This is a genomic window from Paraburkholderia sp. 35.1, assembly GCF_050436525.1.
Taxonomy (GTDB): Bacteria; Pseudomonadota; Gammaproteobacteria; order Burkholderiales; family Burkholderiaceae; genus Paraburkholderia; species Paraburkholderia tuberum.
In genome coordinates, this window is sequence record NZ_JBNDMJ010000003.1 from 1,378,371 (window position 1) to 1,492,515 (window position 114,145).

Genomic DNA, 114,145 nt, shown 5'->3' on the forward strand with positions numbered 1-114,145 from the left:
GACCAGCATCAGGACCACCGGCAACAGGATCGTGACCAGCGTGATGCCGAAGCCCGGCAGTTCGCGCTTCGGTGCAGCGGTCTTCGCGGCGTTACCACTTTGCACGCCGTTGGCGTCCTTCACGTCGCTGCCCAGAAATTGCGCGGCAAGCGGATTTTCCTTCGGCAACTGGACATGACGGCTCACCAGCAACGCGAACAGCGGACCGGCGACGATCGCGCACGGCACGCCGACGATCAGACCGTAGGCGATCGTCTTGCCGATGTCCGCGTGATACGCCTGCACGGCGAGCAGTGCGGCCGGGTGCGGCGGAATCAGCCCGTGCACGACGGACAGACCCGCGACCATCGGCAGGCCGACCAGCAGCAGCGATTTGTTGGTGCGCTTGGCGACGTTGAACGCGATCGGAATCAGCAGCACGAAGCCGACTTCGAAGAACACCGGCAAGCCGACGATGATCGCGACCACCATCATCGCCCAGTGAATGTGTTTCTCACCGAACCAGTTGATCAGCGTGGTCGCGATGCGCTCGGCGCCGCCCGATTCGGCCATCATCTTGCCGAGCATCGTACCGAGACCGACGACGACGGCAATGTGCCCGAGCGTGTTGCCGTTCCCCGTTTCGAACGATTTGACGATGGTCTGCATCGGCATGCCGGCCACGAGGCCCAGCAGCAACGACACGATGATCAGAACGAGAAACGGATAGACCTTGAAGCGCGTGATCAGCAAGATCAGCAGCGCGATCGCGATCAATGCGTAGACCAGCAGCAAGCTGCCGTGGGCAGATTCCATGAAGCCCCTCCTTTGGTTTATTGACTTCAGAGTGCGGATGCGGCCGGCACTTCGTCTCACGGCAACCTGCGCGATGCCTGAAAACCCGGCTAGCCGCGCGGACGCTGAATTCTACTGTTTGTTTCCAGAAAGCGCGCGCAAATCCAGCACGCATATCAGGTAAAAAAAGAGTCTCGGCGCGACAGCCTGATGCGGCTGTATCGACGAGACTCCTCGGCCCGGTTCAGTTGACCGATGCGCTATTGGGTTGTGGAGCTTAGTGCGCGGGTGCCGCCAGTTGGCTCGCGGCGCGCGCGAGGCGCGTGAGCTCGTCCCAGTTCTGCGCGGCGAGCGCGGCCTTCGGCGTGAGCCACGAACCGCCGACACAGACCACGTTCGGCAGCGACAGGAAGTGCGGCGCGCTTTCCGGCGTGATGCCGCCGGTCGGGCAGAACTTCAGCGCCGGGAACGGGCCGTGGAACGCCTGCAGCATCGGCACGCCGCCCGCCTGCTGTGCGGGGAAGAACTTGACGATCTCGTAGCCGAGCTCGAGCGCGAGGATGATGTCCGACGGCGTCATCACGCCGGGCAACAGCGGCAGACCCACATCCTGCGCGGCCTTGTGCATGTCCTTGGTCAGACCCGGCGACACGCCGAACTGCGCGCCCGCCTTCTTCGCCTGGGCGCAATGCTCGGGCTTCGTGATCGTGCCGACACCGACCACGATGTCGTCCGCGAGTTCGCACGCACGCTCGATCGCGCCGAGGCCCGCCGGCGTGCGCAGCGTGATTTCGAGCACCTTCACGCCGCCCGCGTGCAACGCGCGCGACACGTGTTCGCCCTGTTCGACCGTGTCGAACGCGAGCACCGGAATCACCGGGCCGAGGCGCACGATATCGCTTACTGTTTTCGACGTCATAGTCAGACTCCTTGTTTCTGCAGCGCCGCGCCGGCTTGCGCGGTGCTCGTGTGATGATGGTCGCTGGATTGATGGTCACCGTCGTGGCCGTGCTTGTGATGGCCGCCGTGGCCGTGCTGGCCGTCGACCGTGCCGCCCTCGCCGACCAGCTTGCCGAACACCGACGCGCCCTGCTCCGCCGGCGCCGCCGCCGCACGGAACACGCCGAACAGCTCGCGGCCGAAGCCGACTTCGTTGTCCGCCTGATGCAGCGGCTCGGCGTTCGGACGCGCGGCCCACTCGGCTGCGTCGATCTCGATGTCGAGCACGCCCGCTTCGGCGTCGATCACCAGCATGTCGCCCGTGCGCACTTTGCCGATCGGGCCTTGCAGCAATGCTTCCGGCGACAGATGGATGACCGCCGGCACCTTGCCCGACGCGCCCGACATACGGCCATCGGTCACCAGCGCGACATGGAACCCCTGATCCTGCAGCACACCGAGCAGCGGCGTCAAACGATGCAACTCGGGCATGCCGTTGGCGCGTGCGCCCTGGAAGCGCACCACCGCGATGAAGTCGCGCTTGAGCTCGCCCTTGTCGAACGCTTCCTGCACCGCTTCCTGCGAATCGAACACGATTGCCGGCGCCTTCACCTTGCGATGCTGCGCCGCGACCGCCGAAATCTTGATTACGCCGCGGCCGAGCTTGCCCTGCATCAGACGCAGGCCGCCGTCCGGCTGGAACGGCTCCTTGATGCCGCGCAGCACCGCTGTGTCCGCGCTCGCCTCGACACCTGCCACCCATTGCAGCTTGCCGTCGAGCAGCTTCGGCTCCTCGGTGTAGCGCTTCAGACCCTTGCCCGCGACCGTGTTCACGTCTTCATGCAGCAGACCGCCTTCGAGCAGATTGCGCACGAGGAACGCGACGCCGCCCGCCGCGTGGAAGTGGTTCACGTCGGCCTTGCCGTTCGGATAGATCTTCGCAAGCAGCGGCACCGCCTGCGACAGCGTGTCGAAGTCGTCCCAGTCGATCACGATGCCGGCCGCGCGCGCGATTGCGACGAGGTGCAGCGTGTGATTGGTCGAGCCGCCGGTCGCCAGCAGCGCGACGATGCCGTTGACGATCGCCTTTTCGTCGACCACATGGCCGATCGGCATGTAGTGGCCGCGCTCGACCGTCAGATCGAGCACGCGGCGCGCGGCCTGCGCGGTCAGCGCGTCGCGCAGCGGCGTGTGCGGATGCACGAAGGCCGAGCCCGGCAGATGCAGGCCCATCACTTCCATCAGCATCTGATTACTGTTCGCGGTGCCGTAGAACGTGCAGGTGCCGTGGCTGTGATAGGCGGCCGCTTCCGCTTCGAGCAGCGCGTCGCGGCCGCACTGGCCGGTCGCGAACTGCTGACGCGTCCTGGCTTTGTCGTCGTTCGACAGGCCGCTTGCCATCGGGCCGGCCGGCACGAAGATGGTCGGCAAATGGCCGAACTGCAGCGCGCCGATCAGCAGGCCCGGCACGATCTTGTCGCAGATGCCGAGGCACAGCGCCGCGTCGAACATGTTGTGGGTGAGCGCGACGGCCGTGCTCATCGCGATCACTTCGCGCGAGAACAGCGACAGCTCCATGCCCGCGTTGCCCTGCGTGACGCCGTCGCACATCGCCGGCACGCCGCCCGCGAATTGCGCGACGCCGCCGTTTTCACGCGCGGCCTGCTTGATGATGTCCGGGTAGTTTTTGTACGGCGCGTGCGCCGACAGCATCTCGTTGTACGACGACACGATGCCGATATTCGGCTCGCGAATCTGCTTGATCACGAGCTTGTCGTTGCCCTCGAGGCCGGCGAAACCGTGAGCGAGGTTCGCGCACGACAACGCGCCGCGCGCCGGAAAGCGCCCCTGCGCATGCTCGATGCGGGCCAGATACGCTGCGCGCGTGGGCTTGCTGCGCTCGATCACGCGTTGCGTGACCTTCAACAATTGCGAATGCGGGGAAACCATCGGAGCTCCTTCGTCGCTGGCGGCAGGTGCACGCATGACACCTGGCGGTATCGCGGGGTTGTGATATCGAACGACGCCATCTTAGTAGAAAAACTACACGATCGCAATGACGAACTCTGTTGCAGCGCCGCATGGCGCGGATCGCCAAGTCGCCATACTGGCAGCGCCTTAGCGCTTTACAGCAGAAACCCAGGGAATACACTTACTCGCCGATATGTAGTTTTTGTACCTAGCTTTTGTGCGCCAACGACCAATCGGATATAGTCCACACGTTCTTCAGCATAGTGCGAGTTTTCCGATGATGCTGTCCCAGGTGGAAGAGATGCGCGACCAGTTGCGCCCGTCCGAGCGCAAGCTGGCCGATTACGTGATCGAGGCGCCGCGCGAGGTACTCGATCTGTCGATGACCGAGGTCGCCGCGCGCGCGGGCGTGAGTCAGCCGACGATCGCGCGCTTCTGCCACGCGCTCGGTTTCTCCGGCTTTCGCGAATTCAAGATCCGTCTCGCGCAGGGCATCGCCAGCGAAGTGCCCGCCGTCTATCGCGACGTGCGGCCCGACGAGCCGACGCCGGGCGTCGCCGCGAAGGTGCTCGACCGGACGATCGGCGCGCTGATTCAGGTGCGCAACAATCTGTCGTCGGATAGCGTCGCCGCGGCGATCGACATGCTCGCGCAAGCGAAGCGCATCGAGTTCTACGGGGCGGGCGGCTCAGGCATCGCCGCGCTCGACGTGCAGCACAAGTTCTTTCGGCTCGGCATGCCGAGCGTCGCGTATTCGGACCCGCATACGTTTCTGATGTCGGCCGCGCTGCTCGGACCTGGGGACGTGGTCGTCGCGATTTCCAATACGGGCCGCACGCGCGACATCATCGATGCCGCGAAGGCCGCGCTGAACGCGGGCGCGAAGGTGATCGCGATCACGCACGGCAACTCGCCGCTCGCGCGGCTCGCAACCGTGGGCCTCTTTGCGAACGTCGACGAAGACACCGACATCTTCTCCCCGATGACCTCGCGCGTGTCACATCTGGCGATCGGCGACATTCTGGCGGTCGGCGTCGCGCTGAGCCGCGGGCCCGAACTGCTGGAGAAGCTCGCGCAAACGAAGGAAGTGATCCACCGGCGGCGGGTGGATTCGCAGGGGTGATCCGCTGCGATGTAACGCGGAACGACGGGGTAACGCAAAAGGGCGGTGTGCCATTCAGCCGGCATACCGCCCTTTGGTCTATTCCAGCGCCCTGCTTAACGCCGTCAGCCGCTCAGAACGGCTTGATCACTACCAGCGCGACCGCCGCGAGCATACCGAGCACCGGCAGCTCGTTGAACATCCGATACCACTTGTCCGAGTGGCGATTCTCGCCGCGCTCGAACCTGCGCAACAGCACGCCGCAATACGCGTGATAGATGACGAGGAGCACGACCACGCCGACCTTCGCGTGAATCCAGCCCTGCCCGCTGCCGATGCCGATCACGAGCCACAACCACAGGCCGCACGCGATCGCGGGCACGGCGATGAAGCTCATGAAGCGGAACAGCTTGCGCGCCATCAGCAGAAGACGCGCCGTCGCGGCGGGTTCCGTTTCCATCGCCAGATTGACGAAGATGCGCGGCAGATAGAACAGGCCGGCAAACCAGGAGGCAATCAATACGATGTGAAACGTCTTTACCCAAAGCATCGGCGGGGGTCCTTGTGGTCCTTGTTGTTGTGGCGCTTCGACTCGTGCTTTATTGACGGCCTTCGCCATGACCCAGCACGACGTATTTCAGCGACGTCAGCCCTTCGAGGCCGACCGGGCCGCGCGCGTGCAGCTTGTCGTTGGAAATGCCGATCTCGGCGCCGAGGCCGAACTCGAAGCCGTCCGCGAAACGCGTCGACGCGTTGACCATCACGCTCGCCGAATCGACTTCGCGCAGGAAGCGCATCGCGCGGTCGTGGTCTTCGGTGACGATCGCGTCGGTGTGCTGGGAGCTATACGTGTTGATGTGCTCGATCGCCGCGTCGATGCCGTCGACCACCTTGATCGCGAGCACCGGCGCGAGATATTCGGTGCGCCAGTCTTCCTCGCTCGCATCGACGAGCGGACCGACGCCCGCATCGGCCAGCACCGCGCGCGCCGCCGCATCGACGCGCAGTTCGACGTCCTTGCCGCGATACAGCATGCCCAGCGGCGGTAGCACTTCGGCCGCAATGCCGCGCGCGACCAGCAGCGTCTCCATCGTGTTGCAGGTGCCGTAGCGGTGCGTCTTCGCGTTGTCGCAAACGTTGAGCGCCTTCGTCAAGTCCGCGCGATCGTCGACATAAACGTGGCAGATGCCGTCGAGGTGCTTGATCATCGGCACGCGCGCTTCGTTCATCAAACGCTCGATCAGGCTCTTGCCGCCGCGCGGCACGATCACATCGACGTACTCGGTCATCGTGATGAGCTTGCCGACCGCCGCGCGGTCCGACGTCGCGACCACCTGCACCGCGTCCTGCGGCAGACCGGCCGCTTCGAGGCCCTCGCCGATCAGCTTCGCGAGCGCGGTATTGCATTCGAGCGCTTCCGAGCCGCCGCGCAAAATGGTCGCGTTGCCGGACTTCAGGCACAACGCCGCCGCGTCGATCGTCACGTTCGGGCGCGATTCGTAAATGATGCCGATCACCCCGAGCGGCACACGCATCTGGCCGACCTGGATGCCGCTCGGCCGGTACTTCAGATTGCTGATCTCGCCGATCGGGTCAGCCAGCGCCGCGACCTGGCGCAGGCCTTCGACCATCGTTTTCAGCGCCTTGTCGGACAGCGTCAACCGGTCGATGAACGCGGCATCGTGGCCGTTGCCGCGGGCGCGTTCGAGGTCGCGCGCGTTGGCGGCCTTCAGCAGATCGGCATCGCGCTCGATCGCCTCGGCAACGGCCGCAAGCGCCGCATTCTTCGCGGCGGTCGACGCCCGCGCCATCGCGCGCGAAGCCTGACGGGCGCGTTGGCCGAGGTCGGTCATGTACTGGTCGATATCCATGGTCATTCTCGTGATGCCCCGCACGTTGGCATGCGGTGGTCGGGCAGGATTAGCGAAAGATCAAACGATTGTAAGTCGGGTACCGGGGCTTTGCTCGCACGCGGGCGGCGGGGTGCACTGGGCTGTCGCAGGTTCGCCGATGCGTTTCGTTCGGCGCGTGGCACGCGAAACACGCTGGTCTGTATGTGTGGAACGACTGGCAGTTGGTACACGATTGCTCGCGTCAGCCACTGCTTCGACGCTCGCGCGAATCAGCTGTGCCGCTTCAGACTGGCCGCCGCACCGGCGCCGCAGTTGGCACCCTAGGTCGCGGCGGCGGCACTGGCGAAGCTGCCGACGGTTTCGGCGCCGCCACCGTCATCGCGAGTTCGAACAGGCCGTCCCACGGATCGGGCGGCGGATCGTTGCGATGATTACCCGGCGTGCCGCCCGACAGCCCCTTCACCTGCCGGTCGAGCCGCGCCGCCAGCGCGAGTGCCTTCTCGAGCGCCGCTTCGCTGACGCGCGACAGCGCAGGTCCGATCAGCCGTTCGCGCGGACCCCACACGCGGTTCTCGCGCGTGAGCATCGCGAGCGGCTTGCCGGCCGCGACGCCGCGCTTGATCCGCAGCAGCGTGCGCACTTCTTCGACGACCGCCCACAGCACGAGCACCGCGGCCTCGCCTTCACCGCGCAGCCCGTCGAGCATGCGCGCGAGACGGCCGACGTCGCCCGCGAGCATCGCCTCGTTGAGCTTGAACACGTCGTAGCGCGCGACGTTGAGCACCGCGTCCTGAACCTGATCGAAGCTCAGCGAGCCGTTCGGATACAGCAGCCCGAGCTTCTGGATTTCCTGATGCGCGGCCAGCAGATTGCCCTCGACGCGCTCGGCGATGAACGCGAGCGCACGCCGCCCCTCCTCGCCGGCTGCGACGCGCTGACCCTGGGCCGCGAGCCGCTGCCCGACCCAGTTCGGCAGCTGCGCGCGCTCGACCGGATCGATCTTCAGCGCGACGCCGGCGTCGGCGAGCGCGGTGAACCATGCCGACTTTTGCGTGGCCGCATCGAGGCGCGGCAGCGTAATCATCGTCAGCACGTCGTCGTTGACGGTGGATGCGAGCACCTTCAGCGCATCGGCGCCTTCCTTACCGGGTTTGCCCGACGGAATGCGCAACTCGACCAGTTGACGGTCGCCGAACAGCGACATCGACTGGCTCGCGCCGAGCAGCGAGCTCCAGTCGAAACCGCGCTCGACCGTGAACACCGAGCGGTCGGTGAAGCCGGCCGCGCGCGCCGCCGCGCGGATGCGATCGCATGCTTCCTGCGCGAGCAGATGCTCGTCGCCGTATACGACGTACAGTCCGGCGAGGCCGCGGGCGAGATGCGCTTCGAGCGCGTCAGGTCGCAGTTGCATGGCTGGCGGTTGACGGGATGAATGAGATTCGACGAATCACGAACGGCGCGATGCTCACAGCGGCGGCGGCGGCAGCGGTGCGCGCGGCACGATGGCCGGCACGGCCTCGGCCGGCGTCGGATGCAGCGAGCGCACCACGCCGAGACGGCGGACGAGCTGATCGACCGCGTCGTTTTCCATGTCGGCGAACAGGATGTCGGACTCGGCGGCCTTCGCCTGCGAGAACTGGTCGCTATAGGTCATCGCGCGGTTCAGCGCGATCACGCTGCCCGGAATCAACACGGTGCCGTCCTTGCCGGTCAGCGTGTAGGTCATCTGCAGATTCAGCTGATACTCGGCGACGACGCCCAGCGAATTCAGCGTCAGCGTGCTGACGTTGCGGTTCTGCGTGATCTGCAGCAGCGCATCGGCATTGGCGGGCGAGCTGACCACCACGGTGTCGCTGCCGCCCTGCACGATGCGCGTGAAGCGCGCCATGGCCGCGGGCGAGCCGCCCGCCACATAGAGGCGCTTGAACGCGAAGTCCTGCTGGCCGCGCAACTGGAAGCCGCAGGCCGACAACATCATTACGCTGCAAGCGAGCGTCAAAAACGATCTGCGAGTCACATTCGCTCCCGGTTCGCAGTGGATTCGCGGTGCCGAGAAACGCCGCCGGGCGGGCGGCGCTCCGTCTGCCGGATGAGGGCCTGGAACGTCAAACGACCACGTTCACGAGACGGCCCGGCACCACGATGATCTTCTTAGGCGCCTTGCCTTCGCTGAACTTCACGACCATTGCGTGCTCGGCCGAGAGCTGCTCGATCGCTTCGCGCGACGCGTCCTTCGCGACCGTGATCGCGCCGCGCACCTTACCGTTCACCTGCAGCACGAGTTCGATCTCGGCCTGTTCGAGCGCCTTCTCGTCGACCTTCGGCCACGGCGCGTCGAGCAGTGGGCCGAATTCGTCGGCATAGCCGAGCTCCTGCCACAGCTGGAACGTCAGGTGCGGCACGACCGGGTACAGCACGCGCAGCATCACACCGTAGGTTTCACGCAGCACGGCGGTCTGCGCGCCCTTCGCGCCGTCGAGCGCGTTGAGCATCTTCATCGCGGCCGATACCACCGTGTTGTACTGAAGACGCTGATAGTCGAAATCGGCCTGCTTCAGCACGCTATAGATCTCACGACGCAGCGCCTTGTCGGCGTCGTTGAATCGTGCGGCGTCCAACTGGCCGCCCGCGCGCAGCGCGGCTTCGTTCGAATAGCCGAAGTTCCACACGCGACGCAGGAAGCGGCTCGCGCCTTCGACGCCCGAACCCGACCACTCGAGCTGCTGCTCGGGCGGAGCCGCGAACATCACGAACAGACGCGCGGTGTCCGCGCCGTGCTGATCGATCAGCATCTGCGGGTCGACGCCGTTGTTCTTCGACTTCGACATCTTTTCGATGCCGCCGAGCACGACCGGCTGGCCGTCAGCGTTGAGCACCGCGCCGACCGGGCGGCCCTTGTCGTCGAACGACACGGTCACTTCCGCCGGGTTGTACCAGGTTCTTCTTGCCCGCTTCGTTTTCGCGGTAATAGGTTTCGTTGAGCACCATGCCCTGCGTGAGCAGGTTCTTCGCCGGTTCGCCGAACTTCACGAGACCGAGGTCGCGCATCACCTTCGCCCAGAAACGCGAGTACAGCAGGTGCAGGATCGCGTGTTCGATACCGCCGATGTATTGATCCATCGGCGCCCAGTAGTCGGTGCGCTCGTCGACCATCGTCTTCGCATCCGGCGACGCGTAGCGGTAGAAGTACCACGACGAATCGACGAAGGTGTCCATCGTGTCGGTTTCGCGCTTTGCCGCGCCGCCGCAGCTCGGGCACGTGCAGTTCAGGAACGCTTCGGACTTCGCGAGCGGATTGCCCGTGCCGTCCGGCACCAGGTCTTCCGGCAGCACGACCGGCAGGTCTTTTTCCGGCACCGGCACGTCGCCGCACTTCGGGCAGTGGATGATCGGGATCGGCGTGCCCCAGTAACGCTGGCGCGACACGCCCCAGTCACGCAGACGCCACGTGATCTGCTTGTCGCCGAGGCCCAGTTCCTTGAGATCGGCGGCGATGCGGTCTACGGCTTCGTCGTAGGCGAGGCCGTCGTACTTGCCGCTGTTCACCAGCGTGCCGGTCTTCTCGCCGTACCACTCCGCCCACGCTTCGGTCGAGAATTCCTTGCCCTCGACCGCGACGACCTGCCTGACCGGCAGACCGTACTTCTTCACGAACGCGAAGTCGCGCTCGTCGTGCGCCGGCACGCCCATCACCGCGCCTTCGCCGTAAGTCATCAGCACGTAGTTGCCGATCCACACCTCGACCTTCGCCTGCGTCAGCGGATGCGTGACGTAGAAGCCGGTGGCCATGCCTTTCTTTTCCATCGTCGCGACGTCGGCTTCGGCGACGCCGCCGCGCTTGCATTCGTCGATGAACGGCTGCAGTTCCGGCTTGTCTTGCGCGAGACGCGTGGCGAGCGGATGCTCGGCGGCGATCGCGCAGAACGTGACGCCCATGATCGTGTCGGCGCGCGTCGTGAACACGCGCAGCAGCTTCTGTTCGCCGTCGATTTCATACGGGAAGCCGAAGTTCACGCCGAAGCTCTTGCCGATCCAGTTCTGCTGCATGATCTTCACGCGCTCGGGCCAGCCGAGGCCTTCGAGATCGTTCAGCAGTTCATCCGCGTACTGCGTGATGCGCATGTAGTACATAGGGATTTCGCGCTTTTCGACGAGCGCGCCCGAGCGCCAGCCGCGCCCGTCGATCACCTGCTCGTTCGCGAGCACGGTCTGGTCGACCGGGTCCCAGTTCACGGTGCCGGTTTTCTTGTACGCGATCCCCTTTTCGAGCATCTTCAGGAACAGCCACTGGTTCCACTTGTAGTAGTCAGGGCTGCAGGTCGCGACTTCGCGCGACCAGTCGATCGCGAGGCCCATCGACTGCATCTGCTTCTTCATGTAAGCGATGTTGTCGTAGGTCCACTGCGCGGGCGGCACGTTGTTGGCCATCGCGGCGTTCTCCGCCGGCATGCCGAAGGCGTCCCAACCCATCGGCATCAGCACGTTGTAGCCGTTCATCCGCAGATAGCGGTACATCACGTCGTTGATCGTGTAGTTGCGCACGTGCCCCATGTGCAGCTTGCCCGACGGATACGGCAGCATCGAGACGCAGTAGAACTTGGGCTTGTCGGTGGTTTCCGTCGTCTTGTAGGCGTCGATCGCGCGCCATTGCCCTTGCGCGGCGGCTTCGACGTCGGAGGGAACGTATTTTTCGTGCATGGTGTGATGGGATCGCCAGGTTCGGTGCTTTCGCACCGGCCCGGTGCTCTGCAGAATGTCGTTGCGTCGTGTCCCCTTCGGCGGGGAAAGGGCTGATTATACCGTTCGCGGACGGGTGCGCCGCGCGGCGTGGTGCGGGACTGGGTATGCCGGATTCGTGAACGCGGTGCGCACCCGGTGGCGCTCAGTGCTGCGCGGCGGGCGGCGGCGGGTCCGTCACGAAGCCGATCCGCTCGAGCCCCGCCTGCTGCGCGGCGCCCATCACCTGCGCAATCACTTCGTAGCGCGTCGAGCGCTCCGCGCGCAACTGGAGGTCCGGCTGGTCCGCCCGCTTGCCGGCCTCGGCGAACTGCGCGCGCATCTGCGCGAGCGTGATCGGCTTGCCGTTCCAGTAGAGCTTGCCGGCGCCGTCGATCGAAAGGGAGATGGTTTGCGGGGTCTGGCGCGCGGGCGCCGCCGCGACCTTCGGCAGATCGAGCCGAATCGCGTGCGAGAACAGCGGCGCGGTGATGATGAAAATCACCAGCAGCACCAGCATCACGTCGATCAGCGGCGTCATGTTGATCTCGGCCATCGGCGCGGCCGTCTGCTTCTTCTCGAGTCCGCCGAATGCCATGTCGCCTCCTTGCGTCTGAGCTTGCCCGTGCGATGGGCGGTGTGTCGTGCGAGAAAGGTCGCGATGTGCCGAGCCCGCCGCGCGTGACAAGTCAGCGGTGCGCCTCGCGCGCCGCCTGCTGCGCGCGCGGAGGCGTCGGCGCGTGCTCGGTTGGGGAGCACACGTACGCATGCAGATCGTGCGCGAATCCGTCCAACTCCTCGGACAACTGCCGCACGAGACGGCCCAGCACGTTGTACGCGAGCACCGCCGGAATCGCCACCACCAGACCGAACGCGGTCATGATCAGCGCTTCGCCCACCGGTCCCGCGACGTTCTCGATCTGCGCCTGCCCGCTCGCCGCGATGCTGCCGAGCGCGTGATAGATACCCCATACGGTGCCGAGCAGACCGACGAACGGCGCGGTGCTGCCAACCGACGCAAGCAGCACCTGACCGAACTCGAGCCGCCGCTGCGACGCATTGAGCGCCTGGCGCAGCGCGCGCAGCACCCGTTCGCTGCGCTCGACGCGCGCGAGCAGCGCGCCCGGAATGTCGACCTCGGCCGCATTCAGCGCCGCTTCGGCGAGCGGCGCGAACACGCGCTCACGATCAGTGCGGCGCAGGATGGCGACGCCTTCGGCGAGCGTCGGCGCCTGCCAGAAGCGCGCGATCGCCCGGTCGGCCTGGTGTTTCGCCCGCGTCAGAATCCAGCTCTTGACGATCAGAAAACACCAGCTCGCAATCGACATGGCCAGCAGCACATAGGCGACGCCATGCGTGATTGCGTCGCTCGTTTGCAGGTAATGGATGATGCCGCTGCTGCCTGCCATCTGACCTCGCCTTGGGAAAGTGACTTCGGGAGGGCGCACTCGGGATGCGCTACTCCGCCTCTGCGCAACGGGCTTCGCTCAACGCAGGCCGAGCACGTCCTGCATGTCGAAGAAGCCGTTGTCGTAGCCTTCGAGGAAGCGTACAGCACGAAGCGCGCCTTGTGCATATGACAGGCGGCTTGCCGATTTGTGCGTGATCTCGATGCGCTCGCCGATGCCCGCGAACAGCACCGTATGATCGCCGACGATATCGCCGCCGCGAATCGCCGAGAAGCCGATCGTCGACGGATCGCGCTCGCCGGTCACGCCTTCGCGGCCGTAGATCGCGCAGTCGTCGAGGTTGCGGCCGAGCGCGTTGGCGATCACTTCGCCCATCGTCAGCGCGGTGCCGGACGGCGCGTCGACCTTGTGACGATGATGCGCCTCGATGATCTCGATGTCGTAGCCGGTCGAGAAGTGCCGCGCCGCGTATTCGAGCAGCTTCAGCGTGACGTTCACGCCGACGCTCATGTTCGACGCGAACACGACGCCGATCCTCTGCGCCGCCGCGTGCAACTGCGCTTTTTGCGCGTTGTCGAAGCCGGTCGTGCCGATCACCATTTTCACGTCGTGGCGCTGCGCGGCTTCGAGATGCGCGAGCGTCGCGTCGGGACGCGTGAAGTCGATCAGGTAGTCGGATTCGGCGAACACACGCTCGATGTCGTCGGACAGCAGCACGCCGGTCTCTTTGCCGAGGAACGCGCCGGCGTCCTGGCCAAGCTGCGCAGCGCCCGTGCGGCAGAGCGCGCCGGACAGCGTCGCGTCGGCATCGTCGAGGACGGTTTCGATGAGCATGCGGCCCATCCGGCCCGATGCGCCTGCAATGGCAATTTTCATGACGATGAGGATTCGAAAAGAGTCAACCGGTATGGAGCCCGGCAAACGCGGCCCGGCGAATGCCCGGACCAGTGTGCCGGGGAATGCGCCCGGCCGATATAGGGACACGCGGCGGCAGGGAGCAAAGTCACCCGGCTCGCTGCTGGAGCCAATGCGGGCGGCCAACCGGGACGGCTCGCTCAGGTGACTGACCGATACGGCCCGCTGCGGCGACCCACTGTCGCGGCAACCGCGGCAACACATTCATGCGGCCCAAGCGGCGCATTTCCGACCTCGCCTGGTGCCGGACAAACACACATCTGGCGGGCGCCGCACATGTGGCGCGCAGCCCGCCTCACAACACCGACGAGCAAATCAGTTGCTCGTTCCCGGCGTCGCCGGCGAAGTGTTCAGCGTCGGGCTGCCGCTGCTTTGCGAGCCCGTCGGGCCGACCGGGTTGCTTTCGTTCTCCTGAGCGGGCGGCGGCGGACGCTTGAACTGGAACTGCGGCTGACCGCCGGACGTCGGGCCTTGCGTCGGGATCCCGCCAGCGTTCGCTCGCGGCACGGCCGACCGCACGGACGGCGCGCGGCTCGGCGTCGGCACCGCGCTCGTTGCGCGATTGGCCGCCTGAGCGGCTTCCGCGTTGGCGTCCATGGACGGCGTGGCGGCCTGCTGGGCGCCTTCGACCGACGGCGAGCGCGTCGTATCCACGGTAGCCGGTGCCGCGGCGGCGGCCGCTGCGTCGCTGGCTGCCACGGCGTTGGCGGCCTCGGCCGCGCTCGTCGCGCGCGGCGGCGTCGCGTTCGGGCGGCGGCCACGGCGATCACCGTCGATTTCGGCCAGCAATTCGAGATTGGTCGGCAGATCCTCGCCGCCCGTCCAGTGGGTCACGAGGTCGCCGGAGAAGTACACGACGAAGTCACGCTGCTGCACGATCGACGTCGAGCCGCGCTTGAAATAGAACACGTAATCCCAGCGATTCGCGTGGAACATGTCGGTCAGCAGCGGCGTGCCGAGCAACTGACGCACCTGCGCGCGCGTCATGCCGACCTTCATCTGGTCGGCCATTTCCTGCGACACAAAATTACCTTGCACAACCGTAATCCGATACGGCGTAATGCGTTGGGCAATGCGCTGGGTCAGGCTGTCGTATGTGGAACATCCGGCAAGAACCGCGACAGTCGCAACAGCGATCAAGGTACCCCGCATGCGGCTCCCCCGGTAGATCAATTGAGATTTAGAAATCATTTCACTCACCGTGCGGGCCCGCTTGCGGGCCGCGCTCATTCCATCGAAGATGACCAGAACGGCAAAAACACATTACTATGAGAGCCCAGCATTGTACTCTAGGGATCCCTTGTCATGACCAATCCAACCGATCTCAAGAATATCGGGCTCAAGGCGACCCTTCCGCGCCTCAAAATCCTTGAGATTTTTCAGCATAGTCCGGTACGTCACCTGACCGCCGAAGACGTGTACCGCAACCTCCTGCACGAGGAACTCGATATCGGTCTTGCCACCGTGTATCGCGTGCTGACGCAATTCGAGCAGGCCGGCCTGCTCTCGCGCAGCAATTTCGAATCGGGCAAGGCGGTGTTCGAACTGAACGAGGGGTCGCACCACGACCATCTCGTGTGCCTCGATTGCGGGCTGGTCGAAGAATTTTTCGACCCCGAAATCGAAAGCCGTCAGCAGTCCATCGCCAAGGCACGTGGCTTCAAGCTGCAGGAACACGCGCTGGCACTGTATGGGGCGTGCACGAAGGAGAATTGCCCGCATCGCAAGCACTGATGCGTCGCAGTCGGGTGGGAGCATGCGGCCTGGCAAGTCGAACAAAAAAACCCGGCCGATGGGGATCGGCCGGGTTTTTTTGTTCAGGCGGCCGCAAGCACCGCTATCCAATCAACTCCGCGCTCGGCTCGAAGGCGAGCCGCCACGGCTCGGCCAACTGCAATTCGTCGCAATTCGGCGCATCGCCGCCGCGATCGACGACGATGAAATCGCTGACCTGATCGAGCGCGAGCAGCGGATGGTGCCAGACCCCTTTCGCGTAATTGACGCCCTGCCACGCATCGGTCCAGAAAGCGCGCATGCGCGCGCCGTCGAACTCGCCGGCCGGCGCGACCACCATCAGATATCGGCCCGCGCGTAAGGGAATGAAAGCCTGGCTGCCGAGCGGATGCCGCTCCATCATCGTGATCTCGACGGGCAGCGCGCGCGGCTGCGCGCGAAACAGACTGACGAGCGGCCGGCCGCCCTGCTCCACCACGTCGACGCGCGCGAGGTCGTGATAGCGCTCGGTGGTACCGCCGTTGATCGGAAAACAACGCGCGCCGTCGAGTTCGATCACGTCGCCGAACGGCGCGAAGGCCGCGCGCGTCAGGCGTTCCATCTGCAGGATCCTCATGCGTGCCGCTCCATGACGTTGCTTGCGTTAAGCGATCTCGCCCCACAGACGCAGGCGCGACACGCCGCCGTCCGGGAAGATGTTGAAGCGCACGTGCGTGACCGGCCCGAGTGCGGCGAGGTCGTCCGCGAACGCGTGCACGTGATCCATCTGCAGTTTCTGTTCGCCGAGCAGCACCGGCCAGAACATCGCCTGCGTGACGAGGGAATCGTCTGTGCCGCCCGTCACCGATGCCGCCTGCAGCGAGCAGCGATCCGGGAAGTTGCCCTTGAAGTGCGCGGTGTCCACTTCGATCTTGCGGATCACGCCGGGCCGCGCGAGCGCGACGATCGCCCAGTCGTTGCCCGGCTCGCGACGCCGCCGCGTTTCCCAGCCGTCGCCCATGTTCACGCCACGGCCCGGCATCAGCATCTGCGAGGCCGGCCCGAAATGCTGGTTGTTCGCGGCGACGAGGTACGCGCCGTTTTCGATCGCGGCGAGATCGAGCAGCGTGCCGCGCTCGACGCGGCTCCAGTCGCGCTGCGGCTGGCCATACACGCGCAGTCGCGCGAGCCCGCCGTCCGGATACAGATTCACGCGCAGATGGGTGACCGGGCGCGCGTCTTTCACCTCGACGTAGTGATGCTGGTTGCCCTGTAGCGTTGTCGCCGGCACGAGCGGCTGCCAGTCGGCGTGCTCGGGCGGAACGTCAGCGTCGCTATGACAGGCATCGATCGACGCCGCCGGCGGGAAATTGCCGGTGAAGTGGCTCGTATCGAGATCGACCCCATGCACGACGCCCGGCCGCGCGAGCCGGATCACGCAATGGTCGTGGCCGGTCGTGCGCTTGCGACGCGTCTCCCAGCCGTCCATCCACTTGCCGTGGTCGTCGTATTTGCCGGGGATGAACACCGCCGGCTGCGGGTCGAGCATGCGCTCTTTCGGCGCGAAGAATTCGTCGCTGGCGAACAGCGCCTTCGCGCCGAGGCGCGGATCGGCGAGGTTCATGTAGCGGCGTGTGAAGGCGGGAGCGTTCGGGTCGAGGATCGGGTTGGCCATGATGTCGGTCGGTGTCGAAGAGGTCGGAAACAGCCGGCGGCGCCACGGCAACCGCCGGCTTTGCGAAAAAAGGTCGAGGAGCTATCTAGGAAGCGATGCCGGTTCGTCTGGTCAGACCAGCCGTCATACCGCCGGTGCGGGTTCGGCCGCACCGGGTTCGACGAGCGTGTCGTCGACGACGGGCACGTAGCGCAGCGCCGCGTCGCGATTCAGCACGCGATGCGCGCGCGCCTTGTCGATATCGTTTTCCCACACGGCGACCACCACCGTCGCGACGCAGTTGCCGATCAGGTTGGTGAGCGCCCGGGCGATGCCGACGAACCAGTCGACCGGCAGAATCAGCACGAGACCGAGCACGGGAATCGCGGGAATCGCGGACAGCGTCGCCGCGAGAATCACGATCGCAGAGCCCGGAATGCCGTGCGCGCCCTTCGATGTCACCAGCGACACCAGCACGACGACGATCAGGTCATGAATAGACAGCGGCGTGTTGGTCGCCTGCGCGATGAACAGCACGGCGAGCGTCAGATAGATCGAGAAGCCGTCGAGGTTGAACGAGTAGCCGGTCGGAATCACGAGACCGACCGTCGAATCCTTGACGCCCATCCATTCGAGCTTGCGCATGATCTGCGGCAGCACGGCGTCGGACGACGCGGTGCCGAGCACGATGGACAGTTCTTCGCGCAGATAGCGGATCAGCTTGAAGATGCTGAAGCCGGCGAGCCGCATCACCGCGCCGAGCACGAGCACGACGAACACCACGCAGCTCGCGTAGAACACCAGCACGAGCATGCCGAGCTGCTTCAGCGACTCGACGCCGTAGGTGCCGGTCGTGAACGCGATCGCGCCGAGCACGCCGAGCGGCGCGAGCTTGATGATGAAGCCCATCACGCGGAAGAACACCTGCGACAGCTCATCGATCAACCCGCTCACGCGCTGCGCGCGCTTGCCGAGCAGCGACAGCGCCGAGCCGAACAGCACCGAGAACACGAGGATCTGCAGAATGTCGCCGGTCGCGAACGCGTTGATCGCCGTGTCGGGGATGATCTTCAGCAGGAAGCCCGCTGTGTCCTTCAGGCTCTTCGCGTGTTCGGTATAGGTCGCGAGCGACGCCGCATCGAGCGAGTTCAGGTTCACGTTCATACCTGCACCAGGACGCGTCGCGTAAGCGAGCACCGCGCCGATCACGAGCGCGATCGTCGTCATCGCCTCGAAGTAGATCACCGACTTCAAGCCGACGCGGCCGACCTTGCGCAGATCGCCCGCGTGCGCCATGCCGCTCACCACCACGCAGAACACGATCGGCCCGATCACCATCTTGATCAGCTTCAGAAAACCATCGCCAAGCGGCCGCAAGGACTGCGCGAAATGCGGAAACACGGCACCGAGCACGATGCCGGCCACGAGCGCTATCACGACCCGGCCAAATAGCGAATTGAAGAATTTCAACACGGCTTCCTCCTGCGGATGGTTATCTCGGTCACTTCTGTTCAGACTGGTCCGACCAGTGCTGTTATGGCGAATAGTAGAAAGCCGATATACCCGCGTCAAGGACTCATCGAGCAGTGTTTACCCGTTGTGTTTTCGGCGATTTCGGGTCGGATTTCGGGATTTCAGACGGCGCGCGGCGCGCCTTCGCGCGCGCAAGTATTAGAATTGCGGTCAGACCACGCTACCGAGCGATCCCTCATGAAAAACGTCCCGCACACCGTCACCGACGCGGCCATCGCGACCATCCGCGAGCGTATCGAGGGGGGCGTCTATCCGGTGGGCAGTCTGCTGCCGGCGCAGCGCCAGCTATCCGATGAACTGTCGATCAGCCGCGCGTCACTGCGCGAAGCGCTTTCCACGCTGGAAGCGCTTGGTCTGCTGGTGATCCGCCCTGGCAAAGGCGTCTACGTGGAAAGCGCGCAGGCGAAAAACGCGCAGGCGTGGCGCTTCGCCGAGCAGTCGTCGCTGCCCGACACGTATCAAATGCGCTACGCGCTTGAAGGCTTCGTCGCGCGTATGGCGGTGCTCGCGGTCACCGACGACGACCTTGCGTGGCTCGAGGAAAACATCACCGCGATGCAAAGCGCGCTCGCCTGCGAGGAACTCGACGAAGCAGCTCGGCTCGACTACGCGTTCCATATGCGCATCGTCAGCATCGCGGGCAATGCGGCGATCGAGTCGATCCTGCGCAGCAGCGCCGAGATCATGCAGGAAAGCCAGCGCATGCCGTTCTACCGGCGCGAGCGGGTGCTGTCCACGTACACCGAACATCGCGCGATTCTCGACGCGTTGAAGGCCCGCGATTCGCTCGCCGCGGGCAAGGCGATCGAGACGCACATCGCGAACGCCGCACAGCGCGCCGGCGTCTATTTCCCCACGCCGTAGACGGCAAAAATCGCAGACGAAAAAAAACCGCTCCGAAGAGCGGCTTTTTCATGCAGCGTGAAACCCGAAACTTACTTCGCGTTCGCGAGCGCCACAGCCGTGTCCAGCATGCGGTTCGAGAAGCCCCACTCGTTGTCGTACCAGCTCGACACCTTCACGAGTCGGCCCGACACCTTGGTCAGCGTCGAGTCGAACGTCGACGAAGCCGGGTTGTGGTTGTAGTCGATCGACACGAGCGGTGCGTCGTTGTAACCGAGGACGCCCTTCAGCGCACCTTCCGATGCTTCCTTCATGATCGCGTTGACTTCCTCGACCGTCGTGTCGCGCGCGGCGATGAACGACAGGTCGACGACCGATACGTTGATCGTCGGGACGCGGATTGCGTAGCCGTCCAGCTTGCCGTTCAGTTCCGGCAGCACGAGGCCGACCGCCGATGCCGCGCCGGTCTTGGTCGGGATCTGGCTATGCGTGGCCGAACGCGCGCGGCGCAGGTCTTCGTGGTACACGTCGGTCAGAACCTGGTCGTTCGTGTACGCGTGGATCGTCGTCATCAGGCCGTTCACGAGGCCGATCTTGTCGTTCAACGGCTTGACCAGCGGCGCGAGGCAGTTGGTCGTGCACGATGCGTTCGAGATGACCGTGTCCGACGCCTTCAGCACGTTGTGGTTCACGCCGTAGACAATCGTCGCGTCGACGTCCTTACCGCCCGGCGCCGAGATGATGACCTTCTTCGCGCCGCCCTTGATGTGCGCGCTCGCCTTTTCCTTGGTCGTGAAAAAGCCCGTGCACTCCATCACGACGTCGACGCCCAGCTCGCCCCACGGCAGTTCGGCCGGGTTGCGGTTCGCCAGCACGCGGATCTTGTCGCCGTTCACGACGAGGTAGTCGCCGTCTACCGACACGTCGCCCGGGAACTTGCCGTGCGCGGTGTCGTACTGCGTCAGGTGGGCGTTGGTCTTCGCATCGCCCAGATCGTTGATGGCAACGATTTCGATATCGTGCTTCTTGCCGTTTTCATAGAAGGCGCGCAGGGTATTGCGGCCGATCCGGCCGTAGCCGTTGATTGCGACGCGAATCGTCATGATTTATCTCCTGATGGCTAAAAAATCCGTTTATGTTCGCCTGGTCGGACTTCCGGTTCGGTGCGTTGCCGCGCGCAGCCACGAGGGGCACGACGGCAACGCGACGCAACCATCAGCCGAGCGCGGCCTTGACCGTCGCCACCACGTGCTCGACGGTGAAACCGAAATGCTTGAACAGCACGCCTGCCGGGGCCGATTCGCCGAACGTGTCGATGCCGACCACGCCGCCTTCCAGACCAACGTACTTGCGCCAGAAATCCGACACGCCCGCTTCGATCGCGACGCGACGCACGCCATGCGGCAGCACGCGTTCGCGGTACTCGGCGTCCTGCTTGTCGAACACGGTCGTCGACGGAATCGACACGACGCGGGCGGCGATGCCTTCGCGCGCGAGGGGCTCGACGGCTTTCATCGCGAGTTCGACTTCCGAGCCCGTCGCGATCAGGATGATCTTACGCGCGACGATCTCTTCATCCCAGTCGCGCAGCACGTAGCCGCCCTTCTCGATGTTGGCGATCTGCGCGTCGGTGCGCTCGTTGAACTGCAGGTTCTGGCGACTGAAGATCAGGCACGACGGACCTTCATGCTCGATCGCATGGGTCCAGGCCACCGCGGTTTCGACCGTGTCGGCCGGGCGCCACGTTTGCAGATTCGGGATCAGGCGCAGGCTCGCGACGTGTTCGATCGACTGGTGGGTCGGGCCGTCTTCGCCGAGACCGATCGAGTCGTGCGTGAACACGAAGATCGACGGCGACTTCATCAGCGCGGCGACGCGCAGCGCGTTGCGGCTGTAGTCGGAGAACGTCAGGAACGTGCCGCCGAACGCCTTGTAGCCGCCATGCAGCGCGACGCCGTTGATCGCCGCGCTCATGCCGAATTCGCGCACGCCGTAGTTCACGTAGTTGCCGGCGGCACGGCCTTCGGCATTCACGCGCACCGGCTTGGCGGCCTTCCAGTTGGTGAGGTTCGAGCCGGTCAGGTCGGCGGAACCGCCGAGCAGTTCGGGCAACACGGCCGACAGACCTTCGATGGCCTGCTGCGATGCCTTACGCGTCGCCACGGTCTCAGCGCGCTCGTTCGCGCCGGCGATGATCGCTTTCGCCTTATCTTTCCAGTCGGCCGGCAGTTGCTTCGCGCTGCGGCGCTTGAATTCGGCCGCTTCCTGCGGGTACTTCGCCGCGTAGGCAGCGAACGCCTCGTCCCATTCCGCTTCGAAGCGCGCGCCCGCTTCCTTCGCGTCCCATGCCGTGTAGACTTCCTGCGGAATCACGAACGGCTCCCACTTCCAGCCGATCGCTTCGCGCGTCGCCGCGATTTCCTTGTCGCCGAGCGGCGCGCCGTGCGAATCGTGCGAGCCCGCCTTGGTCGGCGCGCCTTCACCGATCACGGTCTTGCAGCAGATCAGCGTCGGCTTGTCCGACAGCTTCGCCTGCCTGATCGCCGCGTCGACCGCGTCGACGTCATGGCCGACTACGTTCGGGATCACGTTCCAGCCGTACGCTTCGAAGCGCTTCGGCGTGTCGTCGTGGAACCAGTGCACCACTTCGCCGTCGATCGAAATGCCGTTGTCGTCGTAGAACGCGATCAGCTTGTTCAGCTTCAGCACGCCCGCGAGCGAGCAGGCTTCGTGCGAGATGCCTTCCATCAGGCAGCCGTCGCCGACGAACACGTACGTGTGGTGATCGACGATCCTGGCGTCGGGCTTGTTGAATTCGGTGGCGAGCAGCGATTCGGCGAGCGCCATGCCGACCGCGTTCGCGAGACCCTGGCCGAGCGGGCCGGTGGTCGTCTCGACGCCCGGCGTGATGCCGTATTCCGGGTGACCCGGCGTCTTCGAATGGAGCTGGCGGAAGTTCTTCAGCTCGTCCATCGGCAGGTCGTAGCCGGTCAGATGCAGCAGCGAGTACAGCAGCATCGAGCCGTGACCGTTCGACAGCACGAAGCGGTCGCGATCGGCCCATTGCGGGTTCTTCGGGTTATGGCGCAGATGACGCGACCACAGGGCGACGCCGATTTCGGCCATGCCCATCGGCATGCCGGGGTGACCGGAGTTCGCCTTTTGAACGGCGTCCATGGCCAACGCGCGGATCGCGTTGGCCATCAGGGAGGTGGGTGCGGGAGACGGGGTCGTCATGTCGAGTCCGAGGACAGAGTCAGAAAGCGGGGGCGCGCTTGAGGCCCGGAAGCTCGGCGGTCACTTCGCTACGGCGCACGATGCGGCGCCAGGAGACGCGAAACGGGCAGAGCAAGCGGACAAGGCTGAAAGCGTCACATTCTAGCAGAAGGCTACCCCCTATCCGGCCGGAAAGCCGCCTGGCCGCGTGGTTCAACGCGCACCGCCAGGCGGCGGCATTTACAATTCGAGCAGCTGTGTGTCCGCACTACCGATCGAGCCCGTCCGCCGTGAACGCCCCGCTATTGTTCCAGCCTTGTCCCGACGCCGTCTACGGCTTTCCTCACGCGCGCCTCGTCGAGCGTGTCGAATCCCGTTATCAGACGATCGAGATCTGGGACACGCCGCAGCTCGGCGCGCTGTTCACGCTCGACGGCCGTCCGATGGCGTCCGCAGGCGACGAGTTCATCTACCACGAATGCATGGTGCATCCGGCCGCGCTCGCGCATCCGGCGCCGCGCGCGGCGCTGGTGCTCGGCGGCGGCGATGGCGGGGCCGCGAGGCAATTGCTCAGGCATCCGGGCATCGAGCGGATCGTCGTCGCGGAGCTCGATCCCGAGGTCGTGCGGCTCACGCGCGGACATTTGCCGCAGGTGCATGGCGGTGCGTTCGACGATCCGCGCGTCGAGCTGGTGATCGGCGATGCGGCGGACTACGTCGCGGCGGCGGCCCGCGCGACGCAGGGTGCAACGAACGTCGCGGCCGCGCAGTTCGACCTCGTCGTATTCGACCTGACGCCACCCGATTCGCCCGCGGCCGGCCTGTACACGCCGAGCTTCTACGCGCAGTTGAAGCGCGTGCTACGTGCTGATGCGTTGCTGTCGCTCCATCTCGGCTCGCCGTACCACCACGCGCCGCGCATCGCCGCGCTGCTCGGCGATCTGCACGCCGCGTTCGCACAGGTGCGCACGCTGGGCACCTTCGTGCCGCTCTACGGCTCGCTATGGCTGATGGCGATCGCCAGCGACACGCTCGACCCCGCCGTGCTCACCGCCGACACGCTCACCGAGCGTCTCGCCGCGCGCGGCATCGATTCGCTGCGTCATTACGAACCAGCCCTGCACGCGGGGCTATTCTCGGCGGCGCGATCGGCGCGCGATAAACTGAGCCCGTTGACGAAGTCGTCCTTTTGAAGCGCGGACACCTTGCGCGAATCGGTTCGTGTGATGCCGGCGTGCCGCGCCCGACCGAAACCCGCAACCGTGGCCTCGCCGCCTCACGAGATCCGGAGAACTCCATGACCGCCCCCCACCCCGCCGGTGTGCCTTGGCTCACCCCCTATCTGACGGTGCGCGACGCGCGCGCGTCGACGGCATTCTTCTCGGCGGCGTTCGGTTTCGACGTGCGCGACAGCGTGCAGGACGACGGCGTCGTCATGCATGTCGAGATGACCTATCAAGGCCAGCTGATCGTGATGTTCGCGCCTGAAGGCGCGTTCGGCTCGACCGCGAAGACGCCGAAAAGCGCGGGCACGATCGCGCCGCAATCGTTCTATGTCTATGTCGAGGACGTCGACGCCGTGTATGCTCGCGCGCTCGCGGCCGGCGCGAAGTCGCTGAGCGAGCCACAGGACCAGTTCTGGGGCGACCGCTTCGCGCAGGTCGAGGATATCGACGGCTATCGCTGGGCACTCGCCCGCCACCTGTCCTGAATTCAAGAGTCACCCGTCGATGCCCCGTTTTTTTGTTGATATCCCGCTTTACGCCGACGACGTGATCGCACTGCCCGACGACGTCGTGCGCCACGTGGCCGTGCTGCGTCTGCAGCCAGGCGATTCCCTGGCGTTGTTCAACGGCCAGGGCGGCGAATACGGCGCCGAACTCGTCGAGGTCGAGCGTCGTGCGGCTCGCGTGAAAATCGGCGAATTTCGCGCGATCGAGGTCGAGCCGCCGTATCGGCTGACGCTCGCCCAAGGCATCGCCGGCGGCGACAAGATGGACTGGCTGATCGAGAAGGCGGTCGAACTCGGCGCCTCGGGCTTCGTGCCGCTCGCGACCGCGCGCAGCGTCGTGCGGCTTACCGGCGAGCGCGCGCAGCGGCGGCGGCAGCACTGGCAGGGTGTGGTGCGGGCGTCGTGCGAACAGTGCGGACGTAATCGGGTTCCGGACGTGATGCCGGTGTGCGAGATTGGCGCGTGGCTCGATACGCTGTCGCGCGAGCCGGCGCCTGACGAGCTGCGCCTGCTGTTATCGCCGCGCGCGAGCATCGGCTTTGCGGCGCTGCCTGACGCGCCGCCGCCTGGTGGCGTGACGCTGCTGATCGGCCCCGAAGGCGGCCTTTGCGCCGACGAGGAAGCCGCCGCCGGCGAACAGGGCTTTACCGCGATTGGCTTGGGACCGCGTGTGCTGCGCACGGAGACCGCCGGAATCGCAGTGTTGGCGGGGCTCGCGGCGCGCTGGGGCGGCTGGTGAGCGGGAGCTTGCCCAAGCAGCGCGACAAAAGCAAAGGCCCGCCAATTAGCGGGCCTTTGCCGTTTATACCGCGACGTTGACTGTCAGACTCAAGCAGCTACGCCTGAACAGGCGAAAATCCGGCGAACCTCAAGCGAACGAGTAGAACACCCGGAACGCGACCTTGCGCTCGGCCCAGAATTCGGCCGCTTCACGGAACACGTCGAGCAGCGTCTCGCGCCCTTCCTTGTCGAATTTCTGCGCGATCGGCAGGTGTTCGAGCACGATCACGAAGCCGGGCTGCGCGCCGGCCTTGTGCACGAGGTCGGTCAGGCAGTCGTAGAGCGCGTCGTAGTTCTTGCCGAAATGCTTGGGAAACAGGAACGACGTCGCGATCGTCTCGAGCACTTCCTGCTTCGAGGCGGCGTTCGCGCAATACGCATACAGAAAGTGCTGGCCGAGCAGGTTGGCCTCGTCGGCGAGATCCTGCACGCGGAACGCGCGGATCGACTGCACGATGTTCGGCCGCACCGTCCTGAAAAGGCTCATGGGCTCCTCGTTCGATGAAACCACCGTGGCAGCCTCGCTTTGATTGTCGCGACCCTGCTGGTCGGCGCGCATCTTCATGACGCGTTGGAACAAATTGCCGTCGCCGGCCGCGAAAAGATCCGTCGCGACTCCGGAATCGTGCGCGTAGATGTTGTCGCTCATGCCGTTCATCCCAATGTCATTCAACAATATGGTTAAAACTGGTGTAATGGTCGTCCGAGTAATAACAATTGTCGGTCCGCTGTAGCGGACCTCCGCAGACGATGCGGCGCGCCCCGCGATTACGCGCGTGAGGCGTGGGGACGGTGTATTCATGGTAATAGCCGCGCCGGTGGGCGGGCAGCACCCGTTCGTAGTTGCCGAATACGATGCCGTCCTTCTGATACGGGTAAGGCCCGCCGGCGGCAATGAGGTTCAACGTATCGACCGCCTCGCGCGGCAATTGCGCCAGCGCGATGGTGCCCACCTGCGCTTCCACCCCAGTTGGCGCCGAGTAATCTCGCGCCAGCGCGTCGGGCGCAGAACTGGACAACGCGCAGAGTGCGGCGGCACCGATCAGCACGCCTTTCATGCGCAACCAGTTGCGTGCCATGTATCCGGTTTCCCCGCTGTCAGATCACGAGTTTGACGACCATGAAAGTCGTAAGGGTATCGCTAATAGCCTTTGGAATCAACGTTCGACGGCCGATGGCACCCCGCCTCACCCCGCGGAAAAGCCGGTGGCGCGGACTTTGACGACTTTTGACAAAATGTTTAGCTCAATCAGGCTAAACTGAGCTCAACCGTGATCGAATGCAGTGCGGGCGGTGCAAGCGGCCGCTGGCCGAAGCGCTCGATTGCGGTTGTTAGAGCCTGTAACCACTGAGCCGAAAGGCCGTGTCATTGCCATTTTTCGGGGTGGCGATCCCCTGCTTGCCCTGAGGGCGTGCCCATTGCGGGCACGCCTTTTTTTTCAGGTACACCGGTTGGAAAACCGGCGCCGGGCCCGTCGCGGCCCGATCACGATGCGCAGTTAGCGGGTTGCGCTGACGTCCGCGACCAGCAGCGCCGTCATGTTGACGATCCGGCGCACCGTCGCCGACGGCGTCAGCACGTGCACCGGCTTGGCCGCGCCGAGCAGAATTGGGCCAATCGCAATGTTGTTGCCGGCCGCCGTCTTCAGCAGGTTGTACGAGATATTGGCCGCGTCGATGTTCGGCAGCACCAGCAGGTTCGCGTCGCCTTCGAGCGTCGAATCGGGCAATACCTCACGGCGCAGGTTGGCGTCGAGCGCGACGTCGCCGTGCATTTCGCCGTCAACTTGCAGCTCCGGCACGCGTTCGCGCAGGATCTCGAGCGTATCGCGCATCTTCTGCGCCGTCGGCGCATTGCTCGAACCGAAGTTCGAGTGCGACACGAGTGCAACCTTCGGCTCGATGCCGAAACGGCGCACTTCCTCGGCTGCCATGATCGTGATCTCAGCCAGCTCGGCCGGTGTCGGATCGACGTTCACGTGCGTATCGACGAGGAAAATCTGCCGATTCGGCAGCACCAGCGCGTTCATCGCCGCATAGACTTTCGCGCCGGGCTTCTTGCCGATCACCTGATCGATGAAGTGCAGGTGGCGGTGTGTGGTGCTGACCGTGCCGCAGATCATGCCGTCCGCCTCGCCCTTGTTGACCATCATCGAGCCAATCAGCGTGGTGCGGCGGCGCATCTCGAGCTTGGCCATCTGCGTGGTGATGCCCTTGCGCGACATCATCTTCGCGTATTCCTGCCAGAACTCGCGGTAACGTTCGTCATGATCGGTGTTGACGACCGTGTAGTCCTGCCCCGCGACGAGCCGCAGGCCATAACGCGCGATCCGCTGCTCGATCACGGCCGGCCGGCCGATCAGGATCGGCTTTGCGAGCTTTTCGTCGACGATGATCTGCATCGCGCGCAGCACGCGCTCTTCTTCGCCTTCCGCGAACACGATGCGCTTCTTCTCCGGCTCGATGCTGCGCGCGAGCTGGAAGATCGGCTTCATCGTCGTGCCGCTGTGATAAACGAACTGTTGCAGATGCTGCGCGTACGCGTCCATGTCCTCGATTGGACGCTCGGCGACGCCGCATTCCATCGCGGCCTTCGCCACCGCGGGCGCGACCTTCACGATCAGACGCGGATCGAAGGGTTTCGGAATCAGGTATTCCGGTCCGAACGATAGGTCCTGGATGCCGTACGCGGTCGCGACGATGTCGCTCTGCTCCTGGCGCGCCAGTTCGGCGATCGCGTTGACGGCGGCGATTTCCATTTCGCGCGTGACCGTCGTCGCGCCGGCGTCGAGCGCGCCGCGGAACAGAAACGGGAACACGAGCACGTTGTTGACCTGGTTCGGGTAGTCGGTGCGGCCCGTGCACAGCACCGCGTCCGGACGCACTTCGAGCGCGAGTTCCGGCAGGATTTCCGGCGTCGGGTTCGCAAGCGCGAGGATCAGCGGCCTGGCGGCCATCTGCTTGACCATGTCCTGCTTGAGCACGCCGCCAGCCGACAACCCGAGGAACACGTCCGCGCCTTCGATCACCTCGGCAAGCGAGCGCGCGTCGGTTTCACGCGCGAAACGCTCCTTGTCCGGATCCATCAGTTCGGTGCGGCCCTTGTACACGACGCCCGCGAGGTCGGTCACGGTGATGTTTTCGAGCGGCAGGCCGATGTCGACCAGCAGGTCCAGACACGCGAGCGCCGCCGCGCCTGCGCCCGACGCGACCAGCTTGACTTCCTTGATGTCCTTGCCGACGACCTTCAGGCCGTTGGTGACCGCCGCCGCGACGACGATCGCGGTGCCGTGCTGGTCGTCGTGGAAGACCGGAATCTTCATGCGCTTGCGGCATTCGCGTTCGACGATGAAGCAGTCCGGCGCCTTGATGTCTTCGAGGTTGATGCCGCCGAAGGTCGGTTCGAGCGCGGCGATCACCTCGACCAGCTTGTGCGGATCGTTCTCGTTGATCTCGATATCGAACACGTCGATGCCGGCGAACTTCTTGAACAGGACGGCCTTGCCTTCCATGACCGGCTTCGACGCGAGCGGCCCGATGTTGCCGAGGCCCAGCACCGCGGTCCCGTTCGTGACGACGCCGACGAGGTTGCTGCGCGCGGTGAAGCGCGCGGCGTTCAGCGGGCTCTCGACGATTTCCTCGCACGCGAACGCGACGCCAGGCGAATACGCCAGCGCGAGGTCGCGCTGGTTGATCATCTGCTTGGTCGGGGCGATCGCGATTTTGCCGGGAGTCGGGAACTCGTGGTAATCGAGAGCTGCTTCGCGGAGTTTGGTATTGACGGAATTCGACATAAGGCGGGCTTCGGAGGGCAGATTAGAATAGACGTTCGACGGCATTGTAGCCCCAATTGCCTACGCAATTCCTTCAATACGGGTACAACAGCCGCGACTGAAACAGCGTGAAAGCGCGCGTTGCCCGTTGTCCGGATGGTCCGGCGCTTGCGACGGGGCATCATGCTCAATCGCCTTGATCCGCGCCATTTCTCCAATCATTCTCCGCTCACCGTCCGCCATCATGCTTTCCGAGTTTTCGCTGATCGATCGTTTCTTTGCCCGCCGCGCCGCCGCCGGGCGGCCCGCCAATGCCGAAGGCGGCACGCTCGGCATCGGCGACGATTGCGCGTTGCTGGCGCCGCCTGCCGGCGAAATGCTGGCGATATCGACGGACATGCTGGTCGAAGGCCGTCATTTCTTCGCCGATATCGATCCCGAAGCGCTCGGTCACAAGGCGCTTGCCGTCAATCTGTCTGACCTCGCCGCAATGGGCGCGCAGCCGCGGGCGTTCACGCTGGCCTTCTCGCTGCCGAAAGCCGACGAAGCCTGGCTTTCCGGTTTCAGCGAAGGCCTGTTCGCGCTCGCCGAGCGCTACGGTTGCGAGCTGATCGGCGGCGATACGACGGGCGGGCCGCTCAATCTGTGCATTACGGTATTCGGCAGCGTGCCGCCGCGAACAGCCTTGCGCCGCGATGCCGCGCAACCCGGCGACGACATCTGGATCTCCGGCACTCTCGGCGACGCGCGCGCCGGCCTCGGCGCGCAGCGCGGCGAATGGTCCGCCACCGCGAATGACGCCGCGACGTTCCGCCGGGCGCTCGAACGCCCCGAGCCGCGCATCGCGCTCGGCCTCGCGCTGCGCGGCATCGCACACGCGGCGCTCGACCTGTCGGACGGACTCGCCGGCGATCTGCGGCACATCCTCGAACGCTCGTCGGTGGGCGCGAGCGTCGACGTCGATGCGGTGCCGCGCTCGGCCGCGCTACGCCGCCTGCCGCCCGACGTCCAGCAGCGCTGCACGCTCGCCGGCGGCGACGACTACGAGCTGTGCTTCACCGCGCCCGCCGCCGCGCGCGCCGCGGTCGAGGCCGCCGCGCAGAAGGCCGCCGTGCCGGTCACCCGCATCGGTACAATAAGCGCACTGGAGGCGGCCACCGACCGCCCGGCCATCGCGTGGCGCAACGCCAGCGGCGCGCCGCTCACTCTGACCTTGCAAGGTTTCGATCACTTTCATGCAGAATGACCCCCCGCTCGGCCCCGCCGACGACTTCCTCGGCGGCGAGCCGCCCCAGCCGCCTGGACCGCGCGAGCCGAAGCCTGCTCAGCCGCGCCGCGCGACCGCGCGCTTCATGCTGTCGCATCCAGTCCACCTTCTGTCGCTCGGCTTCGGCAGCGGGCTGTCGCCCGTCGCACCGGGCACGATCGGCACGCTGCTCGGGTGGGCCTCGTTCGCGGTGCTGAGTCGTTATCTGACAGTTATCGAATGGGGCGTGCTGATCGGCGTCGGCTTTCTCGGCGGCATCGCGTTGTGCGGCTTTACCGCGAAGCGGCTCGGCGTCGAGGATCCGTCGGCGGTCGTGTGGGACGAAATCGTCGCGATCTGGCTCGTGCTGCTGATGGTCACGCCTGCCACGCTCGCCGGCCAGGTGTGGGCGTTCCTGATCTTCCGCTTCTTCGACATGGTGAAGCCGCCGCCGATCGGCTACTTCGACCGCCGGCTGAAAGGTGGCTTTGGCATCATGTTCGATGACCTGATCGCCGCATTTTTTACGTTGCTGGTGATTGCGCTGTGGCGGATGTCGGTTTGAGCGCTGCCTGTTCACCGTTCGAGTACCGTTCGACTCTTTTGGTCGCCGCCAGGCCCCTGCCGTTCGCCGCGCCGCCCGGCCGGCTTCGTTTTCCGGATTGACTGACGCCATGCCTACCGATTCCGTCGTTCACCAGCTTGCGATCCGCGTGAGCAACCGTCTGCGCGACGAGCGCCTGATGCTCGTGACCGCCGAGTCCTGCACGGGCGGCATGGTCGCGACCGCGATCACCGACATCTCCGGCAGCAGCGGCTGGTTCGAACGCGGCTTCGTCACGTATTCGAACCAGGCGAAAAGCGAAATGATCGGCGTGCCGGCCGACCTGATCGAAAAGCACGGCGCGGTCAGCGAGCCGGTCGCACGAGCGATGGCCGAAGGCGCGCTGCGCAACAGCCGAGCGCAGGTGTCGCTGTCGATCACCGGCGTCGCCGGCCCCGGCGGCGGCACGGAAACCAAGCCGGTCGGCATGGTGTCGTTCGGTTGGAGCAACCGGCTGCACACGTCGGTGGAAACGAAGATTTTCAAGGGCGACCGCGACCAGATCCGCGTGCAGGCCGCGGCGCACGCGCTGCGCGGCCTGCTGGCGCTACTCGACGAACGCGAGCATTGAGCGGCGGCTAACTATCACTGAGGAGGCGGACAATGCCGGATTCGCGCGCGATCGCAGACGAACTGATCCGCCGCTTCGATCTGAAGCCCCATCCTGAAGGCGGCTTTTTTGCGGAGACCTACCGCTCGGCCGCGCGTGTGCTGCGCGCCGGCGAGCCGAGCGAGGTTGGGAACGCCCGTGCGGCGTCGACTGCGATCCATTACTTGCTGTGCGACGGCGCGCATTCGGCGTGGCATCGGATCCGTTCCGATGAAGTCTGGCATTTCTATGCCGGCGAGCCGCTGCTGGTCCACGTGCTCGATGAAAGCGATGCCGGCGGCGTGCTCGTCACGCACCGGCTCGGCAATCCGCTCACGCATCCCGATACGGTCTGTCAAGCCGTCGTGCCGGCCGGCTTGTGGTTCGCGGCCGAGTGCGCCGATCCGGCATCGTTCGCGCTGGTCGGCTGCACGGTCGCGCCTGGTTTCGAATTCAGCGAGTTCGAACTCGCGGAGGTGGACGCGCTGAAGGCGCGGCATCCGCGGCATGCGGGGTTGATCGGGCGGCTCGCACCGGCGCGCTGACGCGCCGCGCCGGCCGTCGCGGGATCGCCCGCCGCGGGATCGCCCGCCGGTTCAACGAAACGCGTTGATCCGGTCGCGGGTGTCCTTCGCGGCCTGCGCGGCCGCTTGCACGAAATCGTCGCCCCTGCCCGCGTAGATGATCGCGCGCGAAGAGTTGATCAGCATGCCGGTGCCGTTCGTGGTGCGTCCGGCGCTCACGGTGGCCTGCACGTCGCCGCCTTGCGCGCCGATACCCGGAATCAGCAGCGGCATGTCGCCGACGATCCCCCGCACCACTTCAATTTCCTTCGGAAACGTCGCGCCGACCACGAGCCCAAGCTGGCCGCTCGCATTCCACTTCTGCGCGGCCAGTTGCGCGACGACCTGATACAACGGCCGCCCGCTTGTCTCGAGAAACTGCAGATCCGAGCCACCCGCGTTCGACGTGCGACACAGCACGATCACGCCCTTGCCTGCGTGCTCGAGATACGGCTCGATGGAATCGAAACCCATGTACGGATTGACCGTCACCGCGTCGGCCTGGTAGCGCTCGAAGGCCTCGCGTGCGTATTGCTCGGCCGTGCTGCCGATATCGCCGCGCTTGGCGTCGAGAATCACCGGCAGGCCCGGATGGTTCGCGTGAATGTGGGCGATCAGCTGCTCGAGCTGCTCTTCTGCGCGATGCGCGGCGAAGTAGGCGATCTGCGGCTTGAACGACGACGCGTACGGCGCGGTTGCATCGACGATCGTGCGGCAGAACTCGAAGATCGCGTCGGCGCGGTCCGCGAGCGCACCCGGGAATTTGCTGGGCTCGGGATCGAGGCCAACGCACAGCAGCGAGTTCGTGCGCTGCCAGGCGTCGTTGAGTGTCTGGATGAAATTGGACATGGTGAGTCTCGCGGCGAGCCGGTAATCGGAGGAGGCGCGTATTTTACCTGTCCCACGAACGCCGTCCGTCGATGGCGGTCACCGCGCGGCCCGCGCCTCATAGGCGATAGCAGCGCCAGGCCGCCCGTTCGGACGTTCGTCCGGCCGGCGGCCCGGCGGCTACGACTGCGGCTACGGCTGCGACTACTACCTGCGCCGCGCGCCACGCCCGCCCGGCATCGAGCGCAGTCCAGTCCGCTCGACCGTGAAGCGGAACGTGCGCGTCAACCGCTCGCCGCGCTTGAGCAGCGTCATGCCGTTTTCGCTCGCGCCGCCCGCCAGGTTCATCGCATTGATCGGATGATCGACCGGTTCGAAGCAGAAGAAGTCTTCGCCGGGCGGCGTGTACAGCACGTAATAGTCGGTGTCGGCGGCGATGTTCAGCGACAGACGGCGCTTCGGCCACACCACTGCCGCCTGGCCGCTCCAGCCGGTGAACGCGTGATTGACGATCGTCTCCGGCAGCGGATACGCGACGCCGAACTGCCACGCGGGGGGCGCCGGCACGTGGCGCACCGGCAGCCAGTCGTCGCCCGAGAGCCACAGGCCGCCGGCCGCCGCCGACAGCTCGGTGTCCGCGTCGCGCACGAAGAACGGATGCACGCCGAGCCCGAACGGCAGCGTCTCGCGGCCAGCGTTTTCGATGTCGAGCGAGACGACCAGCGTTGGGCCGTCCAGCGTATAGGTTTGTGTCGCGCGGAACGCGTACGGCTTGCCGTCGCTGCGGTCGAGCGCGAGACGCACGTGCTCGCGGCCCGCGTCGAGCACCTGCCATTGCGCGAGCCAGCCGTCGCCGTGAATCGGCAGCGGCTCGTCGGCGCGGTTGCGCGGCACCTCGACGCGCCGCCCGGCCACGCTGAAATGGCCGCCGCCGATGCGGTTCGAGTACGGCAAGAGCGGATAGCAGGCCAGTTGGTTCGGTTGCGTATCGCCACCGACGTGACTGCAGCGCCGGAAGATCGGCGTCAGCGCGCCGTCGTCGCGCCAGTCGAAGCGGGTCACACCGCCGCCGAGCGTCGGCGCGACATCGAGACGCAATTGCGAGTTGGCGAGCGTGATGCACGCGACATCGCCGGCGCTGCCTTCGCCGAGGGCCACCGCCGACGTGCTCGGGCCCGCCAGCACGGGATTGGCGGCCGCGGCGAGTCGCGAGCGTCGCGTTTGAGAGGTTGGGGATGAGGCTGAAACGAGATTCGCAACAGTCATATCTGGCTCCATCGAGAGGCGTGGGACGTTGCCGTCAGGGTTGACGGGAGTGGCGGGCGACTTTTTGTGACCAATTCGCCTCGAGTCCGAACTGCATGTTGCCGATTCGTTGCCGGCCGGTCGCGGGCGTATTGCTCGCGGACCGAAACTGCCACATCGACTTCTGCTTCACCTTCAGGATCGCGGCCCCGGCGTGCGGCCGGGGCTGCGTCATTCTGCGCTAGATAGGCGCGCCCTGGAACAGCGGCTCCGCAACACCGCGCCGCGCGAGCGTCGCGACGAACAGGTCGCCCGCGAGCGTGTCGGCCGCGCGCGCCGTCGCATCGAGCTCGGCGTAGGCGCTCGTGATGTACAGCGTGTCGAGCGCCGTCTCGCCCTGGGCGCTGCCCGTGGCCTGGCCGAGCGCGGCACCGCCGATCGCGACGCAGCTCGGCTGCGTGGTGGGCACGTCGATGCGCTCGGTTTCCACGCCATCGGGGCCGTAACGCACCACGCGCGCGCCGCCCCATTGCGCGTTCCACAGGCCGCCGTCGCTGTCGACGGTCGAGCCGTCGGGGATGCCGTTCGCATCGGTCAGGCGAGTGAACAGGCGATCGTTCGCGATGCCGCCGTCCGCGCGATAGTCGCACGCGCGGATTTCACGCGTCGGCGAATCGCAGTAGTACATCGTCGCGCCGTCGGGACTGAATGCGATGCTGTTCGAAATCGCCGGCGCTGGCAACGGTAAACGTTCGAGCGACAGATCGTGATTCAACCGATAAAAGCCGGCGACCGTCTGCCGTTGCCCGCTTTCGTCCTTGGTGCCGAACACGAAACGCCCTTGCCGATCGCAGCGGCCGTCGTTGACCCGTGTATTCATGCCGGGCTCGACGTCGACGATGCGCTGTGTGCTGCCTGTCTGCAGATCGAAAAACGCGAGGTGCGATGCGAGCCCGAGCAGCACGTAGCGCGGGTTTTCGCACAGTGCGAAGGTGGCGAGCCGCTCGGGCATGTCGAACGAATCGCTGCGGCCGTCGGCCGGATCGTAGCGCCACAGCCGCGCGCCTTCGATGTCGGTCCAGTAGAAGCGGCCGCTCCTCGCGCACCAGGTCGCGCCTTCGCCGAGCTCGCATTGCGCGTCGAGCAGCAGCGTGGCCCGCTGCACGCGCGGGCTGGCGCTCACGCCCAGCCTCCGTCGACGACGATGTCCTGCGCGGTAATCATGCGGCTGTCGTCGGCGGCGAGGAACAGCGCCATGCGCGCGAGGTCGGCCGGCATCAGCTCGGCGTCGATGCACTGGCCTTCCTTGATCTGGCGGCGGCCGTTGTCGTCGAGCCACAGGCGCAGCTGCTTGTCTGTCATCACCCAGCCCGGCACCAGCGTGTTGACGCGGATATTGAAGTGGCCGAGGTCGCGCGCGAGTCCGCGCGTCAACCCCTGCACCGCCGACTTCGACATCACGTACACCGGATAGCCGCCGTTCTTCAGCATCCAGCTGATCGAGCCGAGGTTGATGATCGAGCCGCTACGCGCGGCCTTCATGTCCTCCATCACGGCCTGCGCCGCGAAGAACTGATGGCGGATGTTCACGGCGATGCCCGCGTCGAAGGACTCGCGCGTCACGTCGCCGATCTGATGGCGCTTGTCGTTCGCAGCGTTGTTGATGAGCACCTGGATCGGACCCAGCGCGGCCTTCACGTCGGCGATCGCTTTTTGCAGCGCGTCGACATCGGTCAGATCGCAGGCCAGAAACAGCGGCTTGTGCTTCGAATCGCCGAGCTGGTCGGCGAGCGCTTCGCCCGCGCTCGCGTCGATATCGAAGAACGCGACGCGCGCGCCCTGCGCCGCGAAGTGCTCGACGAACGATGCGCCGATGCCGGTCGCGCCGCCCGTGATCAGCACCGTACGGTCGACGAGGCTCGGATAGCGCGCGTACGCGGTGTCAGCGAGGCTGGCGTTTGCATTGGCCGGAGACGACATCGTTCGATTCCTTTATGAGCTTGGATGTGCTTGGGATGGGGTGAAAGCGACTCAATCGCGCGAGCCGCGGTTCTTCAACTGGTCGAGCAACACGGCCGCGAGCAGGATCGCGCCGCGCACCAGGTACTGATAGAACGCGTCGATGTTCAGCAGGTTCATCACGTTCTCGACCGTACCCATGATCAGCACGCCGATCACGACGCCGGAAATCGTCGCGCGGCCGCCCAACAGCGACACGCCACCGAGCACGCACGCGGAGATCACGTTCAGCTCGAAGCCTTCGGCGGCGTTCGGCTGACCCGACGTGATACGCGACGCGAGAATCACGCCGGCAAGCGCGGTGACCGCGCCCTGGATCAGAAAGATGTAGACGCGCGTGCGCTCCACGTTGATACCGGCGAGCCGCGACGCTTCCGGATTACCGCCGATCGCCAGCGTATTGCGGCCGTACACGGTCTGGTTAAGCATCACGCCGAACACGATGAAGCAGATCAGCGTGACCCAGATCGGCAGCGACACGCCGAAGAACGTCAGGCCGCCGAGCGCGATGAACGTATCCGACGACACGCCGACCGCCTGCCCATGCGACACGATGAAGCCGAGGCCGCGGACGATTTCCATCGTCGCGAGCGTCGTGATCAGCGCGTTGATGCGCAGGTACGCGATCACCGCGCCGTTGACGAAGCCGATCATCGCACCCGCCGCGACCGCCGCGATGATCGCGATGACCGTGCTGTTGGTCGCGTTGAGCACCATCGCGCACAGCACGCCGGCGAACGCGACGGTCGAGCCGACCGACAGGTCGAAGTCGCGCGACGCGAGGCAGAACATCATCGTGCACGCGACCATGCCGATCTGCGAGATCGACAGCGCGAGGCCGAGCATGTTCTCGATCGAGAAGAAATGATCGACGGTCAGCGACATCGTGACGAACATCAGGATGAAGATCACGATCAGGCTGTATTCCGTGATCTGCTGCCACCATTTGGCCTTGTCGCCGGTCTGCGGAATCAGCGCGTCGGCCGCGCTCTTGGCGGTCTGCTGCGCGAGGTTTTCTCTGGCTTGCATGTTCAATACTCCTCCCCGTTCCCCACGGGTTGCGGACTCGCGTCCGGATAAGGTTCAGGCCGCGCGCGACGCGCTCTGGTTGGCGGCATTGGCATTCGCGTTTTCAGGCAGAGCGGTCGAGCTTTGCGGCAGCGCAAGGCTCAGCACCGACTGCTCGGTCGCGTCCTTGCGCGCGAGCTCGCCGGAAATGCGGCCCTGGCGCATCACGATGATCCGGTCGGACACGCCGAGCACTTCCGGCAATTCCGACGAAATCATCACGATCGCGCAGCCGCGCTCCGCGAGCTGATAGATCACGTTATAGATCTCGTGTTTCGCGCCGACGTCGATGCCGCGTGTCGGTTCGTCGAGAATCACGACTTTCAGATCGGGCTCGGCGAGCCAGCGCGACAGAATCGCCTTCTGCTGGTTGCCGCCCGACAGGAAGCGGATCTTCTGCCGCCGATGCGGCGTCTTGATCTTCAGCAGCTTGATGAAACGGTCGGCCGTCTGCGCCTCCTTCTTGCGATCGAGAAACACGCCCGCGCGCAGATAGTGACGGCGGCAGCTGATGTTGATGTTCTCCGCGACGCTCGCCATCGCGACGATGCCCTCTTCCTTGCGATCCTCGGGGCACAGCACGATGCCGTGCTTGATGGCCTCGCCCGCGCTGCGCACCTTGATCGGCTTGCCGTCGAGTATGAGTTCGCCGCCCTTGCGATGCTCGGCGCCGTACACCAGATGCATCAGCTCGCTGCGGCCCGCGCCGACGAGTCCGAAGAAGCCGACGATCTCGCCGCGCCGCACCTCGAAGCTCGCCGGCTGCGCGAGCGGATGACCTTCGATCGCCTTCGCCGCGAAACGCACTTCGCCGAGCGGCCGCGCCGAATAGCTATAGATGTCCGAAATTTCGCGCCCTACCATCTCGCTGACGATCGTGTCGCGCGACACGCCTTCGAGCGTCGGATGCGACGCGACCTTGCGGCCGTCGCGGAAGATCGTGCACGCGTCGCACAGCTCGTAGATCTCGTCCATCCGATGCGAGATGTAGATCATCGCGCGCTTGTCGGCGCGCAAATCGCGCACCAGCTTGAACAGCACCTCGGTCTCGCGATGCGACAGCGAGCTGGTCGGCTCGTCGAGCGCGATCACGCGCGCGTTGCGCATCAGCGCCTTGCAGATTTCGACCATCTGCCGCTGCGCGATCGACAGCTTGCGCAGCTTCGCGTTCGGATCGAGCGCGACGCCCATCGCTTCGAGCCGCTCGCGCACGAAGCGCTTCGCCTCGCGCTTGTTGACCCAGCCGAGCGCATTGGGCAGCTGGCCGAGCAGCAGATTCTCCGCGACCGTGAGGTCGGGCACGTACTGCAGTTCCTGGTGAATCACCGCGATGCCGGCACCGATCGACGCGGCCGCGCTCGGAAAGCGCACCTCGTTACCGTCGATCATCATGCGGCCCGAATCGGGCTGATACTCGCCGCCGAGAATTTTCAGCAGCGTCGATTTCCCGGCGCCGTTTTCGCCCATCAGGCCGTGCACCTGGCCGACGTTGACGTCGAAGGACACGCCGTCGAGCGCACGCACGCCTGGAAAAACCTTGCCGATATTGTCAAAACGTAGCGTCGCTGACACTTCGCCTCCTTGTCGACCGGAGTTAGCGCTTTAGCGCTTACTCTGGTCCCCTGCAAGATATTGCTGCCTCATGTTGACCGTACGCGTATCGCGGACGGTCCGTCTGTCTACCGCAGATCTTCTCTCGCCGCCGGCGCGCCGTCTCTTGCGCCAGGCAGGGAAAGCGACGCGCCGGCGGTGTACTTCATACCACCGCCAGTCTTGCGATTACTTCGACGCGAGGCCCATCTTCTCGCGCACTTCGCCGACGTTGTCGCGCGTCGCCAGCATGCCGGTCGTCAGCGTCAGCAGCGGCGGTTCCTTGCCCTGCGTGATCCACGCGTACATCAGTTCCGAGGTTTCCTCGCCGTGGCGCTTCGGGCTGATGATCACGGTGCCGTAGAAGCCCGTCGGCTGCGGCTTCTTGAACTCGTTCATCGCGGACTCCGAACCGCCGATGCCGATGCCGATCATGTTGTCGGCCTTGAAGCCACGGCCTTCCGCCGCGCGCACCGCGCCGAGCACGCCTTCGTCGTTCAGCGCGTAAGCGACCCAGTGCTTGAACTGCGGGTTCTTCGTCAGCGCGATGTTGGCGGCGTTGAACGCGTTTTCCGTGTCGGTCTTCGCCTGCGGCGCGGTGACGATGTTCGCTTTCGGGAAGCCCGCTGCGACCAGCGCGTCGGTCGCGCCGGTGGTGCGGTCATGCGCGGTCGGCAACTGCTCGTAGGTCACGTCGATCGCGCCGACGTCCTTCATGTCCCAGCCGCGCTTCTTGATTTCAGCCGCGATGCCGTCGCCGACCTGCTTGCCGATGTTATACGCCGAGATGCCCATGTGCGGCACCGCTTCGATCGGCTTGCCCGCGCCGTCGACGAGGCGGTCGTCGACCGTCATCATCTTCAGGCCGTCGGCCTTCGCCTTCGCGACGATGCCCGGCCCGAGCTTGACGTCGGGCGTGCAGATCACGAAGCCCTGTGCCTTCTGCGCGGCGAGGTTATCGATCGCGCTCATCACCTTCTCGCCCGACGGCGCGCCGATCTTCACGAGCGTGAAGCCCTTCTGCTTGGCGGCGATCTCGGCGAACTTCCATTCGTCCTGGAACCACGGCTCTTCCGGCTGCTTCACGAGGAAGCCGATCTTGACCGAATCGGCGGCCTGTACGACCGGTGCGTTGAAGAGCACACCCGCCGCCGCCGCTGCCAGCGTGAGGAAAATTCTGCGTTTCATAATGCGTGTCTCCTGACTAATTGATAACGAGAAGGTACTCGGCCGCGTCTTCTTGTACCGGTCTGACACACGCGGCCAGCGCGTCGTCCGGTGTTTTGTGCGTCTTTTGGCGACGCAAATTCAGTCGTGATACAGCGCCGAGCGTCCGCCATCGACGGTAATGCAGCTCGCGTTGATGAACGGCGCCTCGTCCGACGCGAGGAACACCGCGGTCATCGCTACCTCCTCCGGACGGCCGATGCGCTTCATCGGCTGCAGATCGAGTGTCGCCTGCTGCGCGGCGGCCGGATCGGACTGCTCGTTCCACCAGTCGTGCGTCAGCTGCGTTTCGATGTAGCCCGGCGCGATCGCGTTCACGCGCACGTTGCGCGGCGCGTACTCGATGCCGAGCGCGCGCGTGAGGCCAATCACGCCATGCTTCGCGACCGGGTACGGAAAGCAGCCCGGAATGATCTTGAACGCGTGCGTCGACGCGATGTTCACGATGCTGCCCGCGCCACGCTTGACCATGCCCGGCAGCACCGCGCGACAGCCGTTCCACACGCCGTCGAGATCGACCGCGAAGCAGCGCCGCCAGTCGGCGTCGGTCATCGTCAGCGGATCGCAGAACACGTTGATGCCCGCGTTGTTGACGAGGATGTCGAGCGCGCCGAACGCGCGTTCGCCTTCGCTGACCGCGTGCCGCACCGACGCGGATTGCGTCACGTCGGTCTGCACCGCGAGCACGCGCGCGCCGGCGCCAACGTCTGCCTCGATCTGCGCGGCCGTGCGCTGCGCCGTGTCGAAGTCGAGTTCCGCCAGCACGACCGCCGCGCCCTCGCGCGCGAACGCCAGCGCGATCGCCGCGCCTATGCCTCGTCCAGCGCCCGTCACGAGAGCGGCTTTGCCGGCGAGCCGGTTCATTTCTTCACGCCCGCGCGGGCGATCCGCAGACCGTTGATGAACGCCTTCGCATGCGACGCGGTCACCGCCGCGCTCTGGCCCGGCTTGTACAGCGCGGAGCCGAGGCCGAAACCGTTCGCGCCGGCGCTCAGGAACGGCCCCATGTTGTCCGGCGTGACGCCGCCGACCGGCACGAGCGGCACCTGCGCGGCGATCACCGCGCGCCATGCCTTGACGACCTGGCAGCCGAGCTGCTCGGCGGGGAACATCTTCAGCACGTCCGCGCCGTTCTTCAGCGCGATGAACGCCTCGGTCGGCGTCGCGACGCCGGGCGCGCAGGCGAGGCCCCGCGCCTTCGCGGCGATCACGACTTCCGGATCGCTGTGCGGCATCACGATGAGTTCGCCGCCCGCGGCCTTCACATCGTCCACGAACAGCGGATGCAGCACCGTGCCCGCGCCGACGATCGCGTCGGCCGGCAGCACCTTGCGGATCGCCGAGATGCTGTCGAACGGCTGCGGCGAATTGAGCGGTACTTCGACGATGCGAAAACCGGCTTCGTACAGGGCCTGACCGTGATCGGCCGCGTCGGCGGGCGTGACGCCGCGCAGGATCGCGATCAGCGGACAGGCTTCGAACGCGGCGATCAGACCCGCGTGCGGCATGTACGGTGCGGGAAGATTGATGTGTGGTTGCATGTCGGTTCCTTGTTTCGTGAGCGTCGTAAAGGGCTCTGCCGCCGGTCAGCCTGCGCGCGCCGCCTGGGCGGACGGCCGGACCAGCCCCGCTTCGACGGCGACGCGCCACAGGCCGCGTTCGGTTGCATGCCTGACCGGCTCCGCGCGCAGACAGCCGAATTGCGCGAGCGCGAGGCGGTAGCGCTCGCACAGCGCTTCGTTGCCGATCAGCCGCAGACTCTGCTGCGCGAGCGAGCTGCCTTGCTGCGCGAGGACCGCTTCGAGGCCGGTGAGTTCGTGCCCGATCAGCAGGCCCGACAGATAGTCCGGCTGTGCCTCGCTCGACAGCGCGCCGGTCAAGCCGAGCGTGCGCGTGCTGAACACGGTCGCGAGCACACCTGCCTGGCCCTGCTCGCGCGCGATGTTCACGCCGCGCAGAAATGCTTCGGTATCCGGGCGATCCGGCGTGACCATCGTGCGGCCGAGAATCGTGTGCTCGCGCAGCGCGGCGAACACCTCGCCGGTCATGAACGTATGAAAACGCTCGATGCGCTCCGCCTGCACGACCGCCCATTTCGCGTGCGTGCCGGGCAGGCCGATCAGCGAGCGGGCGTTGCTGTCGACCGAGTTCGCGTCGTGCACGCCGTCCGCGTCCGCGCTGAGCGCGCCGAAAATTTGCGTCTCCTCGCCGCGCATCACGTTCGGCAATTCACCGCGTTGCAGCACGCCCGGCACGATATGCAGCGTCGCGCCGCGCGCGGTCTGCACGCGGACGATACCGGCCACCAACGCATCGGCGTTCGCGGGTGTCTCGACATACGGCGCTTCGAGCCAGCCCTGCGCGCTGCCGACCATCCCCGCCGCGATCACCGGCACGCCGCGCGCATGGTCGAGCCATGCGCCGCAGGCGTCGTCGAACGCGGCGTCGAAGCCGCCCTCGGCCGCGCTACGCGGCAGATTCATGATGCCGGCCGTCGATGCGCGCGTCGCCAGCACGCGACCGTGCGCGTCGAACAGATAGGCGCGCAGCGACGTCGTGCCCCAGTCGAGCGCGATCAGCGCGGCGTGCGTGAAATCGACGGCGGCGGTATCGGCGGCGGCGGTCGCGTCCGGCTTCACGCCCGAGGCGGGCGCGGCGGGCGCCCGGTGGTTCGCCGGCGTGGCGGTGCCCGCTTGTTTCATCGCTTGATCCTGCGCGTGGCCGGTCGCGGTGCGCGCCAACCGAGTTCTTCCGAAATCGCGCGCGCCTCGCGCTGCACGACCGGAATCAGTTCGTCCATCCGTTCGAGCGGCATATAGGGAATCGTGCTGGCCACCGACAACGCCGCGACGATCGCGCCCGACGCATCGCGCACCGGCGCCGCGACGCAACGGATCGCCGCTTCGTTCTCTTCGAGATCGAACGTGTAGCCGCCGGCCGCGTAGTTCGTCATGCGCTGCAGGAAGGTCGGCGCATCGGGGCGGTTGTCCGGCTTGAAGCTGACGCCTGCGAGCGCGCGGCGCGACGCGTTGAACAGCGACTGCCATGCGTCCGGCGCGAGGTCGAGCATCATCGCCTTGCCGATGCCGGTCGACGCGAGCGGCATCCGATGGCCGACGCGCGAGCGCATTTCGAGGCCGCGCGTGCCGGGGATCTTGTCGATGTACAGCACGTCGTCGCCGTCGCGCACGCCGAGGTGGATCGTGTCGCGCGTCTGCCCGGCCAGCGACTCGAGGTGCGCACGCGCGACGGCGGTCAGCGGCATCTGTTCGAGCGCGATCGTGCCGAGCTCGATCAGCTTCGGCCCGAGCAGATAGCCGCCCTGCACCTGGCGCAGATAGCGCGCCTGCACGAGGCTGCTGACGAGCCGGTGCGTGGTGCTGCGGGTCGTGCCGAGCGCGGCGCCGAAGCTGCGCAGATCGCGCACACCGGCCGCGGCCGCCTCGAGAATCGCAAGGCCGCGCAACAGCGTCTGCGTGCCGGCCTGCTGCGGCGTGATTTCCAGCAGCGTGACCGGCAGCCCGAGACCGTCGACGGTCGCCGCGCGCGCCACCGGGCGCGACGCCCTCGCGGTAGCGGACGCACTGGCGGCGACATTGGCGGTGACGGCTGAAGCCTCGCGCGGCGCGGAATTCAGCGCCGGATTCGCGGCACTGTTCGGCCCGCCGTTCGAGCCCTGCGCGGCCTCGGTCGCGCTGGCGGCGGGAGTGGGCATCGCTTTGTTCATGGCGATTCGCCTTCGGATGGTTTCTGCGCTTAGCGCGCGGGGCCGGAGAACAGGGCGGAAACGGGTGCGGCGCCGCGCTCGCGCGGCTGCTGTGGTTGGCTGCCAGACATGGTCGGTCTCGTCTCCGGTTTTTTTTCTGTCGCTGTTCGCTGTTTCGGCGCGCTGGGGCGCCGACTTGCGATGCATGTTGGCTTGGATTGTAGGGCGACTTTTGAGAATCACCAATATGTGAATGTTGAGTCCATATAGTGAGATTTTAGTGGGCGATCGAATGTTTAGCGAACTGTCGCGGTCGCGGTCTGCTGACGAAAAAAGCCCGCGCGAGGCGGGCTTCGAAGCAGGACAACGAGATCGAGGGCTCTTTCAATCCGGCAATTCAGCCGCGCCCATCCGCCGCGCAATCACGCGCGCGCGTTGCGTGAGATACGCCGAATTTCTGTGTTCATCGAAATACCTGGGGCGTGGCAGCATCACCGCGAGCCGCGCCGACTGCGCGGCCGTGAGCTTGCTCGCCGAGGTCTTGAAGTAGTACTGCGCGGCCGCCTCGGCGCCGTACACGCCGCTGCCCCATTCGACCGAGTTCAGATAGATCTCGAAGATGCGCTGCTTGTCCATCAGCGTTTCGAGCATCCACGTGATGATCAGCTCCTGGCCTTTGCGGATATAGCTTTTCTCGCGCGACAGAAACAGGTTGCGCGCAAGCTGCTGCGAGATCGTCGAGCCGCCGCGCACGATCCGGCCTTGCGCCTTGTTGCGCTCCCACGCCTGCAGGATCGCGTCGGTTTCGTAGCCTTTGTTGTTGACGAAGTTCGCGTCTTCGGACGCGATGATCGCGCGCTTCAGGTTGCGCGAAATCTGCTCGTACGGCACCCACGTTCGCTGCACCGACAGATCCGGCCGGTCCTGCGACAGACGCCATGCGTCCGAGCGCATGAACGCGGTCGAACGCGGATTGACGACGTTCCAGATTGCGATCTGCGCGAAGTAGTACGCCTGCGTCGCGAGCCAGGCGATGGCCACGACCGCGGTCAACCAGGCGAGCCAGCGCAGCGGGCCGGACTGGCCGCGCGAACCGCTGGCGCGCCGCGTCGCTGTCATGGTGCGTGCTATCCGCGCGCCGACGTCACGCGGGCGACGGCGCCGTCAGCAGCGCGCGCAATTCGGCGAGCACCGGCGCACTGTCCGGACGCACGCCGCGCCACACATAGAACGATTCGGCGGCCTGCTCGACCAGCATGCCGAGTCCGTCGGCGCCGCGCGCGCCGAGTTTCGCCGCGTGCTGCATGAAGATGGTCGGATGCGCGCCGTACATCATGTCATAGGCGAGCGTGCCGTTGCCGAACGCGCAATCGTCGCACTCGGGCAGCGACGCATCGAGGCTGCCCGCGGTCGCGTTGACGATCACGTCGTACCGGCCCGCTTCGATCGCGCGCGCGCTGCCGCCGGTCAGACGGCAGTGCGCGCCGCTGGCAGCCTGCGCGAACTGGTAGACCAGCGCCTCGGCCTTCTGCGCCGTGCGATTGACGATCGTCAGCGTATGCGGTGCGCGCTCGAGCATCGGCAGCACGACACCGCGCGCGGCCCCGCCCGCGCCGAGCAGCAGGATGCGCGCGCCCTTGAGCGACACGCCGAGATTCACCTCGATGTCGCGCACGAGCCCGACGCCGTCCGTGTTGTCGCCGTAGATGCCGTCGGCGTCGACCCGCAGCGTGTTGACCGCACCCGCCGCCGCCGCGCGCGGCGACAGCATATTCGCGAATGCATGCGCGTCGAGCTTGAACGGCACCGTCACGTTCAGGCCGCGTCCGCCCGCTTCGATGAACGCGCGCACGTGCGGCACGAACGCGTCGAGCGGCGCGAGCAGATGACCGTACTCGACCGGCTCGCCGGTTTGCGCGGCGAAGCGGCCGTGGATGAACGGCGACTTGCTATGCCCGACGGGGTTGCCGATGACCGCGTAGCGCTCGCGCGTTGGGTTGCCGCTCATCGTCCCGGCTCCGTGATGTGTTGGTCGTTGTCGGCGTTGTTCGCGGCGTCGTTGCCGTCGCCGGTCGCCGCGGATTCGTCTGCGCTGGGGTTGTCGTTGGGATTGCCGCCGTCGGCTTCGGCTTCCGCTTCAGCTTCGGCTTCGCTTTCGGCGCTGTCGTCGGATGCGTCGAGCAACTCTTCCTCGCTCTCGTCCTCGCCTTCTTCGGCTTCGGCGCCGCTCGTCACGGTCGGTGCATCGAGCACGTGCAACAGACGCACCGACGCTTCGATCGTCAGTTCATCGATCGACATGACTTCCATCTGCAAACGCGTGCCGCGCGCATGCACGCCGAGGCCCGGCACGTGCAGCAGCAGCGGAATTTCCTCGAGACGCACGAGGTCGCCCTTCACGACCGACGCGACCACCTGCTTGCGGTTTTCCTGCGTGAGCCAGCGCAAACACCAGAAGTACTCCATGCGACGCTGATAGTCGGCGTACGCGGTGTAGGTGTCGTCGAAGCCTTGCACGACCGCGAACAGATCGGCGTCCTTCGGCTTGAACGGCGCGGCGAGCTTGGCGGTCACGCCATGCTGCACGCACGCGATCAACTGCCACTGATTCACGAGGTCGACGTAGCGGCGCAGCGGCGACGTGCTCCACGCGTACTGCGTGACGCCGAGCCCTTCGTGCGGCGCGGCGTTGGTCTGCATGCGCGTGCGCTTCGGGCCGCTCGGCACGCCGAACGCGCGCTGCGTGCGATAGATGCCCGGCACGCCGTGATCGTGCAGGAACCCGCCCCACGACGAGTTCGCGAGAATCGCCAGCTCGGCGACGATCGTGTCGAGCGGCGAGCCGCGCCGGCGCGGCGTAATCGTGACGTGCTCGCCGTCGACGTAGAAATTGAAGTCGGTATTGCGCTGCACTTCGCGGCGCAGGCCGTAGCCGGCGCGCGCGGTCTGGCGCTTTTCGAACAGCGCTTGCGCGAACGGCCACAGCACGGCGATATCGTCCTTGTGTGGATACTCGCCGGTGCCCTCGGCGAGCGCCTTCTCGGTGACGATTTCGTCGAGCGTGTTGTGGCGCAGATTGTTCTTCACGAACACGCGCTCGGCGCGCGTTTCGCTCGCGACGATCTCCTGCGTCTCGCGATTGACGATCACGTACAGCGACAGCGCCGGCCGATACCCACCCTCGGCAAGCGTGAAGGTGTCGACGACGCTGTCGGGCAGCATCGTGATCTTGTCGCCGGGCATGTAGACCGTCGACAGACGCGCGCGCGCAATCGCATCGACGTCGTCGCCACGCTGGATGCCGAGCGCCGGCGCGGCGATGTGCACGCCGATGCGCACACGGCCGTCGGCCAGATGCTCGACCGAGAACGCGTCGTCGATTTCGGTCGTGGTGATGTCGTCGATCGAGAACGCCTCGACGTCCGCCTGCGGCAGATCGTCGGGCACGTTCGCGGCCGCGACGGACGGGAAGCCGGTGCCGTGCGGGAAGAACTCGGACAGGAACTTCGCTTCGTGCAGCGCCCGCGGCGACGCGATCGCGCCGCATTCGAGCATCAGCCGCGCCTGCGAGATGCCGCGCGCGGCCGCGGCGCCCTCGAGCGCCTTGTACTCGATCGTGTTCTTGTCGGGCTTCGTCAGGAGCGCGAGCCCCTTGCCGCCCGCGAACGCTTCAGGCAGACGGCCTGCCTTCAGCTCTTCCTCGTACTGCGCCTGCACGAGCGCCTGCTGACGCTTGCGCTCGAGGCCCGCGAGCGCCATCTTCAGTTGCTCTTGCGGCGCGCGCTGGTACATGCCGCGGCCCTTGCGGCGGAAGTACACCGGCGAGCCGTGCATGCGCAGCACCAGCGCCGCGCGCTCGATCGCGCCGAAGCTCGCGCCGAAGTACTCGGCGCCCAGCGTCGCGAACGGGAATTCATCGTCCGGCGCGCATTCCCACAGGAAGTCCAGATCGATCTCTTGCGCCAACGCGTCGGCCTGCTGCATCAGTTCGGCCGCGGTGGGCTTCTCGAACTCGATCAGCACATCCTTCGCGCGCACCTTCGCGCGCCGCCCGCCCGGCAACTCGACCTGAAACGCGTCGCCCTGGCGCGACAGCACGCTGCCGGCCTTGAAACTGCCCGATTCCTCGAAGAAGACGTTCACTCAATACTCTCGTTCTGACTTGCGTCTGCCGTCGCGCCCGACGCCCTGTGGCGATCGATCACTGCATGCGCGGCACGGCAACCTGTTCGTGATAGTGAATCCGCGGCGCGCACTGCGCGTGCCAGCGGGTTGAATCTTGCGACCAGCGGTGGCGGTCGGTGTGCCTCTCTGACTGACGTCCTGGCAGGGTTCGGTGCCGCCGCCCTTGCATGCCGTCAGGCCGCCGCGCGCGGCGCCGGCGGCTCGACATATTCGGCGTCGCAAAAGGCCAGCACGTCGTCGAGATACTGCGCAAACTCGCTGATCGCGTGGTCGCTGCCCTCGATCAGCGTGGTGCGCGCGCCCGGATAGTGCGCGAGCATTTCGCGGTAGTCGAGCACTTCGTCGCCGGTGGCTGCCATCAAATAATAGCGTTCGGGCTGCGTGATCGACGCCACGCCGAGCGCGCGCAATTCATCCAGATGATGCGGCTCGACGACGATGCTGCCGCCACCGTGCCACAACGGCTGCTCGCCGAGATACGCGCTCAGGTCGCGCTGCGGCACGACCGCCGGGTTCAGCAGCACGGCCGGCCAGCCGTGTTTCTCGGCCAGATGGGTGGCGAAGTAGCCGCCGAGCGAACTGCCGATCACGGTCACCTGCCGCGCATCGCCCTTCGCGCGTGCGTCGGCGACCAGCGATTCGGCGAGCGCCACGGTCTCGAACGGCGACACCGGCAGCATCGGGCAGCACCACTCGTCGGCGCGGCCCAGCTCGGCGAGACGCGCCGCGAGCAGGCGCGCCTTGAACGAATTCGGCGACGAACGGAAACCGTGCAGATACAGAATCACGACGCGCCTCGCGTCGAAAGACCGTCGAGCAGTTTCTGATGCACGCCGCCGAAGCCGCCGTTGCTCATCACCAGAATCTGGTCGCCGGGGCGCGCCGCGTGGACCACCGCCTTCACGAGCGCGTCGAGGTTGTCGAACGCCTGCGCCTTGCCGTCGAGCGGCGCGAGCGCTTCGCCGAGGTTCCAGCCGAGCGCGTCGCGCCCGCTCGGCGCGCCGTAGCCGAACACGAGATCGGCGTCGGCGAGGCTCGCCGGCAGTTGCGCTTTCATCACGCCGAGCTTCATCGTGTTCGAGCGTGGTTCCAGCACCGCAAGGATTCGCGTGTTGTCGCGGCCGACCCGCGCGCGCAGGCCGGCCACCGTCGTCTCGATCGCGGTGGGGTGATGCGCGAAGTCGTCGTACACGGTCACACCCTCGACGCTGCCACGCACTTCCATGCGGCGCTTCACGTTGCGAAAGCCGGACAGCGACTTCGCGGCCTGCGCGGGCGGCACGCCGACATGGCGCGCGGCGGCGATCGCGGCGAGCGCGTTCAGGCGGTTATGCTCGCCCTGCACCTGCCAGTCGACCACGCCGACGCGCTCGCCGTTGTGATAGACGGCGAAGCGTTCGTCGACGGGCACGCCCTGCTGCGCCGCCTGGATCTCCCAGCCGCCCTGGACGCCGAAGCGCTCGACCTCGCTCCAGCAGCCGCGCGTCAGTACGCGCTCGAGCGCGTTCTCGCGGCCGTTCGTGACGACGCGGCCCAAGCGCGGCACCGTGCGGATCAGATGATGGAACTGCGTTTCGATCGCGGCGAGATCGGGGAAGATGTCGGCGTGATCGAATTCGAGATTGTTCAGCACCGCCGTTTTCGGGCGGTAATGGACGAACTTCGAGCGTTTGTCGAAGAATGCGGTGTCGTATTCGTCGGCTTCGATCACGAAGAAGCTCGAATCGGTGAGCCGCGCCGACACGCCGAAATTCAGCGGCACACCGCCGATCAGGAAGCCGGGGTTCAGGCCCGCGTCTTCGAGCAGCCAGGTCAGCATCGAGCTCGTAGTGGTCTTGCCGTGCGTGCCGGCCACGGCCAGCACCCATTTGCCGTTCAGCACGTGCTCGCCGAGCCACTGCGGACCGGACACGTACGGCAGGCCGCGGTCCAGAATGGCTTCAATCAGCGGGTTGCCGCGCGTGACCACGTTGCCGATCACGAATAGATCCGCGTTCAGGCCGTTCAGTTGGTCCGCGTCATAACCCTCGATCAGACCGATGCCTTGCGCCTCGAGCTGCGTGCTCATCGGCGGATAGACGCCGGCGTCGCAGCCGGTCACCGTGTGGCCCGCATTGCGCGCGAGCACCGCGAGACCGCCCATGAAGGTGCCGCAGATGCCGAGGATGTGGATATGCATAAGCCTGTCGTGCCGCGGGGGCGTTTCTTGCGAGGGATGAGAGAGCCACAGGACGGTCGGAACGTCCGTCTGCAAAGGACGCCTATTGTAACCGACGCGACGCGCGCTGCCCCCTGCCGGCCACGCCAGGCGCCGCCCCGTGCGGGCCGCCGAACCGCGTCGCAGGCTCGATCGAGTATCATGCAAGGATGGTCCGCAAATCACATTTCGATCCGCAGCGCGTGCGCGAGGAAATCGCAATCGCGGCGGCACGCCTGATTGCCGAAGACGGCCTGGATTACGCCAGCGCGAAGCGCAAGGCGGCCCGGCAGGTCGTCGGCGAGACTCGTGTTGCCGGCGAATGGCTGCCGGACAACGATCAGATCGAAGAAGAAATCCGCGAATATCAGTCGCTGTTCCAGAGCGACAGCCAGCCGGCGCTGCTGCGGCGCCTGCGCATGATCGCGGTCGACTGGATGGAGCGGCTCGCGCCGTTCAATCCGTATCTGACGGGCGCGGTGCTCGGCGGTACGGCCGGCGAGCATTCGGATGTGCATCTGCAGGTGTTTTGCGACAACCCGAAGGAAGTCGCGATCTACATGCTCAATGCAAACATCCAGTACGACGTGTCGGAAACGCGCCACTTCGCGGGCCGCGGCTACGTAGAGACGCTGAGCTTTCTGTGGCGCCCCGCGGGCGAGCGCAACGCCGAGCCGGTCGGCATCCACGTCGCGCTGTACGAAACCGACGACCTGCGTGGCGCGGTACGCGCCGACGCGCGCGGCCGCACGGCGCGGGCCAATTTGCCGGCGGTGCAGGCGCTGCTCGACGGCGACGAAGTGCCGTCCTTCACCAATTGATCAGACAGAACGGAGCACGATGAATACGAGACGTATGCTGGCGGGCGCGCTCGTCGCGCTGATTGCCGCGGGCGGCGGCGTACTGGCCAATCACTGGCTCAATCGCGGTTCCGACTTCGCGAACGCGGCGCAGGCCGGGGCGCAGGCCGGGGCGCAGGCCGGAGCGCAGCCTGCCACCTCTGCGAGTCCCGTGCAGCAACTGTGGACTGCGCCGGTCACGAACGTCGACGGCAAACCGCAGTCGCTGAACCTGCTCAAGGGCCACCCGATCGTCGTCAACTTCTGGGCGTCGTGGTGCGCTCCGTGCGTCGAGGAAATGCCGGCGCTGTCGCAGATCCAGCGCGAGTATGCGAAGAAAGGCATCCAGTTCGTCGGCCTCGGCGTCGACTCGGAAAAGAACATCCAGACCTTCCTGCAGAAGGTCAAGGTCGCGTACCCCATCTACGTGACCGGCTTCGGGGGCGCCGACCTCGCGCGCGCGTTCGGCAACAATGCGGGCGGTTTGCCGTTTACCGTCGTGATCGACGCAAAAGGCAACATCCGCTCGACAAAATTGGGCCAGATCGACCCGACGGCGCTGCGTCAGACGCTCGACGCGCTGTAAATTTCCCGATTTCCCACGCTATGCTTTTTGGCATGCGATTCCGTGCAGAACGAGCAAAAATACGCGGATAATTCCCGAATTTGAGTGAAGTTGGACCCAAGGCTGCGCGGCGGCCCGCGCCGGCCGTCGCCGCGTACGCGCGCGAAACTAGACAAGTTTCTCTAATCAGCGCTAAAGTGCGCGCAATTCCACGGAAAAAGAAGCGACCATGACGCGACTGCTGGTACTGCACGGACCCAACCTCAATCTTCTCGGCAGCCGGGAACCCGAGGTCTACGGTCGCGTGACCCTGCCGCAGATCGATCAGGCGCTGGCGGACCGCGCAGCCGACGCAGGCGTCGAACTCGCGTCGTTTCAGAGCAATCACGAAGGCGCACTGGTCGACCGTATTCAGGCGGCCCGCACCGAGCAAACCGATTTCATCCTGATCAATCCCGCCGCGTACACACACACGAGCGTGGCCATTCGCGACGCACTGGCGGGGGTCGGCATCCCGTTCGTCGAGATTCATCTGTCGAACGTGCATCGCCGCGAACCGTTCCGGCATCACTCGTATTTCTCCGACCAGGCTGAGGGCGTCATTTGCGGCCTCGGCTGGAAGGGGTATCTGTACGCGCTCGAATTCGCGCTCGACCGGCTCGCGGCCGGGTCGTCGCACGGCTGAATCCAAACACGTCCAATTTGAGCCGGCTACTGCGACTTGCACACGCCGGCACACTACGCATTGAAAAGGGGCAACCTGATGGATCTACGTAAACTCAAAACTCTGATCGACCTCGTCTCGGAGTCCGGTATTTCCGAACTCGAAGTGACCGAGGGCGAAGGCAAGGTCCGCATCGTCAAGAATGCGCCGCCGGTTTACGTCCAGCCGTCCGCCTCATACGCCGTACCGCAATTCGCACAACCGACACCGTTCGGCGCTGTCGAAGCACCCACAGCCCCCGCGGGCGCTCCGGCCACGCCGGCCGCCGCCGCACCGCAGGGTCACGTCGTCACCTCGCCGATGGTCGGCACGTTCTACCGCGCGCCGTCGCCGGGCGCCGATCCGTTCGTGCAGGTCGGCGACACGGTCAAGGAAGGCCAGACCATCTGCATCATCGAAGCGATGAAGCTGCTCAACGAGATCGAGTCGGACAAGTCCGGCGTGGTCAAGGAAATCCTCGTCGAAAACGGCCAGGCGGTCGAATACGGCCAACCGCTGTTCGTGGTCGGCTAACGCGGCACGCACGATTTGCCGCCCGCGCGCCGCTCGTCCCGAGGCGCGCGACCGATCCTCTGCGGCAGCCGGCGTCGTGACCGACCCGGCGCCCATTGATGAGTCGAAAACCCGCTATGTTTGAAAAAATCCTCATTGCCAATCGTGGCGAGATCGCGCTTCGTATCCAGCGCGCCTGCCGCGAGCTCGGCGTCAAGACGGTCGTCGTCTATTCGGAAGCCGACAAGGAAGCCAAGTACGTGAAGCTCGCCGACGAGGCGGTCTGCATCGGCCCGGCACCGTCGAATCTGAGCTATCTGAACATGCCCGCGCTGATCAGCGCGGCCGAAGTCACCGACGCCGAAGCGATCCACCCCGGCTACGGCTTCCTGTCGGAGAACGCCGACTTCGCCGAGCGCGTCGAGCAGTCCGGCTTCACTTTCATCGGCCCGCGTCCGGAAACGATCCGCATGATGGGCGACAAGGTCACGGCCAAGCAGACCATGATCAAGACCGGCGTGCCTTGCGTGCCGGGTTCGGAAGGCGCGCTGCCGGACGATCCGAAAGAAATCGTGAAGATCGCCCGCCAGGTCGGCTATCCGGTCATCATCAAGGCGGCGGGCGGCGGCGGCGGCCGCGGCATGCGCGTGGTCCACACGGAAGCGGCGCTCGTCAACGCGGTCATCATGACCCGGGAGGAAGCCGGCCGCGCGTTCGGCAACCCGCAGGTCTACATGGAGAAATTCCTCGAGAACCCGCGGCACATCGAAATCCAGGTGCTGGCCGACTCGTTCAAGAACGCCGTGTGGCTGGGCGAGCGCGACTGCTCGATGCAACGCCGTCACCAGAAGGTGATCGAGGAAGCGCCGGCGCCGGGCATCGCGCGCCGTCTGATCGACCGCATCGGCGATCGTTGCGCGGACGCGTGCAAGAAGATGGGCTATCTCGGCGCGGGCACCTTCGAGTTCCTGTATGAGAACGGCGAGTTCTACTTCATCGAAATGAACACGCGCGTGCAGGTCGAGCATCCGGTGACCGAACTGATCACCGGTGTCGACATCGTGCAGGAACAGATCCGCATCGCGGCCGGCGAGAAGCTCACGTTCCGTCAGCGCGACATCCAGTTCCGCGGCCATGCGATCGAATGCCGGATCAACGCCGAAGATCCGTTCAAGTTCACGCCGTCACCGGGACGCCTGACCTCGTGGCATATGCCGGGCGGTCCCGGCATCCGCGTCGATTCGCACGCCTACAATGGTTATTTCGTGCCGCCGAACTACGATTCGATGATCGGCAAGCTGATCGCTTACGGCGCCACGCGCGAACAGGCGATCATGCGGATGCGCATCGCGCTGTCGGAAATGGTGGTCGAAGGTATTCAGACCAACATCCCGCTGCACCGTGAGCTGATGCTCGACGCGAAGTTCGTCGAAGGCGGCACCAGCATCCACTACCTCGAAAACCGGCTGGCCGCGCGTCAGCAGGTCGCGGAAGAAGCGTAAGTCATGAGCTATCGGGAACTGGTTGCCGAACTGGCGCGCGAGCACGCGGAGGAGTTGTCCGACGCGCTGCTCGAGCTGGGCGCGCTGTCGGTATCGGTCGAAGACGCCGACGCCGACACGCCCGACGAGCAGCCGCTGTTCGGCGAGCCCGGCCTCACGCCGGATCGCACGGCATGGCAGCATTCGCGGGTGATCGCGCTGCTCGCGCCGGAACACGATCCGGCCGTGCTGCTGACCGCCGCGGCCAACGAGATCGGACTCGATGCCGCGCCGGCATATACCGTGCGCGAGGTCGAGGAGCAGGACTGGGTGCGGCTCACGCAGTCGCAGTTCGATCCGATCCAGATCGGCGAGCGCATCTGGGTCGTGCCGTCGTGGCACGATGCGCCGGACCCCGACGCGCTCGTGCTCGAACTCGATCCGGGTCTCGCGTTCGGCACCGGCAGCCACCCCACTACGCGTCTGTGCATGGAGTGGATCGAGCAGTCGATCAAGCCCGGCCAGTCCGTGCTCGACTACGGCTGCGGCTCGGGCATCCTCGCGATTCTCGCGAAGAAGTGCGGCGCCGATCCGGTGATCGGCATCGATATCGATCCGCAGGCGGTCGAATCGGCGCGTCACAATAGCGAACGCAATCACGCCGAAGTCACCTATGGCCTGCCCGACGCCTGTCCGGCCGGCGAATTCGACGTCGTGGTCGCGAACATTCTCTCCAATCCGCTCAAGCTGATGGCGTCGATGCTGTCGTCGAAGGTGAAGCCGGGCGGCCACATCGCGCTGTCGGGCATTCTCGCCCGCCAGGCCGAGGAGGTCGCGCAGGTCTACGCGCGCTGGATCGATATCAGCGTGTGGCGCGAACATGAAGGTTGGGTGTGCCTCGCCGGAACGCGCCGCGAAAGCAATTAGAATAAGGCGTATTGTCAACCTAACGGCCTCAGGCTCAACGGCTCGATATGCACCTGGCGACGCGTTGCCCCTTCTGCGAAACTGTCTTCCTTCTGCAACCGGCGCAGCTTGCGCAGCGCCGCGGCCTCGTGCGGTGCGGGCATTGCCAAGAAGTCTTCGACGCGTCGAGCAGTCTGTTCGACGTCTCCGAAGGCGGCGATTTTTCCACGGCCAAACCGGTTGCCGCCGCGGCGGCAATCGAAGCGCTGTCGGGTGTGCGGCAACCCAACCCGGACTTCAGCGGGGTCGCGTGGGACCCATGGGCGCCGGCTTCGGAACAAGACTCCACCAGCATTTCCCGCAGCACGCTGGATGCCCGTTTGCGCGACCACGTGAGCAGCGTGCCGCTCGCGCCGCTGCCGCCTGGCGGCAACGAGCACGCACCCGTCGCATCGGACACTCCTCGCCAGGCGACCGAACCGGAATTGCGCGCCGGCGCTTTCACGGCACCGCTACCCGCGGACGATGAGCCGACGCTGGCCGACGCGCCGCTCGAACCCTTCGCCTATCCCGCCGACAATGCGGTCGATGAACCACCTGTCGTCCCGCCCACCGCGCCTGCTCCCCCACCGCGAGTCGAAGACGAAGCGCCGCGCGTCTGGCACAAGATCGAACGCCCCGAGCCGTCCACGCTCGATGAACCGGCGCTGCGCGAACCAGCAAGTCTGCATGGCATGCCCGACAACGAGCCGCACTTCGGCCCGGTCGGTGGGGGCGTGGGCGGCTTCGGCGCCGCCGCAGGCATGGCTGCCGCAGGTGCTTCGGGCGCCGGCGGTCCCGGCGGCCCGCGCCCGCCGGGCGGTCCGTCGCTCGCCCCATCGAGCGGCGAACCGTTCTCGGTCAATCCGCCCGTCGGCGATGGCGACGATCCGTTCCCGGTCGTGCGCGAAACCCGCCCGGTGGACGCCGGACGCGTCGGCTGGATCGTCGCCGGTGTGGTGCTCGCCGCGCTGCTCGTCATTGCGCTGCTCGCGCAACTCGCGTGGTGGCAACGCGAGACCGTGATGGTCAACCTGCCGCGCTCGCAGATCCTGTACGCGCAGGCCTGCGCGCATCTCGGCTGTCAGCTGACGCCGCCGCACGACCTCGAAGGCTTGCTGGTCGAGCCGTCCGATCTGCGGCAGATCGACGGCCCGCACAAGCTCGAGTTGAAGATGCCGCTGCACAACCGCCTGAACATCGCGCTCGCCTACCCCGCGATCGAACTCACGCTGCTCGACGATCAGAACAACGTCGCCGTGCGGCGCGTGCTGTGGCCGCAGGATTACGTGCCGCCCGGCACCGTGATCGCGTCCGGCCTGCCCGCGCACGCGACGCAGACGATGATCGTGCACCTCGACACCGGCAGCGCGATTGCCTCCAATTTTCGCGTACAGATTTTTTATCCGTAACGCACCCTCGCGCGCCCGCTCCCGAGCGGGCGCATCATTGTCATCACTGAAGCCCTTTTCGGAGCACAACACATGAGTCAAGTCACGCTGGGCGGCAACCCGATCGAAGTAAGCGGCACGTTCCCGTCGGTCGGCCAGCAGGCCGCCGCATTCTCCCTGATCGGCCGAGACCTGAAGCCGCTGACGCTCGCCGACTTCGCCGGCAAGCGCAAGGTGCTCAACATCGTCCCGAGTCTCGACACGCCGACCTGCGCGACGTCGACGCGCAAGTTCAACGAAGCCGCCGCGAAGCTCAGCAACACGGCCGTCATCGTCGTGTCGGGCGACCTGCCGTTCGCGGCGTCGCGCTTCTGTACGACCGAGGGCATCGAGAACGTGGTGACCGCGTCGACGTTCCGCGGCCATGAGTTCGCGCAAGCGTACGGCGTCGACGTGACGAGCGGTCCGCTGACCGGCCTGACCGCGCGCGCGGTCGTCGTGCTCGACGAAAACGACAAGGTCGTGCACGCCGAGCTGGTCGGCGAGATCAAGAACGAGCCGAACTACGACGCAGCGCTCGCCGCGCTGAAGTAAGCCCTCTCGCGCGCGATCCACGGCGCCGCGCCTCGCGCGCGGCGCTGTCGGCGCGGCGCGTCTCTTCCCACCGCTTTCATACAGGAACGCTCGCCTTGGCTACGCTCATCTGCGGCTCGCTCGCGTACGACAACATCATGACCTTCGAAGGCCGCTTTCGGGAGCACATCCTGCCGGAGCAGGTCCACATCCTGAACGTGAGCTTTCTCGTGCCGACCATGCGTCGCGAGTTCGGCGGCTGCGCGGGCAACATCGCCTATGCGCTGAATCTGCTCGGCGGCGACGCTCGCATCATGGGCGCGATCGGCGCCGTCGACGCACAGCTCTATCTGGACCGGCTCGCGCAGCTCGGCCTGTCGACGGAAAACGTGCTCGTCGTGCCCGACACCTACTCGGCGCAGGCGATGATCACGACCGACCTCGAGAACAACCAGATCACCGCTTTCCATCCGGGCGCGATGATGCAGTCGCATCAGAACCGCGCCGACGAAGTGGCGGGCCTGACGCTCGGCATCGTCGCGCCGGACGGCTATGACGGCATGGTCCAGCACTCCGAACAGCTTGCCGCCGCAGGCGTGCCGTTCATCTTCGATCCGGGCCAGGGCTTGCCGCTGTTCGACGGCGAGACGCTGCGGCGCATCATTGAACTTGCTACTTATGTAGCGGTCAACGATTACGAAGCCGCGCTGGTGAGCAACAAGACCGGCTGGTCGATCGAACAGATCGCCGGCAAGGTCGACGCGCTGATCATCACGCTCGGCGAGAAGGGTGCGCAGATCCATCACGGCGGCGGTATCGAAGAGATTCCGGCGGTCACGGCCAGGCAGGTGCTCGATCCCACCGGCTGCGGCGACGCGTTTCGCGGCGGCTTGCTCTACGGTATCGAGAAGGGTCTCGGGTGGGCCACGACCGGCCGTCTCGCCAGCCTGATGGGCGCACTGAAGATCGAGCATCAAGGCCCGCAAAACTACGCGCCCAGCCGGGCGGAAATCAACGAGCGGTTCAAGCAGGCCTTCGGATACGACCTGCACTGATATCGCGTGCTATGGGAGTTTGGGAATGAGAACATCGAGTCGCCTGATCGTCGTCACCTTGTTCGCCGGTTCGCTGGCCATGTCGGGGTGTGCGGTCAACAGCAGCTCTCCCGACGTTTTCACCGCCTCGCAGGCGCAGCGTGAACAGACGGTTCGCATGGCCACGGTGGAGAGCGTGCGCGCGGTGCGGATCAGCACGAACGACGGTCAGCCGATCGGCATCGGCGCACTCGGTGGCGGGGCGCTCGGCGCGCTCGCCGGCAGCACGATCGGCGGCGGACGTGGCTCGGTCGCGACGGGTATCGTCGGCGGTATCGGCGGTGCGGTCGCCGGCAATGCAATCGAAAACCGCGTCGCCATGCGCGACGGTATCGAAATCACCGTGCGCCTCGACAACGGCGACATGCGCGCCGTCACCCAAACTGCTACCGGCGAAATCTTCCGCGCAGGCGATCGCGTGAGGCTGCTGTCGAGCGGCGGCGTCACGCGCGTCACACACTAAGCGCACCTCCCGCGCGGCGGCGCGTAGTTCAGCGCCGCGACGACGACTTCACACGCATGGGTCCTCACGGGTCCATGCGTGTTTTTTCTTTTCGGGACGACGAGCAAAAAAAACCCGCCACCGGCACACCGGTAACGGGTCATTGACCGGGTGGCGCCCGCAAGAAATCGAGCACGACCCGGTCATCCGACACATCGTACGATGTGTCGACTTACTGCTACTGCTTACGGACGGCTGCCCGTCGGGAACGGCCATGCCGCTGCCGGGTTCAGCGCGGTCTTCACCGTCGCCGCCGGTGCGCTCGAGACAGCAGGCGCAGCGGGAGCAGGCGCGGCCTTCTTGGCGACAGCCTTCTTCGCAGGGGCAGCCTTCTTCGCAGGCGCAGCGGCCTTCTTCGCGGCAGCCTTCTTGGCAGGTGCAGCTTTCTTGGCTGCAGCCTTTTTGGCAGGCGCCGCCTTCTTGGCAGCGGCCTTCTTCGCCGCGACCTTCTTCGCCGGTGCTGCCTTCTTCGCTGCGGCCTTCTTCGCCGGTGCTGCCTTCTTCGCTGCGACCTTCTTCGCTGCAACCTTCTTCACCGCGGCTTTCTTCGCCGGTGCTGCCTTCTTCGCCGCGACCTTCTTGGCTGCAACCTTCTTCGCCGCGACCTTCTTCACTGCCGCTTTCTTCGCCGGTGCTGCCTTCTTCGCCGCGACCTTCTTCGCTGCAACCTTCTTCGCGGCGACCTTCTTCACTGCGACCTTCTTCGCGGCGACCTTCTTGGCCGGAGCAGCCTTCTTAGCCGGAGCAGCCTTCTTTGCTGCGGTCTTCTTTGCTGCGGGCTTCTTGGCCGCGGCCTTCTTTGCAGTTGCCATCATTTTCTCCTTCAGGTTTTCAGATGAGGTCAGTTCAAACTACACCCTTCGTCAAAACCCGCTTCCCGCGGACGCTTCTCAGGGCGCGCGCTACGAAGCGGGCTATTCATCGGCGTACGCAGGTGCGGCGCGCTTACGCTAATGAATGCGGTAAGGCGCGCCGTGCCCGAAGGCACCGCGCGCCAAATCTGGTCGGCGTCGCAAGGCGACGCCGGCAATTGCTTGATCGGGCCGCCGGCAACGACGCCAGCGGCTTTTTCCGGGGGGAAGTTTGCCCATCCCACTGAAGGGTCCGCAAAGTGCCTGTCATGTTTGTGGGCCGTCAAGGCACCGGGCACGCTTTGCATCAGGCCGTTCTGCTCCTAACCCGGGGCGCCGCGGCCACAGGCGGCGGCATCCCCATCAATGAATACATCCGCGATACGAATCCCGGCTTACTCCCAGGAAAGCGCACCGCCAGTCTGATATTCGATCACTCGCGTCTCGAAGAAATTGCGTTCCTTCTTCAGGTCGATCATCTCGCTCATCCACGGGAACGGGTTTTCCTCGTTCGGGTACAGCGGATCGAGACCGATCTGCTGGCAACGGCGGTTGCAGATGAAGCGCAGATAGCTCTTGAACATCGACGCGTTGAGGCCGAGCACGCCGCGCGGCATCGTATCTTCGGCGTAGCGGTATTCGAGCTCGACCGCCTGCTGGAAGATCGCGCGAATTTCGGCGCGGAATTCGGCCGTCCACAGGTGCGGGTTTTCGAGTTTGATCTGGTTGATCAGGTCGATGCCGAAGTTGCAGTGCATCGACTCGTCACGCAGGATGTACTGGTACTGCTCCGCCGCGCCGGTCATCTTGTTCTGGCGGCCGAGCGCCAGGATTTGCGTAAAGCCGACGTAGAAGAACAGGCCTTCCATCACACAGGCGAACACGATCAGCGAGCGCAGCAGCGTCTGGTCTGCTTCGAGCGTACCGGTCTTGAAGGCCGGGTCGGTCAGCACGTGGATGTACGGAATCAGGAATTCGTCTTTCGCGCGGATCGACGGGACCTCGTGATACGCGTTGAAGATTTCGCCCTCGTCCAGACCGAGCGACTCGACGATGTACTGGTAAGCGTGCGTGTGGATCGCCTCTTCGAACGCCTGGCGCAGCAGGAACTGGCGGCATTCGGGCGCCGTGATGTGGCGGTAGGTGCCCAGCACGATGTTGTTGGCGGCGAGGGAATCTGCCGTCACGAAGAAGCCGAGGTTGCGCTTGACGACGCGGCGCTCGTCTTCGGTCAGCCCGTTCGGGTCTTTCCACAGGGCGATGTCGCGCGACATGTTCACTTCCTGCGGCATCCAGTGGTTGGCGCAACCCGCCAGATACTTTTCCCAAGCCCACTTGTACTTGAACGGCACCAACTGATTGACGTCAGTCTGGCCGTTGATGATGCGCTTGTCGGCGACATTGACGCGCGCTTCGGAAGCGGCCGCCGCGTTGGCAACCGCGTTGCCAATATGAGCGACGGGAGCGACAGCGACGTCGTTCGCGAAGACTTCTTGAGCGGAGGGAGCATGCGGCGCGGAACGCGTTCCGATTTGCGAATCAACAGCCGACCCCGCAGCGTTGCGCAACACGTTCGGTTGCGTCGCGCTCGAGGGAGTTACGGCAGTGATCTCGTCATCCCAGTTGAGCATAAATGTCACCATCAATTTAGAACGGTTTGTACCATCTTTTCACGAGCGATAAAAGAGTTCACTCGCGAAAATTCCTGTTTTCGATTCGCGTTGCTACGTTCATACAACACTTTGTTCGACATGCTGCGTGTGACCCATCCAGTGACGCATCGAGTGACGCGTGATGAACGCGTGTTGAACATGTGTTGCCGAGGTCCTTCGCGAACTCGAAGAGCAACGTTTCGACACGACGTTTCGTTGCTCTATCTATATGTATTGCGCAGTGCGTTCACGGCATCCGCCGACTGATCGATGGACTGATCGATGCCGCACGAGCCGCGCATCGCGAGAGTCGGCGGTGAGCCGTGTCGAGCGTGTTGCGTCAGCGTTGGCGGTCGAGGTGCGATGCCATGTCGAGCGATCGTCTGGTGTTGCCAACGGCTGGATTGCTTCACTGCATCGACGAGCGGTGAGACTTCGATACTGCTCACCGCTCGTCGACCTGCTTTCTACTTCATCGACGGGGCGCGTCGCTCACCGCCTGCGGATCACCACCTACGACCCTCGCGTGCAGTCAGCAAGCATCGCTCCCGCTGCTTGCCAATCTTTACTGGCAAGCCTCGCACTCGTCGAAGCCAGGATCGCCCGGACGCATCATGCAGACCGGACCATCCGCTTCGGGTGCCGCGTCGAGCGCGACCGCGGCAGTCGCTGCGACCGCTGCAGCAGCCTGGAAGCCGCCGCCCACACCACCCGCCGCGCCGCCGCCCACGCCGAAGCCGCCTGCCGCGCCGCCCGCGCCACCCGAGCCGTCATGACCCGAGCTCACCGCGTTCAGCGCGCCGTGCGCAACCGTCGACTTCTCGACGTGCGTCGCCGCCATCGTGCGCAGGTAGTAGGTGGTCTTCAGTCCGCGCAGCCATGCGAGCTTGTAGATCTCGTCGAGCTTCTTGCCCGATGCGCCCGCCATGTAGATGTTCAGCGACTGCGCCTGGTCGATCCACTTCTGACGACGCGAAGCCGACTCGACGAGCCACACCGGATCGACTTCGAACGCGGTCGCGTAGATCGCGCGCAGGTCGGCCGGGATGCGGTCGATGCGCGACAGCGTGCCGTCGAAGTACTTCAGGTCGGCGACCATCACTTCGTCCCACAGGCCGCGCGCCTTCAGGTCGCGCACCAGGTAGTCGTTGACCACCGTGAACTCGCCCGACAGGTTCGACTTCACGTACAGGTTCTGATAGGTCGGCTCGATGCACGCCGACACGCCGATGATGTTCGAGATCGTCGCGGTCGGCGCGATCGCCACGCAGTTCGAGTTGCGCATGCCGTAGGTCGAGATACGCGAGCGCAGCGCGGGCCAGTCCATCGACTCGCTCGAATCGACCTCGACATAACCGCCGCGCGCCTCGGCGAGCAGCGCCACCGAATCCTGCGGGAGGATGCCGCGATCCCACAGCGAGCCGCGGTAGCTCGAGTAGCGGCCGCGCTGTTCGGCAAGCTCGGTCGACGCGTAGTACGCGTAGTAGCAAACCGCTTCCATCGAGCGATCGGCGAACTCGACCGCTTCCTGCGACGCGTACGGCGTGCGCAGCACGTGCAGGCAGTCCTGGAAGCCCATGATGCCGAGGCCGACCGGACGGTGCTTCAGGTTCGAGTTACGCGCCTTGGCGACCGCGTAGTAGTTGATGTCGATCACGTTGTCGAGCATGCGCATCGCGACGCTGACCGTGCGCTTCAGCTTGTCGTGGTCGAGCGCGAGCGTGCCGTCGGCCTGCTCCTTCAGGTGCGCGACGAGGTTCACCGAGCCGAGGTTACAGACGGCGATTTCGGCGTCGCTCGTGTTCAGCGTGATTTCCGTGCACAGGTTCGACGAGTGGACGACGCCGACGTGCTGCTGCGGCGAGCGCACGTTGCACGGATCCTTGAACGTGATCCACGGATGGCCGGTTTCGAACAGCATGCCCAGCATCTTGCGCCACAGCTGCGCCGCCGGGATCTTCTTGAACAGCTTGATCTCGCCGCGCGCGACCTTGTCTTCGTAAGCCGTGTAAGCCGTTTCGAACGCGGCGCCGAACTTGTCGTGCAGGTCCGGACAGGTGGACGGCGAGAACAGCGTCCAGTCGCCGCCTTCCATCACGCGCTTCATGAACAGATCGGGAATCCAGTTCGCGGTGTTCATGTCGTGCGTGCGACGACGGTCGTCGCCGGTGTTCTTGCGCAGCTCGAGGAATTCCTCGATGTCGAGGTGCCACGATTCGAGGTACGCGCACACCGCGCCCTTGCGCTTGCCGCCCTGGTTCACGGCGACCGCCGTGTCGTTGACGACCTTCAGGAACGGCACCACGCCCTGCGACTTGCCGTTGGTGCCCTTGATGTGCGAGCCGAGCGCGCGCACACGCGTCCAGTCGTTGCCGAGGCCGCCGGCGAACTTCGACAGCAGCGCGTTTTCCTTCAGCGCTTCGTAGATGCCGTCGAGGTCGTCGTCGACCGTGGTCAGGTAGCAAGACGACAGCTGCGAGCGGCGCGTGCCGGAGTTGAACAGCGTCGGCGTCGAACTCATGAAGTCGAAGCTCGACAGCACGTTGTAGAACTCGATCGCGCGCGCTTCGCGGTCGATCTCGTTCAGCGACAGACCCATCGCGACACGCATAAAGAATGCCTGGGGCATTTCGATACGCACGTTGTCGTGATGCAGGAAGTAGCGGTCGTACAGCGTCTGCAGACCGAGGTAGCCGAACTGCAGGTCGCGGTTCGCGTCGAGCGCGGCCCCGAGGCGCTTCAGGTCGAACTGCAGCAGCTTGTCGTCGAGCAGCTCGGCTTGCACGCCGCGCTTGATGAACTGCGGGAAGTACTCGGCGTAGCGCTCGCCCATCTCGGCTTGCGTGACTTCCTCTTCGAGAATCTCGCGGCGGATCGTATGCAGCAGGATGCGCGCGGTGACCTGGCTGTAGGCCGGGTCCTTTTCGATCATCGTACGGGCAGCGAGGATCGCCGAGTCATACACCTGGCTCATCGGCACGCCGTCGTACAGGTTCTTCACCGTTTCCGCGACGATCGGCTCGGCGCTTACGGCCTCGCCGAGGTTCGCGCACGCGGACTCGATGATGCCGCGCAGCGCAGCCATGTCCAGCGCACGCGTGATGCCGTTGTCGGTCACGTTCAGGCCCGGGGTGCTGGCGCCTTCCGCTGCCTGACCTTCATGAGCGTCATGCGCGCGCGCCTGGTTGCGCTTCTCGCGATACAGCACGTAAGCGCGCGCGACGTTGTGTTCGCCGCCGCGCATCAGCGCGAGTTCGACCTGATCCTGAATGTCTTCGATATGGAACGTGCCGCCATTCGGACGGCTGCGCACCAGCGCGCGCACCACGTTCTGCGTGAGTTGCTCGACCAGTTCGCGCACCCGTGCCGACGCCGCGCCCTGACCACCGTTGACGGCGAGGAACGCCTTCGTCACGGCGATCGCGATTTTCGACGGCTCGAACGACACCACGCTGCCGTTGCGGCGGATCACCTTGTAGTCGGCGTAATTCGCTTGCGGCGCGAGCGCCTGCGCGCCTTGGGTCTGGCCGAAGGCCTGGCCAGTCGGTGAGCCCTCGTAACGGGTCGTCACGTTGTCGGTGGTTTGCATGTGCAAAGCTCCTGGTCTTGGAAATATTGCGGCGAGTGCCGCGGATTAAATCAAACGCCGCGCCGCCGCGTGCGCGTGCGCGTGCGATGAGGTGCAGGAAGGCCGGCTACGCCGGTTGGCGGGATGCAACTGCGAGGAAGCCTGGTTCGATTTGATGACGGTCTTCATCGGGTCGGTCGCGATCACTGGCTGGTCCTTTCCTGAATGCTTCTGGATGCGGCCGGAGATCCCCTACCGGCTGCTCCCCAGGAATTTTTTTCGCTGTCTGGAATGCTTGCGGTGCCAGGCTCGGGGAGCGGGACGCCGCAGACTTATCCACTCTTATTCACTCGGTTATGCACATGGTTATTCACAGCACAACACAAGATATAGTGCGAAACTCAGTTGTCGGCACCAAGTATAGTGGAGTTTCGAGACAGGTCAAAAGGTTTTTATTTGCGCTTGCAGTCTTGACTTTTGCTTCACGCGGCGCGCAGAAGCTCCCCGGAGAAGCAGGCTGCGCCTCGTTCTGCGTGGATCACGCAAGATCGTGCGAAGGGGTTACCGCGTTTCGGAAAACTTGCGATAGGGGAAATACCGACCGTCGAGCAAGGTGTCGCGCTGCAGTCGCGGCCACTCGAAATACGGACCGGGATCGGTCTTGCGACCGGGTGCGATGTCGGAGTGGCCGGCAAGCGCGTCGATCGGATAGCGTGCCTTCAGTGCTCTGACGAGCGCGGCGAGCGTGCGGTATTGCGCCGCTTCGAAGGCGGTGGTGTCGCTGCCTTCGAGCTCGATGCCGATCGAGAAATCATTGCAGCGCTCGCGGCCGAAAAAATTCGACGGCCCCGCGTGCCACGCGCGCTCGTTGCACGACACGAACTGCTCGAGTGCGCCATCGCGATGAATCACGAAATGCGCGGACACGCGCACGCCGCGCAGATGCGTGTCGTAGTACGGGTGAGTGTTGCAGTCGAGCGCGTTCTGGAACAGCTCGGCAATCGCGGTGCCGCCGAACTGGTTCGGCGGCAGGCTGATGTTGTGAACGACGATCAGCGTCGGCAGCGCGCCTTGCGGCCGCGCTTCGAAGTTTGGCGAGGCAAGCTTGCGTGCGGCAGGAACCCAACCGTCGGCATCGACGGTGTACGCGCCGCTCATCGGGCGTCGCGGCCGCTCGGACGCGCGCCGTGGCGCTGCGCGTGCGCGGCGCAGCAGAACGCCTGCCCCGCGACGCTGACCGAGTCGCTCTTCGGTGCGTGCACGCCGCACTCGACGCAGCGGATCATCGGCTCGGCAAGCTGCGGCTGTTGCCCATTCGAAGAACGCGCGCCGCCATTTGCGGTGCCGGCAGCGTTGGCACCGCCGGCACCGGTGCGTTGCGCGGACTGCGCGTCGTGGCGGCGCAGCGCCTTCACGAGCCATTGACCGACGATGAACAGCAGAATCAGCAAAAAGATTTGTCGCATGGGGACACTCACACCACGGGCCGGTGCAACAGCACCTCGAAAACAAAACGGCTGCCGACGTACGCGAGCAACAGCGCGACGAACGAGGCCAGCACCCAGCGCAACGCCGCACGGCCGCGCCAGCCGGACACCTTGCGCGCGGTCAGCAGCGCGCCGAACATCACCCACGAAAGAATCGCGAACACGGTCTTGTGATCGAGCCGCAACGCGCGGTCGATCAGCTGCTCGCTGAACAGGATGCCCGACAGCAGCGTCAGCGTGAGCAGCACGAAGCCGGCGCCGATCAGACGGAACAGCAGCTTCTCGAGCGTGAGCAGCGGCGGCAGCGCGTCGAGCCAACTCGACCACCAGCCATTGTCCGCCGCCGCGTGCCTTTGCGCGAGACCACCGCGCATCGAATGCAGACGCCGCTCGACCGCCAGCATCAGCACCGCGTGCAGCGCCGCGATCGCGAACAGACCGTACGCGATATTCGCAATCAGGAAGTGCAGCTTGAACATCGGCGCAGCCGCATACGGCAGCACGCGCACGCCGCCGAACGCGAGCGGCAGCAGCGACGCGACGCACGCGAGTGGCAACACCAGCAGGCGCAGTCCGTCGAGCGGGAAAAAGAAACTCTCGATCCAGTAGATGCCGGCGCCGAGCCAGAACATCGCCGACAGCGCGAACGCGAAGCCGAACACCATCGCGTTCTGCGGGAAGATCGTGCTATGCAGCAGCACGCCGTGAGCGAGCAGCGCGACGAACAGCAGCGCGCGCCCGGGCGCGCTCATGCCGGAGGCCACCAGAGCGCCCGCGTTGGCGGCATGACCGGGCAGCGGCGGCACGCTCTCGAGCAGCGGCCGCACGGCCGCGTGCCGGTGCGAGCGCCAGCCGGCCACGGCAAGACCGCCATAGAGAAGCGCGGTGAGGGCATACAGTACAATATCCATATTCGAAGTTTACACTAGGGCCCTACTCCGCGACGTCTTGCGCTTCGCGCGCTGCGCGGGCCCCACCGTTCATCGCTCCCCATGCTCGACAATCTGACTCAACGGATGGCGCGCGTCGTCAAGACGCTGCGCGGCGAAGCCCGGCTCACCGAGGCGAACACCCAGGAAATGCTGCGCGAGGTGCGTCTCGCACTGCTCGAGGCCGACGTGGCGCTGCCCGTCGTGCGCGAGTTCATCGCGAAGGTCAAGGAGAAGGCGCTCGGCGAGGAAGTGATCTCCAGCCTGTCGCCGGGTCAGGCGCTCGTCGGCGTCGTGCAGCGCGAACTGACCGCGGTGATCGGCGGCGATTACGAAGGCAAGGCCTCCGAGCTCAATCTCGCCGTCGCGCCGCCCGCGATCATCCTGATGGCGGGTCTGCAGGGCGCCGGCAAAACGACCACGGTCGGCAAGCTCGCCAAGCTGCTGCGCGAGAAGTACAAGAAGAAGGTGCTGACCGTTTCGTGCGACGTCTATCGTCCAGCCGCCATCGCGCAGCTGAAAACGGTGACCGAGCAGGTCGGCGCGGACTTCTTCCCGTCGGAGCTGAACCAGAAGCCGGTCGACATTGCCCGCGCCGCGCTCGACTGGGCCAAGCGCCACTATCACGACGTGCTGCTCGTCGACACGGCCGGCCGTCTCGGTATCGACGAGGTGATGATGAACGAAATCACCGCGCTGCACGCCGAGCTGAAGCCGGCGGAAACGCTGTTCGTCGTCGACGCGATGCTCGGCCAGGACGCGGTCAACACCGCGAAGGCGTTCAGCGACGCGCTGCCGCTCACCGGCGTTGTGCTCACCAAGCTCGACGGTGATTCGCGCGGTGGCGCGGCGCTCTCGGTGCGTCACGTGACGGGCAAGCCGGTCAAGTTCGTGGGTGTCGCCGAAAAACTCGACGGCCTCGAAGTGTTCCACCCGGACCGCATGGCGAGCCGGATTCTCGGCATGGGCGACATTCTCGCGCTGGTGGAGGAAGCGCAGCGCGGCGTCGACGTGCAGGCGGCGCAGAAGCTCGCCGACAAGGTCAAGAAAGGCGGCGACTTCGACCTCAACGATTTCCGCGCTCAGCTCACGCAAATGAAGGGCATGGGCGGCCTGTCGTCGCTGATGGACAAGCTGCCCGCGCAGTTTCAGCAAGCCGCGGCCGGCGCCGACATGAGTCAGGCCGAGAAGCAGATGCGCCGCATGGAAGGCATCATCAACTCGATGACGCCGGCCGAGCGCGCCAAGCCCGAACTGATCAAGGCGACCCGCAAGCGCCGCATCGCCGCGGGCGCGGGCGTGCAGGTGCAGGAAGTCAACCGCATGCTGAACCAGTACGAACAGATGCGCACGATGATGAAGAAGCTCAAGGGCGGCAACCTGCAGAAGATGATGCGCGGCATGAAGGGCATGATGCCCGGCATGCGCTAAGCTTGATGGGACCGGCGCGCGCTCGCGCCGAGGGCGGCGCGGCTGACTTCGGCACCGTGCGGGTTTATTCTGTAGCGCATTGCGCCGTCCCTCGCGGGAACGTCCCTCGGGACGTTGCCACTCACACTATGTATACAGTTACCGTCCGTCAGACGTCATGAACCGCGAAGAAGCCCTCCATATTTTTCAACACTCCGAAGAGATAGTTTCGGCCTCGGACGTCACTGCGTCGATCGCCCGCATGGCGGCTGCCATCCGCGACGAGATGAGCGAGGACTTCCCGCTCGTGCTGTCGGTGATGGGCGGCGCCGCGGTATTCACCGGCATGCTGCTGCCGCACCTCGATTTCCCGCTCGAGTTCGACTACATCCACCTGACGCGCTACCGCAATACGACGAAGGGCAGCAACGAGATGCAATGGCGCGTCGCGCCGGCCGAGTCGGTCAAGGATCGCGTGGTGCTCGTGCTCGACGACATCCTCGACGAAGGCGAGACGATGGCCGCAATCCGCGACCGCATCCTCGCGATGGGCGCGAAGCGCTTCCTGTCCGCGGTGCTGTGCGAGAAGATCATTCCGAAGGCGAAACCGCTGCGCCCCGATTACTGCGGCTTCGAAGTGCCGGACCGGTACGTGTTCGGCTGCGGGATGGATGCGAAGGGCTACTGGCGCAACCTGCCGACCATTCGGGCGTTGACCGAGGGAGCGTGAGCGGGGCATCCGCCCCGCCCCACCGGCGAAAAAAAAAGCAGCCTGCCTGGCTGCTTTTTTTATGGCTGCGACGGTGGCAATGCGCGCACCGGCTCGCGTTTCACAGCTTGTGCACGAAAGAGCGGATTCCACCGAGCATCATCTCGACTGAAATCGCGACGAGCACGAGCCCCATCAGTCGCTCGAACGCCGCCATCACACGTTCACCGAGCCACGCCTGAATGCGCTCGGCGAGCATCAGCACGATCGCACAGATGATCATCGTGACGGTCAGCGCGCCGACCCACTCGACCGTTTTGCCCGGCGCCTGCGAGGTCAGCAGCATGACCGTCGCCAACGCCGACGGACCCGCTAGCGCAGGAATCGCGAGCGGCACGATCAGCGGCTCGCCCCCGCGCGCGTCGCCGCCGAACGGACCGTCCGGATGCGGAAACACCATGCGCAGCGCAATCAGAAACAGCACGATGCCGCCGCCGATCCGCAACGACTGGTCGCTGAGGCTCATCATGCGCAGAAAGCTCTGCCCGAGCATCATGAACACCAGCAGGATCGCAAACGCGATCGCGACCTCGCGCAGGATCACGACCGTGCGACGCTCCGGCGACACACCTCGCAGGCAACTGACGAAGATCGGGATGTTGCCGAGCGGATCGGTGATCAGGATCAGCAGCACCGTCGCGGACAGGAAGGTGTACTCCACCGCCCGCTCCGCTTAGTTCGCCAGCGCCGCGCGCACTTTGCCGATCACGGTCTGCGCGGCATCCGCGACCGGCAGCAGCGTCGCTTCGGCCTCGCGACGGCCCTGATACTCGATCTTGCCGTCCTTCAGACCACGGTCGCCGATCACCAGTCGATGCGGCACGCCGATCAGTTCCCAGTCGGCGAACATCACGCCCGGCCGCTCGCCGCGATCGTCGAGGATCACGTCGATACCGGCCGCGACGAGTTCCGCGTACAGCTTGTCGGCCTGCTCACGCACCGCGTCGCTGCGGTCATAGCCCATCGGGCACAGCACGACTTCGAACGGCGCAATCGACTCCGGCCAGATGATGCCCTTGTCGTCGAAATTCTGTTCGATCGCGGCGCCGAGAATCCGCGTGACGCCGATGCCGTAGCAGCCCATTTCCATCGGCCGAGGCTTTCCGGTTTCGTCGAGACAGGCCGCGTTCATCGCTTCGGAATACTTGGTGCCGAGCTGGAACACGTGGCCCACTTCGATGCCGCGGCAGATGTCGAGCACGCCCCTTCCGTCCGGCGACGGATCGCCCTTCTTCACATTGCGGATGTCGGCGACGACCGGCTCCGGCAGGTCGCGGCCCCAGTTCACGCCGGTGGTGTGATAGTCGACGTCGTTCGAGCCGACCACGAAGTCGCTCATGTTCGCGACCGTGCGGTCCGCGATCACCTTGACCGGCTTCTTCGTGTTGATCGGACCGAGATAGCCCGGCGGTGTGCCGAACGTCTCGACGATCTCGGCTTCGGTCGCCATGCGGAAACTACCGAGGCCCGGGAGCTTGGCCGCCTTGATCTCGTTCAGATCATGATCGCCGCGCAGCATCAGCAGCCAGATCGTCGGCTCGGCGCCTTCGTTCTCGGTGGCGAGCACGACCGACTTGATCGTGCGTTCGAGCGGAATGTTCAGCAGCTCGGCAACCGCCTCGCACTTCGCCTTGCCGGGCGTCGCGGTCTTCTTCATCTCTTCTGCCGGCGCCGCGCGCTCTGCGATCAGCGGTAGCGCTTCGGCCGCCTCGACGTTCGCGGCGAAATCGGAGGTCGGGCAATACGCGATGTCGTCTTCGCCGGTGTCGGCGATCACATGGAACTCATGCGAGCCGCTGCCGCCGATCGAGCCGTTGTCGGCCGCCACCGCGCGGAAGTCCAGACCGAGGCGCGTGAAGATGCGCACGTACGCGTCGTACATCTTGCGATACGACTCGCGCAGACCCTGCGCGTCCTTGTCGAACGAATACGCGTCTTTCATGATGAACTCGCGGCCGCGCATCACGCCGAAACGCGGACGGATCTCGTCGCGGAACTTCGTCTGGATCTGATAGAAGTTGACCGGCAGTTGGCGATAGCTCTTGATCTGGTTGCGCGCGATGTCGGTGACCACTTCCTCGTGCGTCGGGCCCATCACGAAATCGGCCTGCTTGCGGTCTTTGAAGCGCAGCAGCTCGGGACCGTACTTCTCCCAGCGCCCCGATTCCTGCCACAGTTCGGCCGGCTGCACGGCCGGCATCAACAGCTCGATGGCGCCCGCCCGGTTCATTTCCTCACGCACGATCGCTTCCACCTTGCGGATCGAACGCAGGCCGACCGGCAGGTAGTTATAGATACCGCCCGCGACGCGACGGATCATGCCCGCGCGCACCATGAGCTTGTGGCTGATGATTTCGGCGTCGGCGGGCGCTTCTTTGAGAGTGCCGATAAAGAAACGGGAAGCTTTCATTCAAGGTGTCCAAAAGCGGCGGCTTCCGGTAGGACCGCCAGAAAAGGGGAAAATGAGGGAAATCGACACAGATCCGCGGCGAAGCCGGCAGGGTTCGCCCGACTGGGGGCGCCCTGCCCCCGTGCGGCGCCGAAACCGCCGCGCAAAGCCTCTCTCACAAGGGATAGGCACGGAAAACCGACAGGCTACCGCAAACCCGGGCCTGTTGCGGCGAATCGCTCCATTCTGATGCGATTCGGTGCGAAGGGTCCGTTATCTGTTTATAATCAAAGCAATTTTAAAGGATTCGAAGGTGGTTGTATGCTGGATCGTGAAGGCTTTCGCCCGAACGTCGGCATCATCCTCTTGAACGCGCACAACGAGGTGTTTTGGGGCAAACGACTCCGTGAACATTCCTGGCAGTTTCCGCAAGGGGGCATCAAATATGGTGAGACCCCCGTGCAAGCGATGTATCGGGAGTTACACGAAGAGACCGGGCTGCTTCCTGAGCACGTCAAGGTGATCGGTCGCACGCGCGACTGGTTGCGTTATGAGGTGCCTGACAAGTTCATCAAGCGCGAAGTACGCGGTCATTACCGCGGCCAGAAACAAATCTGGTTTTTGCTCCGGATGGTAGGACGCGACTGCGACATCTGTTTGCGCGCCACCGACCACCCTGAGTTCGATGCGTGGCGTTGGAACGAGTATTGGGTGCCGCTCGACTGTGTGATCGAGTTCAAGCGGGATGTGTATCAGTTGGCGCTAACGGAGCTGTCCCGTTTCATGCGCCGGCCTGCGCCGCGTGCGGAAAAACCTGGCGGGCATCATGGGTCGCGTTATCCCCGGATAGCGTCGTCGATGCAAAGCCCGCCGGATTCCACGGTAAGCACGGTGGTCACCACCGTCACGACCGTAACTTCGGTCAGCGTCGAAACTTCGACGCACGTGCTGGTCGCGCCGGATTGCGGTCCCGGCTCACCGGATGCCAACATGAGATCGGAGGATGAGCGCGAAACGGCCGAAGCCGACGAGGCCGTCGCCCCGTTAGTCCGACGAGGCGTGCGCGATTGACCATTCCAGGCGGCGGCTCGCGCCGCCTCTCTCTGGCGCGGCTTTCGAGCCGCGTCTGTCTCTCGAGGGAATCAGATTGAAAGCACTTGCATTCGCCGTGGCGTGCGTCGCCACCGGCGCCCTGCTGGCAGGCTGTTCGAGCGCCGGCAAACCGACCAACAAAGACGACAGCGAGTTCACCTATCTGCTGGATCGCAAGAGCAACTGGGTTGAAAACAAGGTCGACACGTTGCCGCCGCTGCCCTCCGACGCGAACCTGCTGCCGTTCGAAGTCTCCGGCAATACGCCGCTGCAATTTGCGATCGACCCGAAGTCCGTCAGCGTCGGCGACGACGGCGTGGTGCGTTACACGGTGGTCGTCACGAGCCCGGGCGGTGCGCGCAACGTCAATTACGAGGGCATCCGTTGCGACACGTATGAATGGCGTCAGTATGCGGGCCTGAACGCCGATCACGACGGCTGGGACACGACGGTCGCAAACCCGTTTTCGCGGATAGAAAACGGCGCGCTGAATGCGTACCAGGCCGCGTTGTATCAGGACTATATGTGCGCCAACAAGATTCCGACCGGCAGCGCGCAGCACATCGTCGAGAACATTCGTTACAAGCGCACGCAGACGTCGCAGATTCATTGAGGCCGGTTGCGCGGCGCGCGCCCGACTCAGGCGCCGTTGCTTATCCGTGACGATTAAAAAGCCGTTCCAGCCTGCGCTGGAACGGCTTAATTGTTGGCTCTTCATACGCGCGATATGCGCGCCGCCTCGCAGATCAAAGCACCACGAGATTGTCGCGATGAATCAGTTCGGGCTCGAGCATATAGCCGAGCACTGACTCAATTTCGCCGCTCGGACGCCGCTGGATCAGTTTGGTTTCCGCGCTGCTGTAGTTCGTCAAACCACGTGCGACCTCGCGGCCTGACGCGCTCAGACACGCGATCACCTCGCCGCGCGCGAATGCACCCTGCACACCGACGATGCCGATCGGCAGCAAGCTCTTGCCGCCGGCGGTCAGTTTTTCGACCGCGCCGTCATCGATCACGACGTGGCCGCGCACCTGCAGGTGATCGGCCATCCATTGCTTGCGCGCCGCCATGCGCGCGGTGCGCGCGATCAGTTGGGTGCCGATCGCCTCGCCGGCCGCCAGTCTCACCAGCACGTCCGACTCGCGCCCACTCGCGATCACCGTATTGGCGCCGCTATGGGCCGCACGCTTCGCAGCGAGAATCTTGGTCAGCATGCCGCCGCGGCCGAGGCTCGAGCCCGCACCGCCCGCCATCGCCTCGAGCTCGGGCGCGCCGGCGTCGGCTTGCTGGACTAGTGTCGCGGTCGGGTCCTTGCGCGGATCTGCGGTGAAGAGGCCTTGCTGGTCCGTCAGAATGATCAGCGCGTCGCCCTCGATCAGATTGGCAACCAGCGCGCCGAGCGTGTCGTTGTCGCCGAACTTGATTTCGTCGGTGACGACCGTGTCGTTCTCGTTGATGATCGGTACAACTCCGAGCCCCAGCAGCGTGAGCAGCGTGGAGCGAGCGTTCAGATAGCGCTCGCGGTCAGCAAGGTCAGCGTGAGTAAGCAGGATCTGCGCTGTCTGGATGGAATGTTCGGCGAAGCGGCTTTCGTACACTTGCGCGAGACCCATCTGACCGACCGCCGCGGCCGCCTGCAGCTCATCGATTTCACGCGGCCGCTTCGTCCAGCCGAGCCGCTGCATGCCCTCGGCGATCGCGCCCGAGCTGACCAGCACCACTTCCTTGCCTTGCGCGCGCAGTGCGGCAATTTGCGCGGCCCAGCGGCCGATCGCCGCATGATCGAGGCCGCGCCCGTCGTTCGTGACGAGACTCGAACCGACTTTGACGACCAATCGCCGTGAATCTGCGATGACGGAACGCATTGTGCGCTGTCTCCCAAGATGACGCGTGATGCATACCGGCACCCGCCGCTGGCGCCGGCGCTCGAGTTGTTATTCCTGCGGATCGGTGCCGGCTTCGCGGGTCGCGGCCGGTACTTGCGTCCCGTCGCGGAAACGCACGTCGGAGGCCAGGTCTTCGGCTTCGGCCGCGCGTTGCGCGTCGGAGTGCTCGGCGAGGTAGTCGAACACGGCGTAGCAAAGATTTTCACAGCCCTGGCCAGTCAGCGCCGAGATCTCGAACACCGGACCGTCCCAGCCGAAGCCTTCGAGGAACGCCGCCACGCGCGCTTCGCGATCGTCCTCAGGCACCATGTCCAGCTTGTTCAGCACAAGCCAGCGCGGCTTCTGATAAAGCTCTTCGTCGTACTTGCGCAGTTCGTTGACGATCGCCTTCGCTTCGGCGACCGGATCGATCGATTCATCGAACGGTGCGATGTCGACGATGTGCAGCAGCAGCCCGGTGCGCTGCAGGTGACGCAGGAATTGATGGCCTAGGCCGGCGCCTTCCGCCGCGCCTTCGATCAGCCCCGGAATGTCGGCAATCACGAAGCTGCGGCTCGGCCCGACGCGCACGACGCCGAGGTTCGGCGCGAGCGTGGTGAACGGATAATCGGCGATTTTCGGCTTCGCGTTCGACACCGACGAGATAAACGTCGACTTGCCGGCATTCGGCATGCCGAGCAGACCGACGTCGGCCAGCACTTTCAGTTCGAGGCGGACCATGCGGCGCTCGCCCGGCTTGCCGTCGGTCTTCTGACGCGGCGCGCGGTTCGTGCTGGACTTGAAATGGAGGTTGCCGAGGCCGCCGGCTCCCCCTTGCGCGATTTGCACGCTCTGGTTGTGCTCGGTCAGATCGGCGATCAGCTCGCCGGTTTCCATGTCCGTGATGGTGGTGCCGACCGGCATGCGCAGCGTGATGTCATCACCGCCCTTGCCGTAGCAATCCGAGCCGCGGCCGTTTTCGCCGTTGCGCGCCAGATGTTTTTTCGCGTAGCGGTAATCGATCAGCGTGTTGATGTTGCGGTCAGCCACCGCGATCACGCTGCCGCCCCGGCCGCCGTCACCGCCATCGGGGCCGCCGAACGGGACGAACTTCTCGCGGCGCATCGACGCGCTGCCATCCCCTCCGTCGCCGGCGATGACTTCAATCCTCGCTTCGTCAATGAACTTCATGTGTTACTCCGTCCCGTGGTGTACTGCCCGATTCGATGCAGGGGTTGATACTGATTGGATGCTGCTATTTTGCCGCGCGCGCCGCGCGTTGATCAATCGACCGACCGGCGTAGTCCGCCGATGAGGAGCGGTCGGCTGCGCGGCTTCGGCGCCAAGCTAAAGAGGCGCCGCAATAAAAAAAGCCCCGCGTACTTCGCGGGGCCTTTTTCCGGTCCTGAAGCCCGTGCCTGATTAAACTCAGGCTGCCGGGACGACGGAAACGGTGTGCTTCTTCGCCGCGCCCTTCGTCGAGAACTGGACGTGGCCGTCCTTCAGCGCGAACAGGGTGTGATCCTTGCCCATGCCGACGTTCTCGCCAGCGTGCATGCGCGTACCGCGCTGACGCACGATGATGCCACCAGCGTTGATAGCCTGGCCGCCGTAAACCTTCACGCCGAGGCGCTTCGACTCGGAGTCGCGGCCGTTTCGGGACGATCCGCCTGCCTTTTTGTGTGCCATTTGATTTGCTCCTTAACCGGTGCGCTTACGCGTTGATCGCGTCGATGCGCAGTTCGGTATAGTTCTGGCGGTGGCCGCCATGCTTCTGGTAGTGCTTCCGGCGACGCATCTTGAAGATCGTCACTTTGGCGTGACGACCTTGCGACACGACGGTAGCCTTGACGGAAGCCCCACTGACCAGCGGCGTACCGAACTTAATCGATTCGCCTTCGCCCACTGCGAGAACCTGGTCGAGCGTGATTTCAGCGTCAATGTCTGCCGGTATCTGTTCTACTTTAAGTTTTTCGCCGACGGCAACCTTGTACTGCTTGCCACCGGTTTTTATGACCGCGTACATTGAGAACCTCACTCTGTATTCATTTTTCCCACGCACCGCGCGCGGAAACTGTCAATTATACATAGAGTTAGCTGCTCGGTCAAAACCTGCTTACCAAACCGTCTACCGTCCGGCTTTGCCGTCCTTCGCAGGCGCTCGCAGATGGCATACCTGCGATGCGCGGCGCCCCCAGACAGCCTTGGCAGGCGCCCCGCGCGCCATGCGGAACGCATCCACGCCGCAGCCGACGACCCGGAAGCGCCCCGATCGCCTTATAATTCGCGGCACTACCCAATTCAGCCATCATGTCGTCGACTGCCACCACCTCCCCCAACGTCGCCAGCCTGCTTGCTCCGATCGCCGAAGACATGCAGCAGGTCAATCGCGTCATCCGGCAACGTCTTGCGTCGGACGTGATGCTGATCAATCAGATTTCCGAGTACATCATCAGCGCCGGCGGCAAGCGGCTGCGGCCCGCGCTGCTGTTGCTGGTGGCGGGCGCGCTGGGCGATAGGACGGGGCACCGGCACGAGCTGGCAGCGGTCGTCGAATTCATCCACACGGCCACGCTGCTGCATGACGACGTGGTCGACGAGTCCGACCTGAGGCGCGGCCGCCAGACCGCCAATGCGCTGTTCGGCAACGCGGCGAGCGTGCTGGTCGGTGACTTTCTTTACTCACGGTCGTTCCAGATGATGGTCGGCGTGGGCAAGATGCGCGTGATGGAAATTCTGTCGGAGGCGACCAACATCATCTCTGAAGGCGAAGTGCTGCAGTTGTTGAACATGCACGATGCCGACGTCGACGAAGCCCGTTACATGCAGGTGATCCGCTACAAGACCGCAAAGTTGTTCGAGGCGGCCGCCCAGCTCGGCGCGGTGCTGGCCGGCGCGGACGCGAAAACCGAAGCCGCCGCCGCCGAGTACGGTCGTCGCATCGGCACCGCGTTCCAGATCATGGACGACTGGCTCGACTACACGGGGACGGCCGAGTCGATGGGCAAGAACGCCGGCGACGATCTGCGCGAAGGCAAACCGACGCTTCCGCTCATCTATCTGATCGAACGCGGCACACCCGAGCAGTCGGCGCTCGCGCGCGAAGCCATCGAGCAAGGTGGCACCGACCGTTTCGATACGATTTTCGACGCGATCACGCGCTCGGGCGCGCTGGATCACACGCTCGAGTGCGCGAAACAGGAGGCGCAGGCAGCCGCGGCAGCAATTTCGGCGTTTCCCCATTCCATTTTCAAAGAGAGCCTGCTAGAATTATGTTCTTACTCGACGGCAAGACAGTCTTGAACGAGACTGAAACACCGAATTAGTCTGAATCGAGTCAGCAGTACCCAATCGGGGTGTAGCTTAGCCTGGTAGAGCGCTACGTTCGGGACGTAGAGGCCGGAGGTTCGAATCCTCTCACCCCGACCAGATTCTCCTTGTTAGCTCAAGGTTCAAAACCGCCGCAGCGTTGCTGGGCGGTTTTTTGTTTTGCGCGGCGCTTTTTTCGTTGCTCTCGTGCTGCCCTTCGCCGCTTTCTTTCCTCCGGCTCGCCAGGCACAGCGCGTACGTTGCCGCGTTGTCGTCCTAGCGGCGTCAGCCGTCATCCACACCGGAGCGCGCGGCCCCCTCTGCTATATTCTCTCCATCCTTTCCCTTATTTTTCACGACGCGTGGAACAACTTCCCTTATGGGCGCAGATCGGCGCCGTCCTTCTGCTACTTGTCTGCTCCGCCTTCTTTTCCATTTCCGAGACAGCGATGATGGCGCTCAATCGTCATCGCCTCAAACATCTCGCCAGCAAAAACACGCTCGGCGCAAAGACGACTCAGGGCCTGCTCGCAAAAACCGATCAGCTGCTCGGCGTGATCCTCATCGGCAACAACCTGTTCAACACGATCATTCCGGTACTGACGACATCGCTCGCGCTGCATACGTTCGGCCGCAATAGCCTCGTGCTGTCGATCGCGACCGGTATCGTCGCGTTCCTCATTATCGTGTTCGCGGAGATCACACCGAAGATCGTCGGCGCGACGTTTCCCGAGAAAATCGCGCTACCCGCGAGCCTGCTGATCGCGCCGTTGATGCGCGTCGCGAGACCACTGATCTGGTTTGTCAACCTGTTCGCGACCGGCATCCTGCGCGTGCTGCACATCAACACGAAGGGCGCGCGCGACCAGCGGCTGTCCACCGAAGAACTGCGCACCATCGTGCTCGAGTCGGGAAGCTTCATGCCCACCAAGCACCGCAGCATCCTGCTGAACCTGTTCGACCTCGAAAACATCTCCGTCGATGACGTGATGATCCCGCGTCGCCGTATCGAGGCCCTCGACTTCGATGCCCCGTTCGAACAGATCCTGCATCAACTGGAGACCTGCTATCACAACAAGCTGATCGTCTACCAGGGCGACATCGACCGCGTGCTCGGTGTGCTGCACGTGCGCAAGACGCTGTCAGCGCTGCACAACCAGGAGTTCGAGCGCGATACCTTGCGCGAGCTGCTCGCCGAGCCGTACTTCGTGCCAAGCGGCACGCCGGTGTTCCAGCAGCTGCAATACTTTCAGGAGAGCCGGCAACGCATCGCGCTCGTCGTCAACGAATACGGCGAACTGCAAGGCCTCGTCACACCGGAAGACATCATCGAGGAACTGATCGGCGAATTCACCACGTCGATTCCGCGTAGCGCCAGCTCGCGCGGCGGCTGGAACGAGGCGGGCGAATGCATCGTCGCGGGAAGCATGCCGTTGCGCGAGCTAAACCGCTGGCTGCAACTGGGGCTACCCACCGATGGCCCCAAAACGCTGAACGGCCTGATTCTCGAAATCCTCGAAGACATCCCCGACGGCGACGTCTGCGTGCACATCGGAGACACCAAGCTCGAAGTGATGCGCAGCGACGATCAGGCGATCCGCACCGTCAAGCTTTTCAAACCGCCGTCGCGCACGAAGGCCGGTAAAGCACGGTCAGGGTGAACTTCGCGCCGCCGCACGCTGATTTACGGTCAGCATCGCACAGGCTCGCGAAACGCGCCATTAGCCGAATGGCCGAATGGCATTCGGACGCCCGCAACCGGAAGATGAAGCCGTCATGTTCTAAAGGCGGCTCATCACCGGTCTCTCATGCAAACACCTTTTGCCACCGCCGCGGCATTGCCGCGCCCACTCGCTATCGACGGCGAATCCAGCGCAACGAGTCTGAACGATCCCGACAACGCCCCAGCCGTGCGTCTGTTGACCGACACGTTGCACGAAGCGACGCGGCGCAATGCGTCGGATATCCACATCGAGCCGGCCGAGCATGGCTGGCGTGTGCGCCTGCGTATCGACGGCGTGCTGCATGAAATCCCGCGGCCGCCCGCCCATCTGCGCGACGCGTTCGTCACGCGTGTGAAAGTGCTCGCGCGCATGGACATCGCCGAGCGACGCGTGCCGCAGGACGGCCGGCTACGCCTCGCGACGTCGCCAGGGCGGCTCGAGGATTACCGCGTCAATTCGCTGCCGACACTGTTCGGCGAAAAGCTCGTGCTACGACGGCTCGACGCGTTGCCCGCCGATCTTTCGCTCGATTCGCTCGGCCTCGATCCGCGGCAGCGCGAAGCCGTCGACGCCGCGATCCGCGCGCCGCACGGTCTGATGCTCGTCACCGGACCGACGGGCAGCGGCAAGACACTATCGCTGTACTGCTTCCTGAACCTGCTGAACGGCGAGGCACGCAACCTCTGCTCGGTAGAAGACCCAGCCGAGATCCAGCTGGCCGGCATCAACCAGGTCAGCGTGCGCGAAAAAGCCGGACTGACTTTCGCGGTCGCGCTGCGGGCTTTTCTGCGTCAGGACCCGGACGTGATCATGGTCGGCGAAATCCGCGACAACGAAACCGCCGACGTTGCCGTGAAGGCCGCCCAAACCGGTCACCTCGTGCTGTCCACGCTGCATACGAACGACGCGCCCGCGGCCATCGCGCGGCTCATCGACATCGGTGTCGAGCCGTACAACCTTGCCGCCGCGCTGCGCATGGTGACCGCGCAGCGGCTGGTGCGGCGACTGTGCGTCGCATGCCGCGCGCCCGCGCCGCATTCGCCGGCGGCACTCCACGCCGCGGGCTTTGGCGAACATGACCTCGACGGCTGGCAACCGTATGCGGCGACCGGCTGCGCGGTTTGTCATGGCATCGGCTATCGGGGGCGCGTCGGCATTCATCAGGTGATGCCCGTCTCTGACGCGATGCGTGAGCAGATCGTCGCAAGCGCGGGCGCGCACGAGCTGGCGCGCCTCGCGCAGATGGAACAGGTCGCGACGTTACGCGACGCGGCGCTTGCGCGCGTGCGCGACGGCACCACGAGTCTCGCCGAAGCGCTCGCCGCCACGGAGGTCGCATGAGTACCGCCGCGCTGTCACCAACCCGGTCCGTCTCAGCCGACCTACGCTTCAGATGGCGCGGCGTCGACGCGGACGGCACGCGCCAGAGCGGCACGCTGATCGCGCCCGACGCGAGCGCCGCACGCACGATGCTCAAACGCGACAACCTCTTTATCGTCGAACTCGCAACGCAAGGGCCGGCGCCACGCCCGAAGACGAGCGCGGCCGCTGTCACGCTGTTCACGCGACAACTGTCCAGTCTGCTGCGTGCCGGTTTGGCGCTCGCGCCCGCGCTCGAACTACTCGCGCAGGCGTCGACGTCGGGTCAGCGGCAAGGCATGCCGCGCATCGTCGGCACTGTCGCGCGCGACATCACCGCCGGCCTGCAGTTTTCGGCGGCCTTGCAGCGGCACCCGGCGCAGTTCAATGCGCTGTATTGCCAGCTCGTCGAGGTGGGCGAAGCGGCGGGCGCGCTCGTCACCGTGCTCGCCCGCCTCGCCGACGATCGCGAACGCGCCGCTGCGCAGCGCGCGAAGGTGCGCGCGGCTCTCACCTATCCAGCCGCGATCCTGCTGCTCGCGCTCGCGATAACTGCCGCATTGCTGGTGTGGGTCGTGCCGACGTTCAAGCAGATCTTCGATGGCTTCGGCGCGAAGCTGCCCGCGCCGACGCAGTTCGTGCTGGCGCTCTCGGCGGCCGCCGCGCGCTGGAGTGTGCCGCTGTTCATACTGATGCTCGCAATGAGCTCGGCCATCACGCTCGTGCTGCGTCGTTCGGTAGGCGCGCGCATCCGCTTCGCGCGCCTGTCGCTCGACCTGCCGGTGGCCGGCCCGCTGCTGCGCACGCTGTGCGCGGCGCGCTGGAGTCGCGCGCTTGGCACCTTGCTGTCCGCCGGCACGCCGCTCGCCGACGCATTCGATTCGCTCACTCAGGCGACCGGCAATGCCTTCTTCGATCGCGCGACGGCAAGCATCGCCATCAGATTGCGGCGCGGCGAACGGCTCGCCGCGGCTATGCTCGCGGCCCGCTGCTTTCCTCCCGAAGTCGTGCAGCCCGTTGCGGTCGCGGAGGAATCCGGCGCGCTCGACAGCATGCTGCTCGATGTCGCGTCGCTTGCGGATCGCCAGGTCGACGACAGGATCGGCACGCTATCGAGCCTGTGTGAACCGCTCGTGATCGTCGTGCTCGGCACACTGGTCGGCGGCCTCGTCATCGCGATGTATCTTCCCATTATTCAACTCGGCAACGTGGTGTAGCATCGCAGCCGAATCCACTTCGTCACCATGCAGGCTCCTCTTCCGCTCGTGTCACAAACTTCCTCCAGCCTGCTCGCGGGCTTACTGCCGGGCCGCTTTGCCAGCGATATCGGCCTCGCGCTCGCGAGCCTGCCCGCCGGCGTGCAGATCGCATTCGCGATCGTGCTTGGCCTCGTGATTGGCAGCTTCCTGAACGTGGTCGTGCATCGACTGCCGATCATGCTCGAGCGTGCATGGCGCGCCGAAATCAGCGAGACCACCGACGTGCCGCCGCCCGACCACGGACTGCCCGCGCGCTACAACCTGTGGGTGCCGCGCAGCGCGTGCCCGCATTGCGGCCATGTGCTGAGCGCGTGGGAAAACTTGCCGGTGCTGAGCTACCTGCTGTTACGCGGCCGTTGTTCCGCGTGCGGCACGCATATCAGCGCACGCTATCCGCTGCTCGAAATCGCGAGCGCCGCTTTCGCGGCAGGCGCACTGATAGCGTTCGGCCCGACGCTGACGGCACTCGCCGCGTTCGGCCTGTGCGCGACGTTGCTCGCGATGAGCGCGATCGACGTCGACACGCATTTGCTGCCCGACTCCTTGACGCTGCCGCTGTTGTGGGCCGGCCTGATCGTCAATTTCAACGGCATGTTCACGAATCTGCATGATGCGGTGCTCGGCGCTATCTTCGGATATCTGGCGTTGTGGGCCGTGCATTGGGCGTTCAAGCTCGTGCGTGGTATCGAAGGCATGGGCTATGGCGACTTCAAGCTGCTCGCCGCGCTCGGCGCGTGGCTCGGCTGGCCCGCGCTGCCGCAGATCGTGCTGGTCGCCGCGGTGGCCGGTGCTGTGATCGGCCTCGCGGCGACGTGGCGCGGCCGAATGCGCTTCGAGGAGCCGCTGCCGTTCGGGCCGTTTCTCGCGGCGGGCGGTGTGTTGACGCTGTTTGCCGGCACGCCGCTTTATCTGGCTCTGGGGGGCTGAACCATGTTCGTTGTGGGACTCACTGGCGGCATCGGCAGCGGCAAATCGACGGTGGCCGATCTGTTCGCCGCGCGCGGCGTGCCGCTCGTCGACACGGACGTGATCGCGCATCGCATCACCGCGCCGCATGGCCTCGCAATGCCGCACATCGCCGCCGCATTCGGCGCGCAATTCGTCGCCGCCGACGGCTCCCTCGATCGCGCGCGCATGCGCACGCTCGTGTTCAGCGACGAGACCGCGCGCAAACGTCTCGAAGGCATCACGCATCCGCTGATTCGCGCGGAAACCGAGCGCGAAGAGCGCGAAGCGAAAGGACCGTATGTGATCGTCGTGGTGCCGTTGCTGGTCGAGTCCGGGACCTGGAAGAACCGCGTGAATCGCGTGCTCACCGTCGATTGCAGCGTCGACACGCAGATCGCGCGTGTGGTGAGCCGCAACGGCTTCAGCCGTGAGCAGGTGCTCGCAATCATTGCGCGCCAGGCCACGCGCGAAGCGCGGCTCGCCGCCGCCGACGACGTGATCGTCAATGACAATGCGCCGCTCGAAGAACTCGAGGCGCAGGTGGACGCTCACCATCAAGCCTATCTGTCGCTGGCGAAGGGCGATGCCGAGTTGTAGCGCGCGCAGACGCGTCGTCACCGGCACATTGAACTTTGCGCGCACCTGGCAGCCGAAGCGCTCATAACACCGGGAACTCACAAAAAAGTTGCGAAAGCGCGCAGAAAAAGTGCGTGATTGCCTGGGTAGTCCCACGGCATTAGAATGTTTTGCATTCCTGTCACCGACCACGCCCGAGGCGAGCCCGCTTGATCCTTTACGAGTACCCCTTCAATGAGCGAATCCGGACGCTGTTGCGGCTCGAAGATCTGTTCGAGCGCTTCACGTTCTTTCTGACTCAGGAAGACGCGCGGGAACATCACGTCGCACTGACAACGCTGTTCGAAATCTCCGAAGTGGCGGGCCGCGCGGATCTGAAATCGGATCTGATGAAAGAGCTCGAGCGGCAGCGGCAAACGCTCGCGCCATTTCGCGGCAATCCGGGCATCGAGCAGAACGCGCTCGAAGCGGTGCTCGGCGAAATCGAGCAGACGCTTGCGGGGCTCACGCAGATGCAAGGCAAGACCGGCCAGCATCTTGCAGACAACGAGTGGCTCGCGAGCATTCGCAGCCGCGCAATCATCCCCGGTGGTACCTGCAAATTCGACCTGCCCTCGTATTACGCGTGGCAACAGTTGCATCCTGATCAGCGTCGCCAGGACATCGCCAAGTGGGTGACACCGCTTTTGCCGCTGCGCGACGCGGCCACCATCGTGCTGCGGCTCGCGCGTGAGTCGGGCCAGGCGTCGAAGGTGATGGCGATGCAAGGCAGCTATCAGCAAATGCTGTCGGGCCGCTCGTATCAATTGATGCAGGTTCGCGTCGCTCCCGAATTGCGCGTGATTCCCGAAGCGAGCGCCAACAAGTACATGCTGTGGGTGCGCTTTACGGTGCAGGACGGCGATCTGCGGCCGCGCGCGGTCGACGTCGACGTGCCGTTCCAACTCACGCTCTGCAGCCTGTAATCGCCTGTCAATCACCGCCGCATTGAGCAGCGCACACCGGATTTGACCGAACGCGCCTTTGAACCGGCGCGAAATAGCCCTATATTCGTTACTTGTTCCGTTTGCGATTGACCGTCCGACCGTATGCCTACCGTCGTCAAATGTCCTACCTGCGGTAAAGATGTCCGCTGGACCTCCGAGAGCCGCTTCCGTCCGTTCTGCTCCGAGCGCTGCAAACAGACCGATCTGGGCGCATGGGCCGCCGAAAAATACAGGATTGGCGGCAACGAACAGGAAGGATCTTCGTCCGAAGAGGAAACGCCGCGCGGCGACTACAACCCGCACTGAGCGAGTCAGTAAAAAAGCCACGCGAACCGGCGCTGCCGATACAGCGCCCGCTACCGCGTGGCTTTTTCAGTCACTGCCTTCAATCAATCACTTCTTCTCAGCCGCGAGCCACTCCAGCACCGGGATCGTGGCCGGCAGCAACGGCGAGACATCCGCAGGCAAGCTCTGCCAGACGAAGGCCTGGCCTTCACGCCCGTGCGGCTCGCCCGACCACTGTGTCACCTTGCAGAAGAAGAGGCGCACATAGGCGTGCGGATAATCGTGTTCGAGCGTATGCCACAGATGGCTCGCCTCGACCTCGATTCCCAGCTCCTCGTGCAGTTCGCGCGCGAGCGCGGCCTCGACCGATTCGCCCGCTTCGAGCTTGCCGCCCGGAAACTCCCAGTAGCCCTCGTACGGCTTGCCCGTCGGACGCTGCGCGAGCAGATAGCGCCCATCCGGCTGCACCAGCACGCCAACCGCGACTTCGGTGACCGGACGGCCCGCGCCGTTGGCGCCGACGCTATGGCCGGCGCTTTTGTTAGCGTCGCTCATGCCGGCGTCTTACGGCCGGACCAGTCGCGCGCGAACTGCCATGCGACCCGTCCCGAGCGCGAGCCACGTTCGAGCGCCCACACGAGCGCATCGCCGCGCGCCGATTCGATCTCGGCGTCGTCGCAACCGAAATGGCGCAGCCAGTGCGCGATGATCGTCAGGTAGTCGTCCTGCTTGAACGGATAGAAGCTGACCCACAGCCCGAAACGCTCGGACAGCGAAATCTTCTCTTCGACCAGTTCACCCGGATGAATCTCGCCGTCCGAAGTGTGCTTGTACGTCTCGTTGTCGCTCATGTACTCGGGCAGCAGATGGCGGCGGTTCGACGTCGCATAGATCAGTACGTTGTCGGACTGCGCGGCCACCGAGCCGTCGAGCGCGACCTTCAGCGCCTTGTAGCCCGACTCGCCTTCTTCGAACGACAGGTCGTCGCAGAACACGACGAAGCGCTCCGGCCGCTTCGCGATCAGATCGACGATGTCGCCGAGGTCGTGCAGATCGTCCTTGTCCACTTCGATCAGGCGCAGGCCGTCTTTCGCATACGCGTTCAGGCACGCCTTGATCAGCGACGACTTGCCGGTACCGCGCGCGCCCGTCAGCAGCACGTTGTTGGCCGGCTGACCGCGCACGAACTGGCGCGTGTTCTGTTCGATCAACCCCTTCTGGCGATCGATGTTCTGCAGGTCGTCGAGCGTGATCGGCGAAATGGCATGCACCGGCTGCAAGTAGCCGCGACCCTGGCGCTTGCGCCAGCGGAAAGCGACCGCGGCCGACCAGTCGATGTCCGGCGCGGCGGGCGGAAGCATCGCTTCCAGGCGGCCGAGCACGGCTTCGGCCCGGTTCAGAAACTGTTCGAGTTTGTCCATGGTGAGTAGGCGGCCCGTGGCCGCGCTTTGAAGCTGATTACGAGCGGTAGTCGGCGTTGATGCTCACGTAGTCGTGCGACAGATCGCAGGTCCAGATCGTGGCTTGCGCATTACCGCGGCCGAGCACGACGCGAATGCCGATCTCGCTTTTTTTCATCACGCGCTGGCCGTCTTCTTCGCGGTAGGCCGGGTTGCGTCCGCCGGCAGTCGCGACCAGCACGTCGTCCAGATACAGATCGATCTTGCCGACGTCGAGATCGTCAACGCCGGCATAGCCGATGGCCGCGAGAATACGGCCGAGGTTCGGGTCCGATGCATAGAAGGCCGTCTTGACAAGCGGCGAGTGGCCGATCGCGTAGGCGATCTGGCGGCATTCGCCGACGCTCGAGCCGCCTTCGACATGCACGGTCATGAATTTGGTCGCGCCCTCGCCGTCGCGCACGATCAGTTGCGCGAGGTTCTGCGCGACCTCGGTCACCGCGTCGCGCAGCGCTGCATAAGCGGGCGAATCGGTGGACGTGATCGCGGGCAGGCTCGATTTGCCCGACGCGATCAGGATGAACGAATCGTTGGTCGACGTATCGCCATCGATCGTGATGCAGTTGAACGAGCGATCCGCGACGTGCTTCACGAGCTCGTCGAGGACCGGCTGCGCGACGGCTGCGTCGAACGCGAGGAAGCCGAGCATGGTCGCCATGTTCGGCTTGATCATGCCGGCGCCCTTGCTGATGCCGGTCAGCGTGACCGTGTGACCGTCGATCGTGACCTGGCGCGAGCTCGCCTTCGGCAGCGTGTCGGTCGTCATGATCGACTGCGCCGCGTCGTACCAGTTCGCTTCCTTGCGGTTCGCTAGCGCGGCCGGCAAGCCCGCCTTCAGACGATCGACCGGCAGCGGTTCGAGAATCACGCCCGTCGAGAACGGCAGCACCTGCTCGGGCACGATGTCGGCGAGACGCGCGAGTTCCGCGCAGGTTTCGCGCGTCGCGGCGAGGCCCGGCTCACCGGTGCCCGCGTTCGCGTTGCCGGTGTTGATCACCAGCGCGCGAATCGGCTTGCCGCCCGCGCGCACGCGCTGCAGGTTCTCGCGACAGACCGTGACGGGCGCCGCGCAGAAGCGGTTCTGCGTGAACACGCCGCCTACCGTCGCGCCTTCGTCGACGGAAATGACGAGCACGTCCTTGCGGTTCGGTTTGCGGATATTCGCTTCCGCCCAGCCTAGCGTGACGCCGGCGACGGGGTGGAGTTGAGCGGGATCGATCGAGGGAAAGTTGACAGCCATGGTCGCGACCTGTCGAAGAAAATGCCGGCGGACGCCGGCATCGGGGAAACGGAACTGATGACCCGGGTGTGTTGCCGGGTCACCCGCGAAATCAAAACGGTCAAACGGCGCTTAAAAACGACACGGCGCGCCCGGAAGCGCGCCGCATCGCCATCAGGCGATCTTGCCGTGGCACTGCTTGTACTTCTTGCCGCTGCCGCACGGGCACGGGTCGTTGCGGCCGACCTTCGGCACGTTGTCGGCATTCATGTGCACGGCCGCCTGCGGCGCTGCGCCGTGGCCGTGGCTCATCGCGTCGCCGATCATCGCGGCGGTGGCCGCTTCGGCCGCGACCGGCGCGGCGGCGCCGGCTTCCGCGAACTCGGCATGACGGAACTCGACGTTCTCCAGATGACCGCCCTGCTCTTCCATCTGCTCCGCGGCCGCTTCGAGCTGCTCCGGCGACTGGATCTGCACGTTCATCACGATGCGCGTGACTTCGAGCTTCACGGCGTCGAGCATCGCGGCGAACAGTTCGAACGCCTCGCGCTTGTATTCCTGCTTCGGGTTCTTCTGCGCATAGCCGCGCAGATGGATGCCCTGACGCAGATGATCGAGCGCGGCCAGATGCTCGCGCCACGCGCGGTCGAGCGTCTGCAGCATGATCGAGCGCTCGAACGCGCTGAACGATTCGCGGCCGACCAGTTGGACCTTCGCCTCGTACCCTTCGTCCGCGGCGGCCTCGACCGCTTCGAGAATCTCTTCCGCGCTGATCGAGTTCGACTCGTTGATCATTTCCTGAATCGCGAGGTCGAGCTGCCATTCGTTGCGCAGCACTTCCTCGAGCTCGGGCACGTCCCACTGCTCTTCGATGCTGCCCACCGGCACGAACTGATGCACGATGTCGCCGACCACGCCGTGACGCATCGCGCTGATGGTCTCGGTGATGTCGTTCGCTTCGAGCAGTTCGTTGCGCTGCTGGTAGATCACCTTGCGCTGGTCGTTCGATACGTCGTCGTATTCGAGCAATTGCTTACGAATATCGAAGTTGCGCGCCTCGACCTTGCGTTGCGCCGATTCAATCGAGCGCGACACGATGCCCGCTTCGATCGCCTCGCCTTCCGGCATCTTCAGGCGGTCCATGATCGCGCGCACGCGGTCGCCCGCGAAAATGCGCAGCAGCGGATCTTCCAGCGACAGATAGAAGCGCGACGAACCCGGGTCGCCCTGACGGCCCGCACGGCCGCGCAGCTGGTTGTCGATCCGGCGCGACTCGTGACGTTCGGTGCCGATGATGTGCAGACCGCCCGCGGCCTTCACCTGGTCGTGCAGCGTCTGCCATTCGTCGTGCAGCTTCTGGATGCGGCGCTGCTTTTCGTCGGCGGCGAGCGTTTCGTCCTGCTCGATGAACGACGCCTGCTTCTCCGCGTTGCCGCCGAGCACGATGTCCGTACCACGGCCGGCCATGTTGGTCGCGATCGTGACGCGCTGCGGACGGCCCGCTTCGGCGACGATCTCCGCTTCGCGCGCGTGCTGCTTCGCGTTCAGCACTTCGTGCGGCAAGCTGACCTGCTTCAGCAGATGCGACAGCAGCTCCGAGTTCTCGATCGACGTCGTGCCAACCAGCACCGGCTGACCTCGTTCGAAGCACTCGCGAATGTCGCGGATCACCGCGTCGTAGCGTTCCTTCGCGGTCTTGTAGATCTGATCCTGCTTGTCGATCCGCTTCGGCGGACGGTTGGTCGGGATCACGACCGTTTCGAGACCGTAGATCTCGTTGAATTCGTACGCTTCGGTGTCGGCCGTGCCGGTCATGCCGGCCAGCTTCGCGTACATGCGGAAGTAGTTCTGGAACGTGATCGATGCGAGCGTCTGGTTCTCGCTCTGGATCTTCACGTGTTCCTTCGCCTCGACCGCCTGGTGCAGACCGTCAGACCAACGGCGGCCGGCCATCAGACGGCCGGTAAATTCGTCGACGATGATCACTTCGCCGTTCTGCACGACGTAGTGCTGATCCTTGAAGAACAGCGTGTGCGCGCGCAACGCCGCATACACGTGGTGCATCAGCGTGATGTTCTGCGGCGCGTACAGGCTTTCGCCGTCGCCGATCAGGCCCCACTCGGAGAGCAGGCGCTCGGCCTTTTCGTGGCCCGACTCGGTCAGGAAGACCTGACGGCCTTTTTCGTCCAGCGTGTAGTCGCCCGGCTTCTCGACGCCGGTGCCGTCCGCCTTCTCTTCGCCGATCTGGCGCTCGAGCAGCGGCGGCAACGCGTTCATGCGCACGTAGAGTTCGGTGTGATCTTCGGCCTGGCCGGAGATGATCAGCGGCGTACGCGCTTCGTCGATCAGGATCGAGTCCACCTCGTCGACGACCGCGAAGTTCAGGCTACGCTGCACGCGCGCGTCGGTCTCGTAGACCATGTTGTCGCGCAGGTAGTCGAAGCCGAATTCGTTGTTGGTGCCGTAGGTGATGTCGGCGGCGTAGGCTTGCTGCTTCGCCGTGTGCTCCATCTGCGACAGGTTGATACCGACCGACAGACCGAGGAAGTTGTAGAGACGCGCCATCCATTCGGCGTCGCGCTGCGCGAGGTAGTCGTTGACCGTGACCACGTGGACGCCGCGGCCCGACAGCGCGTTCAGGTAGACCGGCAGCGTCGCGACGAGCGTCTTGCCCTCGCCGGTGCGCATTTCGCTGATCTTGCCGTAGTGCAGCGCCATACCGCCGATCAGCTGCACGTCGAAGTGGCGCATCTTCAGCACCCGCTTGCTGGCCTCGCGGCAGACCGCGAACGCTTCCGGCAGGATCTTGTCGAGCGATTCGCCGCTCGCGACGCGCTGGCGGAATTCACCCGTTTTGGCGCGCAGTTGGTCATCCGTCAATTGCTCGATCTGCGGCTCGAGCGCATTGATCGCCGCGACGGTCTTTTGATATTGCTTGACTAGCCGCTGATTACGGCTGCCAAAAATCTTCTGTAGAAAACCGGTGGTCATCGGATCGGTGTCTGCGTCGCGGCTTCGGCTGGCTCGCGGTATGCACTATGCGCATACCGCGCCTGGGTCGGAAAGTCCTCGGCGGCTTAGTCCAAGTGTGAATTCGAATCGGGCATTTTAGCACGCGCCTCCGGCCGCGCTCGTGTCGCAGGCGTGACGGCGCCGGCCTCCGCCAGCCCCGCCCGGCAATCTCCGGCGCGGCGCGGACCGACTTCGCAAGCTGCCCGCGCGGTACAATCGCGGCGTGAGCGCGCATGGGGCGAGCTCACGTCGTCAATCCCAAACATGAGCCGTTTTTCGTCCTTTTCAAGGCCGCCGAAGCAGTTCGATCGGCGCCGTCCGCAACCGCTTGCCGAGGTACTCGGCCGCACGGACGCGTTCGCTGCGCTGCGCGCAGGCGTCGAGCAGATCGCCGCGCTCGAGAAGGATCTGCGCGAGCTGCTGCCCGATTATCTGGCGACGAGCGTCGAGCCTGGCTTCATCAAGGAGGGCGTGCTGGCCCTGTTCGCCGCGCACAACGCGCTCGCGGCGCGTCTGCGGCATCTGGAGCCGCGGCTGCTGGCGGACTTGCAGCAGCGCGGCTGGCCCGTGCAGGCGCTGAAGATTCGCGTGCGGCCGCAGCCGCTGAAAGAACCGCCGCCCGTAAAAGAGGCGCGCATGACGCCGGCGGGCGCCGCCGCACTGCAGGCGTTGAGCGAATCGCTTGAGCCTTCGCCGTTGCAGGAGGCGCTCGCGCGCATGGCCGCGCGGCATCGGCGCAATCGCTGAACGCTCGACGAAAAAAAACGGCCCCGAGGGGCCGTTTTTCATTCGCTTGCCCGTTACGCTGGCTTTATGCGAACGCAGTCTGCGTCTCGTACGCGAAGCCGCGCGGGGCCTTCTGCGTGTCGTCGAAAGTGACGATTTCGTACGAGTCTTCGTGCGCGAGCAACTCACGCAGCAACGCGTTGTTCAGACCGTGGCCCGACTTGTACGCGGTGTACGACGCGAGCAGCGGGTGGCCGACCACGTACAGGTCGCCGATGGCGTCGAGCATTTTGTGCTTGACGAACTCGTCGTCGTAACGCAAGCCGTCGTTGTTCAGGATGCGATACTCGTCGAGCACGATCGCGTTGTCCATGCTGCCGCCGCGCGCGAGGCCAAGCTCACGCATCATTTCCACTTCGTGCGCGAAGCCAAACGTGCGGGCACGCGCGATTTCGCGCACGTACGACGTGTTGGCGAAATCCACTTCCAACGCCTGACCGGTTTTGTCCACGGCCGGGTGACGGAAGTCGATCGTGAATTTGAGCTTGAAACCGAAGTACGGATCGAGGCGCGCGAACTTGTCGCCGTCACGGATTTCGACCGGCTTCGTGACCTTGATGAATTTCTTCGGCGCGTTCTGCTCTTCGATACCCGCCGACTGGATCAGGAACACGAACGAACCCGCACTGCCATCCATGATCGGGATTTCCTCGGCGGTGACGTCGACGTAAAGATTGTCGATGCCAAGACCGGCGCAGGCGGACATCAGATGCTCAATGGTCGACACGCGCGCGCCGTCTTTCTGCAACACGGAAGCCAGACGCGTATCGCCAATCGCCAGCGCCGACGCAGGAATGTCCACCGGCGTGGGCAAATCCACGCGCGAAAACACGATGCCAGTGCCCGGCGCCGCCGGGCGGAGCGTCAAATTGACTTTACGGCCGGAGTGCAGCCCGATGCCGACAGTCTTGACGATCGATTTAATTGTGCGCTGCTTCAACATGGTGGCATTCTGTTCGATTGAAAATCCCAATCAGGATTTTTTATTTCATAGCGCGAATTATACTCCAATCCCCAGACCAGCGTCTTTGCGGGGAACGTGACAATCTGTTTCGCTGCATTACCCACTGGGCTCCCCGACGGAAAGCGTGACGGGCCGATGCCCCGGAACGGAGGCGTTTCCGGTCATCGGCCCGCGTAACGGCCTGTCACAAAAGCGTCGTAATCACCGTTGCCGTAACGCCACGCGGAATAAACGCAGGGTCGCGACGAAGGTGCGACGTCAGCAACTAGCTCAACGTGGCGAGAATACTCGCTGCATCGCTGACTTCGAATTTGCCGGCAGCCTCGACATTCAGCGTCTTGACCACGCCGTCGTCGATCACCATCGCGTAGCGCAGGGAACGGATCCCCATGCCGCGCGCCGACAGATCCTGCTCCAGACCAAGCGCCCGTGTGAAAGCCGCACTACCGTCCGCCATCATGCGCACCTTGCCCGAGGTGTGCTGATCGCGTCCCCACGCGCCCATGACGAACGCGTCGTTGACGGACACGCACCAGATTTCGTCGATGCCGGCAGCGCGCAACTGCTCGGCATGCTCGACATAGCCCGGTACATGTTTGGCCGAACAGGTCGGCGTGAACGCGCCGGGCAATCCGAAGATCACCACGCGCTTGCCCGCCGTCTGCTCGTGCACGTCGAAACTGTTCGGTCCGATCGTGCAGCCCGCCCGGTCGTCTTCGACGTACTCGAAGAGCGTCGCGTCGGGCAACTTTTCACCTTCCTTGATCATGCTCAGTCCTTTGCATCGATGCGAAGCACGCTCGCACGTCCTCGTGTCGCAGTGAATTTCGGTTCGGCCCATTCAACTATAAGCCAACGCCGTTCGGCGGCAGCCACTTCGTCCGCTTCGCGAATCCGCAGAGGGCAGTTGCCCCTGCCGCGAATCAGACGATAAGCGACCTGCTTGCCGTTCACCCGCCACGCTCGTGCGTTCGTCCGCCAGCGCTGCATCTGCGACCTTACTCGCAACGCGGCAACGAAGCCTGCCCGTGCGCTCAGTCCGCCTGCTTGCGCAGGAATGCCGGAATGTCGTACGTATCGACGCCCTTTTCCTGCAGCGCCTGCACGTGCGAGGCCGCCGTGTCGCGCGAGGTGCGCCACACTGCCGGCGTATCGAGCGCGCCGTAGTCGGCCGTGCTGGCGTGGCCTGCCGCCGGTGCGTACGCCGCATGCGTCATCGCGCCGATCGGCTGGTTGTCGGTGCCGGTGCGCAGCAGCGTCATCGGTGCAGATTGCTGCTTCTTCGCCGCGCGGCCGAGGCCCGTCGCGACGACCGTCACGCGCAGCGCGTCGCCCATCGCGTCGTCGTACACGGCGCCGAAGATCACCGTGGCATCTTCCGCGGCATAGCTCTTGATCGTGTTCATCACTTCGCGCGTTTCCGACAGACGCAGCGAACGGCTCGACGTGATGTTGACCAGCACGCCACGCGCGCCCGACAGATCGACGCCTTCCAGCAGCGGGCTCGCGACGGCCTGTTCGGCCGCAAGACGCGCGCGATCGACGCCGGCAACCGTCGCCGTGCCCATCATCGCCTTGCCCTGCTCGCCCATCACAGTCTTCACGTCTTCGAAGTCGACGTTGACGAGACCGTCGACGTTGATGATTTCCGCAATGCCCGCGACCGCGTTGTTCAGAACGTCGTCAGCGCACTGGAAGCACTTGTCCATCTCGGCGTCGTCGCCCATCACCTCGAACAGCTTGTCGTTCAGCACGACGATCAGCGAGTCGACGTGATCCTCCAGTTGCTGCGAACCGGCTTCCGCCACGCGCATACGCTTGCCGCCTTCGAATTCGAACGGCTTGCTGACGACGCCAACGGTCAAAATACCCATTTCCTTCGCGATCTGCGCGACGACCGGTGCCGCGCCCGTGCCGGTACCGCCACCCATGCCGGCGGTGATGAACACCATGTGCGCGCCGCGCAGTGCGTCGGCGATACGCTCGCGTGCTTCTTCAGCGGCGGCGTGCCCCATTTCCGGCTTGGCGCCCGCGCCCAGACCCGTGTTGCCGAGCTGGATCACCGCGGTGGCGCGCGAACGCGACAGCGCCTGCGCGTCCGTGTTCATCACGATGAAGTCGACGCCTTGCACGCCTTTGTTGATCATGTGCTGAACGGCATTGCCGCCAGCGCCACCGACTCCGACGACCTTGATGATCGTGCCGCTCGTTTCGGTTTCCAGCATCTGGAATTCCATGTTGCCTCCGTCAAGATAAAAAGTTACCGCCACTCGGCGTTATCCGGCAGGAGATCGGGCAACCCCCTGTCGCGCGCCGGCCGCCGGCACCAGCGCGAATTTCTCGAAACCCGTGGTCAGAAGTTGCCGAGGAACCAGTCCTTCATGCGCGAGAACACCTGTCCCATCGACCCCGACTGCACCGCAACCTTGCGCCCGCGCATGCGCTGCGAGCGTCCTTCGACGAGCAGACCCATCGCCGTCGAATAGCGCGGATTGCGCACGACGTCGGCGAGACCGCCCGCATACTCCGGCACGCCGATGCGCACCGGTTTCAGGAAAATGTCCTCACCGAGCTCGACCATGCCGATCATCATCGACGCGCCGCCCGTCAGCACGACGCCCGAGCTCAGCAGTTCCTCATAACCCGACTCGCGCACCACCTGCTGCACGAGCGAAAACAGTTCTTCGACGCGCGGCTCGATCACGGCCGCCAATGCCTGGCGCGACAGCGTGCGCGGACCGCGCTCGCCGAGACCCGGCACTTCGATCATCTCGTCCGGATCGGCGAGCGCCTGCTTGGCGATGCCGTAGTCGACCTTGATGTCCTCGGCATCCGGCGTCGGCGTGCGCAGCGCCATCGCGATGTCGCTCGTGATCTGGTCGCCGGCGATCGGAATCACGGCCGTGTGGCGAATCGCGCCTTCGCTGAAGATCGCGATGTCCGTCGTGCCGCCGCCGATGTCGACCAGCACCACGCCCAGTTCCTTTTCGTCTTCCGTCAGCACTGCGAGCGACGACGCGAGCGGCTGCAGAATCAGGTCGTTCACTTCGAGGCCGCAGCGACGCACGCACTTGACGATGTTCTGCGCCGCGCTCACGGCACCGGTCACGATATGCACCTTCACTTCGAGGCGGATGCCGCTCATGCCGATCGGCTCGCGCACGTCTTCCTGACCGTCGATGATGAATTCCTGCGTGAGGATATGCAGCACCTGCTGGTCGGTCGGAATGTTGATCGCCTTCGCGGTTTCGATTACGCGCGCGACGTCGGCCTGCGTGACTTCCTTCTCCTTGATCGCGACCATGCCGCTCGAATTGAAGCTGCGGATATGGCTGCCGGCGATCCCGGTGAACACGTTCGTGATCTTGCAGTCGGCCATCAGCTCGGCTTCCTCGAGCGCGCGCTGAATCGACTGCACGGTGGCTTCGATATTCACCACCACGCCCTTCTTGAGCCCCTTCGATTCGCTCTGGCCGAGACCGATCACCTCGTAGTGACCCTCGCCCTTCAACTCGGCGACGATGGCCACTACCTTCGACGTTCCGATGTCGAGGGCGACCAGCAGATCTTTATAGTCTTTACTCATAGCGTGCTCAGTGCGTGTGATGTCCGTTTACTTCTTGCCCTTGTCGGGTTCGCTGATGAAGCGCATGCCAGTGGCACGAATCGCGAAACCGTTCGGATAGCGCAAGTCCGCATTCTCGATATCCTTTCCCCAACGTTGCGTCACCGCGCTCCATGCCGCGGTCAGGCGCTTGCTGCGATCGGCCAGCGTGTCCTGATTGCGTTCGCGGCCCAACTCCACCTGCGTGCCGTTCGACAGCTTCACCGTCCACGCGTAGCGCGGCGACAGCGTCACTTCCTCGGGCGTCTCGTGGATCGCCGCGAACCACTTCTGGAAGTCGTGATAACGCGCGACGACTTCCTTCGCCGTACCGTCCGGGCCGTCGAACGCCGGCAGGTCTCCGTCGAGCTCGCCCTGATTCGCGGTGAACAGCTCGCCGTCGACGCTCACCAGCTGATCGCTGCCCCACGTCCCAAGCGGCTTGTACTCCTCGAGCGTGACAGCCAGTGCATTCGGCCACACGCGCCGTACGCTCGCGTGACGCACCCACGGCATCTGCTCGAACGCCTGCCGTGCGGCGTCGAGATCGACCGTGAAGTAGTTGCCCTTCAGTCGCCCCACCACGCCGGCGCGTACCGTCGGCGAATTGATGTGCTCGGTATCGCCGTCGATCTGGATCTCGCGCAGCGCGAAATTCGGGCGCTGGATCAGCCAGTAACCGCCCGCCGCCAGCAGCACGAGCACCAGCAACGCGTGCAGCGCGTTGGTGGCGAGATTGAGCTGGCGAACGTTGTTCCACATGGTGTCGCTTGCGGTTGCCTTGGTTAATCCTGCAGCGTCAGCGCCAACACGCCGACCACCAGTTCCTGATAGCTGATGCCGACCGCGCGCGCCGCTTTCGGCGGCAGCGAGTGATCGGTCATGCCGGGCGCCGTATTCACTTCGAGGAAGTACGGCTTGCCTTCGCCGTCGAGCATGAAGTCCGCGCGGCCCCAGTCGGTGCAGCCGAGCACATCGAACGCGCGGCGCGCGAGCACCTTCAGGCGCGCTTCCTCTTCGGCGCCGAGACCGCACGGAATCAGATACTGCGTGTCGTTGGCGACGTACTTCGCGTGGTAGTCGTAGAACTCGCCGGCCGGCACGATGCGGATCACCGGCAGGTCCAGATTGCCGGCGATGCACGCGGTGTATTCGCCGCCGCCTTCGATGCTCTTCTCGACCACGACGATACGGTCGTGCTTCACGGCTTCGATCAACGCGGCCGGCAGCGCATCCGCGCGCTTCACCTTGATCACGGCGACACTCGAACCTTCGCTCGCCGGCTTCACGAACAGCGGCAGACCGAGCTTCGCGACGATCTCCTTGGCGCGCGCTTCGTAGTCGTCACCGCGCAGCACCGCTTCGAACGGCGGAGTCGGAATGCCGAGCTGCTGCCACACGAGCTTGGTGCGGAACTTGTCGAGACCGAGCGCCGAGCCGAGCACGCCGCTACCGGTGTAACGGATGCCATAGAAATCCAGCGCGCCCTGGATCTGGCCGTTCTCGCCGTAGCCGCCATGCAGCGCGTTGAACGCGCGCACGAAGCCTTCATCCTTCAACGCGGACAGCGGACGCTCGGCCGGATCGAACGGATGCGCGTCGACGCCCGCGTCACGCAGGCCTTGCAACACCAGGCGCCCGGAATTGAGCGACACCTCGCGCTCGGCGGAATTACCGCCGAGCAGCACTGCCACCTTGCCGAATTGTTTAGGGTCGATACTGCTCATCTCACACCTTCTGTTCCTGAGCGAGTCGAACCGGCACACCGCCGATCGAACCCGCGCCCATCGTAATCACCACATCGCCGTCGCGCACCACCGTGGACAGCGCGTCCGGCACTTCATCCACCGTATCGACAAACACCGGCTCGACCTTGCCCGCGACGCGCAGCGCGCGCGCCAATGCGCGGCCGTCGGCGGCGACGATCGGCGCTTCGCCGGCCGCATAGACTTCGGTCAGCACGAGCGCGTCGACGGTCGACAGCACTTTCACGAAATCCTCGAAGCAATCACGCGTGCGCGTGAAGCGGTGCGGCTGGAACGCCAGCACCAGACGCCGGCCCGGAAATGCGCCGCGCGCCGCCGCCAACGTGGCGGCCATTTCGACCGGGTGGTGACCGTAGTCGTCCACCAGCGTGTAGGAGCCCGCGGCCTGGCCGTCGCTGAGAACCGGCACTTCGCCATAGCGTTGGAAGCGTCGGCCGACGCCGTTGAAATCCGCGAGCGCTCGCTGGATATCGGCATCTTTCACTTCGAGTTCAGTCGCAATTGCAATTGCGGCCAACGCGTTCTGCACGTTGTGCTCGCCCGGCAGGTTCAACGTGACGTCGAGCGGCGCCGCGTCTTCGCGCATCACGGTGAAATGCATGCGGCCTTCGCGAGCTTCGACGTTGACCGCGCGCACCTGCGCATCGGCCGCGAAACCGTAGCGGATGATCGGCTTCGACACGAACGGCAGGATCTCCTTCACGTTCGGATCGTCGACGCACAGCACCGCGATGCCGTAGAACGGCAAACGGTGCGTGAATTCGATGAAGGCCTGCTTCAGACGCGCGAAGTCGTGACCATAGGTGTCCATATGATCGGCGTCGATGTTCGTGATGACCTCGATCACCGGGAACAGGTTCAGGAACGACGCGTCCGATTCGTCCGCCTCGGCGACGATGAAGTCGCCGGTGCCGAGGCGCGCATTCGCGCCCGCGCTGATCAGCCGGCCGCCGATCACGAAGGTCGGATCGAGCCCGCCCGCGGCGAGCACGCTCGCGACCAGCGACGTGGTCGTGGTCTTGCCGTGCGTGCCGGCAATCGCGATGCCCTGCTTCAGACGCATCAACTCCGCGAGCATCACCGCGCGCGGCACGATCGGAATGCGGCGATGACGCGCGGCCAGCACTTCCGGGTTGTCGCTGCGCACCGCGGTCGACACCACCACCGCGTTCGCGCCTTCGATGTTCTCCGCCGCGTGCCCGATCGAAATGCGCGCGCCGAGCCCGGCGAGGCGCTCGGTGACCGCGTTGCCCGACAGGTCCGAGCCGCTCACCTGATAGCCGAGATTGACGAGCACTTCGGCGATGCCGCTCATGCCCACGCCGCCGATGCCGACGAAATGAATGTGTTTGACGATGTGTTTCATTGCTTTCCTTCTGGGCTCACGCCCGCCATCGAACCCGCAGCCGCCACGGTCGCGCAGATCTGCGCGACCTGTTCGGTGGCATCCGGTTTCGCGAGCGAGCGCGAACGCTCCGCCATTTCCGCGAGACTTTCCCGCGTCTGGCTGCGCAACCAGTCGGCGAGCTTTTCCGCCGACAGATCGCGTTGTTGCACGACCAGCGCCGCGCCGTTGTCGGCGAGGAACGCTGCATTAGTGGTCTGGTGATCGTCGACCGCGTACGGGAACGGCACGAACAGCGCCGCGACGCCGACCGCCGAGATCTCCGACACGGTCATCGCGCCCGAGCGGCAGATCACCAGATCGGCTGCTTCGTAAGCGCTCGTCATGTCGTCGATGAACGGCACGAGCGAGACGTCCGCACCAGCCTGCAAACCAGCCGCCGCGTAGTTCTCGCGCAGAGCGTCGATATGCTTCGCGCCCGCCTGATGCATGATGCGCGGTCTCTCGTTGGAGCCAAGCAGCGCGAGCGCGCGCGGCACGACTTCGTTCAACGCCGCGGCGCCGAGACTGCCGCCCACGACGAGCATGTTCAGCGGACCATTACGCTGCGCGTAGCGTGCTTTGGGTGGATTCGCCCGCGCAAGTTCCTCGCGAATCGGATTACCGGTCCATTCGCTGTGCGGCAGCGCATCCGGAAATGCGACCAGCACGCGCTTCGCGAGCTTCGCGAGCACCTTGTTCGCGAGACCCGCGATCGAATTCTGTTCGTGCAGCACGAGCGGCCGGCCGCTCAGCGCGGTCATCAGACCGGCCGGGAACGTGATGTAGCCGCCCATGCCGAGCACCACGTCGGGCTTCACGCGACGCAGCACGCTCAAACTCTGCGTGCACGCGCGCAGCAGATTCACCGGCAGCATCAGCTTGGTCTTCAGACCCTTGCCGCGCACGCCGCCGAAGCGCAGGTACTCCATTGGAATGCCGTGCTTCGGTACCAGCGTCGCTTCCATGCCCGCGGGGTTGCCGAGCCACACGACTTTCCAGCCCCACGCCTGCATCAGATGTGCGACCGCGAGCCCCGGGAACACGTGTCCCCCGGTGCCGCCGGCCATCACCATCAGCGTGCGTTGTGGCAGAGCCGTCATACCTTGCCCCCGCGCATCAACACACGATTTTCATAGTCGACCCGCATCAGCACCGCGATCGCCACGCAGTTCAACAAAATGCCCGAGCCGCCGTAACTGACGAGCGGCAACGTCAGGCCCTTGGTCGGCAGTAGGCCGAGGTTCACGCCCATGTTGATGAAGGTCTGCGCGCCGAACCATATGCCGACGCCCTTCGCGACCAGACCCGCGAACGTGCGATCGAGCGCGAGCGCCTGGCGGCCGATCTCGAACGAACGGCGCACGATCCAGTAGAACATCAGGATCACGACGAGCACACCGACGAAACCGAGCTCCTCGCCGATCACCGCGAGAATGAAGTCGGTATGCGCTTCCGGCAGATAGTTGAGCTTCTCGACGCTGCCGCCGAGACCGACGCCGAACCACTCGCCGCGCCCGAACGCGATCAGCGAGTGCGTCAGCTGATACGCCTTGCCCTGCGCGTAGCGATCGTCCCACGGATCGAGGTAGGCGAAGATCCGCTCACGACGCCACGGCGACGCCCACACCAGCAACGTGAACGTGCCCACCGCGGTCGCGACGAGGCCGCCAAACAGCTTGCCGTTCACACCGCCGAGGAACAGCACGCCCATCGCGATCGCCGCGATCACCATGAACGCGCCCATGTCCGGCTCGAGCAGCAGCAGCATGCCGACGAGACCGACCGCGACGGCCATCGGCAGAAAGCCCTTGGCGAAGCTGTGCATGTATTCCTGCTTGCGCACCGTGTAGTTCGCCGCGTAGATCGTCACCGCGAGCTTCATGATTTCCGACGGCTGCATGTTCGTGATGCCGAGCGGAATCCAGCGGCGCGCGCCGTTCACGCCCTTGCCGATGTGCGGGATCAGCACGATTACGAGCGCGACGAGCGAGATCAGGAAGAGCTTCGGTGCGTACTTGTCCCACGTCGAAATCGGAATGCGGAACGACGCGACGCCGACCGCCGCGCCCATCAGCACGAAGATGAGCTGGCGCACGAGGAACGCCCAATCGCGATACGACGCGTACTTCGGCGAATCGGGCATCGCGATCGACGCCGAGTACACCATCACGACGCCGAGCCCGAGCAGCGCGACGACGACCCACAGCAGCGAGTGGTCGTAGTCGAGCATGCGCGAGCGCAGCGGCCGCACGCCGTTGACCGCGCTCGCGAGACCGCTGCCGCCCGTGCGGGTGGACGTGCGCGCCGCGGCGCCGTTGCCGCCGGAGGGTTCGCGCGAGCCGAAACGTTCCGACCAGCTCATATCATCGTCCCCCGTTCGGCCGCGATATCTTCGACCGTGCTGCGGAATACCGCCGCGCGGTGTGCGTAACCCTTGAACATGTCGAAGCTCGCGCACGCGGGCGACAGCAGCACCGCGTCGCCGGGCTGCGCGAGCGCGGTGGCCGCGCGCGTCGCGTCTTCAAGAGTCGCGTGATCGGTCATCGCGACGCCGCAATGTTCGAGCGCCGCGCGAATCTGTGGCGCGTCGCGGCCGATCAGCATCACCGCGCGGCACCAGCGCATCACCGGTGCGGCGAGCGGCTCGAACTCCTGACCCTTGCCGTCGCCGCCGGCGATCAGCACGACGCACTGCGCGAGACCGTCGAGCGCGGCGACCGTCGCGCCGACGTTGGTGCCCTTGCTGTCGTCCACATAGTCGATGCCGTCGATCGACGCGATCAGTTCCACGCGATGCGGCTCGCCGCGATATTCGCGCAGGCCGTGCAAAAGCGGCGCGCCGGGCAGGCCGATCGCGCGTGCGAGCGCGTACGCGGCCAACGCGTTGGCGGCGTTGTGCAGGCCACGGATGCGCAGTGCGTCGGCGGGCATCAGACGCTTCGACGCGATGTCGGGCGTTGCGGCTGCTTCGTTCTTGCGACGGCGCTTCGGCGTCGGCGCCCCGAAGGAAGTCCCCTTGGGGGACTCGTCGCTCGCGTCGCGATCTTGCGCTTCGACGAGCCACACCATGCCGTTGTCGCGCAGGAGGCCATAGTCACCGTCGTTCTTCGGCTCGGTCACGCCGAACGTGACGACCTCCGCGTCGCCGCTGGCGGGCGCGAGCGCCATCACGCGTGCGTCGTCGCGGTTCAGCACGCGCACCGTCCGTGTACCGAAGATGCGGCCCTTCGCGGCTACGTACGCATCGAGTCCGCCGTGCCAGTCCAGATGATCCTGCGTGATGTTGAGCACGGCGGCCGCGTCCGGCGTAAACGTATGCGAGGTCTCTAGCTGGAAGCTCGACAGTTCGAGCACCCACACGTCGGGCAGCGCGGTCTGGTCGATCGCTTCGGAGAGCTTGTCGAGCAGCGACGGGCTGATGTTGCCCGCCACCGCGACCTTCTTGCCCGCGCGTTCGCACAGCAAGCCGGCGAGACTCGTCGTCGTGGTCTTGCCGTTCGTGCCGGTGATCGCGATCACCTTCGGCGCGTAGCCGGACTCGCCGAGCGTGCGCAGCGCCTGCGAGAACAGTTCGAGTTCGCCCCACACCGGGATGCCCTGCTCGCGCGCCGCCGTGACCAGCGGCAGCAGATCGGCGGCCAGCGGCGACAGTCCCGGGCTGATCGCGACCAGCTCGACGCCTTCGAGCAGCACCGGCGAAAACGGACCGCCGACGAAATCGGCATCGACGCCATGCGCTTCGAGCGCGGACAGATTCGGCGGCACTTCGCGCGTATCGGCCACGCGCAGCCGACAGCCGTGCCTGGCGCACCAGCGCGCCATCGCGAGACCGGATTCACCCAGTCCCAGCACGAGCACCATCGGCTTTTGCCGATCCCGAAACTTCTCGCCGAACATCGCCTGCTTCCTTAAATACTGCTGCTTAACGCAATTTGAGCGTGGACAAACCGAACAGGCACAACATCAACGTGATGATCCAGAAACGCACGACCACCTGCGTTTCCTTCCAGCCCGACAATTCGAAATGGTGATGCAGCGGTGCCATCTTGAAGAGCCGCCGCCCTTCGCCGTAACGGCGCTTCGTGTATTTGAACCACGTGACCTGCAGCATCACCGACAGCGTTTCCGCGACGAAAATGCCGCCCATGATGAACAGCACGATTTCCTGACGCACGATCACCGCAACGGTGCCGAGCGCGCCGCCGAGGGCCAGCGCGCCGACGTCGCCCATGAACATCTGCGCCGGGTGCGTGTTGAACCAAAGGAACGCGAGACCCGCGCCGCCCATCGCCGAACAGAAGATCAGCAATTCGCCCGCGCCGGGGATGTGCGGAAACAGCAGGTACTTCGAGTAGACCGAACTGCCCATCACGTACGCGAACACGCCGAGCGACGCGCCGACCAGCACGACCGGCATGATCACGAGGCCATCGAGGCCGTCGGTCAGGTTCACCGCGTTGCTCGCGCCGACGATCACCAGATACGTGAGCACGATGAAGCCCCACACGCCGAGCGGATAGGTCATCGACTTGAAGAACGGCAACAGCAGGTCGGCGCGCGCGGGCAGGCCCATCGACAGACCGCTGCGCACCCACGCCATGAACAGGTCGAACACGCGCACGTTGCTCGCCTCGGACACGCTGAACGCGAGATAAACCGCCGCGAACAAGCCGATCACCGATTGCCAGAAATACTTCTCGCGCGACGACATGCCGCGCGGGTCCTTGTGGACGACCTTGCGGTAATCGTCGACCCAGCCGATCACGCCGAAGCCGAACGTGACGAGCATCACGATCCAGATGAAGCGGTTGGTCAGATCGGCCCACAGCAGCGTGGCCACGGCAATGCCGAGCAGGATCAGCACGCCGCCCATCGTCGGCGTGCCCGATTTGACGAGGTGAGTTTGGGGGCCGTCCTTGCGAACGGCCTGGCCGACCTTCATCGCGGTCAGCTTGCGAATGACCGCCGGGCCGCAAACGAGCCCGATCAACAACGCGGTGATGGTCGCCATCACCGCGCGAAACGTCAGATAACTGAACACGCGCAAGAAGCTTGCGTCATTCTGCAGCCATTGCGCCAGCGCCAGTAGCATGCCTGGATCCTTCTATTTCAATGTGCAGCGGGCGTCGTGCCCGCGGCGTTGGGTTGTGGACTCGTAACGGCGTCCACCACGCGCTCCATCTGCATGAAGCGCGAGCCTTTCACGAGAAGCGTTGCGGCAGCGCCGAAGCCGGCCTGCTGCAGTTGCGCGACCAGTGCGCCGACATCGGCGACGTGGTGCGCACCCGCGCCGTATGCGGTGCAGGCGTCGCGCGAGGCGTCGCCGATCGCATACAGCGCGTCGATACCGCGCTCTTTCGCATACGCGCCGATTTCGCGGTGAAACGCCGGGCCGTTGTCGCCGACTTCGCCCATGTCGCCCATCACCAGCACACGCGGCGATTCACGTGACGCGAGCACGTCGATCGCGGCGCGCATCGAATCGGGATTCGCGTTGTAGGTGTCGTCGATCACGGTTGCGCCCGCGAGCGTGCCGAGCACGGCCTGCTTGACCTGCAGACGGCCCTTCACCGCGCCGAACGATTCGAGGCCGCGCTGGATCGCGTCGAGCGACACGCCCGCTGCCAACGCGGCGGAGGCCGCCGCGAGCGCGTTGTGCGCGTTGTGATTGCCGAGCACCTGCAGCGTGACGTCGAGATGGCCTTGCGGCGTGTCGATACTCAAACGCTTGCCGTCGAACCTGCCCTTCACCGCGGCTTCGGTCGTGCGCTCCGCGCTGTCCAACGCGAAATCGATGATGCGGCTGCCGGTCGCGGCGACGCGCCAGATGCTCGCGTATGCGTCGTCGGCGGGGAATACCGCCGTGCCTTCCGGCGACAGCACGTGAATCACGCTCGCGTGTTCGAGCGCGACCGCCTCGACGGTCGCCATGAATTCCTGGTGCTCGCGCTGCGCGTTGTTGACGACGGCAACCGTCGGCTCGGCAAGCTTCGCGAGCTGTTCAGTTTCGCCCGGATGGTTCATGCCGAGTTCGACCACCGCGAGCCGATGCGCGGCATGCAGACGGAACAGCGTGAGCGGAAGGCCGATGTCGTTGTTGAAATTGCCCGCGGTCGCGAGACGCGCATCCGCGCCGACTGCGGCCGCGAAGATCGAGGCGATCATTTCCTTGACCGTGGTCTTGCCGTTGCTGCCCGTGACCGCGACGAGCGGCAGCTCGAACTGACGACGCCAGCCGCGCGCGAGCGCGCCGAGCGCTTCGCGCGTATCGGCGACGCGGATCGCGGGCACGCTCCAGCTATCCGGCGTGCGCGCGACGAGCACCGCCGCGACGTTGCGCTCGGCCACTTGCGGCAGGAAGTCGTGCGCGTCGAAACGGTCGCCCTTGATCGCGATGAACAGATCGCCGGGGCCAGCGCTGCGGCTGTCGGTCGACACGCGCTCGAAGCGCACGCTGTCGTCGCCGGTGACGCTCGCGCCGGGGATCTGCGCGGCGGCTGCACGTAGCGAGAACATGTTCATTCGCCACCTCCGCGTGTTTGTGTGGCGCGCGCGGCAAGCGCGAGGCGGGCGTGGTCCTGATCGGAGAAAGCGCGTTTCTTGCCCATGATTTCCTGTGTGGCTTCGTGCCCCTTGCCGGCCAGCACGATCACGTCTTCGCGCGCGGCGCCGCGGATCGCCTGCAGGATCGCGCTCGCGCGGTCCTCGATGCGGCGCGCCTGCGACGCTTCCTGCATGCCCGCGGCAATTTGGTCGATGATCGCGAGCGGATCTTCGCTGCGCGGGTTGTCGCTCGTCACGACGACGTCGTCCGCCAGCCGCTCGGCGATCGCGCCCATCAGCGGACGCTTGGTCGCATCGCGGTCGCCGCCGCAGCCGAACATGCAGACGAGTTCGCCGCCGCGCGCGGTCGCGATCGGCCGCAGTGCTTCGAGCGTCTTTTCGAGCGCATCGGGTGTGTGCGCGTAGTCGATCACGACGAGCGGCTCGTCGTTTTGCAGTCGGCCGCCCAGACGCTGCATGCGGCCGTTCACCGGTTCGAGCTTCGCGAGTTCGGCGAGCGCAGCGTCGAACGGCACGTCGGCGGCGAGCAGCACGCCGAGCACCGCGAGCAGATTGCCGACGTTGAAGAGGCCGAGCGTTTGCACTTCGACTTCGGCGTTGCCCCAGTCCGAGGTGCTCAGATGAAACGCGGTGCCGGTCGCGGTGGCATGCACGTTCGATGCAGTGAGCCACGCGTCGGCTTGCGGTGTGCCGTCAGCGTCGGCGTCGCCATGCTCGCCCTCGATGCCATACGCGATCGTGCGCGCGTGACTACGCGTGCTCGCGAGCAAACGCCGGCCGGCGGCATCGTCGCGATTGATCACGGCCGCGCGCAGCTCGGGCCAGGCGAACAGACGCGCCTTGGCGGCTTCATAGGCTTCGAACGTGCCGTGATAGTCGAGATGGTCCTGCGTCAGGTTCGTGAACACCGCGATGTCGAAAGCGGTGCCGTTCACGCGCCCCTGGTGCAGCGCATGCGACGACACTTCCATCGCCACCGCCTGCGCGCCCGCGTCGCGCAATTGCGCGAGGCTGCGTTGCAATTGCGGTGCGTCGGGCGTCGTGAAGCCGGTGTGCACGAGCTGGCCGACGAGCCCAGTGCCGAGCGTGCCGACGATCGCACAGCGCATGCCGCGCGCGGACAGCGCCGCGGCGACCCACTGGCTGCACGAGGTCTTGCCGTTCGTGCCGGTGATGCCGACCGCGAGCATCGCGTCGCTCGGATCGCGATACCACGCGCTCGCGATCGTGCCGGCGAGTTCGTTCAACGCCGGCACCGCATGTGCGGCGGCCGCGTCGAGCGTGCCGCTGAAACCTTCGGGTTGCACCAGCACGGCGGCCGCACCGCGCTCGATGGCCGCGTCGATAAATGCGCGGTTGTCCGCGCCATCGACCGCGTACGCGAAGAACGCGTCGCCGGCCGCGAGCGAGCGCGTGTCGGCGTGCAGATGCGCGCCTGGCTGCACGTGCGCGTGCAGCCAGGCGAGGGCGTCGGCGATCTGCCGGTGCGCTGGATGTTGCTCGCGCAGCGCGCTCATCGCTCGACTCCTGGATGATTTTTCGGGGTGGCGGAAATGGTCATCTTCTTCACGCCGGGGCTCGTCGACAGCCTCTTTACCACGGGCGGCGTGGCCGGCGCGCCGGGCGCGGGCGGCGCCGAATCGTCGGACACGACCATCTGCTTGACGGGCATGTCGGGCGGCACGTTCAGCGCGCGCAGCGTATCCCCGGCGATGCCCGAAAACACCGGGCCCGACACCTGGCCGCCGAAGTGGCTACCGGCCGTCGGCTCGTCGACCGACACCGCCACGACGATGCGCGGATTCGGCATCGGCGCCATGCCGACGAACGAGGCGCGATATTTGGAGTGGTCGTAGCCGTGCGGACCGTGCTTGTACGCGGTACCGCTCTTGCCGCCGACGCGATAGCCGGGCACCGCCGCATCCGGCGACGTGCCTTGCGGCGACACCACGGTTTCGAGCATCGCGCGCACTTCACGCGCGGTGGTCGGCGAGAAGATCTGCGGACCGGTGGCCGGCGGGTCGCCCGGCGTGTGGAAAATCGTCACCGGCATGATTTCGCCGTCGTGCGCGATCGCGGTGTACGCGCGGCCGAGCTGGAACAGCGACACCGACAGGCCATAGCCGTACGACATCGTCGCCTGCTCGATACGGCGCCAGCTCTTCCACGGACGCAGACGGCCCGCCGCCGCGCCCGGAAAGCCGACCTTCGGCGCCTGGCCGAGACCGATGCTGGTGTACATGTTCCACATCTCTTCGGGCCGCAACTGCATCGCGATTTTGGTCGCGCCGATGTTGCTCGACTTCTGGATCACGCCGCCGACCGTCAGCACGCCGAAGCCGCTGTCGTCGGTAATCGGCGCGCCGTCGAGTACGAAGTGGCCGTTGCCCGTATCTACCAGTGTAGTCGGCGTCACCCGGTGCAGATCGAGCGCGAGCGACACCGTGAACGGCTTCATGATCGAACCCGGCTCGAACGTGTCGGTCAGGATGCGGTTGCGCAGCTGGTCGCCGGTCAGGTGCGAGCGGTCGTTCGGGTTGTAGGTCGGGTAATTGACGAGCGCGAGCACTTCGCCGGTGCGCACGTCGATCACCATCGCCGCGCCGGCCTTCGCCTTGAATTTCTCGACGGCCGCTTTCAGGTTCGTATAGGCGATGTACTGGATCTTGCTGTCGATCGACAGATCGACGTCCTTGCCGTTGTGCGGCACGACCTGTTCGTCGACGTCCTCGATGATGTGGCCCATCCGGTCCTTGATCACGCGACGGCTGCCCGACATGCCCGCGAGCAGCTTCTGGTCGCCGAGCTCGACGCCTTCCTGGCCCTCGTCCTCGACGTTTGTGAAGCCGATCAGGTGAGCGGTGATCTCGCCTTCCGGATAGAAGCGCTTGTACTCGTCGCGCGAGTAAATGCCGGGGATGTCGAGCGCCGCGACTTTTTCTGCGACGTCGACCGGCACCTGGCGCTTCACGTAGACGAAGGTCTTGTCTTCCGACAGCTTCGAGCGCAATTCCCTAGTGGTCATGCCGAGCAGTTTGCCGAGCGCGTCGAGCTTGTCGGCGCCGAGGTCGTCGGGCACCGATTCGGGAATCGCCCAGATTGCACGCACCGGCAGACTCGTGGCGAGCACGAGACCGTTGCGGTCGAGAATCTTGCCGCGCGTGGCCGGCATGTCGATGCGGCGCTGATAGCGGATCTCGCCCTGCTTCAGATAGAACGCGTTGCCCGGGCCCTGAATCCAGAACGCGCGCGCGGCAAGCGCGACGAACGCCATGAACAGCAGGAACACGACGAGCTTCGAGCGCCACATCGGCAGGCGCACCGACAGAATCGGGTTGGCCGAAAACGCAACGCTCTTGTGGGCCGACGATTTTTTCATCGCGTGGCTCCGCGACGGGTCGCGACCGGCGCCGAGGCCGGCGCGGAAGTCGGAATGGGTGCGTCGATCGCCGTCGCGGCGCCCGGGGCGAGCGTCAGGTACTGGGTGCGGCCCGTGGTGACCGATTGCATCTTCAGCGAGGCGGTGGCGAGCTGCTCGATGCGCGACGTTTTGGACAGCGCGCTCTGCTGATATTGAAGCTGCGAATAGTCCTGCTGCAGCTGACGCTCCTGCGACTGCGCGCGCTGCAGCTGGATAAAGATCTGACGCTGCTGATTGGTCGCGTTGACGACCGACAAGGCACAGCCCATCACGATGATCAGCAGGAAAATATTGAGGCGGTTCATGGCGCGATCCGCTCCGCCACGCGCATCACGGCAGAACGGGCGCGCGGGTTGCCGGCGACCTCAGCGTCGCTCGCGAATACGCGGCCGATGATCTTGAGCGGAGGGCTCGGCAGGTCGACCGCGCGGATCGGCAGACGGCGATCCACCGCCGGCGTGCTCGCGTGCGCCTGCATGAATCGCTTGACGATCCGGTCCTCGAGCGAATGAAAGCTGATGACCACCAGCCGCCCCCCTTGCTCCAACAACGACAACGCTGCTTCTAGAACGACTTGCAGCTCCGCAAGCTCTTGATTGACGTGAATCCGTATAGCCTGAAAGGTGCGGGTTGCCGGGTCCTTGCCCTTCTCACGGGTTTTGACGACGTTAGCCACGATTTGGGCAAGCTCGCCCGTGCTGACGAGAGGCCCAAGACGGTCGGACTCTGCCCGGCGAGCAACAAGCGCCTTTGCAATCTGAAAAGCAAACCGTTCTTCCCCATAATCTCGTATCACCTCCGTCAATTCCTGCACCGTGGCCCGCGCGAGCCAGTCAGCGGCGGACTCGCCGCGCGTCGGGTCCATCCGCATGTCGAGCGGGCCGTCGGCGCGGAAGCTGAAGCCCCGCTCCGGATCGTCGACTTGCGGCGACGACACGCCCAGATCCAGCAACACCCCCGACACACGCCCTACCCCGCGCTCCGCCATCGCGGCGCGCAGTGAAGCAAAACTCTCGTGGACGATGGCAAAGCGCGGATCGGCGATCTTCTGCGCCGTCGCGATCGCGAGCGGATCTTTATCGAACGCGATCAGCCGCCCTGCTTCACCGAGCCGTTCCAGCACGAGGCGGCTATGGCCGCCACGGCCGAACGTGCCGTCCACATACGTGCCGTCGGCGCGCGTGACCAGCGCATCGACCGCTTCGTTCAACAGCACCGTGCGATGCTGCAATTCGTTTCCCATCGCAGAAGCCATATAAATAAGCCGCGATCAGAACGTGAAATCTTTCAACGCGTCGGGCATGCCCTCGGCGATCGCCGCCTGTTCCTTCGCGGCGTAGATCTGTGCATCCCACAGCTCGAAATGGCGGCCCATGCCGAGCAAGGTCACTTCTTTCTCCAGCGAGCCAGCCGCTCGCAACTCCGGCGACACGAGCACACGGCCTGCGCCGTCCATATCCACATCCATTGCATTGCCGAGAAAAATGCGTTTCCACCAGGCGGCGTTCATGGGCAGCTTGTCAACCTTGTCACGGAAGATTTCCCATTCGGGGCGCGGAAAGAGCAACAGGCAGCCGTCCGGGTGCTTGGTGATCGTCACCCGGCCCTCTGCCTGTGTTTGCAGCGCATCCCGATAACGAGAGGGAATCGACATCCGCCCTTTCGCATCGAGCGTCAGCGCCGACGCCCCTTGGAACACTTCGCTCTCCCCTATTGCGGCGCTGTTTGCGCCGCCCGCCCGGTCCGTGAAAATCTACCCGAAAGTGATGCCGAGAACACACAAAAATACACTTTCTCACACTGTCTCCCACTTTAGAGGAACGCTAAACACGGGTCAAGGGAGCGGCGCGCTTTTCGAGCGGTTTTTGTTTGCTAGAACAAGGACTTAGGGCGACTCCTTCACGTCCCGCATAAAAACGGAAAACCGTTATAAATGAATGGGCTAGTGCAACTTGTGAAGGTGATACGTGAAAAGTGCGAGAAAACACCGCGAATTGAAAGAGATCGTCAAGGGATTCTGAAAGGGAAAGAGGCGGCGTCGCCCGGACCGACGACGAACAGGGCGCGCGGCGCCGTCTCGCTTGCGGAAATGCGTTCAGCGATGGTTGAGGCGATACGTGCGGTGCTCCGGTTAGCGAAGCGAAGCGGGTGAAACGCTCATATGTAATAGGCGGTGCGCGTCATCACCTTCGACATCGCACGCATCAACGCGCGTGCAGGAAACGGCAACTCGATGCCGCCCGCGTCCATCGCGGCCTTGCCGTGCTGCGCTTCATCGACGCGCATCTGCTCGACGATCGCGCGCGATTCATGGTCCGCGGCGGGGAGCTGGTCGAGATGACTGTCGAGATGCTGCTCGACCTGGCGCTCCGTTTCGGCCATGAAGCCAAGACTCACGCGATCGCCGAGACGCCCCGCGGCGAGACCGATCGCGAGCGCGCCGGTGTACCACAGCGGATTGAGCAGACTCGGACGCGAGTCGAGCGCCTGGAGGCGTTTGGCGGTCCACGCCAGATGATCCTCTTCTTCCGACGCGGCGTGATCGAACATGGCGCGCAATGAAGGTGAGTCGGTGGCGAGTTTCTGCGCCTGGTAAAGCGCCTGCGCGCACACTTCGCCGACGTGGTTCACTCGCATCAAACCCGCCGCATGCGCGCGCTCCGCGGGCGAGAGTTCGGGAGCTTCGGCCGTCGCCGCGGAAGCCTGCGGAAGCGGCAGCGGACGGCTCATCCGCGAGGCCCCCATCAGTGAGCGTAAACCCCGATCAAACTCGCCAATCAACTCGTCCAGCAACATAAAGCGCTCCCTGATTCGATACCGCCGCATCGTTCCGGAAGGTCCGTGCGACAAGGCCTCGCGACGCGAAACCGGTGGCCCGACAGGCACCAATCCGCATGCAATGGGCGGTTAATTTGCGATTCTAGACCATGTTGCGTAAACGAAACAGCGGCCTTCCCGAGCGACTCCTTTTTCTTTGTTCCATGTATGCCTTTTGTTACATTACGTGGCAACTTCTCGCGAAGTTGGACAGCAAGGCCTTCAGCACTAACTAAATATTTCGCCTTGTACAAAAGATTCGTATTCCTTGGAGATCATTCGATGAAAAAGTCGCTTCTCGCTCTCGCAGCACTGGGCGCATTCGCAGGCGTCGCTCATGCGCAGAGCAGCGTGACCCTGTACGGCATCGTAGACGTTGGTATCAACATGAACACCAACTCGGGCGGTAAGCATCTGTACAACATGTCCAGCGGCGTCCTGCAAGGCTCGCGTTTCGGCCTGCGTGGCACTGAAGATCTGGGCGGCGGTCTGAAGGCCCTGTTCGTGTTGGAAAACGGCTTTGACGTGACCAACGGCAAGCTCGGTCAAGGCGGCCTGATGTTCGGTCGTCAGGCATATGTCGGTCTGTCGAGCCAGTTCGGCACGGTCACGCTGGGTCGTCAGTACGACTCCGTCGTCGACTACGTGGGTCCGTTCGAATCGGGTGATCAGTGGGGCGGCTACATCGCCGCTCACCCGGGCGATATCGATAACTTCAACAACGCGTATCGCACCAACAACACGGTCAAGTACACCAGCAAAAACTACAACGGCCTGACGTTCGGCGGCACGTATAGCTTCGGCGGCGTCGCCGGTGACTTCACGCACAACCAGATCTGGTCGTTGGGTGCTGGCTATAACAACGGTCCGCTGCAATTGGGCTTGGGTTATTTGAACGCGCGTACGCCGGCAGCTTCGGGCGGTCTGTTCAACAACGGCGGCACGATCGCAACGAATACGCCGGCCGTGGGTACTACTGCAGCTAACTTCGCAGTCACGACCCCGATCTACGCAGGCTTCGCATCGGCCAACACGTACCAGGTCGTCGGCGCGGGCGGTGCATACACGTTTGGCGCGGCAACCATCGGCCTGACGTATTCGAACATCCAGTTCGGCAACCTCGGCAAGACGTTCGCGTCGCCGTTCGCTGGCCAGAAGGCAACGTTCAACAACGGCGAAATCAACTTCAAGTATCAGTTGACCCCGGCACTGCTGGTCGGCGCAGCGTATGACTACACGCGCGGCGAGCAGATCGAAGGCAACTCGCGTGCTCAGTACCACCAAGGCGCGCTGGGCGTGGACTACTTCCTGTCCAAGCGTACCGACGTGTACCTGGTCGGCGTGTACCAGCACGCTTTGGGCGACACGGTCAACGCAACGGGTCAGGTGGTCGCAGCAACGGCAGGCATCAACGGCCTGACCGGTTCGACGAGCAGCAACCAGTTCACGGCTCGCATCGGTATCCGTCACAAGTTCTAATAAGTCGTAAAAAAACGCAGTTTGTCTCAAAGGCGCCTTCGGGCGCCTTTTTTTATGCGCGGATTTTGTACGGGCAACAAAAAGCCCGGCGCACTTTCGTGCGCCGGGCTTTTGTTTTTCGCTCGCTTAAGCCCTGCCGTCGCGCAACTCGCGGCGCAGGATCTTGCCGACATTGCTCTTCGGCAACTCGGTGCGGAATTCGACGACCTTCGGCCGCTTGTAGCCGGTCAGTTGCGTTTTGCAGTATGCGAAGATCTGTTCGTCGGTCAGCGACGGATCCTTTTTCACGACGAACAGCTTCACTGCCTCGCCGGAATGCTGATCCGGTACACCCACCGCCGCGACTTCGAACACACCCGGCAGCTTTGCGACGACGTCCTCGACTTCATTCGGATACACGTTGAAGCCGGACACCAGAATCATGTCCTTCTTGCGATCGACGATCTTCACAAAGCCGTCCGCGCCCATGATGCCGACGTCGCCTGATTTAAAGAAGCCATCCGCCGTCATCACCTTGGCGGTTTCGTCGGGCCTGTTCCAGTAGCCCGCCATCACCTGCGGGCCGCGGATGCAGATCTCGCCGGACTGGCCGGGCGGCACTTCGTTGCCTTC

Annotated in this window: 106 protein-coding genes, 1 tRNA gene and 1 pseudogene (2 of these 108 only partly in view); 35 read left to right on the top strand and 73 right to left on the bottom strand. The window is 65.0% G+C overall.

Features of this window, described 5'->3' with window-relative positions; genetic code table 11:
- The 3 genes from OKW27_RS26420 to edd all read right to left on the bottom strand — a co-directional run.
- Positions 1-795: the 5' portion of a gluconate:H+ symporter gene (locus OKW27_RS26420; RefSeq protein WP_090801835.1), read on the bottom strand. 609 nt of this gene lie to the left of the window's left edge; 795 of the gene's 1,404 nt are visible here — the first part of the coding sequence; it begins with the start codon at positions 793-795; its stop codon lies off the left edge, out of view.
- A gap of 256 nt (positions 796-1,051) precedes the next feature.
- Positions 1,052-1,693, bottom strand: a complete 642-nt coding sequence (gene eda / locus OKW27_RS26425) for a bifunctional 4-hydroxy-2-oxoglutarate aldolase/2-dehydro-3-deoxy-phosphogluconate aldolase (RefSeq protein ID WP_090801837.1) — start codon at positions 1,691-1,693, stop codon at positions 1,052-1,054.
- 2 nt (positions 1,694-1,695) lie between these two features.
- Entirely contained in the window at positions 1,696-3,663 is a 1,968-nt protein-coding gene (gene edd, locus OKW27_RS26430; RefSeq protein ID WP_429335315.1) for a phosphogluconate dehydratase, read from the bottom strand.
- A 298-nt stretch (positions 3,664-3,961) separates the two neighbouring features.
- Here edd and OKW27_RS26435 point away from each other — a divergent pair, with 298 nt between their 5' ends.
- Entirely contained in the window at positions 3,962-4,807 is an 846-nt protein-coding gene (locus OKW27_RS26435) for a MurR/RpiR family transcriptional regulator (RefSeq protein WP_090801838.1), read from the top strand.
- A gap of 112 nt (positions 4,808-4,919) precedes the next feature.
- On the opposite strand, the gene OKW27_RS26440 is transcribed toward OKW27_RS26435, so the two are convergent.
- From OKW27_RS26440 to OKW27_RS26480, 9 genes and pseudogenes are all read right to left on the bottom strand, one after another.
- On the bottom strand, positions 4,920-5,336 hold the full coding sequence (locus OKW27_RS26440) for a CopD family protein (RefSeq protein ID WP_090801840.1): 417 nt from the start codon (positions 5,334-5,336) through the stop codon (positions 4,920-4,922).
- 49 nt (positions 5,337-5,385) lie between these two features.
- Positions 5,386-6,657 (bottom strand): glutamate-5-semialdehyde dehydrogenase, encoded by a 1,272-nt coding sequence (locus OKW27_RS26445; RefSeq protein ID WP_429335316.1) that lies wholly within the window; start codon positions 6,655-6,657, stop codon positions 5,386-5,388.
- Between the two features lie 265 nt (positions 6,658-6,922).
- On the bottom strand, positions 6,923-8,050 hold the full coding sequence (holA, locus tag OKW27_RS26450) for a DNA polymerase III subunit delta (RefSeq protein WP_090801843.1): 1,128 nt from the start codon (positions 8,048-8,050) through the stop codon (positions 6,923-6,925).
- Between the two features lie 54 nt (positions 8,051-8,104).
- On the bottom strand, positions 8,105-8,656 hold the full coding sequence (gene lptE / locus OKW27_RS26455; RefSeq protein WP_176078962.1) for an LPS assembly lipoprotein LptE: 552 nt from the start codon (positions 8,654-8,656) through the stop codon (positions 8,105-8,107).
- A gap of 88 nt (positions 8,657-8,744) precedes the next feature.
- A pseudogene (gene leuS, locus OKW27_RS26460) lies at positions 8,745-11,337 on the bottom strand (leucine--tRNA ligase).
- A 184-nt stretch (positions 11,338-11,521) separates the two neighbouring features.
- Positions 11,522-11,953, bottom strand: a complete 432-nt coding sequence (locus tag OKW27_RS26465) for an ExbD/TolR family protein (RefSeq protein ID WP_090801848.1) — start codon at positions 11,951-11,953, stop codon at positions 11,522-11,524.
- 91 nt (positions 11,954-12,044) lie between these two features.
- Positions 12,045-12,764, bottom strand: a complete 720-nt coding sequence (locus OKW27_RS26470) for a MotA/TolQ/ExbB proton channel family protein (protein WP_090801849.1) — start codon at positions 12,762-12,764, stop codon at positions 12,045-12,047.
- A 78-nt stretch (positions 12,765-12,842) separates the two neighbouring features.
- On the bottom strand, positions 12,843-13,640 hold the full coding sequence (gene dapB, locus OKW27_RS26475; protein WP_429335317.1) for a 4-hydroxy-tetrahydrodipicolinate reductase: 798 nt from the start codon (positions 13,638-13,640) through the stop codon (positions 12,843-12,845).
- A 354-nt stretch (positions 13,641-13,994) separates the two neighbouring features.
- Complete coding sequence (locus tag OKW27_RS26480) at positions 13,995-14,831, bottom strand: outer membrane protein assembly factor BamE (protein WP_090801852.1); 837 nt, start codon at positions 14,829-14,831, stop codon at positions 13,995-13,997.
- 153 nt (positions 14,832-14,984) lie between these two features.
- On the opposite strand from OKW27_RS26480, the gene fur reads away from it, so the two are divergent.
- The gene (gene fur, locus OKW27_RS26485; protein WP_013090534.1) at positions 14,985-15,413 is read left to right on the top strand and encodes a ferric iron uptake transcriptional regulator; all 429 of its coding nucleotides are present in this window, start codon (positions 14,985-14,987) and stop codon (positions 15,411-15,413) included.
- 103 nt (positions 15,414-15,516) lie between these two features.
- Here fur and OKW27_RS26490 read toward each other — a convergent pair whose 3' ends face one another.
- The 3 genes from OKW27_RS26490 to OKW27_RS26500 form a co-directional block, all read right to left on the bottom strand.
- Entirely contained in the window at positions 15,517-16,029 is a 513-nt protein-coding gene (locus tag OKW27_RS26490; RefSeq protein WP_429335318.1) for an ureidoglycolate lyase, read from the bottom strand.
- 27 nt (positions 16,030-16,056) lie between these two features.
- On the bottom strand, positions 16,057-17,067 hold the full coding sequence (alc, locus tag OKW27_RS26495; protein WP_090801856.1) for an allantoicase: 1,011 nt from the start codon (positions 17,065-17,067) through the stop codon (positions 16,057-16,059).
- Positions 17,068-17,190: 123 nt separating this feature from the next.
- A complete protein-coding gene (locus OKW27_RS26500; RefSeq protein WP_090801858.1) occupies positions 17,191-18,519 on the bottom strand; it encodes a C4-dicarboxylate transporter DctA in 1,329 nt (442 codons plus the stop codon).
- A gap of 237 nt (positions 18,520-18,756) precedes the next feature.
- On the opposite strand from OKW27_RS26500, the gene OKW27_RS26505 reads away from it, so the two are divergent.
- Entirely contained in the window at positions 18,757-19,443 is a 687-nt protein-coding gene (locus tag OKW27_RS26505; RefSeq protein ID WP_429335319.1) for a FadR/GntR family transcriptional regulator, read from the top strand.
- Between the two features lie 71 nt (positions 19,444-19,514).
- Here OKW27_RS26505 and gap read toward each other — a convergent pair whose 3' ends face one another.
- Together gap and tkt are read right to left on the bottom strand one after the other, a co-directional pair.
- Positions 19,515-20,525 carry a type I glyceraldehyde-3-phosphate dehydrogenase gene (gene gap / locus OKW27_RS26510; RefSeq protein ID WP_008923882.1) on the bottom strand — a complete coding sequence of 337 codons (1,011 nt, stop codon included), beginning with the start codon at positions 20,523-20,525 and terminating at the stop codon, positions 19,515-19,517.
- A gap of 112 nt (positions 20,526-20,637) precedes the next feature.
- Entirely contained in the window at positions 20,638-22,659 is a 2,022-nt protein-coding gene (tkt, locus tag OKW27_RS26515) for a transketolase (RefSeq protein ID WP_429335320.1), read from the bottom strand.
- 269 nt (positions 22,660-22,928) lie between these two features.
- On the opposite strand from tkt, the gene speE reads away from it, so the two are divergent.
- From speE to OKW27_RS26530, 3 genes are all read left to right on the top strand, one after another.
- Positions 22,929-23,831 (top strand): polyamine aminopropyltransferase, encoded by a 903-nt coding sequence (speE, locus tag OKW27_RS26520; protein ID WP_429335321.1) that lies wholly within the window; start codon positions 22,929-22,931, stop codon positions 23,829-23,831.
- A gap of 104 nt (positions 23,832-23,935) precedes the next feature.
- A complete protein-coding gene (locus tag OKW27_RS26525; protein ID WP_090801864.1) occupies positions 23,936-24,349 on the top strand; it encodes a VOC family protein in 414 nt (137 codons plus the stop codon).
- A gap of 19 nt (positions 24,350-24,368) precedes the next feature.
- On the top strand, positions 24,369-25,109 hold the full coding sequence (locus OKW27_RS26530) for a 16S rRNA (uracil(1498)-N(3))-methyltransferase (protein ID WP_429335322.1): 741 nt from the start codon (positions 24,369-24,371) through the stop codon (positions 25,107-25,109).
- A gap of 129 nt (positions 25,110-25,238) precedes the next feature.
- Here the strand turns inward: OKW27_RS26530 and OKW27_RS26535 are convergent, their stop codons facing one another.
- From OKW27_RS26535 to OKW27_RS26545, 3 genes are all read right to left on the bottom strand, one after another.
- Positions 25,239-25,799: a barstar family protein gene (locus OKW27_RS26535; protein ID WP_090805466.1), complete on the bottom strand. Its 561-nt coding sequence runs from the start codon at positions 25,797-25,799 to the stop codon at positions 25,239-25,241.
- A gap of 16 nt (positions 25,800-25,815) precedes the next feature.
- On the bottom strand, positions 25,816-26,229 hold the full coding sequence (locus OKW27_RS26540) for a ribonuclease (protein WP_429335323.1): 414 nt from the start codon (positions 26,227-26,229) through the stop codon (positions 25,816-25,818).
- A 420-nt stretch (positions 26,230-26,649) separates the two neighbouring features.
- The gene (locus OKW27_RS26545; RefSeq protein WP_429335324.1) at positions 26,650-28,989 is read right to left on the bottom strand and encodes an NADP-dependent malic enzyme; all 2,340 of its coding nucleotides are present in this window, start codon (positions 28,987-28,989) and stop codon (positions 26,650-26,652) included.
- A 178-nt stretch (positions 28,990-29,167) separates the two neighbouring features.
- Here OKW27_RS26545 and thiL point away from each other — a divergent pair, with 178 nt between their 5' ends.
- The 4 genes from thiL to OKW27_RS26565 all read left to right on the top strand — a co-directional run bounded on the left by thiL (position 29,168) and on the right by OKW27_RS26565 (position 31,907).
- Positions 29,168-30,169, top strand: coding sequence for a thiamine-phosphate kinase (gene thiL / locus OKW27_RS26550; RefSeq protein WP_429335325.1), 1,002 nt, complete (start codon positions 29,168-29,170; stop codon positions 30,167-30,169).
- Positions 30,159-30,734, top strand: a complete 576-nt coding sequence (locus OKW27_RS26555) for a phosphatidylglycerophosphatase A family protein (RefSeq protein ID WP_429335326.1) — start codon at positions 30,159-30,161, stop codon at positions 30,732-30,734. Before thiL ends, OKW27_RS26555 begins: the two co-directional genes overlap by 11 nt.
- Before the next feature lie 109 nt (positions 30,735-30,843).
- On the top strand, positions 30,844-31,344 hold the full coding sequence (locus tag OKW27_RS26560; RefSeq protein ID WP_090801874.1) for a CinA family protein: 501 nt from the start codon (positions 30,844-30,846) through the stop codon (positions 31,342-31,344).
- 32 nt (positions 31,345-31,376) lie between these two features.
- Complete coding sequence (locus tag OKW27_RS26565; protein ID WP_184022907.1) at positions 31,377-31,907, top strand: cupin domain-containing protein; 531 nt, start codon at positions 31,377-31,379, stop codon at positions 31,905-31,907.
- A 51-nt stretch (positions 31,908-31,958) separates the two neighbouring features.
- Here OKW27_RS26565 and pyrF read toward each other — a convergent pair whose 3' ends face one another.
- From pyrF to mpl, 16 genes are all read right to left on the bottom strand, one after another.
- A complete protein-coding gene (gene pyrF, locus OKW27_RS26570) occupies positions 31,959-32,774 on the bottom strand; it encodes an orotidine-5'-phosphate decarboxylase (RefSeq protein WP_429335327.1) in 816 nt (271 codons plus the stop codon).
- 186 nt (positions 32,775-32,960) lie between these two features.
- A complete protein-coding gene (locus OKW27_RS26575; RefSeq protein WP_429335328.1) occupies positions 32,961-34,019 on the bottom strand; it encodes an aldose 1-epimerase in 1,059 nt (352 codons plus the stop codon).
- Positions 34,020-34,239: 220 nt separating this feature from the next.
- The gene (locus OKW27_RS26580; RefSeq protein ID WP_187609985.1) at positions 34,240-35,181 is read right to left on the bottom strand and encodes an SMP-30/gluconolactonase/LRE family protein; all 942 of its coding nucleotides are present in this window, start codon (positions 35,179-35,181) and stop codon (positions 34,240-34,242) included.
- On the bottom strand, positions 35,178-35,978 hold the full coding sequence (locus OKW27_RS26585; protein ID WP_090801880.1) for an SDR family NAD(P)-dependent oxidoreductase: 801 nt from the start codon (positions 35,976-35,978) through the stop codon (positions 35,178-35,180). The genes OKW27_RS26580 and OKW27_RS26585 overlap by 4 nt, the downstream gene beginning before the upstream one ends.
- Positions 35,979-36,029: 51 nt before the next feature.
- Entirely contained in the window at positions 36,030-37,046 is a 1,017-nt protein-coding gene (araH, locus tag OKW27_RS26590; protein WP_090801882.1) for an L-arabinose ABC transporter permease AraH, read from the bottom strand.
- 54 nt (positions 37,047-37,100) lie between these two features.
- Positions 37,101-38,657, bottom strand: coding sequence for an L-arabinose ABC transporter ATP-binding protein AraG (araG, locus tag OKW27_RS26595; RefSeq protein WP_429335329.1), 1,557 nt, complete (start codon positions 38,655-38,657; stop codon positions 37,101-37,103).
- Between the two features lie 207 nt (positions 38,658-38,864).
- Complete coding sequence (locus OKW27_RS26600; RefSeq protein WP_187609987.1) at positions 38,865-39,863, bottom strand: arabinose ABC transporter substrate-binding protein; 999 nt, start codon at positions 39,861-39,863, stop codon at positions 38,865-38,867.
- Between the two features lie 120 nt (positions 39,864-39,983).
- Entirely contained in the window at positions 39,984-40,766 is a 783-nt protein-coding gene (locus OKW27_RS26605) for an SDR family oxidoreductase (RefSeq protein WP_429335330.1), read from the bottom strand.
- A complete protein-coding gene (locus OKW27_RS26610; protein WP_090801888.1) occupies positions 40,763-41,443 on the bottom strand; it encodes a 2-dehydro-3-deoxy-6-phosphogalactonate aldolase in 681 nt (226 codons plus the stop codon). Before OKW27_RS26610 ends, OKW27_RS26605 begins: the two co-directional genes overlap by 4 nt.
- Positions 41,444-41,488: 45 nt before the next feature.
- Positions 41,489-42,604, bottom strand: coding sequence for a 2-dehydro-3-deoxygalactonokinase (locus OKW27_RS26615; protein WP_429335331.1), 1,116 nt, complete (start codon positions 42,602-42,604; stop codon positions 41,489-41,491).
- Complete coding sequence (locus OKW27_RS26620) at positions 42,601-43,629, bottom strand: IclR family transcriptional regulator (protein ID WP_429335332.1); 1,029 nt, start codon at positions 43,627-43,629, stop codon at positions 42,601-42,603. The genes OKW27_RS26615 and OKW27_RS26620 overlap by 4 nt, the downstream gene beginning before the upstream one ends.
- A gap of 363 nt (positions 43,630-43,992) precedes the next feature.
- Positions 43,993-44,727: a monofunctional biosynthetic peptidoglycan transglycosylase gene (gene mtgA / locus OKW27_RS26625; RefSeq protein WP_184058505.1), complete on the bottom strand. Its 735-nt coding sequence runs from the start codon at positions 44,725-44,727 to the stop codon at positions 43,993-43,995.
- 25 nt (positions 44,728-44,752) lie between these two features.
- Complete coding sequence (aroE, locus tag OKW27_RS26630) at positions 44,753-45,616, bottom strand: shikimate dehydrogenase (protein ID WP_429335333.1); 864 nt, start codon at positions 45,614-45,616, stop codon at positions 44,753-44,755.
- On the bottom strand, positions 45,613-47,751 hold the full coding sequence (locus tag OKW27_RS26635; RefSeq protein WP_429335334.1) for a ribonuclease catalytic domain-containing protein: 2,139 nt from the start codon (positions 47,749-47,751) through the stop codon (positions 45,613-45,615). Before OKW27_RS26635 ends, aroE begins: the two co-directional genes overlap by 4 nt.
- Before the next feature lie 215 nt (positions 47,752-47,966).
- Positions 47,967-48,581 (bottom strand): YqiA/YcfP family alpha/beta fold hydrolase, encoded by a 615-nt coding sequence (locus tag OKW27_RS26640; protein WP_429335335.1) that lies wholly within the window; start codon positions 48,579-48,581, stop codon positions 47,967-47,969.
- Positions 48,578-49,972, bottom strand: coding sequence for a UDP-N-acetylmuramate:L-alanyl-gamma-D-glutamyl-meso-diaminopimelate ligase (mpl, locus tag OKW27_RS26645; protein ID WP_090801897.1), 1,395 nt, complete (start codon positions 49,970-49,972; stop codon positions 48,578-48,580). The genes OKW27_RS26640 and mpl overlap by 4 nt, the downstream gene beginning before the upstream one ends.
- Before the next feature lie 188 nt (positions 49,973-50,160).
- Between mpl and OKW27_RS26650 the strand changes: the two genes are divergently transcribed.
- The 10 genes from OKW27_RS26650 (at position 50,161) to OKW27_RS26695 (ending at position 58,557) form a co-directional block, all read left to right on the top strand.
- Positions 50,161-50,811 carry a UDP-N-acetylmuramate--alanine ligase gene (locus tag OKW27_RS26650; RefSeq protein ID WP_090801898.1) on the top strand — a complete coding sequence of 217 codons (651 nt, stop codon included), beginning with the start codon at positions 50,161-50,163 and terminating at the stop codon, positions 50,809-50,811.
- A 19-nt stretch (positions 50,812-50,830) separates the two neighbouring features.
- A complete protein-coding gene (locus OKW27_RS26655; protein WP_429335336.1) occupies positions 50,831-51,415 on the top strand; it encodes a TlpA family protein disulfide reductase in 585 nt (194 codons plus the stop codon).
- A 208-nt stretch (positions 51,416-51,623) separates the two neighbouring features.
- Entirely contained in the window at positions 51,624-52,079 is a 456-nt protein-coding gene (gene aroQ, locus OKW27_RS26660; RefSeq protein ID WP_429335337.1) for a type II 3-dehydroquinate dehydratase, read from the top strand.
- Between the two features lie 78 nt (positions 52,080-52,157).
- Positions 52,158-52,631 carry an acetyl-CoA carboxylase biotin carboxyl carrier protein gene (gene accB / locus OKW27_RS26665; protein ID WP_429335338.1) on the top strand — a complete coding sequence of 158 codons (474 nt, stop codon included), beginning with the start codon at positions 52,158-52,160 and terminating at the stop codon, positions 52,629-52,631.
- A gap of 116 nt (positions 52,632-52,747) precedes the next feature.
- Entirely contained in the window at positions 52,748-54,112 is a 1,365-nt protein-coding gene (accC, locus tag OKW27_RS26670) for an acetyl-CoA carboxylase biotin carboxylase subunit (protein ID WP_090801904.1), read from the top strand.
- A gap of 3 nt (positions 54,113-54,115) precedes the next feature.
- Positions 54,116-55,018, top strand: a complete 903-nt coding sequence (prmA, locus tag OKW27_RS26675) for a 50S ribosomal protein L11 methyltransferase (RefSeq protein ID WP_090801906.1) — start codon at positions 54,116-54,118, stop codon at positions 55,016-55,018.
- A gap of 47 nt (positions 55,019-55,065) precedes the next feature.
- Positions 55,066-56,448 carry a zinc-ribbon and DUF3426 domain-containing protein gene (locus OKW27_RS26680; RefSeq protein ID WP_429335339.1) on the top strand — a complete coding sequence of 461 codons (1,383 nt, stop codon included), beginning with the start codon at positions 55,066-55,068 and terminating at the stop codon, positions 56,446-56,448.
- Between the two features lie 72 nt (positions 56,449-56,520).
- Positions 56,521-57,021: a thiol peroxidase gene (gene tpx / locus OKW27_RS26685; RefSeq protein WP_090801909.1), complete on the top strand. Its 501-nt coding sequence runs from the start codon at positions 56,521-56,523 to the stop codon at positions 57,019-57,021.
- Positions 57,022-57,116: 95 nt separating this feature from the next.
- On the top strand, positions 57,117-58,055 hold the full coding sequence (locus tag OKW27_RS26690) for a carbohydrate kinase family protein (protein WP_090801910.1): 939 nt from the start codon (positions 57,117-57,119) through the stop codon (positions 58,053-58,055).
- A 25-nt stretch (positions 58,056-58,080) separates the two neighbouring features.
- Positions 58,081-58,557, top strand: coding sequence for a hypothetical protein (locus OKW27_RS26695; RefSeq protein ID WP_184058527.1), 477 nt, complete (start codon positions 58,081-58,083; stop codon positions 58,555-58,557).
- A gap of 224 nt (positions 58,558-58,781) precedes the next feature.
- On the opposite strand, the gene OKW27_RS26700 is transcribed toward OKW27_RS26695, so the two are convergent.
- From OKW27_RS26700 to OKW27_RS26735, 8 genes are all read right to left on the bottom strand, one after another.
- Positions 58,782-59,408, bottom strand: a complete 627-nt coding sequence (locus OKW27_RS26700; RefSeq protein WP_184066851.1) for a histone H1-like DNA-binding protein — start codon at positions 59,406-59,408, stop codon at positions 58,782-58,784.
- A 29-nt stretch (positions 59,409-59,437) separates the two neighbouring features.
- A complete protein-coding gene (locus OKW27_RS26705; RefSeq protein ID WP_084754174.1) occupies positions 59,438-59,755 on the bottom strand; it encodes a hypothetical protein in 318 nt (105 codons plus the stop codon).
- Between the two features lie 87 nt (positions 59,756-59,842).
- The gene (locus OKW27_RS26710) at positions 59,843-61,078 is read right to left on the bottom strand and encodes a ribonucleotide-diphosphate reductase subunit beta (protein WP_090805471.1); all 1,236 of its coding nucleotides are present in this window, start codon (positions 61,076-61,078) and stop codon (positions 59,843-59,845) included.
- 586 nt (positions 61,079-61,664) lie between these two features.
- On the bottom strand, positions 61,665-64,688 hold the full coding sequence (locus tag OKW27_RS26715) for a ribonucleoside-diphosphate reductase subunit alpha (RefSeq protein ID WP_429335340.1): 3,024 nt from the start codon (positions 64,686-64,688) through the stop codon (positions 61,665-61,667).
- Between the two features lie 45 nt (positions 64,689-64,733).
- A complete protein-coding gene (locus OKW27_RS26720) occupies positions 64,734-64,874 on the bottom strand; it encodes a hypothetical protein (RefSeq protein ID WP_429335341.1) in 141 nt (46 codons plus the stop codon).
- A gap of 354 nt (positions 64,875-65,228) precedes the next feature.
- On the bottom strand, positions 65,229-65,825 hold the full coding sequence (gene ampD / locus OKW27_RS26725; RefSeq protein WP_429335342.1) for a 1,6-anhydro-N-acetylmuramyl-L-alanine amidase AmpD: 597 nt from the start codon (positions 65,823-65,825) through the stop codon (positions 65,229-65,231).
- Complete coding sequence (locus OKW27_RS26730; RefSeq protein WP_090801917.1) at positions 65,822-66,133, bottom strand: PP0621 family protein; 312 nt, start codon at positions 66,131-66,133, stop codon at positions 65,822-65,824. The genes ampD and OKW27_RS26730 overlap by 4 nt, the downstream gene beginning before the upstream one ends.
- 8 nt (positions 66,134-66,141) lie before the next feature.
- Positions 66,142-67,065, bottom strand: a complete 924-nt coding sequence (locus tag OKW27_RS26735; RefSeq protein ID WP_090801919.1) for a cytochrome C assembly family protein — start codon at positions 67,063-67,065, stop codon at positions 66,142-66,144.
- Between the two features lie 81 nt (positions 67,066-67,146).
- Between OKW27_RS26735 and ffh the strand changes: the two genes are divergently transcribed.
- A complete protein-coding gene (gene ffh, locus OKW27_RS26740; RefSeq protein ID WP_090801921.1) occupies positions 67,147-68,514 on the top strand; it encodes a signal recognition particle protein in 1,368 nt (455 codons plus the stop codon).
- Positions 68,515-68,671: 157 nt separating this feature from the next.
- Positions 68,672-69,223 (top strand): hypoxanthine-guanine phosphoribosyltransferase, encoded by a 552-nt coding sequence (locus tag OKW27_RS26745; protein ID WP_008923084.1) that lies wholly within the window; start codon positions 68,672-68,674, stop codon positions 69,221-69,223.
- Between the two features lie 100 nt (positions 69,224-69,323).
- Here the strand turns inward: OKW27_RS26745 and OKW27_RS26750 are convergent, their stop codons facing one another.
- Together OKW27_RS26750 and OKW27_RS26755 are read right to left on the bottom strand one after the other, a co-directional pair.
- Positions 69,324-69,923 carry a MarC family protein gene (locus OKW27_RS26750; RefSeq protein ID WP_090801923.1) on the bottom strand — a complete coding sequence of 200 codons (600 nt, stop codon included), beginning with the start codon at positions 69,921-69,923 and terminating at the stop codon, positions 69,324-69,326.
- A 12-nt stretch (positions 69,924-69,935) separates the two neighbouring features.
- Positions 69,936-71,672 (bottom strand): proline--tRNA ligase, encoded by a 1,737-nt coding sequence (locus tag OKW27_RS26755; RefSeq protein ID WP_429335343.1) that lies wholly within the window; start codon positions 71,670-71,672, stop codon positions 69,936-69,938.
- A gap of 300 nt (positions 71,673-71,972) precedes the next feature.
- On the opposite strand from OKW27_RS26755, the gene OKW27_RS26760 reads away from it, so the two are divergent.
- Together OKW27_RS26760 and OKW27_RS26765 are read left to right on the top strand one after the other, a co-directional pair.
- Positions 71,973-72,722 carry an RNA pyrophosphohydrolase gene (locus OKW27_RS26760; RefSeq protein WP_090801927.1) on the top strand — a complete coding sequence of 250 codons (750 nt, stop codon included), beginning with the start codon at positions 71,973-71,975 and terminating at the stop codon, positions 72,720-72,722.
- A 76-nt stretch (positions 72,723-72,798) separates the two neighbouring features.
- Positions 72,799-73,356, top strand: coding sequence for a CNP1-like family protein (locus tag OKW27_RS26765; protein WP_184058542.1), 558 nt, complete (start codon positions 72,799-72,801; stop codon positions 73,354-73,356).
- Between the two features lie 133 nt (positions 73,357-73,489).
- On the opposite strand, the gene proB is transcribed toward OKW27_RS26765, so the two are convergent.
- The 4 genes from proB to rplU form a co-directional block, all read right to left on the bottom strand.
- A complete protein-coding gene (proB, locus tag OKW27_RS26770; protein WP_184022882.1) occupies positions 73,490-74,608 on the bottom strand; it encodes a glutamate 5-kinase in 1,119 nt (372 codons plus the stop codon).
- Positions 74,609-74,677: 69 nt separating this feature from the next.
- Positions 74,678-75,799: an Obg family GTPase CgtA gene (gene cgtA, locus OKW27_RS26775; protein WP_184051016.1), complete on the bottom strand. Its 1,122-nt coding sequence runs from the start codon at positions 75,797-75,799 to the stop codon at positions 74,678-74,680.
- 237 nt (positions 75,800-76,036) lie between these two features.
- On the bottom strand, positions 76,037-76,297 hold the full coding sequence (rpmA, locus tag OKW27_RS26780) for a 50S ribosomal protein L27 (RefSeq protein ID WP_008923994.1): 261 nt from the start codon (positions 76,295-76,297) through the stop codon (positions 76,037-76,039).
- Positions 76,298-76,322: 25 nt separating this feature from the next.
- Positions 76,323-76,634 carry a 50S ribosomal protein L21 gene (gene rplU / locus OKW27_RS26785; RefSeq protein ID WP_007180329.1) on the bottom strand — a complete coding sequence of 104 codons (312 nt, stop codon included), beginning with the start codon at positions 76,632-76,634 and terminating at the stop codon, positions 76,323-76,325.
- Positions 76,635-76,918: 284 nt separating this feature from the next.
- Here rplU and OKW27_RS26790 point away from each other — a divergent pair, with 284 nt between their 5' ends.
- The 9 genes from OKW27_RS26790 (at position 76,919) to OKW27_RS26830 (ending at position 85,075) form a co-directional block, all read left to right on the top strand.
- Complete coding sequence (locus tag OKW27_RS26790) at positions 76,919-77,911, top strand: polyprenyl synthetase family protein (RefSeq protein WP_429335344.1); 993 nt, start codon at positions 76,919-76,921, stop codon at positions 77,909-77,911.
- A gap of 49 nt (positions 77,912-77,960) precedes the next feature.
- Positions 77,961-78,037, top strand: a tRNA-Pro gene (locus tag OKW27_RS26795).
- A 242-nt stretch (positions 78,038-78,279) separates the two neighbouring features.
- Complete coding sequence (locus tag OKW27_RS26800; RefSeq protein WP_429335345.1) at positions 78,280-79,578, top strand: HlyC/CorC family transporter; 1,299 nt, start codon at positions 78,280-78,282, stop codon at positions 79,576-79,578.
- 147 nt (positions 79,579-79,725) lie between these two features.
- On the top strand, positions 79,726-80,982 hold the full coding sequence (locus OKW27_RS26805) for a GspE/PulE family protein (RefSeq protein WP_429335346.1): 1,257 nt from the start codon (positions 79,726-79,728) through the stop codon (positions 80,980-80,982).
- Complete coding sequence (locus tag OKW27_RS26810) at positions 80,979-82,217, top strand: type II secretion system F family protein (protein ID WP_429335347.1); 1,239 nt, start codon at positions 80,979-80,981, stop codon at positions 82,215-82,217. The genes OKW27_RS26805 and OKW27_RS26810 overlap by 4 nt, the downstream gene beginning before the upstream one ends.
- A gap of 27 nt (positions 82,218-82,244) precedes the next feature.
- On the top strand, positions 82,245-83,186 hold the full coding sequence (locus OKW27_RS26815) for a prepilin peptidase (protein ID WP_090801944.1): 942 nt from the start codon (positions 82,245-82,247) through the stop codon (positions 83,184-83,186).
- 3 nt (positions 83,187-83,189) lie between these two features.
- On the top strand, positions 83,190-83,804 hold the full coding sequence (gene coaE / locus OKW27_RS26820; RefSeq protein WP_429335348.1) for a dephospho-CoA kinase: 615 nt from the start codon (positions 83,190-83,192) through the stop codon (positions 83,802-83,804).
- Positions 83,805-83,992: 188 nt separating this feature from the next.
- Complete coding sequence (gene zapD / locus OKW27_RS26825) at positions 83,993-84,748, top strand: cell division protein ZapD (protein ID WP_008921182.1); 756 nt, start codon at positions 83,993-83,995, stop codon at positions 84,746-84,748.
- A 123-nt stretch (positions 84,749-84,871) separates the two neighbouring features.
- On the top strand, positions 84,872-85,075 hold the full coding sequence (locus OKW27_RS26830; RefSeq protein ID WP_084754177.1) for a DNA gyrase inhibitor YacG: 204 nt from the start codon (positions 84,872-84,874) through the stop codon (positions 85,073-85,075).
- 87 nt (positions 85,076-85,162) lie between these two features.
- Here the strand turns inward: OKW27_RS26830 and OKW27_RS26835 are convergent, their stop codons facing one another.
- From OKW27_RS26835 to secA, 4 genes are all read right to left on the bottom strand, one after another.
- The gene (locus tag OKW27_RS26835; protein WP_187610011.1) at positions 85,163-85,609 is read right to left on the bottom strand and encodes an NUDIX domain-containing protein; all 447 of its coding nucleotides are present in this window, start codon (positions 85,607-85,609) and stop codon (positions 85,163-85,165) included.
- Positions 85,606-86,475 carry an ATP-binding protein gene (locus tag OKW27_RS26840; protein ID WP_090801949.1) on the bottom strand — a complete coding sequence of 290 codons (870 nt, stop codon included), beginning with the start codon at positions 86,473-86,475 and terminating at the stop codon, positions 85,606-85,608. Before OKW27_RS26840 ends, OKW27_RS26835 begins: the two co-directional genes overlap by 4 nt.
- A 37-nt stretch (positions 86,476-86,512) precedes the next feature.
- Positions 86,513-87,754 (bottom strand): bifunctional glutamate N-acetyltransferase/amino-acid acetyltransferase ArgJ, encoded by a 1,242-nt coding sequence (gene argJ / locus OKW27_RS26845; protein WP_090801950.1) that lies wholly within the window; start codon positions 87,752-87,754, stop codon positions 86,513-86,515.
- A gap of 153 nt (positions 87,755-87,907) precedes the next feature.
- The gene (secA, locus tag OKW27_RS26850; protein WP_090801952.1) at positions 87,908-90,724 is read right to left on the bottom strand and encodes a preprotein translocase subunit SecA; all 2,817 of its coding nucleotides are present in this window, start codon (positions 90,722-90,724) and stop codon (positions 87,908-87,910) included.
- 285 nt (positions 90,725-91,009) lie between these two features.
- Here secA and OKW27_RS26855 point away from each other — a divergent pair, with 285 nt between their 5' ends.
- Positions 91,010-91,492, top strand: a complete 483-nt coding sequence (locus tag OKW27_RS26855; protein ID WP_429335349.1) for a DciA family protein — start codon at positions 91,010-91,012, stop codon at positions 91,490-91,492.
- Between the two features lie 64 nt (positions 91,493-91,556).
- Here OKW27_RS26855 and lpxC read toward each other — a convergent pair whose 3' ends face one another.
- From lpxC to coq7, 18 genes are all read right to left on the bottom strand, one after another.
- A complete protein-coding gene (lpxC, locus tag OKW27_RS26860; RefSeq protein ID WP_090801955.1) occupies positions 91,557-92,474 on the bottom strand; it encodes a UDP-3-O-acyl-N-acetylglucosamine deacetylase in 918 nt (305 codons plus the stop codon).
- Positions 92,475-92,760: 286 nt separating this feature from the next.
- Positions 92,761-93,264: a peroxiredoxin gene (locus OKW27_RS26865; RefSeq protein WP_090801956.1), complete on the bottom strand. Its 504-nt coding sequence runs from the start codon at positions 93,262-93,264 to the stop codon at positions 92,761-92,763.
- 265 nt (positions 93,265-93,529) lie between these two features.
- Positions 93,530-94,732, bottom strand: coding sequence for a cell division protein FtsZ (gene ftsZ / locus OKW27_RS26870; RefSeq protein WP_090801959.1), 1,203 nt, complete (start codon positions 94,730-94,732; stop codon positions 93,530-93,532).
- A gap of 116 nt (positions 94,733-94,848) precedes the next feature.
- On the bottom strand, positions 94,849-96,081 hold the full coding sequence (ftsA, locus tag OKW27_RS26875; protein WP_008921172.1) for a cell division protein FtsA: 1,233 nt from the start codon (positions 96,079-96,081) through the stop codon (positions 94,849-94,851).
- A 27-nt stretch (positions 96,082-96,108) separates the two neighbouring features.
- Positions 96,109-96,861: a cell division protein FtsQ/DivIB gene (locus OKW27_RS26880; RefSeq protein ID WP_090801961.1), complete on the bottom strand. Its 753-nt coding sequence runs from the start codon at positions 96,859-96,861 to the stop codon at positions 96,109-96,111.
- A 23-nt stretch (positions 96,862-96,884) separates the two neighbouring features.
- Positions 96,885-97,826 (bottom strand): D-alanine--D-alanine ligase, encoded by a 942-nt coding sequence (locus OKW27_RS26885; protein WP_429335350.1) that lies wholly within the window; start codon positions 97,824-97,826, stop codon positions 96,885-96,887.
- A gap of 1 nt (position 97,827) precedes the next feature.
- Complete coding sequence (gene murC, locus OKW27_RS26890) at positions 97,828-99,231, bottom strand: UDP-N-acetylmuramate--L-alanine ligase (protein WP_184066906.1); 1,404 nt, start codon at positions 99,229-99,231, stop codon at positions 97,828-97,830.
- Positions 99,228-100,352, bottom strand: coding sequence for an undecaprenyldiphospho-muramoylpentapeptide beta-N-acetylglucosaminyltransferase (murG, locus tag OKW27_RS26895; RefSeq protein ID WP_429335351.1), 1,125 nt, complete (start codon positions 100,350-100,352; stop codon positions 99,228-99,230). Before murG ends, murC begins: the two co-directional genes overlap by 4 nt.
- Positions 100,349-101,614: a putative lipid II flippase FtsW gene (ftsW, locus tag OKW27_RS26900; RefSeq protein WP_090801966.1), complete on the bottom strand. Its 1,266-nt coding sequence runs from the start codon at positions 101,612-101,614 to the stop codon at positions 100,349-100,351. Before ftsW ends, murG begins: the two co-directional genes overlap by 4 nt.
- Positions 101,611-103,149 (bottom strand): UDP-N-acetylmuramoyl-L-alanine--D-glutamate ligase, encoded by a 1,539-nt coding sequence (gene murD / locus OKW27_RS26905; protein ID WP_429335352.1) that lies wholly within the window; start codon positions 103,147-103,149, stop codon positions 101,611-101,613. The genes ftsW and murD overlap by 4 nt, the downstream gene beginning before the upstream one ends.
- 25 nt (positions 103,150-103,174) lie before the next feature.
- Entirely contained in the window at positions 103,175-104,344 is a 1,170-nt protein-coding gene (mraY, locus tag OKW27_RS26910; protein WP_090801969.1) for a phospho-N-acetylmuramoyl-pentapeptide-transferase, read from the bottom strand.
- 17 nt (positions 104,345-104,361) lie between these two features.
- Positions 104,362-105,774 carry a UDP-N-acetylmuramoyl-tripeptide--D-alanyl-D-alanine ligase gene (locus OKW27_RS26915; protein WP_429335353.1) on the bottom strand — a complete coding sequence of 471 codons (1,413 nt, stop codon included), beginning with the start codon at positions 105,772-105,774 and terminating at the stop codon, positions 104,362-104,364.
- Positions 105,771-107,333, bottom strand: coding sequence for a UDP-N-acetylmuramoyl-L-alanyl-D-glutamate--2,6-diaminopimelate ligase (locus OKW27_RS26920; RefSeq protein WP_429335354.1), 1,563 nt, complete (start codon positions 107,331-107,333; stop codon positions 105,771-105,773). Before OKW27_RS26920 ends, OKW27_RS26915 begins: the two co-directional genes overlap by 4 nt.
- Positions 107,330-109,195: a peptidoglycan D,D-transpeptidase FtsI family protein gene (locus OKW27_RS26925; RefSeq protein WP_429335355.1), complete on the bottom strand. Its 1,866-nt coding sequence runs from the start codon at positions 109,193-109,195 to the stop codon at positions 107,330-107,332. The genes OKW27_RS26920 and OKW27_RS26925 overlap by 4 nt, the downstream gene beginning before the upstream one ends.
- The gene (ftsL, locus tag OKW27_RS26930; protein ID WP_090801975.1) at positions 109,192-109,542 is read right to left on the bottom strand and encodes a cell division protein FtsL; all 351 of its coding nucleotides are present in this window, start codon (positions 109,540-109,542) and stop codon (positions 109,192-109,194) included. Before ftsL ends, OKW27_RS26925 begins: the two co-directional genes overlap by 4 nt.
- Positions 109,539-110,492, bottom strand: a complete 954-nt coding sequence (gene rsmH, locus OKW27_RS26935) for a 16S rRNA (cytosine(1402)-N(4))-methyltransferase RsmH (RefSeq protein ID WP_090801977.1) — start codon at positions 110,490-110,492, stop codon at positions 109,539-109,541. The genes ftsL and rsmH overlap by 4 nt, the downstream gene beginning before the upstream one ends.
- A 15-nt stretch (positions 110,493-110,507) precedes the next feature.
- Entirely contained in the window at positions 110,508-110,936 is a 429-nt protein-coding gene (mraZ, locus tag OKW27_RS26940) for a division/cell wall cluster transcriptional repressor MraZ (protein ID WP_013090620.1), read from the bottom strand.
- Positions 110,937-111,394: 458 nt separating this feature from the next.
- A complete protein-coding gene (gene coq7 / locus OKW27_RS26945) occupies positions 111,395-112,033 on the bottom strand; it encodes a 2-polyprenyl-3-methyl-6-methoxy-1,4-benzoquinone monooxygenase (RefSeq protein WP_429335356.1) in 639 nt (212 codons plus the stop codon).
- Positions 112,034-112,336: 303 nt separating this feature from the next.
- On the opposite strand from coq7, the gene OKW27_RS26950 reads away from it, so the two are divergent.
- On the top strand, positions 112,337-113,533 hold the full coding sequence (locus tag OKW27_RS26950) for a porin (protein ID WP_090801980.1): 1,197 nt from the start codon (positions 112,337-112,339) through the stop codon (positions 113,531-113,533).
- 126 nt (positions 113,534-113,659) lie between these two features.
- Here OKW27_RS26950 and OKW27_RS26955 read toward each other — a convergent pair whose 3' ends face one another.
- On the bottom strand, positions 113,660-114,145 hold the end of the coding sequence (locus OKW27_RS26955) for a long-chain fatty acid--CoA ligase (protein ID WP_090801981.1). It continues 1,188 nt past the right edge of the window; only the last 486 of its 1,674 coding nucleotides appear in the window; its start codon lies off the right edge, out of view; it ends in the stop codon at positions 113,660-113,662.

Excerpts from the sequence above, each read along its gene's own strand:
- OKW27_RS26760 (WP_090801927.1), top strand. The coding sequence starts at position 71,973 with ATGCTGGATCGTGAAGGCTTTCGCCCGAACGTCGGCATCATCCTCTTG.
- murG (WP_429335351.1), bottom strand. The coding sequence starts at position 100,352 with ATGACGGCTCTGCCACAACGCACGCTGATGGTGATGGCCGGCGGCACC.
- OKW27_RS26810 (WP_429335347.1), top strand. The coding sequence starts at position 80,979 with ATGAGTACCGCCGCGCTGTCACCAACCCGGTCCGTCTCAGCCGACCTA.
- OKW27_RS26615 (WP_429335331.1), bottom strand. The coding sequence starts at position 42,604 with ATGAAACAAGCGGGCACCGCCACGCCGGCGAACCACCGGGCGCCCGCC.
- pyrF (WP_429335327.1), bottom strand. The coding sequence starts at position 32,774 with ATGTCCAATTTCATCCAGACACTCAACGACGCCTGGCAGCGCACGAAC.
- accB (WP_429335338.1), top strand. The coding sequence starts at position 52,158 with ATGGATCTACGTAAACTCAAAACTCTGATCGACCTCGTCTCGGAGTCC.
- aroE (WP_429335333.1), bottom strand. The coding sequence starts at position 45,616 with ATGAGCGGCAACCCAACGCGCGAGCGCTACGCGGTCATCGGCAACCCC.
- ffh (WP_090801921.1), top strand. The coding sequence starts at position 67,147 with ATGCTCGACAATCTGACTCAACGGATGGCGCGCGTCGTCAAGACGCTG.
- OKW27_RS26805 (WP_429335346.1), top strand. The coding sequence starts at position 79,726 with ATGCAAACACCTTTTGCCACCGCCGCGGCATTGCCGCGCCCACTCGCT.
- accC (WP_090801904.1), top strand. The coding sequence starts at position 52,748 with ATGTTTGAAAAAATCCTCATTGCCAATCGTGGCGAGATCGCGCTTCGT.
- argJ (WP_090801950.1), bottom strand. The coding sequence starts at position 87,754 with ATGGCTGTCAACTTTCCCTCGATCGATCCCGCTCAACTCCACCCCGTC.
- ftsL (WP_090801975.1), bottom strand. The coding sequence starts at position 109,542 with ATGAACCGCCTCAATATTTTCCTGCTGATCATCGTGATGGGCTGTGCC.
- mraY (WP_090801969.1), bottom strand. The coding sequence starts at position 104,344 with ATGCTACTGGCGCTGGCGCAATGGCTGCAGAATGACGCAAGCTTCTTG.
- tpx (WP_090801909.1), top strand. The coding sequence starts at position 56,521 with ATGAGTCAAGTCACGCTGGGCGGCAACCCGATCGAAGTAAGCGGCACG.
- ftsZ (WP_090801959.1), bottom strand. The coding sequence starts at position 94,732 with ATGGAATTCCAGATGCTGGAAACCGAAACGAGCGGCACGATCATCAAG.
- aroQ (WP_429335337.1), top strand. The coding sequence starts at position 51,624 with ATGACGCGACTGCTGGTACTGCACGGACCCAACCTCAATCTTCTCGGC.
- OKW27_RS26480 (WP_090801852.1), bottom strand. The coding sequence starts at position 14,831 with ATGCGGGGTACCTTGATCGCTGTTGCGACTGTCGCGGTTCTTGCCGGA.
- ftsA (WP_008921172.1), bottom strand. The coding sequence starts at position 96,081 with ATGAGTAAAGACTATAAAGATCTGCTGGTCGCCCTCGACATCGGAACG.
- thiL (WP_429335325.1), top strand. The coding sequence starts at position 29,168 with ATGCTTTCCGAGTTTTCGCTGATCGATCGTTTCTTTGCCCGCCGCGCC.
- OKW27_RS26560 (WP_090801874.1), top strand. The coding sequence starts at position 30,844 with ATGCCTACCGATTCCGTCGTTCACCAGCTTGCGATCCGCGTGAGCAAC.
- OKW27_RS26835 (WP_187610011.1), bottom strand. The coding sequence starts at position 85,609 with ATGAGCGACGCTAACAAAAGCGCCGGCCATAGCGTCGGCGCCAACGGC.
- ampD (WP_429335342.1), bottom strand. The coding sequence starts at position 65,825 with ATGAGCGGCGCGTACACCGTCGATGCCGACGGTTGGGTTCCTGCCGCA.
- OKW27_RS26735 (WP_090801919.1), bottom strand. The coding sequence starts at position 67,065 with ATGGATATTGTACTGTATGCCCTCACCGCGCTTCTCTATGGCGGTCTT.
- mtgA (WP_184058505.1), bottom strand. The coding sequence starts at position 44,727 with ATGACAGCGACGCGGCGCGCCAGCGGTTCGCGCGGCCAGTCCGGCCCG.
- secA (WP_090801952.1), bottom strand. The coding sequence starts at position 90,724 with ATGACCACCGGTTTTCTACAGAAGATTTTTGGCAGCCGTAATCAGCGG.
- OKW27_RS26585 (WP_090801880.1), bottom strand. The coding sequence starts at position 35,978 with ATGTCGTCTCCGGCCAATGCAAACGCCAGCCTCGCTGACACCGCGTAC.
- OKW27_RS26920 (WP_429335354.1), bottom strand. The coding sequence starts at position 107,333 with ATGAGCGCGCTGCGCGAGCAACATCCAGCGCACCGGCAGATCGCCGAC.
- OKW27_RS26695 (WP_184058527.1), top strand. The coding sequence starts at position 58,081 with ATGAGAACATCGAGTCGCCTGATCGTCGTCACCTTGTTCGCCGGTTCG.
- OKW27_RS26680 (WP_429335339.1), top strand. The coding sequence starts at position 55,066 with ATGCACCTGGCGACGCGTTGCCCCTTCTGCGAAACTGTCTTCCTTCTG.
- cgtA (WP_184051016.1), bottom strand. The coding sequence starts at position 75,799 with ATGAAGTTCATTGACGAAGCGAGGATTGAAGTCATCGCCGGCGACGGA.
- OKW27_RS26840 (WP_090801949.1), bottom strand. The coding sequence starts at position 86,475 with ATGGACAAACTCGAACAGTTTCTGAACCGGGCCGAAGCCGTGCTCGGC.
- OKW27_RS26705 (WP_084754174.1), bottom strand. The coding sequence starts at position 59,755 with ATGCAAAGCGTGCCCGGTGCCTTGACGGCCCACAAACATGACAGGCAC.
- OKW27_RS26745 (WP_008923084.1), top strand. The coding sequence starts at position 68,672 with ATGAACCGCGAAGAAGCCCTCCATATTTTTCAACACTCCGAAGAGATA.
- OKW27_RS26470 (WP_090801849.1), bottom strand. The coding sequence starts at position 12,764 with ATGGCAGGCAGCAGCGGCATCATCCATTACCTGCAAACGAGCGACGCA.
- eda (WP_090801837.1), bottom strand. The coding sequence starts at position 1,693 with ATGACGTCGAAAACAGTAAGCGATATCGTGCGCCTCGGCCCGGTGATT.
- murC (WP_184066906.1), bottom strand. The coding sequence starts at position 99,231 with ATGAAACACATCGTCAAACACATTCATTTCGTCGGCATCGGCGGCGTG.
- tkt (WP_429335320.1), bottom strand. The coding sequence starts at position 22,659 with ATGACGACCCCGTCTCCCGCACCCACCTCCCTGATGGCCAACGCGATC.
- OKW27_RS26565 (WP_184022907.1), top strand. The coding sequence starts at position 31,377 with ATGCCGGATTCGCGCGCGATCGCAGACGAACTGATCCGCCGCTTCGAT.
- OKW27_RS26815 (WP_090801944.1), top strand. The coding sequence starts at position 82,245 with ATGCAGGCTCCTCTTCCGCTCGTGTCACAAACTTCCTCCAGCCTGCTC.
- OKW27_RS26610 (WP_090801888.1), bottom strand. The coding sequence starts at position 41,443 with ATGCAACCACACATCAATCTTCCCGCACCGTACATGCCGCACGCGGGT.
- OKW27_RS26525 (WP_090801864.1), top strand. The coding sequence starts at position 23,936 with ATGACCGCCCCCCACCCCGCCGGTGTGCCTTGGCTCACCCCCTATCTG.
- coaE (WP_429335348.1), top strand. The coding sequence starts at position 83,190 with ATGTTCGTTGTGGGACTCACTGGCGGCATCGGCAGCGGCAAATCGACG.
- OKW27_RS26655 (WP_429335336.1), top strand. The coding sequence starts at position 50,831 with ATGAATACGAGACGTATGCTGGCGGGCGCGCTCGTCGCGCTGATTGCC.
- dapB (WP_429335317.1), bottom strand. The coding sequence starts at position 13,640 with ATGAAAATTGCCATTGCAGGCGCATCGGGCCGGATGGGCCGCATGCTC.
- alc (WP_090801856.1), bottom strand. The coding sequence starts at position 17,067 with ATGGCCAACCCGATCCTCGACCCGAACGCTCCCGCCTTCACACGCCGC.
- rplU (WP_007180329.1), bottom strand. The coding sequence starts at position 76,634 with ATGTACGCGGTCATAAAAACCGGTGGCAAGCAGTACAAGGTTGCCGTC.
- murD (WP_429335352.1), bottom strand. The coding sequence starts at position 103,149 with ATGTTCGGCGAGAAGTTTCGGGATCGGCAAAAGCCGATGGTGCTCGTG.
- OKW27_RS26435 (WP_090801838.1), top strand. The coding sequence starts at position 3,962 with ATGATGCTGTCCCAGGTGGAAGAGATGCGCGACCAGTTGCGCCCGTCC.
- ftsW (WP_090801966.1), bottom strand. The coding sequence starts at position 101,614 with ATGAGCTGGTCGGAACGTTTCGGCTCGCGCGAACCCTCCGGCGGCAAC.
- OKW27_RS26855 (WP_429335349.1), top strand. The coding sequence starts at position 91,010 with ATGAGCCGTTTTTCGTCCTTTTCAAGGCCGCCGAAGCAGTTCGATCGG.
- OKW27_RS26605 (WP_429335330.1), bottom strand. The coding sequence starts at position 40,766 with ATGAACCGGCTCGCCGGCAAAGCCGCTCTCGTGACGGGCGCTGGACGA.
- araH (WP_090801882.1), bottom strand. The coding sequence starts at position 37,046 with ATGCAAGCCAGAGAAAACCTCGCGCAGCAGACCGCCAAGAGCGCGGCC.
- OKW27_RS26715 (WP_429335340.1), bottom strand. The coding sequence starts at position 64,688 with ATGCAAACCACCGACAACGTGACGACCCGTTACGAGGGCTCACCGACT.
- OKW27_RS26710 (WP_090805471.1), bottom strand. The coding sequence starts at position 61,078 with ATGCTCAACTGGGATGACGAGATCACTGCCGTAACTCCCTCGAGCGCG.
- prmA (WP_090801906.1), top strand. The coding sequence starts at position 54,116 with ATGAGCTATCGGGAACTGGTTGCCGAACTGGCGCGCGAGCACGCGGAG.
- OKW27_RS26620 (WP_429335332.1), bottom strand. The coding sequence starts at position 43,629 with ATGAACAAAGCGATGCCCACTCCCGCCGCCAGCGCGACCGAGGCCGCG.
- OKW27_RS26545 (WP_429335324.1), bottom strand. The coding sequence starts at position 28,989 with ATGCCGTCGAACGTCTATTCTAATCTGCCCTCCGAAGCCCGCCTTATG.
- OKW27_RS26575 (WP_429335328.1), bottom strand. The coding sequence starts at position 34,019 with ATGACTGTTGCGAATCTCGTTTCAGCCTCATCCCCAACCTCTCAAACG.
- OKW27_RS26540 (WP_429335323.1), bottom strand. The coding sequence starts at position 26,229 with ATGGCACGCAACTGGTTGCGCATGAAAGGCGTGCTGATCGGTGCCGCC.
- OKW27_RS26465 (WP_090801848.1), bottom strand. The coding sequence starts at position 11,953 with ATGGCATTCGGCGGACTCGAGAAGAAGCAGACGGCCGCGCCGATGGCC.
- OKW27_RS26600 (WP_187609987.1), bottom strand. The coding sequence starts at position 39,863 with ATGAAACGCAGAATTTTCCTCACGCTGGCAGCGGCGGCGGCGGGTGTG.
- mpl (WP_090801897.1), bottom strand. The coding sequence starts at position 49,972 with ATGCATATCCACATCCTCGGCATCTGCGGCACCTTCATGGGCGGTCTC.
- OKW27_RS26490 (WP_429335318.1), bottom strand. The coding sequence starts at position 16,029 with ATGAGGATCCTGCAGATGGAACGCCTGACGCGCGCGGCCTTCGCGCCG.
- OKW27_RS26830 (WP_084754177.1), top strand. The coding sequence starts at position 84,872 with ATGCCTACCGTCGTCAAATGTCCTACCTGCGGTAAAGATGTCCGCTGG.
- OKW27_RS26915 (WP_429335353.1), bottom strand. The coding sequence starts at position 105,774 with ATGAACATGTTCTCGCTACGTGCAGCCGCCGCGCAGATCCCCGGCGCG.
- OKW27_RS26505 (WP_429335319.1), top strand. The coding sequence starts at position 18,757 with ATGAAAAACGTCCCGCACACCGTCACCGACGCGGCCATCGCGACCATC.
- OKW27_RS26535 (WP_090805466.1), bottom strand. The coding sequence starts at position 25,799 with ATGAGCGACAACATCTACGCGCACGATTCCGGAGTCGCGACGGATCTT.
- OKW27_RS26865 (WP_090801956.1), bottom strand. The coding sequence starts at position 93,264 with ATGATCAAGGAAGGTGAAAAGTTGCCCGACGCGACGCTCTTCGAGTAC.
- OKW27_RS26885 (WP_429335350.1), bottom strand. The coding sequence starts at position 97,826 with ATGAGCAGTATCGACCCTAAACAATTCGGCAAGGTGGCAGTGCTGCTC.
- OKW27_RS26790 (WP_429335344.1), top strand. The coding sequence starts at position 76,919 with ATGTCGTCGACTGCCACCACCTCCCCCAACGTCGCCAGCCTGCTTGCT.
- OKW27_RS26555 (WP_429335326.1), top strand. The coding sequence starts at position 30,159 with ATGCAGAATGACCCCCCGCTCGGCCCCGCCGACGACTTCCTCGGCGGC.
- OKW27_RS26445 (WP_429335316.1), bottom strand. The coding sequence starts at position 6,657 with ATGGATATCGACCAGTACATGACCGACCTCGGCCAACGCGCCCGTCAG.
- OKW27_RS26700 (WP_184066851.1), bottom strand. The coding sequence starts at position 59,408 with ATGGCAACTGCAAAGAAGGCCGCGGCCAAGAAGCCCGCAGCAAAGAAG.
- holA (WP_090801843.1), bottom strand. The coding sequence starts at position 8,050 with ATGCAACTGCGACCTGACGCGCTCGAAGCGCATCTCGCCCGCGGCCTC.
- OKW27_RS26730 (WP_090801917.1), bottom strand. The coding sequence starts at position 66,133 with ATGCGACAAATCTTTTTGCTGATTCTGCTGTTCATCGTCGGTCAATGG.
- coq7 (WP_429335356.1), bottom strand. The coding sequence starts at position 112,033 with ATGTTGCTGGACGAGTTGATTGGCGAGTTTGATCGGGGTTTACGCTCA.
- OKW27_RS26440 (WP_090801840.1), bottom strand. The coding sequence starts at position 5,336 with ATGCTTTGGGTAAAGACGTTTCACATCGTATTGATTGCCTCCTGGTTT.
- OKW27_RS26950 (WP_090801980.1), top strand. The coding sequence starts at position 112,337 with ATGAAAAAGTCGCTTCTCGCTCTCGCAGCACTGGGCGCATTCGCAGGC.
- OKW27_RS26755 (WP_429335343.1), bottom strand. The coding sequence starts at position 71,672 with ATGAAAGCTTCCCGTTTCTTTATCGGCACTCTCAAAGAAGCGCCCGCC.
- OKW27_RS26880 (WP_090801961.1), bottom strand. The coding sequence starts at position 96,861 with ATGTGGAACAACGTTCGCCAGCTCAATCTCGCCACCAACGCGCTGCAC.
- OKW27_RS26925 (WP_429335355.1), bottom strand. The coding sequence starts at position 109,195 with ATGAAAAAATCGTCGGCCCACAAGAGCGTTGCGTTTTCGGCCAACCCG.
- OKW27_RS26530 (WP_429335322.1), top strand. The coding sequence starts at position 24,369 with ATGCCCCGTTTTTTTGTTGATATCCCGCTTTACGCCGACGACGTGATC.
- fur (WP_013090534.1), top strand. The coding sequence starts at position 14,985 with ATGACCAATCCAACCGATCTCAAGAATATCGGGCTCAAGGCGACCCTT.
- rpmA (WP_008923994.1), bottom strand. The coding sequence starts at position 76,297 with ATGGCACACAAAAAGGCAGGCGGATCGTCCCGAAACGGCCGCGACTCC.
- OKW27_RS26650 (WP_090801898.1), top strand. The coding sequence starts at position 50,161 with ATGGTCCGCAAATCACATTTCGATCCGCAGCGCGTGCGCGAGGAAATC.
- lpxC (WP_090801955.1), bottom strand. The coding sequence starts at position 92,474 with ATGTTGAAGCAGCGCACAATTAAATCGATCGTCAAGACTGTCGGCATC.
- edd (WP_429335315.1), bottom strand. The coding sequence starts at position 3,663 with ATGGTTTCCCCGCATTCGCAATTGTTGAAGGTCACGCAACGCGTGATC.
- proB (WP_184022882.1), bottom strand. The coding sequence starts at position 74,608 with ATGCGTTCCGTCATCGCAGATTCACGGCGATTGGTCGTCAAAGTCGGT.
- gap (WP_008923882.1), bottom strand. The coding sequence starts at position 20,525 with ATGACGATTCGCGTCGCAATCAACGGCTACGGCCGGATCGGCCGCAAT.
- rsmH (WP_090801977.1), bottom strand. The coding sequence starts at position 110,492 with ATGGCTTCTGCGATGGGAAACGAATTGCAGCATCGCACGGTGCTGTTG.